This window comes from Azospirillum sp. OGB3 (assembly GCF_014192915.1).
Taxonomy (GTDB): Bacteria; Pseudomonadota; Alphaproteobacteria; order Azospirillales; family Azospirillaceae; genus Azospirillum.
This window is the reverse complement of the sequence record NZ_JACHYN010000012.1, coordinates 111,386-202,275: the sequence shown is the minus strand read 5'-3', so window position 1 is coordinate 202,275 and position 90,890 is coordinate 111,386. Positions and strand designations below refer to the sequence as shown.

The 90,890-nt window shown below is 69.5% G+C and carries 84 protein-coding genes and 1 tRNA gene (1 of these 85 cut by a window edge); 38 read left to right on the top strand and 47 right to left on the bottom strand.

Features of this window, described 5'->3' with window-relative positions; all coding sequences use genetic code 11:
* Positions 1-234 (top strand): helix-turn-helix domain-containing protein (locus FHW79_RS22395; protein ID WP_183180944.1); only part of this gene is annotated, 234 nt, incomplete at its 5' end.
* A gap of 169 nt (positions 235-403) precedes the next feature.
* Here FHW79_RS22395 and FHW79_RS22390 read toward each other — a convergent pair.
* The 7 genes from FHW79_RS22390 to fliF are packed head-to-tail and all read right to left on the bottom strand — an operon-like array spanning position 404 to position 6,011.
* Positions 404-1,045 carry a hypothetical protein gene (locus tag FHW79_RS22390; RefSeq protein WP_183180943.1) on the bottom strand — a complete coding sequence of 214 codons (642 nt, stop codon included), beginning with the start codon at positions 1,043-1,045 and terminating at the stop codon, positions 404-406.
* 25 nt (positions 1,046-1,070) lie between these two features.
* Positions 1,071-2,099 (bottom strand): flagellar motor switch protein FliG, encoded by a 1,029-nt coding sequence (locus FHW79_RS22385; protein WP_183180942.1) that lies wholly within the window; start codon positions 2,097-2,099, stop codon positions 1,071-1,073.
* 9 nt (positions 2,100-2,108) lie between these two features.
* Positions 2,109-2,432, bottom strand: a complete 324-nt coding sequence (locus FHW79_RS22380) for a hypothetical protein (protein WP_247884536.1) — start codon at positions 2,430-2,432, stop codon at positions 2,109-2,111.
* A gap of 4 nt (positions 2,433-2,436) precedes the next feature.
* Positions 2,437-3,219, bottom strand: coding sequence for a flagellar type III secretion system pore protein FliP (fliP, locus tag FHW79_RS22375; protein ID WP_145678079.1), 783 nt, complete (start codon positions 3,217-3,219; stop codon positions 2,437-2,439).
* Positions 3,220-3,253: 34 nt separating this feature from the next.
* Positions 3,254-3,595 (bottom strand): flagellar motor switch protein FliN, encoded by a 342-nt coding sequence (fliN, locus tag FHW79_RS22370; protein ID WP_014200132.1) that lies wholly within the window; start codon positions 3,593-3,595, stop codon positions 3,254-3,256.
* A complete protein-coding gene (locus FHW79_RS22365) occupies positions 3,583-4,314 on the bottom strand; it encodes a FliH/SctL family protein (protein ID WP_183180941.1) in 732 nt (243 codons plus the stop codon). The genes fliN and FHW79_RS22365 overlap by 13 nt, the downstream gene beginning before the upstream one ends.
* Entirely contained in the window at positions 4,314-6,011 is a 1,698-nt protein-coding gene (gene fliF / locus FHW79_RS22360; RefSeq protein ID WP_183180940.1) for a flagellar basal-body MS-ring/collar protein FliF, read from the bottom strand. Before fliF ends, FHW79_RS22365 begins: the two co-directional genes overlap by 1 nt.
* Positions 6,012-6,249: 238 nt before the next feature.
* Between fliF and FHW79_RS22355 the strand changes: the two genes are divergently transcribed.
* Genes FHW79_RS22355 through FHW79_RS22330 form a run of 6 tightly spaced genes read left to right on the top strand, consistent with a single transcriptional unit; the run spans position 6,250 to position 11,230 of the window.
* The gene (locus tag FHW79_RS22355; RefSeq protein WP_247874058.1) at positions 6,250-6,699 is read left to right on the top strand and encodes a flagellar basal body-associated FliL family protein; all 450 of its coding nucleotides are present in this window, start codon (positions 6,250-6,252) and stop codon (positions 6,697-6,699) included.
* Between the two features lie 17 nt (positions 6,700-6,716).
* Positions 6,717-7,835: a flagellar motor switch protein FliM gene (fliM, locus tag FHW79_RS22350; protein ID WP_183180939.1), complete on the top strand. Its 1,119-nt coding sequence runs from the start codon at positions 6,717-6,719 to the stop codon at positions 7,833-7,835.
* Positions 7,816-8,466 carry a DUF6468 domain-containing protein gene (locus tag FHW79_RS22345; protein ID WP_183180938.1) on the top strand — a complete coding sequence of 217 codons (651 nt, stop codon included), beginning with the start codon at positions 7,816-7,818 and terminating at the stop codon, positions 8,464-8,466. Before fliM ends, FHW79_RS22345 begins: the two co-directional genes overlap by 20 nt.
* A 3-nt stretch (positions 8,467-8,469) precedes the next feature.
* On the top strand, positions 8,470-9,204 hold the full coding sequence (locus tag FHW79_RS22340) for a flagellar motor switch protein (RefSeq protein ID WP_183180937.1): 735 nt from the start codon (positions 8,470-8,472) through the stop codon (positions 9,202-9,204).
* A gap of 46 nt (positions 9,205-9,250) precedes the next feature.
* Positions 9,251-10,564, top strand: coding sequence for a flagellar hook-length control protein FliK (locus tag FHW79_RS22335; protein ID WP_183180936.1), 1,314 nt, complete (start codon positions 9,251-9,253; stop codon positions 10,562-10,564).
* A gap of 15 nt (positions 10,565-10,579) precedes the next feature.
* The gene (locus FHW79_RS22330) at positions 10,580-11,230 is read left to right on the top strand and encodes a flagellar hook assembly protein FlgD (protein WP_183180935.1); all 651 of its coding nucleotides are present in this window, start codon (positions 10,580-10,582) and stop codon (positions 11,228-11,230) included.
* Positions 11,231-11,304: 74 nt separating this feature from the next.
* Here FHW79_RS22330 and FHW79_RS22325 read toward each other — a convergent pair whose 3' ends face one another.
* The 10 genes from FHW79_RS22325 to flgF form a co-directional block, all read right to left on the bottom strand.
* Complete coding sequence (locus FHW79_RS22325; RefSeq protein ID WP_183180934.1) at positions 11,305-11,925, bottom strand: NapC/NirT family cytochrome c; 621 nt, start codon at positions 11,923-11,925, stop codon at positions 11,305-11,307.
* Positions 11,922-12,404: a nitrate reductase cytochrome c-type subunit gene (locus FHW79_RS22320; protein ID WP_035682930.1), complete on the bottom strand. Its 483-nt coding sequence runs from the start codon at positions 12,402-12,404 to the stop codon at positions 11,922-11,924. Before FHW79_RS22320 ends, FHW79_RS22325 begins: the two co-directional genes overlap by 4 nt.
* An 11-nt stretch (positions 12,405-12,415) precedes the next feature.
* The gene (gene napA / locus FHW79_RS22315; protein WP_183180933.1) at positions 12,416-14,926 is read right to left on the bottom strand and encodes a nitrate reductase catalytic subunit NapA; all 2,511 of its coding nucleotides are present in this window, start codon (positions 14,924-14,926) and stop codon (positions 12,416-12,418) included.
* Between the two features lie 44 nt (positions 14,927-14,970).
* Positions 14,971-15,264 (bottom strand): chaperone NapD, encoded by a 294-nt coding sequence (locus FHW79_RS22310; RefSeq protein WP_183180932.1) that lies wholly within the window; start codon positions 15,262-15,264, stop codon positions 14,971-14,973.
* A 7-nt stretch (positions 15,265-15,271) separates the two neighbouring features.
* Entirely contained in the window at positions 15,272-15,448 is a 177-nt protein-coding gene (locus FHW79_RS22305; RefSeq protein ID WP_183180931.1) for a nitrate reductase, read from the bottom strand.
* A gap of 210 nt (positions 15,449-15,658) precedes the next feature.
* A complete protein-coding gene (locus FHW79_RS22300; protein ID WP_183180930.1) occupies positions 15,659-16,156 on the bottom strand; it encodes a hypothetical protein in 498 nt (165 codons plus the stop codon).
* Positions 16,157-16,175: 19 nt separating this feature from the next.
* The gene (gene flgH / locus FHW79_RS22295; protein ID WP_109070353.1) at positions 16,176-16,922 is read right to left on the bottom strand and encodes a flagellar basal body L-ring protein FlgH; all 747 of its coding nucleotides are present in this window, start codon (positions 16,920-16,922) and stop codon (positions 16,176-16,178) included.
* A gap of 20 nt (positions 16,923-16,942) precedes the next feature.
* On the bottom strand, positions 16,943-17,674 hold the full coding sequence (gene flgA, locus FHW79_RS22290; RefSeq protein WP_211108420.1) for a flagellar basal body P-ring formation chaperone FlgA: 732 nt from the start codon (positions 17,672-17,674) through the stop codon (positions 16,943-16,945).
* Between the two features lie 5 nt (positions 17,675-17,679).
* Positions 17,680-18,465 carry a flagellar basal-body rod protein FlgG gene (gene flgG / locus FHW79_RS22285; RefSeq protein ID WP_094305780.1) on the bottom strand — a complete coding sequence of 262 codons (786 nt, stop codon included), beginning with the start codon at positions 18,463-18,465 and terminating at the stop codon, positions 17,680-17,682.
* Between the two features lie 18 nt (positions 18,466-18,483).
* Entirely contained in the window at positions 18,484-19,212 is a 729-nt protein-coding gene (flgF, locus tag FHW79_RS22280; RefSeq protein ID WP_014200151.1) for a flagellar basal-body rod protein FlgF, read from the bottom strand.
* Positions 19,213-19,355: 143 nt separating this feature from the next.
* Here flgF and FHW79_RS22275 point away from each other — a divergent pair, with 143 nt between their 5' ends.
* The 3 genes from FHW79_RS22275 (at position 19,356) to FHW79_RS22265 (ending at position 23,691) form a co-directional block, all read left to right on the top strand.
* Positions 19,356-21,773, top strand: coding sequence for a hypothetical protein (locus FHW79_RS22275; RefSeq protein WP_247884535.1), 2,418 nt, complete (start codon positions 19,356-19,358; stop codon positions 21,771-21,773).
* A 70-nt stretch (positions 21,774-21,843) separates the two neighbouring features.
* Positions 21,844-22,731, top strand: coding sequence for a flagellar motor stator protein MotA (gene motA, locus FHW79_RS22270; protein ID WP_109070357.1), 888 nt, complete (start codon positions 21,844-21,846; stop codon positions 22,729-22,731).
* A gap of 9 nt (positions 22,732-22,740) precedes the next feature.
* Positions 22,741-23,691 (top strand): flagellar motor protein MotB, encoded by a 951-nt coding sequence (locus FHW79_RS22265; RefSeq protein WP_183180928.1) that lies wholly within the window; start codon positions 22,741-22,743, stop codon positions 23,689-23,691.
* Positions 23,692-23,698: 7 nt separating this feature from the next.
* Here the strand turns inward: FHW79_RS22265 and FHW79_RS22260 are convergent, their stop codons facing one another.
* Together FHW79_RS22260 and FHW79_RS22255 are read right to left on the bottom strand one after the other, a co-directional pair.
* Positions 23,699-24,919: an arabinose transporter gene (locus FHW79_RS22260; RefSeq protein ID WP_183180927.1), complete on the bottom strand. Its 1,221-nt coding sequence runs from the start codon at positions 24,917-24,919 to the stop codon at positions 23,699-23,701.
* Positions 24,920-25,103: 184 nt separating this feature from the next.
* A complete protein-coding gene (locus FHW79_RS22255; protein WP_035680652.1) occupies positions 25,104-25,643 on the bottom strand; it encodes a YitT family protein in 540 nt (179 codons plus the stop codon).
* Here FHW79_RS22255 and FHW79_RS32390 point away from each other — a divergent pair.
* The 12 genes from FHW79_RS32390 to FHW79_RS22200 all read left to right on the top strand — a co-directional run bounded on the left by FHW79_RS32390 (position 25,642) and on the right by FHW79_RS22200 (position 35,538).
* Positions 25,642-25,833 carry a hypothetical protein gene (locus tag FHW79_RS32390; protein WP_211108430.1) on the top strand — a complete coding sequence of 64 codons (192 nt, stop codon included), beginning with the start codon at positions 25,642-25,644 and terminating at the stop codon, positions 25,831-25,833. The two genes, FHW79_RS22255 and FHW79_RS32390, sit on opposite strands and share 2 nt — an antisense overlap.
* Positions 25,834-26,241: 408 nt before the next feature.
* Positions 26,242-26,532 carry a RebB family R body protein gene (locus FHW79_RS22250; protein WP_014200159.1) on the top strand — a complete coding sequence of 97 codons (291 nt, stop codon included), beginning with the start codon at positions 26,242-26,244 and terminating at the stop codon, positions 26,530-26,532.
* A gap of 99 nt (positions 26,533-26,631) precedes the next feature.
* Complete coding sequence (locus FHW79_RS22245; protein ID WP_014200160.1) at positions 26,632-26,901, top strand: RebB family R body protein; 270 nt, start codon at positions 26,632-26,634, stop codon at positions 26,899-26,901.
* Between the two features lie 91 nt (positions 26,902-26,992).
* Complete coding sequence (locus FHW79_RS22240; protein ID WP_014200161.1) at positions 26,993-27,259, top strand: RebB family R body protein; 267 nt, start codon at positions 26,993-26,995, stop codon at positions 27,257-27,259.
* A 95-nt stretch (positions 27,260-27,354) separates the two neighbouring features.
* Positions 27,355-27,627 carry a RebB family R body protein gene (locus tag FHW79_RS22235; RefSeq protein WP_014200162.1) on the top strand — a complete coding sequence of 91 codons (273 nt, stop codon included), beginning with the start codon at positions 27,355-27,357 and terminating at the stop codon, positions 27,625-27,627.
* A gap of 125 nt (positions 27,628-27,752) precedes the next feature.
* Positions 27,753-27,986: a RebB family R body protein gene (locus FHW79_RS22230; protein ID WP_040138293.1), complete on the top strand. Its 234-nt coding sequence runs from the start codon at positions 27,753-27,755 to the stop codon at positions 27,984-27,986.
* Entirely contained in the window at positions 27,983-28,477 is a 495-nt protein-coding gene (locus FHW79_RS22225; RefSeq protein ID WP_183180925.1) for a RebB family R body protein, read from the top strand. Before FHW79_RS22230 ends, FHW79_RS22225 begins: the two co-directional genes overlap by 4 nt.
* Positions 28,478-28,538: 61 nt before the next feature.
* Positions 28,539-28,889, top strand: coding sequence for a hypothetical protein (locus tag FHW79_RS22220; protein ID WP_014200165.1), 351 nt, complete (start codon positions 28,539-28,541; stop codon positions 28,887-28,889).
* Positions 28,890-28,911: 22 nt separating this feature from the next.
* Positions 28,912-29,988, top strand: coding sequence for a hypothetical protein (locus tag FHW79_RS22215; protein WP_183180924.1), 1,077 nt, complete (start codon positions 28,912-28,914; stop codon positions 29,986-29,988).
* A gap of 188 nt (positions 29,989-30,176) precedes the next feature.
* Positions 30,177-30,710, top strand: a complete 534-nt coding sequence (locus FHW79_RS22210; protein ID WP_183180923.1) for a hypothetical protein — start codon at positions 30,177-30,179, stop codon at positions 30,708-30,710.
* 121 nt (positions 30,711-30,831) lie between these two features.
* Complete coding sequence (locus FHW79_RS22205) at positions 30,832-34,437, top strand: hypothetical protein (RefSeq protein ID WP_183180922.1); 3,606 nt, start codon at positions 30,832-30,834, stop codon at positions 34,435-34,437.
* A 69-nt stretch (positions 34,438-34,506) separates the two neighbouring features.
* On the top strand, positions 34,507-35,538 hold the full coding sequence (locus FHW79_RS22200; protein ID WP_183180921.1) for a hypothetical protein: 1,032 nt from the start codon (positions 34,507-34,509) through the stop codon (positions 35,536-35,538).
* An 85-nt stretch (positions 35,539-35,623) separates the two neighbouring features.
* On the opposite strand, the gene FHW79_RS22195 is transcribed toward FHW79_RS22200, so the two are convergent.
* Together FHW79_RS22195 and adhE are read right to left on the bottom strand one after the other, a co-directional pair.
* A complete protein-coding gene (locus FHW79_RS22195; protein ID WP_211108419.1) occupies positions 35,624-37,261 on the bottom strand; it encodes an AraC family transcriptional regulator in 1,638 nt (545 codons plus the stop codon).
* Between the two features lie 292 nt (positions 37,262-37,553).
* Entirely contained in the window at positions 37,554-40,214 is a 2,661-nt protein-coding gene (gene adhE / locus FHW79_RS22190) for a bifunctional acetaldehyde-CoA/alcohol dehydrogenase (RefSeq protein ID WP_183180920.1), read from the bottom strand.
* Between the two features lie 341 nt (positions 40,215-40,555).
* Between adhE and FHW79_RS22185 the strand changes: the two genes are divergently transcribed.
* The 3 genes from FHW79_RS22185 (at position 40,556) to FHW79_RS22175 (ending at position 42,710) form a co-directional block, all read left to right on the top strand.
* A tRNA-Phe gene (locus FHW79_RS22185) sits at positions 40,556-40,631 on the top strand.
* Positions 40,632-40,918: 287 nt separating this feature from the next.
* The gene (locus FHW79_RS22180; RefSeq protein ID WP_183180919.1) at positions 40,919-42,427 is read left to right on the top strand and encodes an FAD-binding oxidoreductase; all 1,509 of its coding nucleotides are present in this window, start codon (positions 40,919-40,921) and stop codon (positions 42,425-42,427) included.
* Between the two features lie 118 nt (positions 42,428-42,545).
* Complete coding sequence (locus FHW79_RS22175; RefSeq protein WP_014199676.1) at positions 42,546-42,710, top strand: hypothetical protein; 165 nt, start codon at positions 42,546-42,548, stop codon at positions 42,708-42,710.
* Here FHW79_RS22175 and FHW79_RS22170 read toward each other — a convergent pair.
* The 5 genes from FHW79_RS22170 to FHW79_RS22150 form a co-directional block, all read right to left on the bottom strand.
* Positions 42,694-43,248 carry a histidine phosphatase family protein gene (locus tag FHW79_RS22170; RefSeq protein WP_183180918.1) on the bottom strand — a complete coding sequence of 185 codons (555 nt, stop codon included), beginning with the start codon at positions 43,246-43,248 and terminating at the stop codon, positions 42,694-42,696. The two genes, FHW79_RS22175 and FHW79_RS22170, sit on opposite strands and share 17 nt — an antisense overlap.
* Positions 43,242-43,937: a phosphoglycolate phosphatase gene (gene gph, locus FHW79_RS22165; RefSeq protein WP_183180917.1), complete on the bottom strand. Its 696-nt coding sequence runs from the start codon at positions 43,935-43,937 to the stop codon at positions 43,242-43,244. The genes FHW79_RS22170 and gph overlap by 7 nt, the downstream gene beginning before the upstream one ends.
* A 13-nt stretch (positions 43,938-43,950) precedes the next feature.
* A complete protein-coding gene (locus FHW79_RS22160) occupies positions 43,951-45,066 on the bottom strand; it encodes an ABC transporter ATP-binding protein (protein ID WP_247884534.1) in 1,116 nt (371 codons plus the stop codon).
* Positions 45,067-45,080: 14 nt separating this feature from the next.
* Positions 45,081-46,793, bottom strand: a complete 1,713-nt coding sequence (locus FHW79_RS22155) for an iron ABC transporter permease (RefSeq protein WP_094305764.1) — start codon at positions 46,791-46,793, stop codon at positions 45,081-45,083.
* A 75-nt stretch (positions 46,794-46,868) separates the two neighbouring features.
* Complete coding sequence (locus FHW79_RS22150; protein ID WP_183180915.1) at positions 46,869-48,215, bottom strand: extracellular solute-binding protein; 1,347 nt, start codon at positions 48,213-48,215, stop codon at positions 46,869-46,871.
* Between the two features lie 533 nt (positions 48,216-48,748).
* Between FHW79_RS22150 and aspT the strand changes: the two genes are divergently transcribed.
* Positions 48,749-50,437: an aspartate-alanine antiporter gene (gene aspT / locus FHW79_RS22145; protein WP_183180914.1), complete on the top strand. Its 1,689-nt coding sequence runs from the start codon at positions 48,749-48,751 to the stop codon at positions 50,435-50,437.
* Between the two features lie 21 nt (positions 50,438-50,458).
* Positions 50,459-52,090, top strand: a complete 1,632-nt coding sequence (locus FHW79_RS22140) for a bifunctional aspartate transaminase/aspartate 4-decarboxylase (protein WP_183180913.1) — start codon at positions 50,459-50,461, stop codon at positions 52,088-52,090.
* Between the two features lie 12 nt (positions 52,091-52,102).
* On the opposite strand, the gene FHW79_RS22135 is transcribed toward FHW79_RS22140, so the two are convergent.
* From FHW79_RS22135 to FHW79_RS22115, 5 genes are all read right to left on the bottom strand, one after another.
* A complete protein-coding gene (locus tag FHW79_RS22135) occupies positions 52,103-53,446 on the bottom strand; it encodes a sigma-54 dependent transcriptional regulator (protein WP_183180912.1) in 1,344 nt (447 codons plus the stop codon).
* Positions 53,447-53,456: 10 nt separating this feature from the next.
* Positions 53,457-55,877 carry an ATP-binding protein gene (locus tag FHW79_RS22130; RefSeq protein WP_183180911.1) on the bottom strand — a complete coding sequence of 807 codons (2,421 nt, stop codon included), beginning with the start codon at positions 55,875-55,877 and terminating at the stop codon, positions 53,457-53,459.
* The gene (locus FHW79_RS22125) at positions 55,874-57,265 is read right to left on the bottom strand and encodes an extracellular solute-binding protein (protein ID WP_183180910.1); all 1,392 of its coding nucleotides are present in this window, start codon (positions 57,263-57,265) and stop codon (positions 55,874-55,876) included. Before FHW79_RS22125 ends, FHW79_RS22130 begins: the two co-directional genes overlap by 4 nt.
* Positions 57,266-57,351: 86 nt before the next feature.
* Positions 57,352-59,736, bottom strand: coding sequence for an EAL domain-containing protein (locus tag FHW79_RS22120; RefSeq protein ID WP_183180909.1), 2,385 nt, complete (start codon positions 59,734-59,736; stop codon positions 57,352-57,354).
* 145 nt (positions 59,737-59,881) lie between these two features.
* Positions 59,882-60,775 carry a LysR family transcriptional regulator gene (locus FHW79_RS22115; protein ID WP_183180908.1) on the bottom strand — a complete coding sequence of 298 codons (894 nt, stop codon included), beginning with the start codon at positions 60,773-60,775 and terminating at the stop codon, positions 59,882-59,884.
* A 278-nt stretch (positions 60,776-61,053) separates the two neighbouring features.
* Between FHW79_RS22115 and FHW79_RS22110 the strand changes: the two genes are divergently transcribed.
* Together FHW79_RS22110 and FHW79_RS22105 are read left to right on the top strand one after the other, a co-directional pair.
* Complete coding sequence (locus FHW79_RS22110; protein WP_114858605.1) at positions 61,054-61,512, top strand: (2Fe-2S)-binding protein; 459 nt, start codon at positions 61,054-61,056, stop codon at positions 61,510-61,512.
* A 3-nt stretch (positions 61,513-61,515) separates the two neighbouring features.
* Positions 61,516-63,717, top strand: coding sequence for a xanthine dehydrogenase family protein molybdopterin-binding subunit (locus FHW79_RS22105; RefSeq protein WP_183180907.1), 2,202 nt, complete (start codon positions 61,516-61,518; stop codon positions 63,715-63,717).
* 60 nt (positions 63,718-63,777) lie between these two features.
* Here FHW79_RS22105 and FHW79_RS22100 read toward each other — a convergent pair whose 3' ends face one another.
* Positions 63,778-64,206, bottom strand: coding sequence for an Lrp/AsnC family transcriptional regulator (locus FHW79_RS22100; RefSeq protein ID WP_183180906.1), 429 nt, complete (start codon positions 64,204-64,206; stop codon positions 63,778-63,780).
* Between the two features lie 132 nt (positions 64,207-64,338).
* Here FHW79_RS22100 and FHW79_RS22095 point away from each other — a divergent pair, with 132 nt between their 5' ends.
* Positions 64,339-65,466, top strand: coding sequence for a saccharopine dehydrogenase family protein (locus tag FHW79_RS22095; protein ID WP_183180905.1), 1,128 nt, complete (start codon positions 64,339-64,341; stop codon positions 65,464-65,466).
* Positions 65,467-65,499: 33 nt separating this feature from the next.
* Here the strand turns inward: FHW79_RS22095 and FHW79_RS22090 are convergent, their stop codons facing one another.
* A complete protein-coding gene (locus FHW79_RS22090; protein ID WP_183180904.1) occupies positions 65,500-67,254 on the bottom strand; it encodes a thiamine pyrophosphate-dependent enzyme in 1,755 nt (584 codons plus the stop codon).
* A gap of 231 nt (positions 67,255-67,485) precedes the next feature.
* Between FHW79_RS22090 and FHW79_RS22085 the strand changes: the two genes are divergently transcribed.
* The 4 genes from FHW79_RS22085 to FHW79_RS22070 all read left to right on the top strand — a co-directional run bounded on the left by FHW79_RS22085 (position 67,486) and on the right by FHW79_RS22070 (position 69,657).
* Positions 67,486-68,469: a PDR/VanB family oxidoreductase gene (locus FHW79_RS22085; protein ID WP_247884533.1), complete on the top strand. Its 984-nt coding sequence runs from the start codon at positions 67,486-67,488 to the stop codon at positions 68,467-68,469.
* A 28-nt stretch (positions 68,470-68,497) separates the two neighbouring features.
* The gene (locus FHW79_RS22080; protein ID WP_183180903.1) at positions 68,498-68,923 is read left to right on the top strand and encodes a PAS domain S-box protein; all 426 of its coding nucleotides are present in this window, start codon (positions 68,498-68,500) and stop codon (positions 68,921-68,923) included.
* A 99-nt stretch (positions 68,924-69,022) separates the two neighbouring features.
* On the top strand, positions 69,023-69,337 hold the full coding sequence (locus FHW79_RS22075) for a hypothetical protein (RefSeq protein ID WP_183180902.1): 315 nt from the start codon (positions 69,023-69,025) through the stop codon (positions 69,335-69,337).
* A 146-nt stretch (positions 69,338-69,483) separates the two neighbouring features.
* Entirely contained in the window at positions 69,484-69,657 is a 174-nt protein-coding gene (locus tag FHW79_RS22070; RefSeq protein ID WP_014199667.1) for a DUF1328 domain-containing protein, read from the top strand.
* A 4-nt stretch (positions 69,658-69,661) separates the two neighbouring features.
* On the opposite strand, the gene FHW79_RS22065 is transcribed toward FHW79_RS22070, so the two are convergent.
* Positions 69,662-70,903 (bottom strand): S41 family peptidase, encoded by a 1,242-nt coding sequence (locus FHW79_RS22065; protein ID WP_183180901.1) that lies wholly within the window; start codon positions 70,901-70,903, stop codon positions 69,662-69,664.
* Between the two features lie 86 nt (positions 70,904-70,989).
* On the bottom strand, positions 70,990-71,922 hold the full coding sequence (locus FHW79_RS22060; RefSeq protein ID WP_183180900.1) for a LysR family transcriptional regulator: 933 nt from the start codon (positions 71,920-71,922) through the stop codon (positions 70,990-70,992).
* A 103-nt stretch (positions 71,923-72,025) separates the two neighbouring features.
* On the opposite strand from FHW79_RS22060, the gene FHW79_RS22055 reads away from it, so the two are divergent.
* Complete coding sequence (locus FHW79_RS22055; protein WP_183180899.1) at positions 72,026-72,790, top strand: SDR family oxidoreductase; 765 nt, start codon at positions 72,026-72,028, stop codon at positions 72,788-72,790.
* Between the two features lie 56 nt (positions 72,791-72,846).
* Here FHW79_RS22055 and FHW79_RS22050 read toward each other — a convergent pair whose 3' ends face one another.
* A complete protein-coding gene (locus tag FHW79_RS22050) occupies positions 72,847-73,494 on the bottom strand; it encodes a DUF47 family protein (protein ID WP_035682258.1) in 648 nt (215 codons plus the stop codon).
* 185 nt (positions 73,495-73,679) lie between these two features.
* Positions 73,680-74,612, bottom strand: a complete 933-nt coding sequence (gene gcvA, locus FHW79_RS22045) for a transcriptional regulator GcvA (RefSeq protein ID WP_183180898.1) — start codon at positions 74,610-74,612, stop codon at positions 73,680-73,682.
* Between the two features lie 109 nt (positions 74,613-74,721).
* Between gcvA and FHW79_RS22040 the strand changes: the two genes are divergently transcribed.
* Together FHW79_RS22040 and FHW79_RS22035 are read left to right on the top strand one after the other, a co-directional pair.
* On the top strand, positions 74,722-76,392 hold the full coding sequence (locus tag FHW79_RS22040; RefSeq protein WP_183180897.1) for a thiamine pyrophosphate-binding protein: 1,671 nt from the start codon (positions 74,722-74,724) through the stop codon (positions 76,390-76,392).
* A 36-nt stretch (positions 76,393-76,428) separates the two neighbouring features.
* Positions 76,429-77,931: an aldehyde dehydrogenase family protein gene (locus FHW79_RS22035; protein ID WP_183180896.1), complete on the top strand. Its 1,503-nt coding sequence runs from the start codon at positions 76,429-76,431 to the stop codon at positions 77,929-77,931.
* Positions 77,932-78,008: 77 nt separating this feature from the next.
* Here the strand turns inward: FHW79_RS22035 and FHW79_RS22030 are convergent, their stop codons facing one another.
* The 10 genes from FHW79_RS22030 to FHW79_RS21990 all read right to left on the bottom strand — a co-directional run bounded on the left by FHW79_RS22030 (position 78,009) and on the right by FHW79_RS21990 (position 89,287).
* On the bottom strand, positions 78,009-78,206 hold the full coding sequence (locus FHW79_RS22030) for a hypothetical protein (RefSeq protein ID WP_183180895.1): 198 nt from the start codon (positions 78,204-78,206) through the stop codon (positions 78,009-78,011).
* A 168-nt stretch (positions 78,207-78,374) separates the two neighbouring features.
* Positions 78,375-79,292 carry a DMT family transporter gene (locus FHW79_RS22025; protein ID WP_183180894.1) on the bottom strand — a complete coding sequence of 306 codons (918 nt, stop codon included), beginning with the start codon at positions 79,290-79,292 and terminating at the stop codon, positions 78,375-78,377.
* Positions 79,293-79,472: 180 nt separating this feature from the next.
* Positions 79,473-79,979 (bottom strand): copper chaperone PCu(A)C, encoded by a 507-nt coding sequence (locus FHW79_RS22020; RefSeq protein ID WP_183180893.1) that lies wholly within the window; start codon positions 79,977-79,979, stop codon positions 79,473-79,475.
* A gap of 36 nt (positions 79,980-80,015) precedes the next feature.
* Positions 80,016-80,534, bottom strand: coding sequence for a DUF2946 family protein (locus tag FHW79_RS22015; protein ID WP_247884532.1), 519 nt, complete (start codon positions 80,532-80,534; stop codon positions 80,016-80,018).
* 173 nt (positions 80,535-80,707) lie between these two features.
* On the bottom strand, positions 80,708-82,375 hold the full coding sequence (locus FHW79_RS22010) for an ATP-binding protein (protein ID WP_183180891.1): 1,668 nt from the start codon (positions 82,373-82,375) through the stop codon (positions 80,708-80,710).
* Positions 82,376-82,384: 9 nt separating this feature from the next.
* Positions 82,385-83,878 (bottom strand): ATPase domain-containing protein, encoded by a 1,494-nt coding sequence (locus FHW79_RS22005; RefSeq protein ID WP_183180890.1) that lies wholly within the window; start codon positions 83,876-83,878, stop codon positions 82,385-82,387.
* Positions 83,879-84,157: 279 nt separating this feature from the next.
* Positions 84,158-84,754, bottom strand: coding sequence for a hypothetical protein (locus FHW79_RS22000; RefSeq protein ID WP_183180889.1), 597 nt, complete (start codon positions 84,752-84,754; stop codon positions 84,158-84,160).
* Positions 84,755-84,885: 131 nt separating this feature from the next.
* The gene (locus FHW79_RS21995) at positions 84,886-87,528 is read right to left on the bottom strand and encodes a PAS domain S-box protein (RefSeq protein ID WP_183180888.1); all 2,643 of its coding nucleotides are present in this window, start codon (positions 87,526-87,528) and stop codon (positions 84,886-84,888) included.
* Positions 87,529-87,630: 102 nt separating this feature from the next.
* Positions 87,631-88,524 (bottom strand): hypothetical protein, encoded by an 894-nt coding sequence (locus FHW79_RS32815; protein ID WP_247884542.1) that lies wholly within the window; start codon positions 88,522-88,524, stop codon positions 87,631-87,633.
* Positions 88,457-89,287 carry a hypothetical protein gene (locus FHW79_RS21990; protein ID WP_183180887.1) on the bottom strand — a complete coding sequence of 277 codons (831 nt, stop codon included), beginning with the start codon at positions 89,285-89,287 and terminating at the stop codon, positions 88,457-88,459. Before FHW79_RS21990 ends, FHW79_RS32815 begins: the two co-directional genes overlap by 68 nt.
* A gap of 1,022 nt (positions 89,288-90,309) precedes the next feature.
* Between FHW79_RS21990 and FHW79_RS21985 the strand changes: the two genes are divergently transcribed.
* Positions 90,310-90,890: the 5' portion of a replication initiator protein A gene (locus FHW79_RS21985; protein ID WP_014200239.1), read on the top strand. The gene runs 382 nt beyond the window's last position; 581 of the gene's 963 nt are visible here — the first part of the coding sequence; the start codon lies at positions 90,310-90,312; its stop codon lies off the right edge, out of view.

Genomic DNA, 90,890 nt, shown 5'->3' with positions numbered 1-90,890 from the left:
TCCGGCGCCGACCCGCTCGACAAGGTCATCGACGTCTACATCTGCAAGCTCCGCAAGAAGATCGCCGAGGCCACCGGCGGCGCCCGCTACATCGAAACCGTCTACGGCCGCGGCTACAAGTTCGAGGCCCCGCCCGAGCATGAGGACCCTGCCCCGGCCCTGCCGGCACGCCGGGTGTTGCCGGGCTACGCGGCGTTCGGGCGCGGGGTTGGCGAAGCACGGCTGGCGGGGTGAGGGGGAAGTGGTTGCGTCGAGCCCCCACCCTGCCCCTCCCCCGCTGGGCGGGGGAGGGAATAAGATTTGCGGGGGAGAAACCTCCCTCTCCTGCGAAGCGGGGGAGGGAAGGGGCCCACGGCGTGAGCCGTGGGAAGGGTGGGGGCCCGGCGCGACCACCTCCCACGCCCTACCCAGACCAGTCCGCGCTGAGAGTCTCCTCCTCCAGATCCAGCCAGGCCCCGGCCAGCGGCCCCACCGTCAGGTCGCCGCCCAGGCCCGCGTCGCCCATCGCTCCGGCGAAGCCGTCCTGCATATCGGCCAGCGCGGCGGAGGACAGACCGCCGCCGGTCTGCAGCGTCACGTCGAACCGCCGCCCCTCCCCCGCCGCGACGAGTTGCACCGCGCCCAGCGCTGGCAGCCGCATCTGCAGGACCAGCGCGCTTCCCATCTGGAGGTCCGCCCCGTCGGAAATGGCGCAGAGCAGAGCGCGGCAGCCGCCCGCCGCCGTGCCGTCCATCACCGGGATGCTCATCACCCGCCACTCCCGGCCGTCGGCGGTGCGGCGGTGGCGCGGCGCCAGCGCCAGGTCGAGGTCGTCCAGCAGGGCGCCGCCGTCGAGCTGCTCCAGCAGGCGGCAGCGCTTCGGCCCCAGCCACGCCCGCGCGCCGTTGGCGGTCGCCGCCAGGAAGAAGGCCAGCCCGAGGCCGAAGGTGGAATCGCAGCGCGGCAGCCCGCCGCGCAGCTCTTGCGCCGCCCGTGGGTCCAGCGCCTCCACCACCGCCAGCAGATGGCCAACCTCGGCGACCGCGTCCGGCATCAGCATACCCATCGGTAGACGACTCAGTAGACGACCATCAGTACACAACGGCGTCCGCTTCGTCCGATTGCGGAAGGACGATCGCCCCGTCGTCGGCCATGGCCTTGGCGACCTGCACGATCTCCGCCTGCGCCTCGTTGACGTCGCGCATGCGCACCGGCCCCATGTTCTCGATCTCGTCCTGCAGGATCATGCGCGCGCGCTCGGACAGGACGGACAGGAAATGGTCGCGCTGCAGCGCCTCCGCCCCCTTCAGCGCGATGGCCAGCTGGCCGGTGTCGCAGCGCCGGATCACCGCCTGCAGCGACACGCGGTCGAGCCGCAGCAAATCCTCGAAGGTGAACATGAGCTGGCGGATGCGCTGGGTCGAATCCGGCATCACCGCGTCCAGGTCGGTGAAGATCTCCGCCATGGTGTCGCGGTCGATGCGGTTGAAGATGTCGGCCATCCGCTCGTGCGTGTCGGCGCCGTGGGTGCGGGCGTAATTGGCCATGAACTCGTTGTGCAGGATGGATTCGATGTCCAGCAGCACCTCGCGCTGCACGGATTCGATCTGGATCATCCGCTCGATCACCTCCAGCCGCAGCGCCGGGGCCAGCAGCGGCAGCACCTTGGCGGCGTGGTCGCTGCGCATGCGGGACAGGATGACCGCCGCCGTCTGGGGATATTCACCCGCCAGATAGGTGGCGAGCACGGCCTCGTTCACGTTGGACATCTTCTCCCACATGGTGCGGCCGGCCGGGCCGCGGATCTCGCCCATGATCTCCGACACGCGGTCGTCGGGCAGGAAGCGGGAGAGCATGCGCTCCGTGCTGTCGTAGGAACCGACGACGGAACCGGTGTTGGCGAAGCGCTCCGTGAAGCTGCGCAGCAGCGCCTCGACGAGGTTGGAGGTGACGTTGCCCAGGCTGGCCATGGCGCGGCTGACCATGCGGATCTCGTCGTCGTCCAGCTTCTCCATCAGGCGGGAGCCGCGCTCCTCGCCCAGGGCCAGGAAGATCACCGCGGTCCTCTCCGACCCGCTCAGGCTCTTGAAATTGTCTCGGATCTTGATCGGCATGCCCATGCTGGCACCTCAGAAGAAGCGGTCGGCGGTCAGGGTGGAATGGTCGGAGTCGTCATCCCGTTCCAGCGGGCGGTCGCCCTGCAGGCGGTCGTGACGGAAGGCGTTCGCCAGGACGCTGCCGGCCACCAGCACCATGCGGTGCGGCACCAGCGGGTTGGGGTCGAGCGCGTTCAGGAGGGTGACGACGGCCGTCTCGTCGTCCACCGTGACGCCCCGCCGCCGGGCGAAGGCGGTCACGCTGTCGGCCATCCCCGACGCCCCGGCGGGCGGTGCGGCGGGCGGCGCCGACAGGCCGGCGGAGGGAACGGCGGGCAGCAGCCTGGGCTCGGTCATCGCGTCAGGTTCCCCCATAGGAGCGGATCAGGCTGTTGGCGATCAGGAACCAGCCGTCGGTCAGCACGAAAAAGATGATCTTGAAGGGCAGCGCGATCATCACCGGCGGCAGCATCATCATGCCCATCGCCATCAGCACCGCCGCCACCACCATGTCGATCACCAGGAAGGGCAGGAAGATCAGGAACCCGATCTCGAAGGCGCGGCGCAGCTCCGACAGCAGGAAGGCCGGCACCAGCACGCGCAGGTCGGCGGTGGCCGCCGTCTTGGGCTGCTCCGCCTCCGGCTTGCCGGTGAAGCCGGCGAAGGCCGACAGGTCCTTGTCCCGCACCTGGGAGGCCATGAAGTTGCGGAAGGGCTCGACCATCCGCTCCAGCCCCTGCTCCTGGGTCACCTGCTCGTTCAGCATGGGGCGCAGCCCGTCCTGCCACGCCGCGTCGAAGACCGGCCCCATGATGTGGAAGGTCAGGAACATGGCGAGGCTGATCAGCACCATGTTCGGCGGCGACTGCTGAAGCCCGAGCGCGGAGCGCAGCAGCGACAGCACGACGATGATCCGGGTGAAGGAGGTCGCCATGACCAGCAGGCCAGGCGCCACGCTGAGCACCGTCAGCAGGACGATGCCCTGGATGACGCGCCCGGACAGCGACCCGCTCTCCCCGGTGGCGCTGCCGAGCGCGCTGCCGATGGAGGACAGGTCCAGCCCACTGCCCTGCGCCCAGGCCGCCGCGGGAAGCAGCGCGGCGAACGCCAGGGCAAGGGCGGGCGGAAGCAGGCGTCGGATCATGGCGGGACCCCCGTGGATGCGGTGCCGAGGGGGGTCAATCGATCGCCAGATCGGTGCGCACGATCTCGGTCAGCGTGACGCCCAGCCGCTGGTCCTCGACGATGACCACCTCGCCGCGGGCGACCAGACGGTGGTTGACCAGCACCTCCACCGGCTCGTCGACCTTGCGCTCCAGCTCCACCACGGCGCCGCGGCCGAGCTTCAGGAGCTGCGCCACCAGCATGCTGGTGCGGCCGAGCACCACCTGCACATCCACCGGGACGTTGTAGATGGCGTTCATCGAGCCGCCGGCGATCGCCGCGGCGGGGATGCCGGCGGCGTCCTTCTCGGCGGGCTTGGCGTCGTCTTCCAGGACGTCGAGGTTCAGTGGGGCCATGATGCGGTGCTTTCCGTGTCGGTGAAGAGGTCATGTTCGGTGGACAGGGCGGCCAGCGCGCGGTCGCACAGGCCGTCGACGGCGCGTTCCACCGCCGCCGGGTCGTAACGCAGGCCTCCGGCCTCCCAGGCGGCGTCGAGCCCGCCGGGCGGCAACGACGGGTCGGTGACGACCTCCAGCGCGCCCTTGAAGCCAAGGGAGTCCGGGTCGGCCAGCCGCGCGCGGACGGGCTCCGCCAGATCGGGATGAACGCGCAGCCGCAGCCGCGGGGACCCACCGGCCAGCCGCAGGGCGTCCGCGGCAAGCCGTTCGGTTTCCGCCGCGCCGATCCGCTCCAGCAGCGCCGGGGCGAGGCGGCGGACGAGCGCCAGCATCACCGCCGACCCTTGCGCCTCGACCCCGCGCAGGGCGTCGGCGAAGCGGTCGTCCAGGGCGGCGAGCTGTTCGTCGAGGTGGGAGAGCGCCTGCGCCAGAGCGGCGTCGGTGCGCGCGGCGGCCTCCGCCGCCCCCTCGCGCCGGCCCTGATCGATCCCTTCGGCGAAGGCGCGGACTTCGGCACCGTAGACGGCGGCCTGGAGATGGCGTTCGGAATGGACGATCTCGTCGAGCGGATCGACGGGGTCCGGCTCGGGAGGGGCGCCGAACTCCGCCGCCGCCTGCGCCGCGGCCTGGGCCGTGCTGTCGAAGCGCAGGTCGAAGCGGTAGCGCGGGTAGCCCATCAGACCGCCTCCTCGTAGAGCCAGGAGCGCAGGATATCGATCGCCTCATCGGGATACTGGTCGACGATGTCGCCCAGCCGGCGGATGGAGGAGGCGCGCACCCGGCCCTCCACCGTGCGCAGCTCGATGAGCTGGTCCATCGTCTCCTCGATGCCCGGCAGGGCCGCCGCGGACTCGCCCGCGTCGGTGAGTTGGGCCGCCTGCATGGCGGGGTCGCCGCCCATGGCCGGCCCGGTGAGCTGCGGCATCGCCGCTCCCGCGGCCAGCGCCGGAGTCGGGGCCTCGGCCGCCACCGGCTCCGGCGCCGGGAAGACGCGGCGGATCAGCGGGCGCAGACCCAGCACGATCAGCAACCCGCAGAGCACCAGCAGGATCACCCACTGGATCAGCGTCATCACGTTGCGGCTGAGCGTGTCGACGATCTCCGCCATCGGCTCGCGGGCGCCCAAATCAGGAGCGAGGGTGGCAAACTCCAGGTTGTCCACGGTGACCCGGTCGCCACGCACCTCGCTGAAGCCCATGGCGGAGCGCACCAGTTCGGTGATGCGCTGCAGCTCCTCGGGCGAACGCGCCTCGTAGCGGCGGGTGCCGTCCTGCGCCGTCGCCCAGGTGCCGTTGACCAGCACGGCGACGCTGACCCGGCGGATGTCGCCCGGCTCGATCACCGTTTCGCGGGCGACGTTGGAAATTTCGTAATTGACCGTCTCCTCCTGGCGCTTGGAGTCGGAGGAGGAGCGGTTGTTCTGGGCCTGGGCGCGGACCTCGCGCTGCGGCAGGTTCTGCTCGGCGGTGACCGGCGGCTCGCCCGTGCTGTCCAGGCTGCGGTCCTGCTCCTGCACCGTCTGGGTGGAGCGGACGACCTGGCTGTTCGGGTCGAAGCTCTGGCTGCGCACGACCTCGCGCTTGGTTTCGACGTCGACAGCAACCTGAACGCGAACATTTCCCTGCCCCAGCCGTGCCACCAGCATCTGCTCAATGGCGCGGGAGATGCGTGTCTCGTGCCCGGCGCGCAGCCCGTCGACCTTCGCCGAGGAGCGCACGTCGCCGTCCTCCTCGGTCAGCAGCACCTCGCCGGAGGCGTCGAGCACGGTGACGGCGCTCGGCTTCAGGTTGGGCACGGCGGCGGAGACGAGGTGGCGGATGGACAGCGCCTGCCGCCGCTCCAGCGGCGCCCGGCCCCGCATCCGCACCACGATGGAGGCGGTGGGCGTGGGGGCGGCGCGCGAGAACTCCTCGCGGTCGGGCAGCACGATGTGGACCCGCGCCGCCTCGATGCCGGACAGCGTCTCGATGGTGCGGGCCAGTTCGCCTTCCATGGCGCGCAGCCGGTTCATCCGCTGCATGAAGCTGGTGATGCCCAGCGGCTTGTCGGTGTCGAACAGCTCGTAGCCGATGCCGCCGCGCGACGGCAGGCCCTGTTCGGCCAGCAGCATGCGCAGCCGCGGCACCTCGGCCTCCGGCACCTGGACGGCGGTGCCGTCGAAGGCGGCGGACACCGGCACGCCCATGGCCTCCACCGCCTTGACGATGCGCCCGGCCTCCGCCGGTTCCAGCCCGGTGTAGAGCGGCGTCATGTGCGGCCGCGACAGCAGAACCGCCATGGTGGCGACCGCCAGGACGATGCCGACGCCCGTGCCGGCCAGCACCAGAAGGCGCGTGCGCCCAAGCGTCCGCAGATTGTCGATCAGTCCCGTCACGACACCCGCACCTTTAAAGTTTCCGAAAAGCGGGGACCGTAATGTTCACCCCGTGAGCCTTCACAACCTACCGGGATGACTTTTAAGCGGAGTAAAAGCCGCGAAGATCGACCGGAAGGAAGTCGCTAAAACTTGATCGTTTAAAACAGTCTCTCAAATTTTCGGTATTTTGGAGGCGCCGGCCGCGATGAATACAGATGCTGGAAAGGCAAGGACGGGAACGCCGGGCCGGCAGCGGATGTACGTCATCGTGCTGCCGCTGGCCCGGCTGGCGCTGGGCGCGGCCGCCCTGTGCGGCGTCGCCGCGGCCGGGTTCGGCGGCTACTGGATGGCCGTGGGGCCGGACGGGGTGGCTCGGCTCTTCGAGGGCACGCCCATCGCAGAGCCGGCCCAGGCGACGCTCGACATGCCGGAGCTGCTGGTGAACCTGCGCCCCGACACGCCGTCGCGTTTCATGAAGATCGGGGTGACGCTGGCCCTGGCGCCCAAGGACCGCGGGCGGGTGGAGCAGGCGATGCCCCACCTCGTCAACGCCCAGCAGGAGTTCCTGCGCAACATCGACCAGCACGACCTGCGCGGCTCCGCCGGTCTGCTGCGGCTGCGCGGGGAGCTGCGCCGCCGCTTCAACCTGATCCTCGGCCCGGACACGGTGTCCGACGTCCTGCTGCGCAGCCTTCTCACCCAATAGCCGACCCAGAGGAACGGATGAGCACTCCCATCGACACGGATGACGGCGGCGGCGAAGACGGCGGCCATGGCGGCGGCACCGGGGACGACCTCGACTGGGGCCTGGACAGCGGCTCCGGAGAGTCCGAAACCGCCACCCTGATGGCCGACACCAAGGAGTTGAGCCAGGAGGAGATCGACCGCCTGCTGAACTTCGCCGTCGGGCCGCAGACGGAATCCGCCGGGCAGACCCGCGCCATCGAACGGCTGATCAGCACGACGACGGTCAACAAGGACCGCCTGCCGATGCTGGACGTGGTCTTCGACCGCATGGTCCGGCTGCTCAACACGTCGCTGCGCCAGTTCTCCTCGACCAGCGTGGAGGCCAGCCTGCTGCGCATCGACTGGCTGCGCTACAACGAGTTCCTCGACACCATCGAGCTTCCGGCCCTGGTCGGCGTCGCGCGGGCGGAGCAGTGGGACAACCACATCGTCGTGTCGGTCGACAGCGCGCTGATCTACTGCATGATGGACGTGCTGCTGGGCGGACGGCGCAGCCGCGCCCGGCGCATCGACGGGCGCACCTACACCTCCATCGAGCGCAAGATCACCGAGCGGCTCATCCGGGTCATCCTCCAGGATCTCAGCCAGTCCTTCGACCCGATCACGCCGATCGACTTCACCTTCGACCGGCTGGAGACGAACCCGCAATTCGCCACCATCACCCGCGCCACCAACGCGGTGATCCGCGTGCGTATCGCCGTGGAGGTGGAGCGCCGCGTCGGCCATGCCGAGGTGGTCATCCCCTACGCCACGCTGGAGCCAGTGCGCGGCAAGCTGGTGCAGACCTTCATGGGCGAGAAGTTCGGCCACGACACGGTGTGGGAAAGCCACCTGAAGGCCGAGCTGATGCGCGCCAAGCTGGACCTCGTCGCGGTGCTGCAGCAGACGCAGGTCTCGCTGGGCGAGGTGCTGAACTGGGAAAAGGGCACCTCGCTGAAGCTGCGCATCGACCCCGACGCGCCGGTGGTGCTGCAAAGCAAGACCACCCCCCTCTTCGCCGGCCACATGGGCCAGCGCAACGGCAACATCTCCGTCAAGATCGACACCGACCTGGAGACCAAGCAGGAGCTGATCGATGGTCTCATTCCTCATTGACGCCGTCCTGGCGGTCATGCTCGTCACCGCCACGGTGTTCCTGGTGATCGTCAACAAGCGGCTGAAGGTGATGCGCTCCAGCCAAGCCGAGATCGGCGCGCTGATCGGCACCTTCTCCAAGACCATCGACGAGACGGAGGCCTCGGTGCAGCGGCTGGTCGCCGCCGCGACGGAGGCGTCCGCCAAGCTGTCCGACGGGCTCGACCGCGCCAAGGACGTAACCGAGGAGGCGGCCCTGGTGCTCGGCTCCTGCGAGCGGGCGTCCAAGCGCATCGAGGCGTCCGTGCAGGAGGCCCGCGCCCTGGTCCGCCGGCTGGAGGACGGCCCGGCGCCGCGCCCGCGGCCCCGCCCGGTCCCGCCGCCCGCAGCCGTCGGAGAGCCGGTACCCGTCCCGGCGAACGGCGCCCCCACGCCGGACAGCGACGCGGCGGAGGACGAGGACGGTTTCCGCCCGATGCGCGTCGCCGCGCTGGCCGGGGCCGCGCTGGCCGGGGCCGCCGCCCGCCCGGCGGAGGAACCGCCGCCCGTCGCGGAGGAGGCCGCCGAATCCATGGCGGAAACCAACGGCGCCCGGCAGCAGGCCGCCAACGCCTTCTACGCCCGGCTGCGGGCCATCGGACCGGAGCGCTGAGCCATGCTGCGCGTGCTTCCCATCACTCTGGTGGCGATCCTGATGGTGCTGCCGCTCAAGCTCGGCTCGCTGATGGAAGGGCTGCCGGTGGTTGCCCAGCAGTTCGATCGCGAGTTCGGCAAGCATGAGCGCCCCTGGGCCAAGGACCTGAAGGCCGGTGCCGAGGCATCGCCGGACGCCGTGCCGGAGCCGCTCCCCGCCCTGGCCGGCCCGGCGATGGCGGCGCTGCCGATGACGCCGGCGGCCCTTCCCGCCGACGCCGCGCTGCCCGCGGCGAGCTGCACCGACCCGGCCCTGCGCGCCGCCATCGCGGAGCAGAAGGCCGACGTGACCGCCCGCACCCGCCATCTCGGCGAGGCGGAAGCGGTGCTGGCCGCCGCCGAGACCCGCGCCACCGCCCAGATCCAGAAGCTGAGCGCCATCAAGCGCGACGTGGAGGCTCTGATGCAGCAGCGCTCCAACCTCCAGCAGGAGGATCTGAAGCGCATGGTGACGATCTACGAGACGATGAAGCCGCGCGACGCCGCGCGCATCTTCAACGACCTGGAAACCGACATCATCATCGACGTGCTGGACCGCATGGCCGAGCGCCGCTCCGCCCCGATCATCGCGGAGCTGGAGGATGGCAAGGCGCGCGAGGTCACCCGCCTCGTCCTGCAACGCCGCGCCCTGCCCGGCGACCGCCCGCCGCCGCCCGCCCCGCTTCCCGTCCGCCTGATGCAGACGCCGACGAACTGAACCCGGCCCGGCTGCCAGACACGCGGTTCTCTCACCAAGAGACATCATGCCCAGCCTTCCCGACGTCATCGCCGCCCCGCCGCCCCGCCCCGCCCGTTCCGCGGAAGGAACGGCGGCGCCGTCCCCCGGCGCGCCGGGGGAGCGCGAGGCGTCCGGCACCCCCTTCGCCGACCTGCTGGACGACGCGGCGGAACGCGGCGGCGCCGAAACGGACGGGGAGCAAGCGGACTCCTCCGCCCAAACCGGTGGCACCCAAACCGGTGGCGCGCCGGCCGGCGCCGACGCCGCTCTGGCGGCGCTTCTGCCGCTGCTGAGCGCACCGCCGCCAGCGACAGCGCCCGGCATCGCGACGGACGGGGCCTTGCTGGACTCCGTGCCCTCGACCAGCGGCCTGCCCGTGGTGCCCCCCGTCGCGGCACCCCCGGCAGAAAGCGCCGCAGCACCTCAGCCTCCGGTTCCGGCGCAACCCGGTTCGCCGCCGCCCGTCGCCTCGCTGCCGACAGTGCCCACCACCCCGGCACCCCCGGACGCCAGACCGGACGGGACGTCGCCGCAGGCCGCGACCGACGCCGCGGCACCCGCCACCCCGCCCGTTCCCCTGCCGGCTTCCGGCGCCAAACCGGACTCGGCCCCGCTGTTTCAAACCAAGGACTCCGCGACGCCCGCCAAAGGCGACACGGCGCAGGCTCCCTCCCCCCAGCTTCAGCAGGCGATGGCCCAGGCGGGCGGCAACGCCGCGTCCAATGGTGGCACCGGCCAGAATCCGGGCCAGGGGCAAGGACGCGGCAACCCGGCCGGACCGGAAGCCTTGTCGACGCTCTCCTCTCCGGCGGACCCCGTCGGCGCGCCGCCGCTGCCCACGGCCCTTGCCCCGCCGGCCGCCCACGCGGCGGCCCACTACGCGGCGCACCCCGGTGAGAGCGCCGCGGCGCGGCTGCCCGCCGCCCAGGTGGCCGGCCAGTTGGTGCGCGTCGTCGAGGCGGGCGGCGGCGAGTTCCACATCGACCTGAAGCCGGAGGAGCTTGGCCCCGTCCGCGTCGTCGCCGAGTTGAGCGGGGCCCGCGTCGCCCTGCATGTCCAGGCCGAAAGCCCGGAGACGCTGGCCCTGCTGCGCCGGGACATCCATCACCTGGAACGCGCCCTGTCCGACGCCGGGTTCGAGCTGGACGGCGGCACCCTGAACTTCTCGCTGCGCGGCGACAGCGAGCCGCGCGGCTTCGCCTTCTCCGGCCAGGGCGACGGGACGGGCGGACGGGAGGACGGCCCCGGACGGGCCTTCCGTCTCGCCGATTCCTCCGGCCCCCTGCCCTCTGAACGCGCCGCCCGCCCCATCGACGGCCTCGTCGACATCTCCGTCTAGCCGCAAGGACCCGCCATGACCACGACCGCGGCCACCAACACGGCCACCACCCCCCCCTCAACCGCCGCCAAGAAGCAGACGGTGGATTACGAGGCGTTCCTGAAGCTGCTGACCGCGCAGCTGCGCAACCAGGACCCGCTGTCACCGATGGACGCCACCCAGTTCATGACGCAGCTCGCCCAGCTCTCCACCGTGGAGCAGGGCGTGCGGACGAACGAGACGCTGGGGCAGGTTCTGGACACGCTGAAGAACAGCGGCATGCGGCTGGACATGGCCTATCTGGGCCGCAAGGTGGAAGCCGCGTCGGACCGCATCAGCCTGTCGGAGGGCAAGGCGGAGATGGCCTACGCCATCGACGGGGCCGCCGCGTCGGTGAAGATCGAGGTGGTGAACGACGCCGGGCAGGTCATCTACAGCGCCCCCGGCAGCCCGAAGACCGGCCGGCAGACCTTCACCTGGGACGGCAAGCGCAGCGACGGCGCCACCGCCGCAGACGGCACCTACCTTGTGCGCGTGACGGCGAAGGACAAGGCCGGCGCGTCGCTGACCACCGCCACCGTGACGACCGACACGGTGAAGGAGGTGCGCAGCGTCAACGGCGAGACGGAATTCGTCCTGAAGGGCGGCGCCGTCGTGAAGGGAACGGACATCCTGTCCGCGTCGTAAAATCCGTCTTCAACAAACGAAAAACCCCTTCTCCCGGGACCGGAAGAAGGGGTTTTTCGTTGTGAGGCGTCGCGTCACTTCGCCGACACGGTCCCGTTCCAGCCGGGCTCGACGCCCTTCATGTCGGGAAGCCGGTGGGCGATGCCCTTGTGGCAGTCGATGCAGGTCCGCTCACCCGTGAACAGGTAGGTCTCGTGCATCTTGGCCGCCCGCGGGTTCTGGCGGGTGATGTCCATGGATTCCGCGCTGTGGCAGTTGCGGCATTCCAGGGAATTGTTGGATTTCAGCCGGTCCCATTCGTGGGTGGCCAGCTCCAGCCGCTTGTCGAGAAACTTCTCGCGGGTGTCGATGGTGCCGAAGATCTTGCCCCAGACCTCCTTCGACGCCTGCATCTTGCGGCCGATCTTGTGCGTCCAGTCGTGCGGGACGTGGCAGTCCGGGCAGGTGGCGCGCACGCCGGAGCGGTTGGTGAAGTGGATGGTCTGCTTCAGCTCCTCGTAGGGGTTGTTCTTCATCTCGTGGCAGGAGATGCAGAAGGCCTCCTTGTTGGTGACCTCCAGGGCGGTGTTGAAGCCGCCCCAGAACATCACGCCGGCCAGGAAACCGCCCAGCGTCAGGAAGCCCAGGCTGAAATGCACGCTGGGCCGCGAGAAGACGCGCCAGAAGCGCCCGGCGAAGCTCAGAAGGCCCTTCATTTGGCGCCTTCCTTTCCACCGGCCAGAATGCTGTCGATGTCGCGGAAGCGGTTGCCGGTGATCGGCTGGGCGTCGGTCTGCGGCACGTGGCACTGGGTGCAGAAGTAGCGCCGCGGGCTGACCGCGCCCAGCGTCTGGCCGTCGCGGTCCTGGAAGTGGGTGACCGAGATCATCGGGGCCTGCGAGCCCTCGGTGTTCTTGCGGTCATGGCAGGTCATGCACTTGTTGATGTTCAGGTCGATCTGGTAGTCGCGGATCGCGTGCGGGATCAGCGGCGGCTGGTCGGCGTAGTTCCGCGCCCGCTTGTGATCGTCGGTGATCTCCTTCGCCATCGGGTCGGCGGGAATCTCCTGGGTGATCGGGTGCGGGCCGGAGGGAACCTTCGCGGGGGCGGCGCCGTCCGCGGCGAACACGCCGGACACCAGGAGCGGCATGGCCGCGGCCAGCGCGAGGGCGGCAAAGGTGATGCGGGTCTTCATGGACGGGCTCCTCACGCGACAGGAATGATCTTGACCGCGCATTTCTTGAAGTCGGTCTGCTTGCTCAGCGGGTCGGTGGCGTCCAGCGTCACCTTGTTGATGAGCACCGTGTGGTCGAAGAAGGGCACGAAGACGAGGCCCCGCGGCGGCTTGTTGCGGCCCCGCGTCTCGACCCGCACCCGCACCTCGCCACGGCGGGAGGCGATGCGCACCTCCTGCCCGCGCCGCAGGTTCAGGTCCTTGGCGTCGTCGGGATGGATGAAGACGACGGCGTTGGGGAAGGCCTTGCGCAGTTCCGGGACGCGCAGCGTCATGGAGCCGGAGTGCCAATGCTCGACCACGCGGCCGGTGCAGAGCCAGAACGGGTAATCCTTGTCCGGCGATTCCGCCGCCGGCTCATAGGGCAGCGCGAAGATGTTCGCCTTGCCGTCCTTGTTGCCGTAGAAGCGCACGCCCTCGCCCGCCGGAACATAGGGGTCGAAGCCCTCGCGGTAGCGCCACTTCGTCTCCTTGCCGTTCACCACCGGCCAGCGCAGGCCGCGCTCCTGATGGTACATGTCGTAAGGAGCCAGATCGTGGCCGTGGCCGCGCCCGAAGGTGGCGTATTCCTCGAACAGGCCCTTGTGTACGTAGAAGCCGAAGGCCTGCGATTCGCGGTTCTCATAGGCCGGGTCGCAGTCCGACAGCGGGAAGGCGTTGACCTGACCGTTGCAGTACAGCACGTCGTAGAGGGTCTTGCCGCGGACTTCCGGCTTCTTGGCGATCAGCTCCTCCGGCCACACCTCCTCGATCTTGAAGCGCTTGGAGAACTCGATGATCTGCCAGAGGTCGGAGCGCGCCTCGCCGGGCGCGCCGACGAGCTGGTGCCAGACCTGGGTGCGGCGCTCCGCGTTGCCGTAGCCGCCTTCCTTCTCCACCCACATGGCGGTCGGCAGGATCAGGTCGGCGGCCAGCGCCGTCACCGTCGGGTAGGCGTCCGACACGACGATGAAGTTCTCCGGGTTCCGATAGCCCAGATAGGTCTCGTTCGCCGTGTTCGGCGCCGTCTGCATGTTGTTGTTGCACTGGACCCAGTAGGCGTTGAGCTTGCCGTCCTTCAGCATGCGGTCCTGCTGGACGGCGTGGTAGCCGACCTTGTCCGGGATCGTGCCCTCGGGCAGCTTCCAGATCTCCTCGGCGTGCTTGCGGTGTTCCGGGTTGGTCACCACCATGTCGGCGGGCAGGCGATGCGAGAAGGTGCCGACCTCGCGCGCCGTGCCGCAGGCCGAAGGCTGGCCGGTCAGCGAGAAGGGGCCGCAGCCCGGCTGGCTGATTTTTCCGGTCAGCAGATGGATGTTGTAGACGAGGTTGTTGGCCCAGACGCCGCGGGTGTGCTGGTTGAAGCCCATGGTCCAGAAGGACATGACCTTCACCTTGGGGTCGGCGTACAGCTCGGCCAGCGCCTCCAGCCGGTTCTTCGGCACGCCCGACAGCTCGTGCGCCTTCTCCAGCGTGTAGGGTTCGACGAACTTGGCGAACTCCTCGAAGGAGATCGGGTCGGACTCGTTGGCCTTGGCGACGTTCTTCGCCTTCTGCTCCAGCGGGTGCTCGGGCCGCAGGCCGTAGCCGATGTCGTCGCGGCCGCGCTTGAAGTTGACGTGCTTGGCGATGAACTCCTGGTTCACCCGGCCCGTCTTGATGATGTGGTTGGCGATGTAGTTGAGGATCGCCAGATCGGACTGCGGCGTGAAGACCAGGCCGATGTCGGCGAGGTCGAAGCTGCGGTGTTCATAGGTGGACAGGACGGCGACCTTACAGCCCTCATGGGTCAGCCGGCGGTCGGTGACGCGGGTCCACAGGATGGGGTGCATCTCCGCCATGTTGGAGCCCCACAGCACGAAGGCGTCGGCCTGCTCCATGTCGTCGTAGCAGCCCATCGGCTCGTCCATGCCGAAGGTGCGCATGAAGCCGACCACCGCCGACGCCATGCAGTGGCGGGCGTTGGGGTCCAGGTTGTTGGAGCGCAGGCCCGCCTTCATGAACTTGGAGGCGGCGTAGCCTTCCATGATCGTCCACTGGCCGGAGCCGAACATGCCCACCGCGGTCGGACCCTTCTTCTTCAGGGTCTCCTTCCACTTGGTGGCCATGATGTCGAAGGCTTGGTCCCAGGTGATCGGGGTGAACTCGCCTTCCTTGTGGAACTGGCCGTCCTTCATGCGCAGCAGCGGCTGGGTCAGCCGGTCCTCGCCGTACATGATCTTGGACAGGAAATAGCCCTTCACGCAGTTCAGGCCGCGGTTGACCTCGGCCTTCACGTCGCCGTGGGTGGCGACGATGCGCCCCTCCTTCACCCCGACCATGACGCCGCAGCCGGTGCCGCAGAAGCGGCAGGGGGCCTTCGACCAGGTGAGCTTGGCATCGGCGCCGGCCGTCAGGGTGCCGGCCTCGGCGGTCTGGAGGGCGGCCGGCAGGCTCACACCGGCCGCCGCCGCCGCGGTCACGGCGGCTTGGACCTTCAGATAATCACGGCGGGTCAGGGACATAGGGGGGTGCCTCCTGGGGCGGGTCGTCTTTTCTTGGACGGACGTCAATGGGCGTGGGGGACGAGAGCGGTGTCGGCGGGCATCGGCTCCGCGCAGCGCTCGGCGTCCTCGTAGTGGTGGTAGACCAGCGTGGTGGTGTGGACGCCCGCCATGGCGTTGATGTCGGCGATGCGGTCCAGGACCTCGGCCTCCGTCGCGGTTTCCAGCGTGACGATGGCCTTGCCGTTCTCCGACGCATGCCAGTCGGCACCGGCGAGCGCGCAGACCACCTCCTTCAGGGCGGCGGTGCGGTCGGGCGCGTGCTGGATGACGAGGCTGGAAATGTGCAGTTCGGGCATGGCCGCCTCACATCCCGCCGGAATGGGACAGGATCTGGTACATCCAGACGGAGAAGCCGTAGGCCCCGACCATGCCGATTGCCAGGAACGGCCAGATCAGGATGGACAGGACGAAGAAGACCAGCCCCTCGAAGCGGCGGGTCGGGGCGGCGGCAGTGGCGGTGCGGGCGGGCGGCGCGTTCATGGCGATCCCATGGAGTGATCGAGCGGTATCGCCGCGGAGCTTCATCCTTTCGCATCAGGAGTGGCTTGACCGAGGTCAAGTGCCGGCACCGACTCAGCCCCTAAGTACCGGTACTTTCGTCGTTATGGACGTTTTGCCGCACACAACGCAAAACCCCTCCCCCGCTGGGCGCGAGGGAGGGGCTGACGACGCGAACCGGGATCGGACGGTTTACAGCCGGGTGTTTTCCTGGCGCATCAGGCGGTCGATCAGCACGCCGCGCACGAGGTCGGGGCCGAGCTGTTCGGCGGCGGCCTGCTTCAGGGATTTGGCGACGGCGGCGGGATCGACCGACGGGCCGTCGAAGGCGCCCGCCCCTGCCATGCCGAACAGGGCCTGGAGCAGGGCGTTGCGCGCGTGGGGAAGATGGCGGCGCAGCCGATTGGATTGCTCGACGCTGCCCGTCTGCAGGGTGATCTGGGTCAGGATGAAGGCGTTGGTGCGGCCCTCCACCAGCACCGGCACCATCAATTGCCCGACCTCCACATAGAAGGGGCCGGGACCGTCGCTGGGCAGGTCCGGCCCGGCGCCGGCCTGCTGCTCCGCCGCGGCCTTCTCGTCGGCGCCGAGCGTCAGCTGCAGGCGTCCGATGCCGTAGCCGACCGCCGCCGCCAGCGCGGCGCAAAGCACGAAGACCGAGTATCGGCTGGGTCCGGGGCGGTCCGCCATGGTCGCGTCTCCCCGCCGCTCAGAAGGGCATGATGATGTCGAAGACCTGCTGGCCGTAGCGCGGCTGCTGGACGTCGGTGATCTGGCCGCGCCCGCCGTAGGTGATCCGCGCCTCGGCGATCTTGTCGTAGTCGATGGTGTTCACGTTGGTGATGTCCTCGGGCCGGATGACCCCGGCGATGCGCATCTCGCGCAGCTCGTAGTTCACCCGCACCTCCTGCCGCCCGGCGATCACGAAGTTGCCGTTGGGCAGCACCTCGGTCACCACCGCCGCAGCGCGCATGGCGATGCGCTCGTTGCGCTGGATCGTCCCGGTGCCGGAGGAGGAGGAGGAGCTGTCCATGTCGACGAGGCTGGACGGGTTCACCGCGTCGGGCAGAACCGCGGGCAGCCGCGACTCCAGCCCGAAGAAGTTCGGCACGCCCGCCGACTCGGCGTTGGAGCGCTGGCGCTGCGTCTGGTTCTGCAACTGCGCCTGGTCGGCGATGTTGATGATGACGGTCAGCAGATCGCCCACCTGCTTGGCCCGCGGGTCGCGGAAGAAGTCGCGGGACCCGGTGCGCCACAGCGAACTCGGCACCTGCTCGTTGGTGTTGGGGCGCGGCATCGGCATGGAAATGACCCGCGCCTCGGGCGCCATGGCAGGGTTGGAGATCTCCGACAGGCGCGGCGCCTGCCCCACGTCGGCCAGACGCCCGCAGCCGGCGAGCGCCACCGTCAGGGCGAGGAAGGGAAGCAGAACGCGGCGGGGCGGGAGCGTGCGCATGGCGGTGTCCTTGAGTGGACTCAGAATTTCGCGGGAGCCGCATTGGCCGGCATGGCCTCGGGCGGCCCGGCGACGGTGACGGTCTGCGGCCCGGTGATGGTGCCGGTGACGACGATGTTGCTGGCGATGTTCATCACCCGCACCAGTTCCCCCACCCCACCGTCCTGCAGGGCGCGGCCGCGCGCCATCAGTTGCAGCGGCCCGTCCTCGTAGACGAGGCTGACCGGCTTGTTACGCTGGACCACCAGCGGGGCGCCGACCGCGGAGGTCTGGATCAGCCGCCCGGCCGAGAGCTGGCGGCGGCTGGCCAGCCCGGCCAGAGCGTCGCGGGAGGTGACGACGGCGCCGTTCAGCCGCTCCAGCGGCATCGGGATGGTGGTCAGGTCGCTGTCGGCGATCACCTCGCCGGGCAGGATGCGGCGCGTCGGCACCGGCACCTCGACCATGATGTCGGCCTTGGCCTTGATCTCCAGGACGCGCCCGTTGCTGCTGACCAGCGCGCGGACCAGCCCGCCGCGCGGGTCGTAGGACAGGTCGCGCACCGCCTCCACCGGACCGGAGAAGGGCACGGTCAGCACCACCGACACCCGCGCGTCCGACGGCACCGCCGGGCCGAGCGAGGCCGCCAGCTCCTGCGCCAGCAGCGCCTCCACGGCGCCCTCGCCGTCGGACAGGGAGGCCGCCTGGGCAGGCGCGCAGAGCAGGTGCAGAGCCAGCGCGAGGCCGGTGAGACGCCGAACGGAACGCCGCATGGCGGTCACCGCATGTTGGAGAGCGTGGAGGCCATCTGGTCGCCGGCCTCGACCACCTTCGCGTTCATCTCGTAGGCGCGCTGGGCGGAGATGAGTTCGGTGATCTCCTGGACGACGTTGACGTTGGAGGATTCCAGATACTTCTGCCGGATGGTGCCGAAGCCCGCCTGCCCGCCGGTGCCGTCCTGCGGCTCGCCCGAGGCCGGGGTGGCGCGGTAGAGGTTGTCGCCCATCGCCTCCAGCCCGGATTCGTTGACGAACACGGTCATCACGAGCTGGCCGAGCACGCGCGGGCGGGTCTGCCCGTCCACGAAGGCCTGCACCTCGCCCGACGCGTTCACGGCGATCTCCCGCGTGCCCTGCGGCACGGTGACCTCCGGCAGCACCGGATGGCCGTCGCTGGTCACGATGGTGCCCTCCGGCGACAGCTTGAAGCCGCCGGCGCGGGTGTAGGCCGTCTCGCCCGCCGGCATGCGGATGTTGAAGTAGCCGCGCCCCTCGATGGCGAGGTCCAGCTCGTTCCCGGTCGAGGTCAGGTTGCCGGTCGTGTTGATGCGGTTGACCGCCCCTGGACGCACGCCGAGACCGACCTCGATGCCGGTCGGGATGATGGTGCCGGCGTCGGTGGACTGGCTGCCCTGGCGCCGTTCCGACTGGTACATCAGATCCTGGAACTCGGCGCGCCCGCGCTTGAAGGCGGTGGTGTTGATGTTGGCGATGTTGTTGGAGATGACTTCGACGTTCAACTGCTGGGCCATCATGCCGGTCGAAGCGATGCTGAGCACGCGCATGGACGCAATCTCCTGGTTTTAAGCGGATTTGCCGAGGCGGTTGATGGCGGAGCGCAGCAGGTCCTGCCCGTCGTCCATCATGCGGGTGACCGACTGGTAGTCGCGCGTCAGCTCCATCATCCGCGACATCTCGGCGATGGACTGGACGTTGGATTGCTCCACCTTGCCCTGGATGATCCGGGTGTCGGGGGCCGGCAGGGGCTGGGCGTCCACGGCGTCAAACAGCACGTCCCCGGTCTGGGCCAGCGCCTGCGGACTCTCGAAGCGGACGACGCGCAGCCGGGCGATCATCTCGTTGTCGGCGGAGACCAGCCCGTCGGTGCCGATCTCCATCCGGCTGCGGTCGGCCGGGATGACGATGGGCTGCTGGTTGTCGTCCAGATAGGGGAAGCCGCCGGCGTTCACGAGCTGCCCGTCCACGTCGCGGCGCATCCGCCCGTCGCGGGTGTAGCGCGGGCCGTCGGGCGTCTGCACCTGGAGCCAGCCGTCGCCGTCCAGCGCCACGTCGTAGGGGTTGTCGGTCGGCTTCAGGCTGCCGGCGGTGAAGTCGGTGTAGGTGGCGCGGTCGATGGTGAAGGCGATCTTGTCGGACGGCTTCATGCCGCCGCGCTCCATCGCCGCTTCGAACAGCATGCGTTCACCGCGGAATCCCGCAGTGTTCATGTTGGCGATGTTGTTCGCCACGACATCGAGCTGCCGACGCAACGCCACTTGCCGCGACAATCCAATGTAAAGGGGATTCTCCATCGCCGGACACCTTCGGTTTGAACGCCGCCTTAACCTAGGTGATGCAGTTTAAAGCCGGGTTTCAACCTGGGGCGCCGCGACGGGAACTGACCGGTGTCTTGGGGGATTTGATTCCGATTTAGATAAAATTTGGGGCAGTCGCGATGCATCCCTGCCGGACCCTGTCCATCTCCCTGGCCCTGCTGTCGGTCACCACCGCCCTCACCGCGCCCGCGAGCGCAGCGGACTCCACCCCCGCCCCCATCACCGTGCAGACGGGCGACCACGCCGACTTCTCGCGCTTGGCGCTGGTCAACGCGCAGGGCGCCCCGGCGGTCGATGTGGGAAGCTGCGGCGGGCGGATCGCCTTTTCGCAGGCGGTCCCCTGGCCGCTGGAAGCGCTGAACGGCACCTATTCGCGGCGGCTCACCGGCTTCCAGACGGCCGAGGACGGACGCAGCCTGACCATGGACTGGCCCTGCGGCGCCCGCGTCACCGTGCGCCGGGAGCGCCGCATCACCTTCATCGACGTCACCGACCCGCCCCGCCCGGCGCGCAAACCCGGCGCCCCGGTCCCGGCGTCCGAAGGCGTCCTGCTGGCCGAGGCGCCCGGCGCGTCGGTCTTTCCGATGATCGCGCCGCCACCGGTTCCCGAACCGGCGCCTGCCCCAACAACGCCCATCAGCCTCGCCGACCGGCTGAACCCGGTCGCCAGCGCCAAGGCGCAACCCATCGTCCAGGCGCCGCCCGTGGTGCAGGTCCCGTCACCGGTCGCGTCTCAACCGATCGCCAAAGCCCCGCCTCCCGCCCCGCCGCCGAAGCCGGAACCCGCCCGGACGGTGGCCGCCGTGCCGCCGTCAGCCATGCCGCCGGTCGCGGCCCCCACTCCCACCGTCCAGACCGATCCGCCGATCCGCGCCTTCGACCTGGACGCCTGGGCCGGCGACGACTACCCCGCGCGCAAGCAGCATCTGGAGCAGCGCATCGCCGAGAGCCAGGGCCGCGCGCGGGTGGACGCGCTGCTCGCCATGGCCCGCTTCACGCTGGCCCGCGCCCTGCCGGAGGAGGGCCGCGCCGCGCTGGACGCCGCGGAGAGCCTGACGCCGGGGCCGGACCAGCGCTACGAGCTGCGCCTGCTGCGCGACGCCTTCCGCGCGCTCGACGGCACCGCCGATCCCGACGACAGCCAGTTCGTCCGCGCCCAGCCCAGCCCAGCCGCCGCCGACCACCATGTCTGGCGCAGCGCCACCCTGGCCCCCAGCCGCTGGACCGCGGCGAAATCGAGCCTGCCCATCGCGCTGAAGCGGCTGCTGTCCTACCCCGCCGACCTGCGCGGCCGCCTGCTCACCCTGCTCGCCGAATCGGCGGGCGATGCGGCGGACGGCGCGTCGCTGAACCTGATCGTGCTGGAGATGATCACGCTGGACGGCATCGGCTCCATCGACGGGCGGCTCGACTTCTTCCGCGGCCGTCTGGCGGAGCTGCACAACGAAACGGCGGAGGCGCTGACCCACTACAAGCGCGCCGCCGCCCTGCCCAACCTCTACGGCCACCGAGCGCAGGTGCGCTCCATCGAGCTGCGGCTGGCCAGCGGCGCGCTGGACGATCCCGGCGCCATCGCGGAGCTGGAAAGCCTGCGCTACGCCTGGCGCGGCGGCGACGTGGAGACGGACGCGCTGGCCGCGCTGGGCGCCGCCTACACCCGCGCCGGGCGGATCGACGCGGCGCTCGACATCTTCGGCCTGCTGGGCCGCCGCTTCGGCGCGACGGCGCGCGGGCGCGCGGCGCTGACCACCGGGCGCGGGCTCCTCGACGCGGTGATCGGTCATCTGGAAACGACCCCGGGCAGCGCGCTCGACGCGCTGTCCCTCCAGGTGCGCTACGGCCGCACGGTGGCGCTGACCGACGACGACGCCGGAACGCAGCAGCGCCGGCTGGCCCGGCTGCTGGCCCGCGGCGGCTTCATGCTGGAGGCCGCGCGCCTGCTCCACACCGTCGCCGAAGCCACGCGCGGCGCCGAGCGCGCGGCGGTCGGGCTGGAGCTGGCCCGCGTGCTGCTGGACGCCGGGCGCGGCGCGGAGGCGCTGGCCGTGCTGGACCACACCGCCGGCCCCGCGCCGGACGCCACCGCCGCTGACCCTCAAACCGCCAAGCGCCGCGCCCTGCTGCGCGCCGAGGCCTTCGCGGCGGAGGGTGAAGCCATGCGCGCCTTCGACGCGCTGCGCGGCTTGACCGGCCCCGAGGCGGCGCGCATCCGGGCGGACAGCCTGTTCCGCGCCGGCGAGTGGCCGGCGGCCCGCGCCGCCTACGCCGAGTTGCTTGGCGGACAGGATGCGCCGCTGCCAGACGACATCGCCTTCCACGCGCTGGCCGCCTTCCGGGCGGGCGACGACGCGGCGGTCACCGCCGCTGCGGAGCGCCACGGCAAGGCGCTGGCCGGGACCCGCTGGGCCGGGCTGCTCGACGCCCTGGCCGTCCCGCCCGACCCGGCGGGCAAGCCGCTGTCCAGCGCCACGGTCAGCGGCCAACTCGCCGCCGCCGACGCGCTGGCCGGCATGGTGCGCCGGTGGAAGACGCCCTGAAAGCGTCCGCCTTACACGACGGCTCCCTGAGCCCGATCCCCCTTTTCGGCCGAGCCGGAGGACTCACATCATGCGTTTGCTGTTCGGAATCGTCGCGGTCTTCCTGAGTGTGCTGGGCGGCTTCGCCGCCATGGGCGGGCGGATGGGCGTGCTGTGGCAACCCGTGGAGATCGTCATCATCGTCGGCGCCGGCATCGGCGGCTATGTCATCGCCAACTCCATGGCGGTGCTGCGCGCCACCGTGCGCACCATCGGCGCGGTGGCACGCGGGCGGCACACCAGCAAGGACGAGTATCTGGACCTCATCTCCCTGCTTTACGCCCTGCTGCGGCAGGCGAAGTCCAAGGGCGTGTCGAACATCGAGAGCGACATCGACAAGCCGGACGACAGCCCGATCTTCGCGCAGTACCCCTCGGTCTTCCGCCAGCCGCGCTGCGTCACCTTCCTGTGCGACTACATGCGCCTGATCGCGCTCGGCCAGGACAACCCGCACGACCTGGAAGCCCTGATGAACGAGGAGATCGAGACCATCGGGCGCGAGCTGAACCAGGTGCCGAAAGCGCTCCAGAATCTGGCCGACGCGCTGCCGGCGCTGGGCATCGTCGCCGCCGTGCTGGGCGTCATCAACGCCATGAGCGCGATCAGCGAACCGCCGGAGGTGCTGGGCCACATGATCGGTGGGGCGCTGACCGGCACCTTCCTCGGCGTGCTGCTGTCCTACGGTCTGGTCGGCCCGATCGCCGCCGCCGCCCGCCATCGCCGCGAGGCGGAGCTGACGCTGTTCATCTGCGTGCGCGCCGCGCTCGGCGCCTATCTGCGCGGCAGCCCCCCGCAGGTCTGCGCGGAGTTCGCCCGCAAGGTGCTGTTCGCCGACACGCAGCCGAGCCTTGCCGAGGTCGAGGTCGCCACCACCCTCTCCTCGCAGGCGAAGGCCCGCGAGGCGAGCCAGCCCGCCTGAGGCCCCGCCATGCCCCGCAAGCGCATCGAGCCGACGATCATCATCAAGCGCCGCTATGGCGAGGAGGAGGAGGAGCACAACAGCGCCTGGAAGCTGGCCTACGCCGACTTCGTGACGGCGATGATGACCTTCTTCCTGATCATGTGGCTGATGAACATCACCACGGTGGAACAGCGCAAGGGCATCGCCGACTACTTCAACCCGGTGGCCCTGTCGCAGTCCAACTCGGGCGCCGACGGCATGCTCGCCGGGCGGGCGGTGGACAAGACGGGGGCGTTGTCCACCCCCAACGCACCGGGGGAGCACAGCGTGCCGGTGGCCGCTCCGCCCGTCGTCGCCTCGCTGGGCGAGAGCGACCGCGAGCCCGCCGGGCGCAAGGACCCCATGCCCAACCCGCCCGGGGGCCGGAGCCAGACGGACCGCGACGCGCGGGCGGAGTTGGAAGCCCTGCTCGACCGCCAGACCGCGGCGCTGAGCGAACAGCAGGGGTTGGAAAAGGCCGAACGCGACCTGCGCACCGCGCTGGAGACGATGCCGGAGCTGGGGGCGCTCGCCGGCAGCGTGGTCATCGAACAGACGTCCGTCGGCCTGCGCGTGCAGCTCACCGATCAGGCGAAGGTGTCGATGTACAACGTCGGCTCCGCCCAGATGAACGAGCAGGGGCGCCGCCTGATGCGGCTGGTCGCCGGCGCCGTCGCGTCGTCGCCCAACCGCCTCAGCATCACCGGCCACACCGACGCGCTGGGCTATGCGGACGGGGCGAAGTACGGCAACTGGGAACTGTCCAGCGACCGCGCCAACGCCGCCCGCCGCGAGTTGATCGCCGCCGGTGTACCGGCCCGGCGGATCGTCCGGGTGGAGGGCCGCGCCGACCTCGACCACCTCGACGGAGCCAACCCGCTGGCCCCGCAGAACCGGCGGATCAGCATCACCCTCCTGAAGGGCGCGGCGGGGGAATAGGCCCCCCTCAGGTCGGGCTGGTCTTCACCACCGGCCGCGCGCGGAGCAGCTGGACGGTGGTCAGGAAGCCCAGCACGGCGGCGACGCTTCCCAGCAGGAAGACGCCGCCGTAGCCCACCCGGTCGGCGAGCAGCCCGGCCAGAGGTCCGGTCAGGCCGTAGGCGACGTCCTGGAACGCCGCGAAGGCGCCGAGCGCGGTGCCGCGGAGCTGCGGTTCCACGAGATGGACGACCTCCCGCCCCATGGCCGGAAAGACCAGCGAACAGCCGAGCCCCGTCAGGAAGGCGCCGGCCAGCGCGGTGACGGGATCGCCCGCGCTCCACAGCAGCGCCTGACCGACCGCCTCCACCGCCAGCGACCCCATCGCGACGCGCAGGCCGCCGACGCGGTCGGGCAGATGGCCCAGCGCGAAGCGGACGAGCACGAAGCCGAGGCCGAAGGCGGTCAGGCCGAGCCCGGCGTAGGGCCAGCCCTCGCGGACGAAGTGCAGCGAGAAGAAGGCGCCGATGGCGGCGAAGCCGATGCCTTGGAGGCTGACGACGGCGCCCTGCCGCCAAATCCGCCCCAGCACGCTGCGGAAGGGCGGGCGCTCGGCGTCGGGATGGGCCGGGGGTCCTTCCATGCACCGGATCGCCAGAAGCCCGAGGGCGGGCAGCAGCGCGCTGACCGCCATGACGCCGGAGAAACCGAAGCGGTCGAGCAGCGCCAGCCCCAGCGGTCCGCCTGCCGCGAAGGCGCCGTAGAGCGCCGCCCCGATCAGCGCCAGCACGCGGCCCGAGCGCTGCGGCCCGACGATGCCGATTCCCCAGGCGACCACCCCGACCCCGACGAGGCTTTCGCCGACGCCGATGAGCAGGCGGCCCGCCACCAGAACGGAAAAAGCCGCCCATGGCGAGAACGACAGGGGACCGGCGGCCATCGAGACCAGCCCGCCGACCACATAGAAGCCCAGCCCCCGCCCGACCGCGCGCTTGGCGCCTTGGCGGTCGGAAAAAGTTCCGGCGAAGCCGCGGCTGAGGATGGTGGCAAGGAAGGCGCTGCCCACGCCCAGCCCGGCCCAGACATTGCCCATCCCGAGATCCCCGGCGACGAACAGCGGCACCACGGGAAGGGACAGGGCGACACAGAGGTAGGAGACGAAGAGGACGGCGGTCAGGACGATCAGACGGCCTTGCGCCGCATCACGCGCCGAGACTGGCCTTTGATCCGGCCGTGTTTGGGGACCCATGGTGTGCTCCACACTGGTCCCCGCCGATGGCCGTCCGTCCGAACACGCGAACGCACTCCGATCGGCGAGGATCGTTGAGTGCGTTGGTTGACGTTGAACGCTTACGGCCAGCGTGGCTGGCGATGCGGCACAGGGTACCGATCCCGCGGAGAAATGCAACAGGCCGCGTCGATCGGGTCCCCCTTCAGCGGGCCACGTACCAGTCCGTCCGGTGGTTGAAGGCAACGAAGGCGTTCAGCACGGCCGCTCCCAGCATCGACGCCAGCACCGCCTTCCCATCGATCACGAAGACCGCCATGGAAAAGATCACCACGTCGAACATGGCCTGGAGCCAGCCGGCGCGGAAGCCCGTCTTCTCCTGGATGTAGAAGGCGAGGATGCCCACCCCGCCGCCGCTGGAGCCGTGTCGGAACAGGCCGATGACCCCGATGCCGATGCAGAAGCCCGCCAGGACCGCCGCGACATAAGGGTGCAGAGCGTCGTAGCGGATCGCGTGGGGCGCCAGCGTGGTCAGCACCGAGATGCTGGTGACCGCCAGAAGCGACTTCGCGGTAAAGCGCCAGCCGATGCGCGCCAGCGCCAGCGCGTAGAAGGGCAGGTTCACCACGAAGAACACCGGGCCGAAATCCAGCCCCGTGGCGTAGGCGATGACGAAGGACAGCCCCGCCGCCTGCCCGGTGATCAATCCGGCGGCATGCAGTATGGAAATCCCGAACGCGGTCATGATGATGCCGAACAGCTGCCCCTGCGCATTATCAAATGCGCTGTGCGACGCCTTTTTGACTTCGTTTGTTGCTACGGCAGTGTTGACGGTTGCGGATACTGCACTTTTCTTAAGCACGCTGGGCACCTTCCAGACTTCATTCCCTTTCAACAGTATCATCAAAGACCAAATCAAGAATAGAGCGGTGTGATTCCGTTCGCCACGCCCGCAATCCGTGGGGCAACGCCGCTTCGCGTCCGCATCGCCCCGCCCCTTGCCGTCGATTTCTCCGGATGGCGCCAAGCCTCTGTGACGCAGACGGAGGCGGCGGGACGCGGAATTGCACGGCCCTGCGTCCATCGTTGCCTCTGCAACGCAAGAATCGATCGCGCCAGCGCCACACGCTTTCTCCGCATCACCGGTCGCAGCGCAACCCAGGCGCACAAAATTCGCGCGGTCCGCCGGATTCTTTCGCCGGATAGACCAATCGCCCGGACGAGCGCGTCGCTACAGTCGCACCGTCCGCTGTTCACGCACTCCATGGTCGCATGGAAACGCGCGAATGATCGACGCCACCAGCGGCCGCCTTTGAAACCGGCCCCACTAGTGAGGAAAGACAATGGCATTTCCGACCGCCGTGAACGACCAGATCACCGATTCCGTCACCCAGGCCAACACCAAGGTCCTGGGCGACGCTCCGGCGATCGCCATGGGCAACCTGTTCCAGGCCACGGCTCAGGCGCTGGCCAACGCGGCCCACAACGCCACCAACGCCCAGCAGCAGTCCTACGTGACCGCTCAGGCCGCCACCACCCAGGGCGTGGCCACGCTCTACTCGATCGACACCGCCTCCACCGGCGTCGCCACGAAGAGCATCCTCAGCACCGGCGTCAAGGGCCTCGGCTCCTAAGCCGGACCCGCGCCGCCATCGACGTTTCAACCACCTGCGCCACCCCGCCCTCCATGAGGGACGGCGGGCGGGCGGCAGGCAACCGAAGAGGACGAACAAATGGCTTTCCCGACCGCCGTGAACGACCAGATCACCGATTCCGTCACCCAGGCCAACACCAAGGTCCTGGGCGACGCCCCGGCGATCGCCATGGGCAACCTGTTCCAGGCCACGGCCCAGGCGCTGGCCAACGCGGCGCACAACGCCACCAACAACCAGCAGCAGTCCTACGTGACCATGCAGGCCGCCACGACCATGGGCGTCGCCACGCTCTACTCGATCGACACCGCCTCCACCGGCGTCGCCACCAAGTCGATCCTGGGGAGCTGATGAGCCGACCGGCTAGGACCGGGCGCCCGCGGGCATCCGGAACGGGCCGCCGGCCATCCATCCCGAACCATTCGCCAAGGAATAACGTCAGATGGCTTTCCCGACGGCAGTCAACAGCCAGATCACCGATTCCGTAGCCCAGAGCAACGTCCAGGTCGTTGGCAGCTCGCCGGCGATCGCCATGGGCAACCTGTACCAGGCCACCGCCCAGGCGCTGGCCAACGCGGCGCACAACGCGACCCTGGCGCAGCAGCAGATGTACGTCACGGCGCAGGCCGCCACGACGACGGGCGTCGCGATGCTCTACTCCATCGACACCGCGACCACCGGCGCCGCCACGTCGAAGCTCCTCGGCTGAGCGGACGGCGGACGCGGCACCCGCCGCCGTCCGCCGCCCGCCGCCGGCGCTTTGGCCTCGAACCAACGCAACATCTGATGTAAGGAGCAAACACGATGGCTTTCCCGACCGCCCTGAACAACCAGATCACGGACTCGGTCTCCCAGGTCAACACCAAGGTCCTGGGCGACGCCCCGGCCGTCGCGATGGGCAACCTGTTCGTCGCCACCAGCCAGGCGCTGTCGAACGCGGCCCACAACGCCACGAACAACCAGCAGCAGTCCTACGTGGTGATGCAGGCGGCGACCACGCAGGGCCTGTCGACCCTGTACTCGGTGGACACGGCCTCGACCGGCGTCGTCACCACCCAGATCCTGGGCCTCTCCTAAGGAGAGCCGGCGGGCCGCCCTCGGGACACCGGGGGCGGCCTCCGCCGCAGGTTGAAGCGCCCGGTCGCGCTCAAGTCCGTGTCCGCAGGAGCCTGCGGCGGAAATCCGAAGGCTGGAGTGTGTGAATGCCCGACGGAAGCTCCGCCAGCCTTGCCGGATCGGTCGCGGCGAACACGGCGATACCGCTTGGCCTGACCCCATCCCTGGCGATGGACATGACCTACGTCGCCATGGCCGACAGCCTCGGCCTGGCCATGCAGAACGCCGTCGCCAACCAGCAGCGCGCCCAGGTCATCACCGAGGCCGCGCTCGCCCAGGTCCTCACGCTGATCATCACCAAGGGAACCGCAAAATCATGAGCGACGAAGGCACCGTGAACACCCAGGTGATCGACGCGACGTCGGACATCGTCACGCTTCTGACGGGACAGTCCCCCGCGCAGTCGTTCGCCATGCTCGACGCCGTGATGGTCGAGACGCTCGGCATGGCGATGCACAACGCCGTGCACCGCCAGCAGAACGCCGGCATGGTCAACTCCGCCGCGGTCACCGCCGCCTGCGCCAAGATGCTGTCCGTGCCCTTCCCCACCACGCCCCCGCCGCCGCCCTCCGGCTCGTCCACCTCCGGGGGCAACGCGTCGCCGCTGCAGCCGCTGACCCCGCTGCTGACGACCTCGCTCACCACCCTGCCCTCCACCGTCACCGGCGGCGCCGGAAACAGCACCGTCAGTGGCGGAGCCGGGAACAGCACCGTCGGTGGTGGAACCGGGAACAGCACCGTCAGCGGTGGCACCGGAAACAGCACTGTTGCCGGAGGCAACGGAAACAGCACCGTCAGCGGCGGGTCGTGATTGACCCCGCGTCCATCTCCCAGCGGCCGGCCGTCCAGGCCACAACGAGCAAGGAGCCTTCATGTCGGAGCCCACGAAGGTCAATGCCCAGATCATTGACGTCATAAACCAGACGCAGACGGCGACCATGAGCCAGCAGGTCGTCACCACCAGCGGTGCGGGAAAAGCCTATCAGGCGGTTGCCCAGTCCACGGCCATGGCCGTGCAGGACGCGACGGACACGCTGCGCAACGTCTCGACCATCGCCACCACGGCGATCGGCGTCGCGATGGCGCAGCTTCTGGCGACGGGCGATCCGAAATACGTCACCGCCCTGACCCAGGCCCAGGGAATGATGACGAGCGCCGCCAACGACTTCACCAGCATCGGTACCGCGGCCTCCACGGTCCTGAATAGCTTCCCGTCGAGCTGACCCTTACGCAGGTGTCCCCACCATGACCGTCTCTGTCGCCAACAAGATGATCCAGAACCGCGCCGGGCTCACCGACCTGGGGCGGCTTGCGCTCGCCTTCATCGATGGCGGGTCGGAGTGGCTCGACTGGGCCATCAGCAACGCCGGCCCGCGCTACGATTTCCCGGACGAGAGCACGCTCGTGGAGCAGGTCCAGCAGGGTCTTCACGCGACGCGGCTGGCCCTGCTGCCCAATCTGAAGCTGATGGTCAGCCCGGTGAAGCTGATGACGCTGGGGGTGGACAGCCTGCGCACGCTGGCCGACGCCGAATCCGGCGACACCAGCGCTACGGTGTCGGCCCAGGTCAAGCGCATCCTCGCCGACCACAACCTTCTGACCCAGGACGATTTCGCCGCCAGCGCCTCCTTCCTCTCGGGACTGGGGGTCTCCGGGGCTCCGGTCTTCCAGTTCATGGGGTTCGACGAGCAACTGGCGGTGCAGGAGCTGCTCTACCGCAAGGAAAGCCAGGGAACGGCGAACCCCGAGCTTCAGAAGGAGGCGGCGGCCTTTGCGGTGGATCAGGCGCGCACCGTGCAGGAGTTCGCGGACTACTATCAGTTCTATCTCATCTACGTGAACCGGCTGGGCTCGCTGACCGCCACACCGGACGACCGCAAGAAGCGGGCCGGCGGCGCGCTGGACACCATCCTGCCGCAGCTCTTCGGCTTTCTGGAATGCCCGCAGGTCGGACCGCTCGCCGCACCGGCGGAGGTGGCGCGCGCCGTCGCCGACTGGCAGAAGCGCGGCCGGCCGATCGGCTTCGCCCGCCTGTCGGACGGGGCGCTGCAGATCGTCCGCGACACCGCCTTCCGGGACGAGACCGGCGACGCGGTGCGGGTGCTGGTGGCCGGCTATCTGGCCGGGGCGCAGGCCCTGCTGTCGGCGACGCCGCCGCAGCGCGGCATCATGGGCCAGGACGGCGCGTCCTGCCTGTTCCCCGTCTTCGGCAAGGGCAACCAGGCAGAAATCCAGATGGGGTCCGCGGGGGTGATCTCGCTGCGCTGCTTTCGCCCCGATCCCCCTGCCACTGCTACCGCCACCGCCACCGCCGCCGCCTGACTCGCCCCGACCGGCGGCGGCCGGGGCGGTCCTCCCTGCTGCACCGCCCTGTGCACCGTCTTCTGCGCCGCCCTCTGCGCCATCCACGCCAGCCGCAGCGACCGCGCAACCGCCGGCTCCGGCGGAGACGCGGACGGCCCCGGCGGCCCGCGCGCCGCAAAACCGAACCGGACGAAGGAGATCGAAGGATGGGCGTTTCCCAGCCCCCCAACAGCCCCAACCCTGAACCGGCGGCCGCTCCGCCGGCGGCGGGCACGTCGGCTCCGGCCACGCCCGCGGCGAATGCGCCGCCGGCCGACGCCCCGGCCGCGCCGCCCGATACGGCGCCGTTCGAGGCGGGCAGCAAGACACCCGCCGAAATTGCCAGCGCGCTGCTCGACCACGCGGTGAAGAGCGTGAACGCCGCCGCCGAGCAGGCGCTGGCCGCTGTCGAGCAGGCCATCCAGCTCGCCGGCCAGGCGGTGGAGGCGATCCCCGGCCTGACCGCGCATCCCGGCGGCCATGCCGACGAACAGAGCGCGATGTCCCAGGCGAGCGAGGCGATGTCGCAGGCGCTCCAGGCCGCCAGCGGCGCCGGCGCCGGGGGTCAGGCGATGCAGCAGGCCAGCGAGCAGCAGCAGAAGGCCGTCACCGCGGCCAATGAGGCGGCGCAGCAGGCCATGGCCGCGGCCAGTGCCCAGATCGCCCGGGCCATGACCAGCAAGGGCGACCCGGCCCTGTGAGGCCGCCGACCTGACGCCGATGGGGCGACCGCGACGTTGCGCGGTCCCCTGGCGCGCGGGGCGGGAACCGTTCCGCCCATTTCCCAACCGGGTCCCGAAACTGAGCCGAAGGACATCCCGCATGCCGTCCCGCACGCGCCGGAGAGCGATCGTTGTCGCGCCCGGAACCCCGTACGCCACCCCGCCCACCACCCCGGTGGACGCGAGCATGGACGCGGTGGCCGCCGCGGCGTCGCAGGCGCTGGGCCTGCCGGTCGTGCCGGCGTCCCAGCGCGACTCCATGGTCGGCTGGACCGCGGCGGCGGTCCATCCGCTCCAACCGTTCCAGACCGCCTGGCTGCGGATGGTGCGCGGGGCGTCGGTCGGAATCGGGGCGCCGGACAAGCGTGCCGCCGTCGAGACCGCCGCCATGGACCGGCTGTTCGTCGCGGGCGAGGGCACCCCGGCCCTGCTGGGCGTGCCGCCCGGCTCGGTCTACGAGGGCGAGCGGTATCCTCTTCCCGACGACCGGCTGAACGGCGCCCGACGGACGCTCAAGCAGGCGCTGCGCACCATCGGCGAGGCGAAGGACGGCCTGCCCGTGGAGGGGGATGCCATTTCGCGCCGGCTGCGCGCCGTCCGCGACATTCTGCTGCCGCTGGCCGAAGCCCTGGCCGGACCGGAGACGGCGGCTGCCGCTCCCTTCGCCCAGGAACGGCGTCAGCTTCTCGGCCTCGACCAGGATATGGCGGTCGCGCGAAGCTGGGACGCGGTGGAGGCCATCGTGGCGGGGCTCGCCCGGATCGCGGACACGCTTGGCGACGCCACCCAGGCCGCCGCGGGGGTCCAGCTCTCCTTCACCGCCGAAGCCGCCTGCCGCCTCCGGCTCGCCGTCCGCTTCACGATCCTGTACGATGCCCGGCTTCCCGCGGACCGGCTGGCCGCCGCCGACCGCACGCTGACACGCCTTCTCAACGGCGGCTATCCCCCCTTGGCCGGCTGGCTGCGCGACCGGATGGGGGCGCTGGCGCGGCGGCTGGCGGAAATCGACCCATCCGGCAACAGCCGTTTCGTCGTGCTGGAGGATGGACGCGACGGCACCGGCGGCTGGACCGCCCGGCTTCTCATCAACCCCGCCCTGCCGGCGCCGGCTTGGTTCGCCCTGTTCCAGCGCCTGCACAACATCCTGGTCATGGCGCTGTTCGCGCTCAAGCTGGAGCTGTACGGGCTGCTGCACCGGCTGGCCGGCGCGGCGCCGGCGGGAACTTTGGCGGCGGATGGAGGCGATGACGGAGGGGGGAGGGCCGGGGGCCGGGACCCGGCGGAGCAAGGGCGCAACGGCTGCGCCGCCGTGCTGGTCGACGTGGACATCCCCCGCCACGGGACGCTGGCGATCCAGCAGCAATGGCGGCGCTTCACCGGCGACATCTGGGTCGAGGACGGCCTGCCACGCCCTGGAATGGCCTACCGCATCACCTCGGCCCTGGATGCGGTCAACGCGCTTTGCCAGTCCACGGTCCCGCCGCCGAGCGCCGCGCCGGCGCTGATCGCGCGGCTGCACGGCCTGCTGGCCAATCAGGACAAGGCCACGGCGGACGGCATCGCGGCGATCCGCGCCCGCATCCGCGAGGGCATGGCCCCCCTGTCCCTGAAGGCCATCGACGGGCTTGCCGACGGCGCGGTGCGGCGGCTGCTCACCGTGACGCTCGAACAGACGTGCCAGGGCTACGGGCTCGCCACGGACACGGCTCTCGCGGCCGCCTTCGACGGCTGGTTCGCCGCCAAGGTTCCGGGTTACGCGGATCTGACCGCCCTTCCCGCCAAGGTGTCCGGCGCCATCAGGGCGGCCAAGGACCGTGGCGCCTGGAGCGACGGCGCCGGGGCCATCGCCGATGCTGTGGGGTTCGGCCTGTGGGTGTCGATGACGATGGAAAGCCATCTGGCGAAGCGCGCGTCCTCCCTGCGCGCCTCCCTCTGCGACGAGGACGAGCTGCTGCGCCGGCTCATCGCCCTGCTCGCACCAACCGGGACGCTGGCCGATCCGGCGATCCAGCCGGTGATCGACGGACCCTGGGCGGCGGCGCTGCATCTGGACCATTGCTGGCCGCGCGGGGGCTACGGTGAATCGGCCGCCCCTGTCGATATCCTTCTCCAGGACGGCAAGGCCGGGCGCCCGCCTGGTGATATCATTGCCGCCGTCGCCCCCCTTGTCGAGGATTGGCTGGCCGCCCGGCACAGCGGCTTCGGGCTGAAGCGCGGCGGCGAGCGGCTGGCCATCGTCTGGAACGCCGAGACCGAATTGGCCCCCTTCCGCTACCGCCCGGTCGCGGCCACGCTGTCGGTGGCGCCCGCCGCGCAAGGGGCAACACCCCCGTCCCTGGTCAACGGGCTGCCCGTCACCGCCCTGTCCGAAGCGATCCGGTTGGTCCGCGAGGACATGGCGCAGACGGACAATTGCGCCGTCCACAGCCGGCTGACCGCGACGCTGAACGCCTTGACCGCCGCCGGCCTGCGCGACGGCGCGCCGGAGGACGCCGACCCGTCGGTGGACGCTCTGCGCCAGGGCCGGTGCCGCCATCTGATGCTGAGCAGCGCGGAGCTGGCGCAGGGCACCGCCGCCGACTACCCGCGGAGCTATTACCCCGACGGCACCGTCCGGATCGTTCTGGGCGCCAATCCGGCAGCGGTCGCCAACCAGCTTTCCCTCCCCTCCGGGACGACCGCGAACCGGACCCTGGACCTGCTGGTCGTCAACCAGGGGAGCGGCGGAATCGACCGCCTGTCGCCGGGGCCATGGACGACCGACGCGATGGTCCACAGCGTCGTGGAACCCCTGAAGCGGTCGGGGCTGTCGGTCCGCACGGTCCTGCTGGATTACCCCATGTCGGCGGCGATGATCCCGGCCTTCCTGCCGCTGTGCGCGCTGGACGGCCGGATCGTCGGGACGCTGTACGGGACCGGCGTTCCCATCATGGACCGCGCCCTGTGGGAGGCTGTCCGTCCGGCGCTTTCCACAGGCGACGCGACAATGCTCGATCGCCTGATCGACGAGCGGATCGGGCGGCTGAGCGCCGGCGTGACGGGGAGGATCCATCTGGCCGACTTCCTCACCGCGTCCGACGCGATGATCCACACACATCTGGCCGAGCATCCAGGCGGACAGGGCGCGGTGTCCCTGCTGCGCTGCCTGAAGCCGGTCGGCGACGCGCTGAGCGACCCCGACGCGCCACTCGACCGCGTCGAAGGCGTGGTGCGGGCGCTGCGCAGCGCCCCTCTTCCCTGCACTGATTTCGCCGATGCCGACAAGGCCGTGCTGGAGGAATTCCCAACGGAGGCCGCGGGCACGACCGCGGACTCGCTGGAACGGCTCCGCGACCGGCTGCGCCGTCGCGTGACGGCGGTCCTCACCGATCCCGCCTGGACGATCGGCATGGACCCCGCGGCGCTGGACGCCCTGCCCCTGTTCGGAGGGCCGGACAGCCTGTGGGGCCGGGTCAGCGGCCGCTGGACCGACCTCCTGGCCCTCGATCCCGGCCTGTCGCGCTGTCCGTCCAACGTTGCCCTGTTCGATGCCCGGACCGGTCAGCTCAGCCTCGACGCCGCGTTCAAGAGCATCGACGGCACGCTGGAGGAGATGCTCCGCCGGGCGGCACCGAACGCCGACCGGGAAGCCGCCGAATGCGTGGCCGACCTGCGGTATGGCGAGGACCCCGCGGACCTGCTGTGGGTCGACTCATACTGGCAATAGAGGCCCCCGCGTTCCCGGCCGGCGACCCCATGGGCAACGGGCCGGGCCAGCCCGAAATGGAGGTTCTCCATGAAGTCGCATTCCCAGTTTCAAGACGACGTTTACAGTTTCCTCGAGCAGTTCGTCCGCACCATCGAATCCGTCAGGGGGAAGGACCCGGAGGTGGCCGAACAGCTCTACGATGTCATGAAAGCCGCTGCGGGCATGGCCGAGTCCTATGACTTCATCGCCGATTTCATAGCGGCCGAAAGCGGGCAGATCGCCCAGATCGACCGGTTGGCGGCATTCCGGAATTCCTTCGAGAAGAAGGCCCGGGGCGTGGCGTCGAACGTGCGCGGCACCCAATTGGAGTGGTTCCAAGCGGCAAAGAACCTGTCGGAAGGCAAGACCATCGCCATCGACCTTGATAAGGTTCTGGACCCGGATATGCGCATCGAGTACGAGAGCAGCACCGGCAAGGCAAAGGTCATTGAATTCAAATCGACCGCAGGCACGGCCGGAACGATTGACGAAAACACAAAAAGCCAGCTCAACTCCGCAATTTTTCAGCTCTGCAAACGCACCGTCGATCACGACGGCATTGAATTCTCAAGCAAAAAATTAAAGGCCGTTGTCGAAGTAAACTACACGGACAACATGCTTTTTGACACCATCGCCGAAATGGGCGCACTTTCTCCAGATGAAATCTACAATCATTTTTCAGAAATCATCACGTCATCATGGAAGAAAAATAAAATAGGATTGGGCGAAATATCTCCAATGGTTGAGGTGAACAAGCTTGGGTGGAATCGCACAAATCCCCCGGCAATCAATCTGAACAACGATTACCCTTCGCAATTCACCGACACCGCCTGCCAATCGATGTTCCAAATTGTTTTCATTTTCCAGCCATTCATAAAATCAAAAATAGTCATTGATGATATCGCCTCCACAACATTCTGCCGAAAGGCAAAATTTCTCGTCTATTTCTATGAGGGCGACGGAAAAAAGAACATTGCGCTTTACAAAAAAATGATGCTGAAGAGCAGCCTCATGATGGACGGCCAACCGATGTACACTCTGTTTGACAGAGGAACCGACATCGTCATGCGGTCATTCTGATAGAAAACCCAGAAGCAAGCCGTGAGACCAAGGAAACGGACCCGCCGGGAGCACGCCAGACGGGTCCGTTTCGCCTGCCTTCGGCTCACCCGCGCGCGGCGGGTTCGGCCAGATTGCGACGATACTCGCGCGGGCTTTCCCCGACGAGGCGGCGGAAGCTCTTTTCGAAATGGCTGAGGTCGCCGTAGCCGACGCTCATCGCCACCTCGGTGATGGGCAGCCGGCGGTCGGCGGCCAGAAGTTCGCGCGCCTTGTGGATGCGGATGCGGCCGAGCAGACCCTTGAAGGAGGTCTGAAGCTCCGTCCGGAACAGGTAGCTGAGGTGGGAGGGGCTGACATGGGCCTGCCGCGACAGCTCGTCCAGCGTGATCGGGTCGGCAAAGCGCTCGCCCAGGAACATCAGCGCCTTGCGCAGGCCGCCGTGCAGCCGGGTCAGGGCGCCCTGGTCGCGGGTCAGCGCGCAGCGCACCCAATGGTCGGCGGGCGAGGAGGCCGGCGGGACGACCGGCGCGGCCTCCGCATGCCCCGCCGGATGAGCCGCGGCCCCCGGGTCCGCCGGCATGGCGCCGCCGACCATCCAGGGGGCGTGGCGGCGCACGTCGCCGTGACGGATCGGCCGGCCGCCGGTCATCACGGCCAGCCGGGCGATCACCCGCTCCAGCTCGAACAGGTTCTCCGGCCAGGAGTGTGCCTTGCACAGGGCGATCAACTCGTCGGTCCGCGTCTCGTCGGCGCGTCCGCCATGGCGCTCCAGGGCGGCGAGGACCAGCGGCTCGATGTCGGCCGGGCGGTCGCGCAGCGGCGGCACGGTGGCGCACAGGAAGTCCAGCTCGGCCAGCAGCGGGCGGGAGAAGCGTCCGTCCTCCGCCAGCCGCCGCAGGTCGGCGGTGGTCGAGGCGATGACCCGCGGCCCCTCCATCCCACCCGACATCCCGCTGCCCGCGCCGGCGGCGGACAGCGTCCAGCCGCCCGGCGCGTCGAGCCATTGGCCGAGTTGGGAGGGCATGTGCTGGACGATCTGCCCCTGAAGGGCCGGCGTCATCTCGTCCACGCCGCTGAGGAACAGGGTGCCGCCGGCGGCCCGCGCGAACCAGTCGGCGGGCGTCCCCGCCGGGTCCGCCCCGTTCACCTGGACGAAGGGGCCGTCGCGCCGCGGCCCGCAGCCGTGGATCGCCGCGGCGAGCGGCGCCTTCTCCGTTCCGAACTCTCCGGTCAGCAGGACGGGCAGCGCGCTGTGGGCGGCCTGTTCCAGGAAGGCGTCCAGTTCGCGCAGCGCCGGGCTCATGCCGACCATCATCAGGGGCCGCCCAAACCGCCGCTCCGCCCAGCGCCGCACCTCGTAGCGCTTGGCCAGGTAGCCGCACTGGCGGGCGACGTCGTGCAGGATGGGCGCCTCGGGCGCGGCGCCGTCCGGCGCGCGGTCGAGGACCAGCCGCATCTCGCCGACCGGCGCGTCGGCGTAGGTGATGGGCACCACCACCGCCTCCGGATCGGCCGCGGCCTCGTTGGGATCGCCGTCCGCGGTCCAGCAGACACGCCCGCCCGCCCGGTCCTGGGCGAGCACCAGCGTGCCCATGTCCTGGAGCCACAGCGCCCCGCCGCGCAGCGGCGTGCGATCGGCCAGCCGGTCCATCAGCCCGCCGATCAGGTCCGGCAGGCTGCGGAAATCGGCCGAGGCCGGGTGCAGGATCTCGTCCAGCGCGCCACCGACCGACACAGTCATCGCGTCGCCTCCGTGGAAAAACCGTGCCGCGCCTTCCGCGCGCGCCGGACCTTGAAGACGAATGCATGCATCGCGGAGCCGCGATGACGGTAATCGGATTGATAGGAGCGAATCATGACCGGAATCTCCTGCCGCCGTTTCAGACAATAGGCTCACAGCCAATCGACGCTTCATGGCGTCAGGGCGTGAAGTCTTCGGCGGACCGGCTTTTTTTCCGGACAAAAGAAAGGGCCACCCGCCTTCGGTTTCCCGGCGCCGGGCGGCCCGTCAGGCCTAAATCAACGTAAAGGCATCACCGCGAACGGACCAGCGCCACCGGCTTGCGCTCGGCCTTGACGTCCGGCTCACGCTCCGCCCCTTCGGCGTAGGCGCGGCCGTAGTAGCTGTCGAGCAGGAGCTGCCGGATCTCCGCGACCAGCGGGAAGCGCGGGTTGGCGCCGGTGCACTGGTCGTCGAAGGCGGCCTCGGCGATGGCGTCGAGCCGGGCCAGGAACTCCGCCTCCGGCACCCCGGCGGCCTGGATCGAGGCCGGGATGTCCAGCGTGCGCTTCAGCTCCTCCACCCAGGCCACCAGCGTTTCCACCCGCTCGTGGTCGCGGCTGCCGCCGAGGCCGAGGTGCCGGGCGATCTCGGCGTAGCGGGCGACGCCCTTGGGCCGGTCGTACTGGCTGAAGGCGGTCTGCTTGGTCGGGATGTCGGCGGCGTTGTAGCGGATGACGTTGGCGATCAGCAGCGCGTTGGCGACGCCGTGCGGCAGGTGGAACTCCGCCCCCAGCTTGTGCGCCATCGAATGGCAGACGCCGAGGAAGGCGTTGGCGAAGGCGATGCCGGCCAGCGTGGCGGCGCTGTGCACCTGCTCCCGTGCCTTGGGGTCCTTGGCGCCGTTGGCGTAGGCGGAGGGCAGATGCTCCTTCAGCAGCTTCAACGCCTGGAGCGCCTGCCCGTCGGTGTACTCGTTCGCCAGGACCGAGACATAGGCCTCCAGCGCGTGGGTCACCGCGTCGATGCCCCCGGCGGCGGTCAGGCCCTTGGGCATGTCCATCACCAGATTGGCGTCGATGATCGCCATGTTCGGCGTCAGTTCGTAATCCGCGATCGGGTACTTGATGCCGGTGCGCTCGTCGGTCACCACGGCGAAGGGCGTGACCTCCGACCCGGTGCCCGACGTGGTCGGGACGGCGACGAACTGTGCCTTCACGCCCAGCTTCGGGAAGGTGTAGATGCGCTTGCGGATGTCCATGAAGCGCAGGGCCAGATCCTCGAAGGCGACGTCCGGCGCCTCGTACATCACCCACATGATCTTCGCCGCGTCCATCGGCGAACCGCCGCCCAGCGCCAGGATGACGTCCGGCTGGAAGGCGTTGGCGAGCGCCAGCCCGCGCCGCACCACCGCCAGGGTGGGGTCGGCGGCGACCTCGAAGAAGGTCTCCACCGCGAGGCCCAGCCCCTTGAGGATGCGCACCGTCTCGTCGACGTGGCCGTTTTCGAACAAGAAGCGGTCGGTGACGATCAGGCAGCGCTTCTTGCCGCGCAGCTCCTCCAGGGCGAAGGGCAGGCAGCCGCGGCGGAAGTAGATGGATTTCGGCAGCTTGTGCCACAGCATGTTCTCGGCCCGCTTCGCCACGGTCTTGCGGTTGATGAGGTGCTGCGGCCCGACATTCTCGGAGATCGAGTTGCCGCCCCAGGAACCGCAGCCGAGCGTCAGCGACGGCGCCAGCCGGAAATTGTAGAGGTCGCCGATGCCGCCCTGCGACGACGGCGTGTTGATCAGGATGCGCGCCGTCTTCATCGCCTGCCCGAAATGGCGGATGCGCTCCGGCTGCTGGTCCTGGTCGGTGTAGAGGGCGGAGGTATGGCCGATGCCGCCCAGCGCGACCAGCGCCGCCGCCTTGTCGCAGGCGTCCATGAAGTCGCGGGCGCGGTAGAGCGCCAGGGTCGGCGACAGCTTCTCGTGGGCGAAGGGCTCGTCCTCGGTCACCGCTTCGACCTCGGCGATCAGCACCTTGGTGTGGGCGGGAACGCTCACCCCGGCCATGGCGGCGATGGCGCCGGCCGACTGGCCGACGATGTCGGCGTTCAGCGCACCGTTCTTCAGCAGAACCTTGCGCACCGCGTCGGCGTCCGCCGCCGAGAGGATGTGGCCGCCATGATGGGCGAAGCGGTCGCGCACCGCGTCATAGACGGCGTCCACGACGATGGCCGACTGCTCCGACGCGCAGACGACGCCGTTGTCGAAGGTCTTGGACATCAGGATGGAGGCGACGGCCCGCTTGATGTCGGCAAACTCGTCGATCACCGCCGGGGTGTTGCCGGCGCCGACGCCGATGGCCGGCTTGCCCGAGGAGTAGGCCGCCTTGACCATGCCCGGCCCGCCGGTCGCCAGGATCAGGTTGATGTCGGGGTGGTGCATCACCGCGTTCGACAGCTCCACCGAGGGCTCGTCGATCCAGCCGATGATGTCCGGGGGCGCGCCGGCCTCCACCGCGGCCTGAAGCACGATCCGCGCGGCCTCGCAGGTCGCCTTGCGGGCGCGGGGGTGCGGCGAGAAGACGATGCCGTTGCGCGTCTTCAGGCTGATCAGCGCCTTGAAGATGGCGGTCGAGGTCGGGTTGGTCGTCGGCACAATGGCGCAGATCAGCCCCACCGGCTCGGCGATCGTCATGATGCCGTATTCCGGGTCCTCCTCCAGGATGCCGCAGGTCTTCTCGTCCTTGTACTTGTTGTAGATGTACTCGGAGGCGAAGTGGTTCTTGACGACCTTGTCCTCCATCACGCCCATGCGCGTCTCGGCGACCGCCAGCTTCGCCAGCGGGATGCGCGCGTTGGCGGCGGCCAGGGCGGCGCTGCGGAAGATGCGGTCCACGGTTTCCTGCGGGAAGCCGGCGTAGACTTTCTGCGCCTCCCGGACGCGAAGGACGAGGTCGTTGAGGTCTGCAAGCGTGGTGACGGGCATATCGTGTCGCCTCTGCGGTTGGCGCGCCGCCGGCCCCTTCGGGCCGGTCCTGGACAGCGGATGCGGGCGGGTTGAAGCCCTTCAGACAACAGCATCCAAGGCACGCACGGAAAATCGGTCATGGCCGGGCGGCGCTTCGGTCCTGTCCGCGCGGCAAAAGGACTATCCCCCCATTGCGGGTAGAGCGACATGACTCAGGTCAAAACTGGTATGACCACTTTCGGGGTAGCGCCACCCCCAACCGACCTGACCGGCCTGGAAAAATCTCTTCCGAACGGGTGTCGAATTGCGCTGGACAAGCGCCCCGGTTCTTCTTATAAGACGCCCCCGCACGCAGCGGCGCCCAGGTAGCTCAGTTGGTAGAGCAGGGGACTGAAAATCCCCGTGTCGGCGGTTCGACTCCGTCCCTGGGCACCATTTTCCTCAAGGTCCGGTTCGAGAAAATGGTGTTCCGGTCACATCGGCCGAACCCGGATGTTGCGCTTCATTCTTCCATTTCTTTGGTTTGATCCGGCGTCACGATGGCGCACTGCGAGCGTCTTTTGCACCAGCAAAACGCCGCCGGTTCGAACGGGCACGCCTGACGGAACACATCCGAAGCGACGACCTTGCCCTGCTTCGATCGCCGAAATAACGCATATACCTTCCTGAAAGTTCCAATAAGTTGTATATACTCCCATAATAATCCGTGGGAGGGGAATTCTATGTTTAATGCTGGTCAGCCGAGTCGCCGCACTTTCCTGGTCGGGGCGGGCCGTTTCGCCGCTGCCTCGGCGCTCACCAGCGTCGCCCCCTTCCCCGCGCTCGCGGATTCCGGCGACCGCCGGATCGCGGCCTCGGCGCTCAGGGACTTGGCCGGGGCGGTTCAGGGCGGTGTCGTGCTGCCCGACGATCCGTTCTTCGACGATTACGCCCGCCCGAACAATCTGCGTTTCCGGACGCTTCCGACCGCCATCGCGCGTTGCGCGAGCGAGACGGACGTGCAGGCCTGCGTCGCCTGGGTGAGGAAGCACGGCGCCCGCTTCGCCGTGCGCAGCGGCGGGCACAATTACGCGGGCTTCTCCACCACTCCCGGCCTGCTCATCGACATGACGCCGCTCAGCACGATCACCCCCCTGCCCGGCGGGGACGGGCTGGTCAAGGTGGGCGGCGGCGCCCTGAACGGCATGGTCTATCAGGCGCTCGAACGGCTGAACCGCACCGTGACCCACGGGCGCTGCACGACCGTGGGGGCGGCGGGCTTCCTGCTGGGCGGCGGCATCGGCTTCAACATGCGCATGTTCGGCATGGGCTCGGACCTGCTTCAAGCCACGAGCATCGTCACGGCGGACGGCGCACTGCACGCCGACATCCAGGACAGCGGCGACGGCAGCGACCTGTTCTGGGCCTGCCGCGGCGGTGCCGGCGGGAATTTCGGGATCAACACGTCCTTCACCCTGCGCACCTTCCCGGTGGAGACGGTCACCTTCTTCGACATCACCTGGACCACGGAGGTGGGCGAGGTGCTCCACACCCTGCTGACCCGTCTGGCGGACGCGCCGCCGGAGTTCGGCAGCAAGATCAACGTCACCAAGCCGGCGCGCGGCAGCGCCGATCCGCGGCTCACCGTCTCCATCCTCGGCCAATTGCATAAATGCGGCACGACCGTCGAGGCGATCATCGGCCCGGTCCTTGAAAAGGCGTCGAAGACGCGGATCGACCGCGACATCGCCTATTGGCCGGCGCAGGACCTGCTGAGCGAATTCACCTACCCCTACTTCTATCAGGAGAAATCCTCCTACATGAGGGCGGCGGACATCACGCCCGAGTCCGTCGCCACCATGATCCGGCTCGCCGAGCGCATGCCGGGCACCAGCATGGCCAACGCCTTCAAGTTCTTCCAGGTGGGCGGCAAGGTCAACGCCACGGCGGCGGACGCGACCGCCTACGTCCACCGCGGCTACGACTGGCTGTTCTCCTCCGAAGTGAACTGGTGGAACCGGAAGGACCCGAAGTCCCTGGTGGACGAGAATCTGGCGTGGCAGGAGCGGTTCTACGCCACCGTCAACACGGCCACCAAGGCGGCGGGCGCCTTCCAGAACTTCCCCGATCCGTCCCTGAAGGACTGGTTGTCGGCCTATTACGGTGGCAATTACGCCCGGCTGCGCCGGGTGAAGACCGACTACGACAAGGCCGATCTGTTCACCTACCGGCAGGGCATCAAGCCCTTGTGACGGCACCGCCGATCGATCTTTGGCACCGGCCTCCGCCCTTCGGTGGAGAATCCGGGCGCCAAAGCCCCCGCTCGCCTGTTATCCTAGTGGGAAGCCTCTCGCGCCACGGGGTCCGGGCATGGAAGAAAAGCTGATCGCCTACATCGGCCGGTTGAAGGAGCAGATCGCCACCCTGCGCTCCGCCGACTTCACCACCCCGGAGGAACGGGTGTCCTGCGAGGCGGTGGCCGACAGCCTGGAACTGGTCGTGCGCGAGTTGACGGACCTCATCGAGATCCGCTGACAGGCACTCCGACGCTTTCAAAAATCCCGGCGCGCTCCAGCGTGACTGGCATCGCGTTGGGCGGCCACAGCGTGTCCGGGGCGAGGCCCAGCCAGCGGCACAGCGCGTGCCACGTGCCGGCGTGCGCCACCACCAGCGGCGGGCGGCCGTCCGCCGGAACCGGCAAGCCGTCCAGCGCGGCGGCGACGCGGGCCTGGAAGGCCGTGAGGCTTTCGCCGCCCGGCACCTCTTCGCGCAGGAGGTCCGCCGGGACGGCGCCCCCTTCCAGATCGCCCCAGCGCCGCTCCTCCAGACCAGGGACGACGGTCACTGGAAGACCCAGCGCCGCGCCGATGACGCCGGCGGTTTCCAGCGCGCGCCGCTGTGGGCTGGAATGAATGGCGGCGACCGGGCTCCCCTGGGCGGCCAGCGCCGCGGCGGCGGCGTGGGCCTGCGCCCGCCCGCGCTCGGTCAGCGACACATCGCGCGATCCGGCGAGCCAGCCGCCGACGTTGCTCTCCGTCTCGCCATGCCGGCAGAAGACGAGACGGTTCAGCATGCCGAGGTCGCGGACAGCGCCCCCGTCAGGTCGCCGAAACGCTCCAGGATGCCGTCGTGGGGAAGGCTGTCGAGCGGCACCCGCGCGTAGCCGTAGCGCAGAACCAGCACCCGCGCCACCCCGGCGGCGCGGGCGGCGGCCACGTCATGCTCGTTGTCGCCGACGAAGACGGTCTCCTCGGGGCGGACATCCATCAGGGCGAGCAGGCCGAGCACCGGCTCCGGCGAGGGCTTGCGGGTGGGGAAGCTGTCCCCGCCGACCACCGCCGTGAAGCGGTCGGCGATGCCGAGGTCGGCGAGCAGCCGCCGGGTCGCCGCCATCGGCTTGTTGGTGCACACGCCCAGTTTCAGCCCGGCTGCGGACAGCGCCGTCAGTGTCTCCGCCACGCCGGGATAGAGCGCGCTGTGGGCGCTGGGGTCGGCCTCGTAGATGGCCAGGAAGCGGCGGGTGTGGGCCGCCGTCTCCTCCGCTCCGGGCAGGCCGCCGGTGGCGGCGAGGACCCGCTCCACCAGCTTGGCCACCCCGTCGCCGATGAAGGAGCGCACCGCCGGCAGATCGACCGGCGGGCGGCCCAGCTCGGCCAGCAGGGCGTTGGAGGCGTGCATCAGGTCGGCGGCGCTGTCCACCAGCGTGCCGTCGAGGTCGAACGCGACGGCACGGAACGGAATGCGGTTGGGAAGGCTGGTCACCGGAGTGCGGCTCCTATCGGCGCAGGAAGCGGGCCTTGTCGGCCGCGAGGTCGAGGGTGATCGGGGTGTCGGTCGGCAGCAGCGCGTCGCCGGCCTGGTGCGGGGCGTCAACCTGCACCTGCTGCCCCCCGATGTCCACCGCGTAGCGGATCGAGGCGCCCAGGAACTCGCGATGCCGCACCACGCCCACCAGCCGGACATGGCCGTCGCGCGGCTCCCCGCCATCCTGGCGGATGAAGAGGTTCTGCGGCCGGAACATCAGCTTGCCCTCGGCCCCCGGCTCCACGCCGCGCGGGAGCGGGATCGCCACGCCGCCGCCCATGACGAAGACCGTCCCGCCGTCCACGGCGCGCACCTGCCCCTCCAGCACGTTGGCGGTGCCGAGGAAGCCGGCGACGAACAGGTTGGCCGGGTGGTCGTACAGCTCCTGCGGGGTGCCCACCTGCTGGACGATGCCGTCCTCCATCACCGCGATGCGGTCGCAGATGGTGTTGGCCTCCTCCTGGTCGTGGGTGACGAAGATGGTGGTCAGCCCCAGCTTGCGTTGGAGGCTCAGCAGCTCCTGGCGCATCTGCACGCGCAGCTTGGCGTCCAGGTTCGACAGCGGCTCGTCCAGCAGCAGCACCTTCGGCTCGATCACGATGGTGCGGGCCAGCGCGACGCGCTGCTGCTGGCCGCCAGAGAGCTGCGACGGCCGGCGATCGGCCAGATGCTTCAGCCCGACGAGGTCGAGCGCCGCGTCCACCCGCCGCTCGATCTCCGCGCGCGGCACGCGCCGCTCCTCCAGCCCGAAGGCGACGTTGCGGCGCACCGTCATGTGCGGCCACAGCGCGTAGCTCTGGAACACCATGCCGACGTCGCGCTTGTGCGCCGGCAGGCCCGAGATGTCGCGCCCGCCGATCGTCACCGCCCCGCGCTGCGCCGTGTTGAAGCCGGCGATCAGCCGCAGCAGCGTGGTCTTGCCGCAGCCCGACGGGCCGAGGAAGGCGAAGAACTCGCCCGGCTTGATGTCGAGATGGATGTCCTTCAGCACGCGGTGGCTGCCGTAGGACAGGTCCACGCCGTCGATGCGGACGCCGACGCTCTCCATCCCGGCGGCCAAGGAGGTGGGGGAGAATTGATGGTTCATGGTGGCGGTTCCCCTCAATGGTCCTGGCCGCGCTCGCGCCGGCCCCGCTCGATGATGACGTGCGACAGGTAGGTGCCCAGCCCGACGATGACGACGGCGAAGACGCCCAGCGCCGCCCCCGGACCGCGCCCGGCCGCCGACTGCATGTAGACGTAGAGGCCGTAGGCCAGCGGCGCGTCGCTCTGCGAATGGACCAGCATGATGGTCGCCGACAGCTCGACCGCCGCGGTGGCGAAGCTGGTGACGAAGCCGGCCAGGATGCCGCCGGACATCAGCGGCACGACCACGCGGCTGATGGTACGCAGCTTGGTGGCACCCAGATTCTCGGCCGCTTCCTCCAGCGAGTTGCTGACCTGCTGCAAGGCCGCCGTGCAGGCGCGCAGCGCGTAGGGCAGGCGGCGGATCGCCAGCGCGAAGACCAGGATCAGCCAGAAGCCGGACAGCGGCTGCCCGGTGAAGGGCATGGGCACGTCGTAGAAGCTGCGCAGATAGCCGATGCCCAGCACCACGCCCGGAACCGCCAGCGCCGCCATGGCGATGTAGTCCAGCCATTGCCGGCCCGGCAGCTTGCTGCGCAGCACCAGATAGGCGATGGCCGTGCCGATCACCACGTCGAGCAGTGCGGCCAGCGAGGCGTAGAGCAGCGTGTTGGTGATGTACTGGCCGCTCTCCAGGAAGACCGTCCCGTAATGCTTCATCGTGAAAGCGTCGGGGAACGGGCTGAAGGACCAGATCGTCGCGAAGGACAGCAGCGTCAGGCCGATGTGCGGCGCCAGCACCAGCACCAGGATCAGCAGAACGACGGCGTAGGCCGCCACCAGCTCCAGCGGCTTCATGCGCCGACGGGCCAGACCGCCGCCGCCGCGCTGGACGGTCGCGTAGTCCTTGCCCTTCATCGCCAGCGCCGACACCCAGAGGGCGAGCAGCGAGCAGACGATCAGCACCACCGAGATCACGTAGCCCATCGGGTCGGCGATGCCGATGGAGGAGATGCGCAGGTAGGCCTGCGGCGCCAGCATGTCGTTGACGTTGAGCAGCAGCGGCGTGCCGAGATCGTCGAACACCTTGATGAAGACCAGCGACGCCCCGGCGACGTAGCCCGGCATGGCCAGCGGGAAGACGATGCGGCGGAACAGCCGGAAGCCGTGGCAGCCGAGGTTCTGCGCCGATTCCTCCATCGCCCGGTCGATGTTCTTCAGGCTGGCCGACAGGTTGATGAGGATGAACGGGAAATAGTGGATGCTCTGCACGAAGATGACGCCGTTCAGCCCCTCCATGAACGGAATGGAGATGCCGAAATGGTCGCGCAGCAGCAGGTTGACCGTGCCGTTGCGCCCGAACAGGAGCTGCATCGCGACGGCGCCGATGAAGGGCGGCATGATCAGCGGGATGATGCCCAGGCTCTGGATCAGCACGGCGCCGCGGAACTCGAAGCGCGTCGTCAGGTAGGCCAGCGGCAGGGCCAGCGCGCTTGCCACCACCACCGACATGGCGGAGACGTAGAAGGAATTCCAGAACGACCGCATGAACAGGTCGTTCCGGAAGAAGTCGGCGAAGTTGATCAGGGTGAAGGCCCCGGTCGTCTTGTCCTGGAAGGCGACGAAGATGACCTGGACGACCGGCACGACGAGGAACAGCAGCAGGAACAGCGCGATCAGCACAGCCGCCACCGCCGGCCCCGGCCGCACGCGCGCGATGCTTTCGCGCGTGAGCGCAAGAGACGTCATGGTTCAGCCCAATGGTATCGGGGGAGAAGGCGAGGCGGGGCGCCCGCGCGGGGCGCCCCTCCCGTCACGCTCGGGTCAGCGGGCCAGCGCCAGGGCCTCTTCGGCCTTCTTGCGGGCGGCGGCGTAGTTGTCCTTGGCGAAGGCGGCCCACTTCTGCTCGACCTGGGCCTGGCGCTCCGGAACGGCGTCGGTGGCGCTCTTGCGCTCCACCGTGAAGGCGCCGGCCAGCTGCGGGTCGGCGGCCTCCTGGGCGGTCACCGGCATGACGGCGACGAGGTCGCGCGCCTCGGCCAGCAGCGCCTTGCCCTTGTCGTTGGGCTTCTTGGCGAGCGCGGCGTCCGCCTGATGGATGGCGCGGGTCGCCGCCTTCAGCCCGTCGAGCTGGAAGGTGATGAGCTGGTCGAACAGCGCGTCCACCACGTTGTAGCGGGCCTGCGACACCTCGACGTCGAAGTTCACCTGCGAGCCGAGCGAGGTGTCCTTGAACGGGTTCGGGTAGTCGGCCGGGGCCTTGGCGTAGGTGGCCGGATTGACCGGCAGGCGGCGGATGGCCGGCTGCAGCAGCACCTCCTGGCCCTGCGGCGACAGGATGAAGTCGACGAAGGTCTCGGCGGCGGCCTTGTTGGGGGCGTTCTTCACGATGCCGATGTTGGCCGGCACGATGGTGGTGACCGTCGGATAGACGAACTCCACCGGGAAGCCCGAGGCCTGGGACGACAGCGCGAAGAAGTCGATCACGATGCCGATGCCGAAGCTGCCGGAGTTCACGCCGTCCGGAACGCCGAAGCTGCGCTCGGTGATGGTGCGGTAGTTGCCGGCGATCTCCTTGTTGGTCCGCCAGCCCTTCTCCCAGCCCTCGCCCTGGAGGATGGTCTCAATGGTCAGGTGCGTGGTGCCGGAGCGCGACGGGGCGGAGATGGCGACGTGGTCGTAATAGACCGGCTTGGCGAGGTCCGACCACTCCTTGGGGGCCGGCAACTCGTTGGCCTTCATGTAACGGCTGTTCCACATGATGCCGTAGCCCGAGGCGGCGAAGCCGGCGTACATGCCCTCCGGATCGTTGATCGGGTAGGCGCCGACCTTCTCCGGAATGCCCTCGACCTTCGGCTTGTAGGCCTGCAGCAGGTTGGCGCCCTTCAGCACCTCGAAGGCGTCGGGGGCGGAGGCCCAGAACAGGTCGGTGCCGTTGTTCGACGCCGTCTCCTGGAGATACTTCACGCCCGCGTTGGTGTTGCGGTTCAGAACCTCCAGCGTGACCTTCGGGTAAGCCTTCTGAAAGGCCTGCTGGAAGGCGCTGGTCAGGTCCTTCGGGAAGGAGGTGACGACGACCAGCTTGCCCGACGGGTCCTGGGCGAAGGCGGCGGTGCTGGAAGCGAGCAGGACGGCCAGGGCGGCCGCGACGCCGTGCAGCGTGCGAGACATAGGTATGGTTCCTCCCAGTGTTTTTCTGCAGGCCGTTTCAGCAATCCGCGTGCCAGACCGTTCGCAGGCGAATTCACTGGGGTCTGGTTGGGAGGATGGGTAATCCCGGTAACATCGGGCCTGCGCGATGGGTAACGGCGGGAACAGGGCGGCCCGGTCCCAGAGCGCCGCTGTCTTGGAGCGGAGACCACTTCCCCCGCGTGGCGGCAAAGCCGGGCAACGAAGAAGGCGACGCCGCGGCCAAAAGCATTACCGCCTCTCAAAGTATCCAACCTCTCCTTGAATGGGTTCGCGCGGCGCATCGGTGATCGATTCAAATATTTAAAATAAAAATGAATCGCAGAATTCCCGCAAACCTCTGATAACAAACAAAAGAACTCACTCACCAACCTAAAACACAATCGCATTCCCAAAAATATTGTCGCTTATGAGGCAGAACGGCGCACCTTGACCGGTGATGATGATTGCTATTTCACTTGGCGGCCCCTCCGATCAGCGACGTGCGTACAAAATGAACTTTTGAAGGAATTGCCATGTCATGGCTCCATTCGATCGTCAATCAATCTCCGGAAATCGCGTTATTTCTTTCCCTGGCCGGCGGCTATTGGATCGGTAAATTTCAGTTCGGCAAATTTCAGCTTGGCGGCGTCGCCGGATCACTGCTGGTCGCCGTGGTGATCAGCCAGATCGGCGTGTCGGTCGACAACGGGGTCAAAGCCGTTCTGTTCGCTTTGTTCATTTACGCGGTCGGCTTTGAAAGCGGGCCGAAGTTCTTTCAATCGCTCGGCCGGCAGTCGATCCGCGAAATCATCCTGGCGGCGGTTCTGGCGATCAGCGGTCTCGTCACCGTCGTGATCATGGCCCGCCTGACCGGCCTCGACAAAGGTCTGGCGGCGGGCATCGCGTCCGGCGGGCTGACCCAGTCGGCCATCATCGGAACGGCCAGCTCGGCCATCGGCAAGCTCGGGCTGCCGGCGGAGGAGGTGCAGCGCCTCCAGGGCAACGTCGCGGTCGGCTACGCGGTCACCTACATCTTCGGGTCGTTCGGCGCCATCCTGGTCTGCGTCAACCTGCTGCCCTGGATCATGAAGCGCGGCATCCGCGACGACGCCATCAAGGCGGAAACCGCGATGCTGGCCGGCGCCCATTTCCTGGCGCGCGGCGAGGAATACGCCATGCCGCCCCTGGTCGGGCGTCTGTACCGGATCGAGCGGGCGGCCGGGCGGACGGTGGCGCAGATCGAGGCGGACTCCGCCGACGGCCCGGTCAGCGTGGAGCGGGTGAAGCGCAACAACGCGCTGATCGGGTTGCAACCGGACCTGCGGCTGGAGGCCGGGGACGTCGTGCTGCTGGTCGGAAGACGGGCCGGGGTGGTCGGGCTTGCCGACCGGCTCGGCCCGGAGCTTCAGTCCTCGCAGGGCATGGACCTCATCATGCTGGTGCGCGACGTCGCCATCACCAACCCCGCCTTCATCCACCGCACCGTCGCCGAGATCCGCAAGCTGTCCTCCGCCAACCTGTACCACGGCATCTACGTGACCGGCCTCAAGCGGAGCGACCGGCCGCTGCCGCTCGCCCCCGACACGGTGATCGAGGCCGGCGACGTCGCCACGCTCTACGGCACCGCCGAGGACGTGCAGCGCGTCGCGAGGTCGGTGGGGACGGAGGTCATCCCGAGCGACAAGACGGATTTCATCTACCACGGGCTGGGGCTGGCGCTCGGCCTGCTCGTCGGTCTGGCCGTCGTCCGCATCGGCGACATCCCGCTGACGCTGGGCAGCGGCGGGGGCGCGCTGCTGGCCGGGCTGCTGTTCGGCTGGTACCGCACCCGCAACCTCGCCATCGGCAACATGCCGACGCCGGCCTCCACACTTCTGCGCGATCTCGGTCTGGCCGGCTTCGTCGCCGTGGTCGGCCTGCAATCGGGTCGGCAGGCGGTCAGCACCGTGGTCGAGAGCGGGTTGAGCATCTTCCTGGTCGGCGTGGTCGTGACGCTGGTGCCGATGATCCTGACCCTGCTCGTCGGGCGCTACCTGCTGCGCTACGACAACACGGCCATCTTCGCCGGCGCGCTCGCCGGATCGCGAAGCGCCAACCCCGCCTTCGGCGAGGTGCTCGATAAGGCGGGCAACTCCATCCCGACCGTTCCCTTCGCCATCACCTACGCGCTGGCGAACGTCTTTCTGACCCTGCTGGGGCCGCTAGTGGTGGCCTTCGTGTGATCCAGACGAGGAGATCCCCTGATGGACTCGATCGATTACAGCCGATACGCGAAGCTCAGCCCCTTCGAGCTGAAGGACGAACTGATCAAGCTCGCCTCCGGCCGCGAGAACCGGCTGATGCTCAACGCGGGGCGCGGCAACCCGAACTTCCTGGCGACCCTGCCACGCCGCGCCTTCTTCCGGCTGGGCCTGTTCGCCGTCGCCGAGGCCGAGCTGTCCTTCTCCTACATGCCGAACGGCGTCGGCGGCCTGCCGAGGATCGAGGGCATCGAGGGCCGGTTCGAACGCTACGTCTCGGAACACCGCGACCAGGAGGGCGTGGTGTTTCTCGGCCGCGCGCTGAGCTATGCGCGCGACCAGCTCGGCCTGTCGGGCTCCGGCTTCCTGCACGAGATGGTGGAGGGGGTTCTGGGGGCGAACTACCCGGTGCCGCCGCGCATGCTGTCGCTCAGCGAGGACATCGTCCGCCACTATCTGGTGAAGGAGATGGTCGGCGGCTTCCTGCCGACCGGCAACATCGACCTGTTCGCGGTCGAGGGCGGCACCGCGGCGATGACCTACATCTTCAACACGATGAAGCAGAACGGGCTTCTCGAACGCGGCGACAAGGTGGCCATCGGCCTGCCGGTCTTCACCCCCTACATCGAGATCCCGGAACTCGACGAGTACGGGCTGACGGAGGTCGCCATCAACGCCGACCCGGCCAGCCATTGGCAGTATCCGGACGCCGAGCTGGACAAGCTGAAGGACCCGGCGGTCAAGGTGTTCTTCTGCGTCAACCCCAGCAACCCGCCCTCGGTCAAGATGGACGACCGCAGCCTCGACCGCATCGCCGGCATCGTGAAGACCGAGCGGAAGGATCTGGTCATCCTGACCGACGATGTCTACGGCACCTTCGCCGACGATTTCCGGTCGCTGTTCGCCGTCTGCCCCGACAACACCATGCTGGTCTATTCCTTCTCGAAGTATTTCGGGGCGACGGGGTGGCGGCTGGGGGTGATCGCCACCCACAAGACGAACGTGTGCGACCGGCGGATCGCCGGCCTGCCGGAGGAGCGCAAGGCGGCGCTCGACCGCCGCTACGGCTCGCTGGTGCCGGACGTGCGCGGCCTACGCTTCATCGACCGGCTGGTCGCCGACAGCCGCACCGTGGCGCTGAACCACACCGCCGGGCTGTCCACGCCGCAGCAGGTGCAGATGGTGCTCTTCTCCCTGTTCGCCCTGATGGACGAGCAGGACGGCTACAAGGCCGAGCTGAAGAAGGTCATCCGCCGGCGCGAGGCCGCTCTGTACCGCGAGTTGGGCCTGCCGACGCAGTCCGACCCGAACGCGGTGGACTACTACACGCTCCTTGATCTGGAGGACATCGCGCTGAAGCTCTACGGCCCGGACTACGCGGCCTGGGTGAAGGCAAACTTCGTTCCGAACGACATGCTGTTCCGCATCGCCGGGGAAACCGGCATCGTCCTGCTGCCCGGCAAGGGCTTCGGCACCCTGCAACCGGCCGCCCGCGTCTCGCTGGCCAATCTGAACGAGTACGAATACGCGGCGATCGGGCGATCGCTGCGCGGGATGGCCGACCAGTCCTTTGAGGAGTTCAAAAGGCAACGGCAGGGCGGAGGCGCGCAGAACGGCCAGAGCAAGCCCAACTGACCGCGCCCGCCCTTACTCCTCGGTGAAGTCGCCGCGCTGGAGGCCGTGGTGGCGCATCTTCAGGTACAGGGTCTTGCGGGTGATGCCGAGCTTGTCCGCCGTCTCGCCGACCCGCCCGCCGCAGCGGGCGAGCGCGTCTTCGACGAGCTGCTTCTCGATGCGGTCCATCTGCTCGGCCAGGGGTTCGATCCCGCCCCCCCCTGCCCCGGTCACCGGTCCGCCCGCCAGACCGTCACCCAGCCCCAAGGCCATCCGCTCGGCGACGTTGCGCAGCTCGCGGACGTTGCCCGGCCAGCCATGGGCGGCCAGACGGGCCAGCGCCGCCGCGTCCACGGGCGGCGCCGGGCGGCGGGAGCGGGCCGCGGCGGCGTCGAGGAAATGGCGCAGCAGCAGCGGCACGTCCTCCCGGCGCTCGCGCAGGGGCGGCAGCGGAACGGTAACCACGTTGAGGCGGTAGTAGAGATCCTCACGGAACCTGCCCTCCCCGGCCAGCCGCAGCAGATCGACCTTGGTGGCGGCGACCACGCGCAGGTCGAGCGGGATCGGCCGATTGCCGCCGACGCGCTCGATCACCCGCTCCTGCAGCACGCGCAGCAGCTTGACCTGGAGGTGCATCGGCATGCTCTCGATCTCGTCGAGGAACAGCGTTCCCCCGTCGGCGTGCTCCAGCTTGCCGATGCGCCGGCCCTGCGCGCCGGTGAAGGCGCCGGGCTCGTGGCCGAACAGCTCGCTCTCGATGATGGTGTCGGGCAGCGCGCCGCAGTTCAGCGCGACGAAGTTGCCGGCCCGCCGCCGCCCGGCGTCGTGCAGGCTGCGGGCGACCAGCTCCTTGCCGGTTCCGGTCTCGCCGAACAGCAGGACGTCCACCTCCGCATCGGCCAGCCCGGCCACCGCGGCACGCAGCCGCTCGATGGCGGCGGACCGGCCGATGATGCGCGCCTCCAGCGAGCCGCCGGCGGCCAGCTGCGCCCGCAGGCTGCGGTTCTCCAGCACCAGCCGCCGGTGCTCCAGCGCGCGGCGCACCACCTCGACCAGATGGCCGGGCTCGGCCGGCTTCTCGATGAAGTCGTAGGCGCCGCCGCGCACCGCGCGCATCGCCATGGCGATGTCGCCGTGCCCGGTGACCAGCACCACCGGCACCTCCGGGTCGGCGGCGCGCACCCGCTCCAGCAGAGCGAAGCCGTCCATGACGGGCATCCGCACGTCGGTCACCACCACGCCTGGCCAGGACGGGCCGAGCCGGTCCAAAGCGTCTTCCGGGCTGGTCGTCGCCTCCACCGCGAAGCCTTCCAGCTCCAACGTCTGGCGGCTGGCGTCCAGCACCTCGTGGTCGTCGTCGATCAGCAGAACGGTCATGCGGTGTTGCTCAGGCACGGGTCAGGGTCAGCAGGAAGGCGGTTCCGCCGGGGCCGCTCTCGGCCACCGACAGGGCACCGCCGAAGTCCCGCACGATGTTGTAGGAGATCGAGAGGCCGAGGCCCAGCCCGGCGCCCACCGGCTTGGTCGTGAAGAAGGGGTCGAACACCTGCCCGGCCACCGCGTCGGGGATGCCGGGGCCGCTGTCGCGCACCGTGATGCGGACGGTGTCGCCCGCCGCCTCCGCGGCGATGGCGACGCGGCGCTGCGGGGCGCCGGCGACGGCGTCCAGCGCGTTGCTCAGCAGATTGACCAGCACCTGCTCCAGCCGCACCTCCTCGGCGCGGACGCGCAGCGGCGCGCCGGGCGGCTCCTCCGGCAGTTCCACCGCCAGTTCCACGGACTCCTCGCGCAGCCGGTCGCCGAACAGCGAGAGCGCGCCCTGCACCACCGGCGCCAGTTCCACCGCGCCCAGCCGGGTGTCGGGGCGGCGGGCGAAGCGCTTCAGATGGTTGGTGATGTTGGCCATGCGGGCGGTCAGGTCGGCGATCTTGCCAAGGTTGCCCTCCGCCTCCGCGACCCGGCCGAGCGCGATCAGCTTGCGCCCGTTGTGGGCATAGGAGCGGATGGCCGACAATGGCTGGTTCAGCTCGTGCCCCACCCCGGCGGCGAGCTGGCCGAGCGCCGCCAGCTTCCCGGCCTGCACCAGCTCCGCCTGGGCGTCGCGCAGGTCGCGCTCGGCGCGCTGATGCTCGGCGATGGACCGCTCCAGCCGCGCGTTGGTGGTGCGAAGGTCGGCGGTGCGCTCCGCCACCGTGCGTTCCAGGAGCTGCTGCGCCTCCACCCGCTCCGTCATGTCGGTCAGGGTGACGATGAAGCGCTGCTGCTGGCGCCGCCGGAAGGGGCGGATGCCCACCTGCACCGGCACCGGGCGCCCGTCCGGCCGCCGCCCGGCGGTCAGGATGGAAAGGGACGGTGCCGCGTCGTCGGGCGCCTCGCGGGCCTCGCGGAAGAAGTCCTCCACACGCCGCGCGCCGGCGGGCTCCAGCCGGTCCGCCAGACGCCCGTCCGCGCCGCCGTCCGGCGCGGCGATCAGGGCGGCGGCCAGCGGGTTGACGAATTCGATCGCCCCGTCGGCGTCGGTGGTCGCCAGCCCGGCCTGGGCGTTGTCGATGATGGCCTGGGCGTTGGCCTCCTCGACCGCGATGGCGGTGTCGCGGAAGACCAGCAGGGCCGCGGCCATCTGCGACAGCTCGTCGTTGCCCCCCAGCGGAATGTCGGCCTGGAGGTTGCCGGCGGCGATCTCGTGCGCCGCGCTGCCCAGCCGCGTCAGGCGCGAGATGATGCTGCGGTTGACGTACAGCCAAGCCACCAGCACCGCCACCAGCAGGCTGACCAGCGCGCTCGCCAGCAGGGCCGACCGTCCCTCGGCGATGGCCTGGGCCGACCGCGCGGCGGCGGCGCGCGAGGTGGTTTCCACCGACTGCACCTGCTGGGCGATCAGTCCGTTCAGCCGGGCCACCAGCGTCCGGTTCTCAGCCAGCAGGCCCTGCCCCTGGTCGGCCGCGGCCAGCTCCGCGCGGCGCAGCTCCGGGACGCTGCCCTCGCCGCGGGCCAGCTCCAGCAGGCGGGAGACCAGCTGCGCCAGCGACACGCCGTCCGCCCAGTCGTCCAGGGTCGCCAGATCGCGTTGCAGCCGGTCGGCCGTCTCCTCCAGGAATCCCGCGTTGTCGTTCAGCGCCTCGGTGGTGGCGAGAGTCGCGGCCCGCGCGATGAGCCCGACCGCGAGGTTGCCGTTCGCCCCGATCTGGAGCACCGCCTCGCTGCGCCGGCTCTCCGCACGCAGGGTGCGGACAGCCTCGGCGGAGCGGGTGCCGGTCTCGACGAGGCCCAGCGCGCTCTGGATGTTGAAGCGGGCGTCGGTGACCAGCGGCTCGATCTCGTCGAGGAAATCGGCGTGCAGCCAGCGCAGCCGCTCGATGCCCTCCTGGTTGCGGCGGGCCAGCGCCAGCCGGTGCCGCACGGTGGCGTCGAGGTCGGTCAGGTTGTGGCCGAGCGCGTCCACCAGCGGGCGCAGCCCGGGAACGCCGCGCTCCCCCTCCGCCGCCAGCCCGCGCAGCGCGGCGAGCCGGCGGCCCAGAGCGTCGCGGATGCCCCCCAGCTCCGGCTCCGTCTGGGCGTTGGCGAGGATCGGCGCGGTGGCGATGATGCTGCCGCCCTCCTCCGCCAAGCGCGCGGCGAGGCCCAAGGCGGGCAGATGGCTCTCGGCGAACTCGTCCAGCGTGCCGCCCAGCCGGTCGTAGGACAGCCAGCCGAGCCCGCAGGCGACCACCGACAGCGCCGCCACCGCGACGAAGGCCAGCAGCAGCCGCGCCCGGATGCCGAACCGCACGGGGCCGGCGGGCTGCCCGGACATCGTCTCCGCGCTCATGGCCACACCCCTTCGCCGCTGGCCACGCGCAGGATGATCAGGGCGCGCTCCGCCAGGGCCAGCGCCTCGTCCAGACTCTCTTGGGAGAAGGCCCGCCACGCGGCTTCCAGCTCGGCCTGCCGGCTGGACACGGGAAGCCCGCGCGCCGGCCGGCGCAGCGCCATGGAGAAGGCGGGGTCGGCGGCCTCAGCGGCGGAGACCGGGACCGCGGTGGCCGCCGCCCGCGCGGCGCGCAGCAGGTCCGCCGCGACCGGCTCGTGGGCGGCGGCGCCGTAGAGGGCGGAAAGGCGCGCCTCCCCCTCGTGGATCAGCTGCCAGACCCGGTTCAGCGTCTTGACCCGGAAGGTCACCAGCTCGTCGAACAGCAGGTTCACCAGCTCGTAGCGGGCACCGGACAGGGCGCGGTCGAACAGGAACAGGTCGTCCCCGGTCTCCGTCCGGTAGGGGTCGGGATAGCCGGGCGGAGCCGCCGCGTAGGCGTCGGGCCGCACCGGCAGCCGCTGGATGTCCGGGCGGACCAGCAGCGCCTGACCGGCCGGGGACAGCAGGAAATCGATGAAGGCCCCGGCCCCCTCCGGGTTCGGCGCGCCGCGCAGCAGCGCCACGCTGGCGGGAAAGAACAGGCTGTCAGCGGGATAGGCGAAGCGCAGGTCCTCCTCCTCCGACCCGGCGGACTGCCCGAGGAAGTCGATGCTCAGCCCGGCGCCGAAACGCCCCTTGGCGACGCCGTCCACCACGCCGTAGCTGCGCGCCGTGACGGTGGCGAGGTTGCCGGCGATCTCCAGCCACGTCGCCCAGCCGCGCTCCCACCCCTGCATCTGCAGAACGGTCTCGACCATCAGATGCATGGTGCCGGAGCGCGACGGGGCGGTGATGCCGAGATGCCGGGCGTAGACGGGGCGGCGCAGGTCCTCCCACCGCTTGGGCGCCGGCAGGCCGTGGCGGTCCAGATAGCGCTGGTTCCACAGCAGCCCGTAGCCCGACAGCGCGAAGCCGAGATAGGAGCCGTCCGGATCGTTGATCGGCTGGTTCCCGACCGTCGGCGGCGCCCCCGTCGGTCGGGCGGCGAGCGGCTGCAGGCGCTTGGCCGCCTTCAGCACCTCAAAGGCGTCGGGGGCGGACGCCCAGAAGACGTCGACGCCGTCGTCGGCCCGCTCCTGGAGCTGGCTGATCGCAGCGGTGGTCTTGGTGTTGACGATGCGCAGGCGCCAGTCGGGGTGCGTCGCCTCAAAGGCCTCGCGCACCGGCTCGTAGAAGCCCGATGGGAAGGAGGTCAGCACCGTGACGGCGGTGCGGGTCTCCCGCCCGGCCGCGCTCTCCGGCGACAGGAAGGGAAGCAGCAGAAGAGCGGCGACGAGACGCCCGGCGAAGGCACGCAATCCGATCATGACGGGGGCCACTGTGCGGCGGCCTCCGTCCGTTTGTCCAACGGTTCCGTCACATCACCCCGTGCCGCGGGGCGGCCGGCCCGCCCTCACGCCGGCTCGTAGAAGCGCGCCAGCTCCGACGCCGGGACCGGGCGCCCGATCAGATAGCCCTGGAGTTGGTTGCAGGATTCGTTCTTCAGCAGGGTCCGCTGCTCCTCCGTCTCCACGCCCTCCGCCGTGACGGCGATGTCCAGGCTCTTGGCGAGCGCCAGGATGGTGCGGATGATCGACAGGGACTCGCGGTTCTCCGCCATCAGCTGGACGAAGGAGCGGTCGATCTTCAGCTTGTCGAAGGTGAATTTCTGGAGATAGCTGAGACTGGAATAGCCCGTGCCGAAATCGTCGAGCGCGATGCGCACCCCGGCGGTCTTCAGCGCGGTCAGCGCGGCCAGGGCGCGCTCGGTGTCGTCGATCATCACCCCTTCGGTCACCTCGATCTCCAGCCGGTGCGGCGCCATCTCCTCCTCCTCCAGGATGCCGAGGATGGTGGCCGGCAGGTCGGAATGGCGGAACTGGACCGGCGACAGGTTCACCGCCACCTTGACCGGATCGGGCCAGGCCCGGGCATCCCGGCAGGCGGTGCGCAGCACGAACTCGCCGAGCTGCATGACCATCCCGCTCTCCTCGGCCAGCGGCACGAACTCCGACGGCGGGATCATGCCGCGCTCCGGGTGCTTCCAGCGCACCAGCGCCTCGAACCCCAGGACGCGGTGGGTCCGGCAATCCTCCAGCGGTTGGTAATGGACGCTGAGCGCGCCGTCGCTGAGCGCCTGCCGCAGGTCGCGCTCCAGGCCGCGGCGGGCCTGCAGCCGCTCGTCCATTTCCGCCTCGAAGAAGCGGAAGGTGTTCCGCCCCTCCGATTTGGCGCGGTAGAGGGCGGTGTCGGCGTGCTGGAGCAGCGCTTCCGCCCCGCTGCCATCCTGCGGGAACAGCGCGATGCCGATGCTCGCCCCGACCACCATGCGCTGGCCGTCCAGCTCGGCCGGAACGCCCAGCGCCTTGACCAGCCGGTCGGCCAGGGCCAGCGCCTCGCCCGGCTGGGCGATGCGGTGCAGGACGGCGAACTCGTCGCCGCTCAGCCGCGCCACCGTGTCGTGGCTGGGCACCGCCTCCAGCATGCGGCGCGCCATCTCCTGCAGCAGCCGGTCACCCGCCGGGTGGCCCAGCAGGTCGTTCACCGCCTTGAAGCGGTCGAGGTCCAGATAGAGCACCGCCACCCCGGTGCGCGCACGCCCGGCACTGGTCAACGCGCCGTTCAGCCGGTCGAGGAACAGGGAGCGGTTGGGCAGGCCGGTCAGCAGGTCGTGGTGGGCCATGTGGCGGATGCGCTCCTCCGCCCGCTTGCGCTCGCGTATGTCGCGGACGGCGACGACGCGGGCGGGCCGCCCCTCGTGCGTGATGTCCTGCCCGTGCGCCTCGACCATCACCAGCGTGCCGTCGTCGTGCAGCAGGTCCAGTTCGACCCGTTCGGAGGTCGGCTGGGCCAGCTTGCGCTCGATGTCGGAGCGGCGGTTCTGCACCACGAAGCGCAGCATGGACTGGCCGATGAAATCCACCTGCGGCCTGCCCAGCAGCTCCGCCATGGCGCGGTTGACGTCGAGGACCACGCCGTCGCGGTGGATCACGATGCCTTCCGTGGTCGCGTCGGCGAGCTGGCGGAACCGCTCCTCGCTGGCGCGCAGCCGTGCCGCCTCGTGCGCCGTCCGCGCGGCCAGCCGCTGGTCCACGATGGCCCCGGCGAGGCCCAGAGCCATCACCACCGTGGCCGTCACCGCGATGGCGACCGCCAGAAGGCCCGGCTCCATGATCGCGTCGGACATGTCGTGCAGCGGGTCGAGGATCAGCGTGACGCCGGCCATGCCGGTGAAATGCAGCCCGCAGATGCCCAGCGCCAGCAGGGCCGACCCCGCCGCCAGCCCCTTCAGCGATCCGATCCGCAGGGCGGCGGTGAAGCCCGCCCCGCCCAGCAGGACGCCCAGGCCCAACGCCACCGCGACATAAGCCGGATCATAATGCAGGTTGGCCGGCACCTGGAGCGCCGCCATGCCGGTGAAATGCATGGCGGTCGCCGCCGCCCCCGCAATGGCGCCGCCCAGCGGGGCAGCCAGCCGCCCGACGCCGATGGCGCGGCGGATGCCCACCGCGGCGCCGCCGATGGCGATCAGGCTCGACAGAACCGTCAGGCCGACGTCGTAGCCCGTGGGCAAGCTCGTCTGGAAGGCCAGCATGGCGATGAAGTGGGTCGCCCACACGCCGCCGCCGGTCGCGGTCGCCGCACCGGCGAGCCAGCCCCAGCGCGCCCGTCCCACCGCCGCCGCGGCGCGGCGGGCGAGATTCAGGGACACCCAGGCACCGAATCCACAGACCGCCCCCGCCAACAGCACGAGCCACAGATCGTGCTGCTGGGTTATGCAGGCATACACACGCATCATCCGGCGTTCATCCCGTTCCGGCGGCTCTGCACCGCTTGCTCCGATTACCTTAATCTTTTGGTACGTTAATAATCCTTTTTCGGATCTGTCCGGAGCGCGGAATCGGCATGCGTACGTTGCACAGTCGCTACAGTCGCTACAGTCGCTACAGTCGGTAGCGCAGCGCGTCGACCAGCGCGGCCAGGGCCGGCGGGATCTGCCGACGGCTGGGATAGTAGAGGTAATAGCCGGGAAACGGTGTGCACCAGTCGTCCAGCACGCGGACCAGCCGCCCGGCGGCGATGTGCTCCGCCACCTCGTCCTCGAAAATGTAGGCCAGTCCCCGCCCGTCCAAGACGGCGGCCATGATGACGTCCATGTCGTTCGACACCAGCGATCCCGACACGCGAACGTTCACCGGGTGCCCGTCCTCCTCGAACTCCCAGACATAGACGGCGCCGGACGAGGTGAAGCGGTAGTTGATGCAGTCGTGCCCGGCCAGATCCTGCGGGGCGCAGGGCACCGGACGCTGTGCGAAGTAGGAGGGCGCCCCGACGATGGCCGCCCGGATGTCCGGGCCGATGCGCACCGCGATCATGTCCTTCTCGACCTGCTCGCCCAGCCGGACCCCGGCGTCGAAGCGGCTGGCCACGATGTCGGTCAGGCTGCTGTCGATGGACAGTTCCACCTGCACCTCCGGATAGTCGGCAAGGAAACGCGACAGCACCGGCCACAACAACCGGACGGCGGCGTGCTTGCCGGTGGTGATGCGCAACGTGCCGGCGGGCTTCTCGCGCAGTTCCCCCACCGCGGCGAGCCCGGCGGCGATATCGTCCAGCGCCGGCCGCAGGGTGCGGAGCAGCCGCTGCCCGGCCTCCGTCGTGGACACGCTGCGGGTGGTGCGGGCCAGCAACCGCAGGCCCAGCCGGTCCTCCAGCGCCTTCATGGCGTGGCTGAGCGCGGATTGGGACATGCCCAGCCGGGCCGCCGCCCGCGTGAAGCTCCCCTCCTCCGCCACGATGGCGAAGGCCGCCAGATCGCTGAGGTCGTTCCGGTTCATTCATGCACCAAATTCATAAGCTCAAGCGGATTGTACCGGCTATTCGGCTCGCAACGAAGCGGTTAGGATGATCGTGGTCACGTTTGCGGGCCGAACGAACAGATCGGTCGGGCGCTTCCGCAAAAGCCCGACTCCCACGCTGGGCTGTTCGCCGCACCCGCCGGATGCGACCATACTGCACACGGTCTTTTCGACGCTGGGATTCGCGCAAAGGAATGCCCGCCGAAGGCCCGCACCATAATACCCGACAGGCAGAGTCGAGAGACAGGGATCATCCGATGATTCGTTTGAACATCAACGGGCAGGACCGGGACGTCGACGTGCCCGGCGACATGCCGCTTCTGTGGGTCCTGCGGGACGAGCTGAACCTGACCGGCACCAAGTTCGGCTGCGGCATCGCCCAGTGCGGCGCCTGCACCGTCCATATGGACGGCACGCCGGTCCGCGCCTGCCAGACCCCGGCGGAATCCGCCGCCGGCACGAAGATCACCACGATCGAGGGTGTGTCCGGCAAAGCCGCCGAGGCCGTCCAGGCCGCCTGGCAGAAGCTGGACGTGGTGCAGTGCGGCTACTGCCAGTCCGGCCAGATCATGAGCGCCGTGGCGCTGCTGACCGACAACCGCAACCCCACCGACGACGACATCGACGCGGCGATGGACGGCAACGTCTGCCGCTGCGCCACCTACCCGCGCATCCGCGCGGCCATCAAGGACGCCGCCAAGGCGATGGGGGCCTGAGCCATGCTGAACCAGCTCATCAAGCAGGCGGCGGCGGACGTCGCAGCACCCTCGCGCCGCGGCTTCCTGAAGGGGGCCGGCGGCGCCCTGGTTCTCGGCGCCATGCTCCCCCGGACCGGGTTTGCCAGCGAGGCCGCCGCCCCCAAGGTCGTCGGCCCGGCGGACCCGCGCCCGCAGGCCTTCATCCGCATCGCCGCCGACGACACGGTCACCGTGCTGGTCAAGCATCTGGACAAGGGCCAGGGCATCATGACCGGCCTGACCACCATCGTCGCGGAGGAGCTTGACGCCGACTGGGCGCAGATGCGCGGCGCCTTCGCCCCGGCCGACGGCGCGCTCTACGCCAACCACTTCTTCGGCATCCAGGGCACCGGCGGCTCCACCGCCGTCGCCAACAGCTGGGACGAGCTGCGCATGGCCGGCGCCGCCGCCCGCGCCATGCTGGTCGCCACCGCCGCGGCGCGCTGGTCGGTTCCGGCCTCGTCCGTCACGGTGGACAAGGGCGTCGTCCGCCACGCCGCCTCCAACCGCAGCGCCCGCTTCGGCGCGCTGGCGGAGGACGCGGCGAAGCTGCCCGTCCCGCAGAACGTCGCGCTGAAGGACGCCAAGGACTACACGCTCATCGGCAACCCGTCGCTGCACCGGCTGGACCATGTGTCCAAGACCGACGGCACGGCGATCTTCGCCATGGACATCCGCCGCCCCGGCCAGGTGACGGCGGTGATGGCCCGCTCCCCCCGCTTCGGCGGCACGGTGAAGTCGGTGGACGCCGCCGCGGCCAAGCGGGTGCCGGGCGTGCTGGAGGTGCTGACCGTGCCGAGGGGCGTCGCGGTTGTCGCCAAAAACACCTGGGCCGCCATGAAGGGCCGCGAGGCGCTGACGGTGGAGTGGGACGACGCCAAGGCGGAGATGCGCGGCACCGAGGAGATGCTCGCCGACTACCGCAAGCTGGCCGACCAGCCGGGCAACGTGGCCACCGACACCGGCGACGCGGCGAAGGCGCTGGCCGGCGCCGCCAAGGTGGTGGAGGCGGAATTCGTCTTCCCCTACCTCGCCCACGCCCCGATGGAGCCGCTGAACGCGACCGTGGAGCTGAACCCGGACGGCGGCTGCACCATTTGGGCCGGCTCGCAGTTCCAGGGGGTCGAGCAGAAGGTCGTCGCCGCCATGCTGGGCTGCAAGCCGGAGCAGGTGGTCATCAACACCGTCTGGGCGGGCGGCAGCTTCGGCCGCCGCGCCACGACCGACGCCGACTACATCGCCGAGGCGGTGTCCATCGCCAAGGCCTATGGCAAGGCGCCGGTCCATCTGGTGTGGACGCGCGAGGACGACATCCGCGGCGGCCGCTACCGCCCGCTGTTCCTGCACAAGGTGAAGGCCGGCCTGGATGCCGGGGGCAAGCTCGTGGCGTGGCGGCAGAAGATCGTCGGGCAGAGCTTCATGGCCGGCACCCCGTTCGAAGCGGTCATGGTCAAGAACGGCGTCGACGCGACCTCGGTCGAAGGGTCCTCGGACATGGCCTACGCCGTGCCGAACCTGTACGTCGACCTGCATTCGCCGGCGTCCCCGGTCACCACCCTGTGGTGGCGCTCGGTCGGCCACACCCACACCGCCTACGCCAAGGAGGTGATGATCGACGAGCTGGCGGCGGCGGCGGGCAAGGACCCGGTGACCTTCCGGCTGGAGATGCTGAAGGACCACCCGCGCCTGCAGGGCGTGCTGAAGCTGGCGGCCGAAAAGGCCGGCTGGGGCCAGCCGCTGCCCAAGGGCAAGGGCCGCGGCATCGCCGTGCATGAGAGCTTCAGCAGCTTCGTCGCCCACGTCGCGGAGGTCTCGGTGGACGAGCAGGGCCGCGTGACCATCGACCGCGTGGTCTGCGCGGTGGATTGCGGGCAGGTCGTGAACCCCAACATCGTCGAGGCGCAGATCTCCGGCGGCACCGGCTGGGCCATCGGCCACGCGCTGCGCGACGAGATCACGCTGACCGGCGGGCTGGTGGACCAGAGCAACTTCGACACCTACCAGCCGCTCCGCAATTCGGAGATGCCGCCGGTCGAGGTGCACATCCTCCCCTCCACCGCCCGTCCGACCGGCGTCGGCGAGCCCGGCGTGCCGACCGCCGCCCCGGCGGTCGCCAACGCGGTCTTCGCCGCCACCGGCAAGCGCCTGCACCACCTGCCCTTCACCCGCTCGGGCATGGTGTAACGCTCCGTCACGCTGGAAAAAGGCCCCTCTTCCCGTCCAGGGAAGAGGGGCTTTTCTTTTTCACCGCTCGAACTTCGTCGCCATGATGATCGACGAGGTCGTCCGCTCGATCCCGTCGATGGCGCCGATGCGGTCGATCAGCGCGTCCATCTCCTTCATCGTCCCGGTCCGCACCACGGCGATCAGGTCGTGCGCGCCGCTGATGGCGTGGAGCGCCCGCACCTCCGGAATCCGCTTCAGCGCCTGGACCACGGCGGCGGTCAGCTTAGGCGACAGGTTGATGGAGACGTGGGCGCGGATCATCCGGCGCGCCGTCTCGTCCGACAGCCGCACCGTGTAGCCGGCGATCACCCCGCGCTCCTCCAGCCGCTGGATGCGGCTCTGCACCGTGCTGCGCGACACGCGCAGGCGGCGGGCCAGCGCGGCGGTGGGCTCCCGCGCGTTGTCCTGAAGCGCGTCGAGAAGCTGCTGATCCAGCTCGTCCATCATATCGCCGGCCTTTCCGTCAATCCGCCGACCAATTTCGGGCGTTTCGTCACCCTGCACCCTGCACATCGACAGGCCGTCCGGTCAAGATTGCGTCATAACGACGCAAACCAACGAAGCTGGGGGTACGGGACGATGCGCGACATTCTTCTGATGGGCGGCGGCAAGATCGGCGAGACCATCGGCGACTTCCTGAAGGCCACGGGCGATTACCGGGTGACCGTTGCCGACCGTTCGGCGGACGCGCTGGAGCGGCTGCCCGCCCACCCGCGGATGGAGACGCGCGTGGTCGACGCCGCCAACCCCGCCGACCTCGCCGAGGCGATGCGCGGCAAATTCGCGGTGCTGAGCGCGCTGCCCTACCACCTGACCGTCGGCGTGGCGGAGGCGGCGCGGGACGCCGGCACCCACTACCTCGACCTGACCGAGGACGTGGCGAGCACGCGGCGCGTCAAGGAACTGGCCGACGGCGCTCCCTGCGCCTTCATTCCGCAGTGCGGGCTGGCGCCGGGCTTCATCTCCATCGTCGCCAACGACGTGGCCTCGCGCTTCGACGCGCTGGACACGGTGCGGATGCGCGTCGGCGCCCTGCCGAAATACCCGTCCAACGCCCTGAACTACAACCTGACCTGGAGCACCGAGGGCGTCATCAACGAGTATCTGGAGCCCTGCGAGGCCATCGTCGAAGGCCGCCTCGTCTCCGTCCCGCCCCTGGAGGAGCGCGAGGAATTCTCCCTCGACGGCGTGCTGTACGAGGCGTTCAACACCTCGGGCGGGCTGGGCACGCTGTGCGAGACGCTGGCGGGCAAGGTGCGGACGCTCAACTACCGCTCCGTCCGCTATCCGGGACACCGGGACCTGATGAAGGCGCTGCTGCACGACCTGCGGCTGGGCAGCCGGCGGGAGCTGCTGAAGGACATTCTGGAGCACTCGATCCCGGCGACCCTCCAGGACGTCGTGCTGATCTTCGTGACGGTGACCGGGACGAAGCGGGGACGGCTGCTCCAGGAAACCTACGCCAACAAGATCTATGGGCGGGAGATCGGCGGCACCTTCTACAACGGCATCCAGATCACCACGGCGTCGGGCATGTGCGCCGTGCTCGACCTGCTGGCCGACGGCACGCTGCCGCAGCGGGGCTTCGTGAAGCAGGAGGAGGTGCGCTACGCCGACTTCATCGCCAACCGCTTCGGGCGCAACTATGCGATGACCGACGCGGCCCCCCAGCAGGGATCGCAGCAGGGGGTGGGGCGCGCCGCCTGATCGGGTGCCCCTCCTTCCCCGCCGGTCCGCGCCTCAGATCACCTCGCGGGCACGGCCCTTGAAGACGGTGGCGGCGATCTTCAGGGCGTCGGGGGTGCCGCGGGCCAGCGCCTCGGTGAAGTGCAGGGCCTGCTTGGCCTGGACCTTCGGCGGCATCGGCGGCTCGTTGGTGTCGACGAGGCAGTCCACCACCACCGGTCCGGGATGGGCGAGGGCGGCGTCCAGCGTGGCGCCGCAGTCCTTCGGGTCGGTGATGGTGAAGCCCCGGCCGCCGCAGGCCTCCGCCACCTTGGCGAAGTCGATGGGCTGGAGATCACAGACATACTCGGGGTTGCCGAGCATGGCGATCTGCTCCCACTTGATCTGGCCGAGCGAGTTGTTGTTGTTGATGATGACCTTGATCGGCAGCTTGTACTTCACCGCCGTGGCGAAGTCGGCCATCAGCATGGAAAAGCCGCCGTCCCCGACATAGGCGATCACCTGCCGTCCGGGATGGGCGAGCTGCGCCGCGATGGCGTAGGGGACGCCCGGCGCCATGGTGGCGAGGTTGCCGGACAGGGAGTGCATCTGGCCGCGCCGCGCCGGAATCTGCCGCGCCCACCAGGTGGCGATTGTGCCGCTGTCGCAGGCGACGATGGCCGTGTCGGACAGGCGCTTGCCCAGCTCCCACGCGACGACCTGCGGCTTCATCGGCAGGTCGGGGCGGGTGCCGCGCTCCTCCATCAGCTTCATCCACTCCGCCTTGCCCGCCTGCGCCGTCTTCAGGAAGGAGCGGTCCTCGTGCCGCCGCACCCGCTCGGTCAGGATGTCCAGCGCCAGCCCGCAGTCGCCGACCAGCCCGGCCTCCACCGGGTAGCGCAGGCCGATGCGCGCCGCGTCGATATCGATCTGGATGGCGCGGGCCTGCCCCGGCTTCGGGTAATACTCGATGTAGGGGAAGGTCGATCCGGCGATCAGCAGCGTGTCGCAGGTCTCCAGCGCCTCCTGAGAGGGGGCGGTGCCGAGCAGACCGACCTGTCCGGTGGTGAAGGGGCTGTCGTCCGGCACCGCGGCCTTGCCCAGCAGCGCCTTGACGATCACCGCCCCCAGCTTGTCGGCCAGCCGTTCGAGCTGGTCGGTCGCCCTCAGCGCGCCCTGGCCGGCCAGGATGACGACGCGCTTGCCGGCGTCGAGGATCTCCACGGCGCGGCGGGTCTGCGCCTCCGACGGGACGGGAAGCTGTGGGGCGAACAGGGCGGTGTTGTGGCCCTTCACGTTGCGCGGCGCCCGCATGTCGGCGCCGATGCCCTGCTCCTGCAGATCGACGGGGATGGTGATGTGCGACACGCCGCGGTGGGCGAGCGCGGTGCGGCAGGCCAGGTTGGCGATGTTGCGGACATGCGCCGCCCCCATGATGCGCTGGTTGTAGAGCGCGACGTCCTGGAACACCTTGTCCAGCTCCACATCCTGCTGGGTGTAGGTGCCGACGAGGTCGTGGTATTGCAGCCCGGTGATCGCCAGCACCGGCTGGTGGTCGAGCTTGGCGTCGTAGAGACCGTTCAGCAGATGCAGCCCCCCGGGGCCGGAGGTGGCGATGCACACGCCCAGCCTCCCGGTGAACTTGGCGTAGCCGCAGGCGGCGAAGGCCGCCGCCTCCTCGTGACGGACCTGGATGAAGCGGATCTCGTCCTGGCGGCGGCGCAACGCCTCGACGATGCCGTTGATGCCGTCGCCGGGCATGCCGAAGATCGTGTCCACACCCCAATCCACCAGGACATCCACCAGGATGTCGGAAGCCGTGCTCGCCATGAGGGAGTCTCCGTCGCAAACGGTCGTGATGAAGTCGCTTTACCCCTCGGCAACCGAGCGGAGCCGGGACGGTTCCCCGAACGGCAGGACGTTCTTAGCCCTTGACCTCAAGTTAACTTGAGGTTCTAGAGTGGCATGAATGTATCTGGCATGCCAGAGACGCGCCGCACGACGGACGTCCGGACGCAGGTCGAGGTGCAGGATGGAGCAACCACCCGGGCGGGCGAAGGAATGACGACAACCGGTCTCAGGGAGAATGCGCAGCGGTCGCCGGCAACGACGCGGTCGCTGCGCGTCCATCATATGGAGCGGGTCGCACCGCAGGTGCTGCTGGTGGAACTGCGCGACCTGGAGGGCGAGGACTTGCCGCCCTACGAGCCGGGCGCGCACATCGACGTGCATCTGCCCGACGGGGCGGTGCGCTCCTACTCCTTGTGCGGCGACCCGGCGGACCGCTCCGCCTATCGGATCGCCGTGCTGAATCTGCCGGGCGGGCGGGGATCGCGCTTCATCCACGGGGAATTGCGGCTCGGCACCGCCGTCACCGTCGCTCCGCCCCGCAACAACTTCCGCTTCGACGCCGCCCCGCGCTATGTGTTCATCGCCGGGGGCATCGGCATCACGCCCCTGCTGCCGATGATCCGCGAGGCGGCGCGCCGGGGAGCCGACTGGGTCCTGCATTATTGCGTGCGCAGCGCGGCCGAGGCGCCGTTCCTTGCCGAGCTTCGCGCGCTGGGCAACGGCGCGGTGGTGGTTCATGCCGCGGACGAAGGCCGGCGGCTGGCGGTGGCCGACCTGCTCGCGGCGACGCCCGACGATGCCCTGATCTATTGCTGCGGCCCGCAGCGCTTGATGGACGCGGTCGCGGATGCGGCGCGGCCGTCGCAGGACGTGCGGTTCGAGTGGTTCGCGCCGCGCGCGGATGCCGGGCGTGACGCGGCGCCGGACGATCGCTTCGAGGTCGTCTGCGCCCGCTCCAACGTGACCGTCGTGGTGAAGGAGGGGGTGAGCGTGCTGGACGCGCTCGACGCCGCGGGCGTTCGCGTCGACTCCTCGTGCGAGCAGGGAATCTGCGGCACCTGCGAGACGGCGGTGCTGGAGGGGGAGCCCGACCATCGCGACAGCGTCCTGTCCGACGCCGAGCGCGCCGCCGGCAAGACGATGATGATCTGCGTGTCGCGCGCCCGCAGCGCACGCCTGGTTCTGGACATTTGACTGAAACACAGGGACGAAGGGGAAACTCATGACCGAGAACGATCTGCAACGGCTTGGGCTGGCTCTGCTGAACAGCCCGGCCGAGGCCATCGCCTACTCCGACCGCGAGGGCATCATCCGCTTCTGGAACGCGGGGGCGGAGCGCGTGTTCGGCTTCACCGCCGACGAGGCGCTCGGCCAGTCGCTGGACATCATCATTCCGGACCGCCAGCGCCAACGCCATTGGGACGGCTACGATCAGGTGATGAAGACGGGGGAGAGCCGTTACGGCAGCGGCGACCTGCTGTCGGTGCCGGCCACGCGCAAGGACGGAACGCGCATCTCGGTGGAGTTCACCATCGTGCCGCTGAAGGACGCGGACGGCGCGATGCTGGGGATGGCGGCGGTCATGCGCGACGTCAGCGCCCGCTTCGACGAATTGAAGACCCTGCGCCGCCAAGCCGCCGGACGCTGAAACACCCTTGGGTGCCCGCGCTCCTAAAATCGGAACCCTCCCGGACGGGGTCCGTTGAGAAGGGCTGTACCTTCAAGACATCAACGTAGGGAGTGCGACATGCGCAATCTGATGATCGCGGCGTCGGCCGCGATGCTTCTGGCCGCCTGTTCGGGCATGGACGGCAGCGGAACGGGCAGCAGCGGGATGAACAGCGGTGGCTCCGGCAGCGGCCTCACGGGCGGCGGCATGTCCGGCAGCCAGGGCGTGGACGAGCCGAACGTCAACCCGAACGCCACCAGCTCCAGCCCCGGCCCCTACAGCGGGTCCGGCGTGAGCGAGCCGCAAAGCCGCACGCGGTCGCCCAACGAGTCCGGGATGGACCAGGGTATGACCCGCCAATCCCTGCCGAACCGCTCCGGCACCGGGTGGTAACCCGCAACGGAGCGGCCATCCTGCGGAATTCCGGACCCTGACGAATAGGGAGGGGCGGACCGGCCGCCGCGGGAACCCGCAGCGGTCCGCGAGGTTCCTACCCTGCCGGACGAGCCGGCCGGTTTCGGGAAACGCAGGAGCGGTCCATGCTGAAATGGGCGTTGATCTTTTTCGTGGTGTCTCTGGTCGCCGGCGCGCTCGGCTTCACCAACGTGTCGTCGGCCACCGCGGGAGTCGCGAAAATCCTCTTCGGGATCGCGCTGATCATCTTCCTGGTCTTCCTGGTCCTCGCCCTGCTGGCCGGCGAGGTGATCTTCTGATCCGTCAGCGGAGCCCCGCTGACTGGGGACGAAGAGTTGACGGGGGACGAAGAATGGACAGCGCGCGGGCAAAGACCTGATCGTTGGCCGCGTTGGGAATTCCCCCGGCTACCGGGGCGGACGACCCGTCCTCCGCAGCGGCCGGCTCGGCGATGGTTTCGTCGGGCTGGATGCCGATCTGGTGGATCGACTGGCCCGACGGCGTGTAGTAGCGCGCCGTCGTCAGCTTCAGCGCCCCGCTGTCGAAGGGGATGACGCTCTGGATGATCCCCTTGCCGAAGGTCGTCGTGCCGATCACCGTCGCGCGCCGGTGGTCCTTCAGCGCCCCGGTCAGGATCTCCGCCGCCGAGGCAGATTTCGCGTTGACCAGCACCACCAGCGGCAGTCCGTCCGTCTCGTCGCCCGGCGTGGCGGTGTAGGTCTTGTCCGCTCCGCGCCCGGGGCTGCGGGCGGTCAGGATCGTTCCCTTGTCCAAAAAGGAGTCGGCGACGCGGACGCTCGCCTGCACCAGCCCGCCCGGGTTGTCGCGCAGGTCGATGATGAAGCCGCCGATGTCCGGCCCGATCCGGTCGCGCAGCGAGCGGATGGCCGTGCTGACCCCGGTGGCGGTCTGGCGGTCGAAACGGGCGATGCGGATGTAGCCCACCGTCCCGACGGCGCCCAGCCGGACCGAGGGGACGCGCAGCTTGCCGCGGACCACGCTGACCTCGAAGGGGTCCGGCGTCCCGGCGCGCAGGACGGTCAGCGACACCGCCGCCCCTTCCGGCCCGCTCAGCATCTGCTTGACGGTCGCCAGTTCCGCTCCGCCCACCGGCTGCTGGTCCACCGCCAGGATCACGTCGCCGGAACGCAGACCGGCGGCCTCGGCGGGGGATTCGGGAACGGTTTCGGCGATGCGGACGCGGGTGCCGTGGGCCTCGTAGCGGATGCCCAGCCCGGCGAAGGCGCCGTCGTTCGACGCCTGCAACTGCCGGTATTCGCCGTCGTCCAGATAAGCGGAGTAGCGGTCCCGCCCGGCCATCGCCTTGATGGCGATGTCCACCAGCTCGCGGTCGGTCAGCGGCTCGACATACTGGCCACGGATGGTGCGCAAGGCCCGCAGGAAGCGGTCGACCTCCTCCGCCTCCGTGCTGTGGCCATAGGGGGTGGAGTCGCCTGCGGCCAGTGCGCTCCGTCCGGTGGTCATGCCCCCGGGGATCGCGAGGAAGGCGCAAAGGGCGGCGGCGGTGACGAGGCGCAGCTTCACGGCGGCAATCTCTCGGGATCGGAGCGGCGATGCTTCGAAATTAGCCGTGAATTGGTTTATGTACCGTTAACCATAACCGGAACGTGTTAGACCTTGTCCGTGTCGATGGACCGCCGCCATACCGGCTCCGACAGGCGCTCGACCAGGAAGTCGGCCAGCGCCCCGACCTTCGCCGGGCGCGTGCGGGCCGACGGGGTGACGAAGTAGAGCCCGCCTTTCGGCAGCGACCAGTCGGTCAGGATGGCGGTCAGCCGCCCGTCCGCCAGATGCTCCGCGGCCATGAACTCTGGCAGTTCGGCGATCGCCAAGCCCTCCAGCAGCATCGGCACCAGGGCGTCGGCGTTGGTGACGCGCAGCGGGCCGGACGGCGTCACGCTCTCCTCCTCACCGGCGCCGTTGGTGAAATGCCAGATGTCCTGGCGCCGCCGGTAGGCGTAGCCCAGGCAATGGTGGTCCTTCAGGTCACCGGGATGCCGGGGCAGGCCATGGCGGGCGATGTAGCTGGGGGCGGCAAGGACGACGGGAGCGATGGGGCACAGTCGCCGGGCCACCAGCGAGCTGTCCGGCAGCACGGCGATCCGCAGCGCGGCGTCGAAGCCCTCCCCCACCAGATCGACGGTCGCGTCGCTCAGATGCAGGTCGATGGAAATCTCCGGATAGAGACGGAAGAAGTCCGGCAGAAGGGGCGCCACCCAGCGCAGCCCGAACGACATCGGCACCGCCAGACGGATCAGGCCGCGCGGGCGGCTGGACAGTTCGCGGGCCGCGCTCTCAGCCGCCTCCGCCTCGTCATAAAGGCGCATCGCGCGCTCGGCCAGGGAATGGCCGAAATCGGTCAAGGCCAGCCGGCGCGAGGTGCGGTTGAACAGCCGTCCGCCCAACCGCTCCTCCAGCCGGCCGACCGCGCGCGACACCGTGGCGACCGACACCCCCATGGCGCGGGCCGCCCCGGCGAAGGAGCGCTCCTCCACCACCTTGGCGAACATCGCCAAGCCTTCGAAATCCGGCAGCTTTGACATCGCCAATCCTGCAACGATGGTTTTCAGTCGTTTCTATTTCGATGTGTGTCCGCCGTCGATAGCTTTGTCTCCAGCGAACAACCCAATCCCAAGGAGACTTCCGATGTCACGCAAGCTCGACGGCAAGATCGCCCTCGTCACCGGCGCCACCAGCGGCATCGGCCTCGCCGCGGCCAAGCGCTTCGCCGCCGAAGGTGCGACCGTCTATCTCACCGGCCGCCGCCCATCCGAACTGGAGGCCGCGGTCGCGGCGATCCAGGACGCCGGCGGTACGGCGACGGGGGTCCAGGCCGACTCCGCCAATCTGGCCGACCTCGACCGGCTCTATGCCCAGATCCGGAGCGAGGCGGGCCGCCTCGACGTGCTGTATGCCAACGCCGGCGGTGGCGGCATGCTGCCGCTGGGCGCCATCACCGAAGAGCAGTATGAGGACACGTTCAACCGCAATGTGAAGGGCGTGCTGTTCACCGTGCAGAAGGCGCTGCCGCTGCTCGGCCGGGGCGCGTCGGTGATCCTCGCCGGGTCCACCGCCGGCAGCATGGGCACGGCGGCCTTCAGCGTCTACAGCGCCAGCAAGGCGGCGGTGCGCAACTTCGCCCGCAGCTGGATCCTCGACCTGAAGGACCGCGGCATCCGAGTCAACACGCTCAGCCCCGGCCCGGTCCACACGCCGGGTCTGGTCGAGCTGGCCGGTCCGGACGCGGCGCAGCAGCAGGGGCTGGTTGATTATCTGGCGGCGCAGGTGCCGCTGGGCCGCGTCGGCGATCCCGACGAAATCGCCAAAGCCGCCGTCTTCCTGGCGTCCGACGACAGCAGCTTCGTCAACGGCGTGGAGTTGTTCGCCGACGGCGGCATGGCCCAGGTCTGAGCCGGATGCAAGCGAGGAGCGGCTTTCGCTCCCCCGCCCGTGGGTGAGAACCGCCCTTACGCCTGATCCAGGGTGATGCCTTCGATGAGGTCGCCCACGTCGTCGCAACGGTCGGTGACGGCTTCCAGCAGCTCGTAGACCTCGCGGCGGCCCAGGAAGTCGATCATCTCCGGACGCTCGGCGATCAGGGACTTCATGGCGTCGCGCAGGATCTCGTCGGCCTCGTCCTCCAGGTCGGAGATCTGGCCGCAGATGTGCAGGATGCGGTCGGCGTGGACGGAGATTTTGGTCAGCAGCGGCATGACCTCGGACAGCAGGGCGGCCTGACGGCGGCCGATCGCCGCCATGCGCATCATCCGGTCGTCGAAGGTCTCGATGCCGTAGAGCGCGGCGAGGCGCGGAACCTCGTCCATCAGGTCGATGCAGTCGTCGAGCGCGTTGATGAGCGCCTGGATCTCCGACCGGTCGAAGGGGGTGATGAAGGCGCGGTGCAGCCCTCGCCCGGCGTCCTTGGCGACGCGGTCGGCGTCCTTCTCGATCCGCTTCAGCGTGGCGGTGCGGTCGGCGCGCTCCTCCGGACCGGCTTGCATGACGGCTTCCAGGGCGGCCGCGGCGTCGACGATGTGGCGGGCCTGCTCGATGAATTGCTCAATGACCCGCTCTTCCTTGGGCATCATGGAGCGGATGGCGCGCAGCAGCAGCATGGAAACGGTTCTCTCGGTCGGTTCTGCCGTTTCCTCTTAACGCCGGGCGTCATGAATTTGCAGCAAAAACGTCATACGAAGAGGGCCTGTCTGCCCTGACGAAGACGCCCCGGCCCGGCCCGCTCCCCTCCCCCGATCGGTCGGGGAGGGATTTTCTCCGTCTTCTCAAAGGCTTCGGCGTCACCTCACGGGCCGTTGCCGGGGCGCGCGACGGCGACCCCGTCCGCCGCCTCGCAGGCCCCCAGCAGCCATTCCCGGAACGCCACCAGCGGCGGGTGATGGGCCCGTGACGGCGGGTGGACGAGGTGATAGGCGCGGTCCGGGTTGCGGTAGGGCCGGTCGAGCGCCGGGACCAGCGACCCGTCCCGCATCTCCGCCTGGACCAGCAGGGTCGGCAGCAGCGCCACCCCCAGCCCGGTGATCGCCGCCTGGGCGGTGGTGGAAAACTGCTCGAAAAACATGCCGGCGCCCTCGTGCCGCTCGATGCCCTGGGCGGCGAACCAGTCCCGCCACGCCTCCGGGCGGCTGGTGGTGTGCAGCAGGGGCAGCGCCACGAGGTCTCCCGACTCCCGGATAGGATGGGCGGCCAGGAAGGACGGGGCGCAGAGCGGCAGAACCTCCTCCTCCATCAGCCGCTCGCAGACGGCGCCAGGCCAGTCGGCGGCGCCGAAATGGATGGCGGCGTCCAGATCCTCCGAGCGGAAGTCGAAAGGCTCCATCTTCGTCATGAAATGGATGATGACCTGCGGGTGCGCCGCCTGGAAGGCGGGGAGGCGCGGCACCAGCCAGCGCGTGCCGAAGGTCGGCAGGACGGCCAGCTTCAGCACGCCCCCCTGCGGCGCGGTCATGACCCGGAGCGTGGCCGCGCCCACGCGGTGCAGCGCCTCCCGCACCTCCGCCGCGTAGGATTCGCCGGCCGGGGTCAGGCTGACGCGCTGGTCGCGGCGCACGAACAGCGGAACACCGAGCTGGTCCTCCAGCGCCTTGATCTGCCGGCTGACGGCGCCCTGGGTCAGCGCCAGCTCCTGCGCCGCGGCGGTGAAGCTGCCGGTGCGCGCCGCCGCCTCGAAGGCGGAGAGCGCGCTCATGGAGGGGAGGAGACGGCGTTGCAGACCCATGGGTCATGACTATAGCTCATGACCCGGGGAAAGAAAGTCGGTTGCGCGGGGCGGAGCCTGCCGCCAGATTGAGGAGGATTTGAACGCCCAGCCGAGGAACGAGCGCGCCATGCAGACCAATGGCAAGACCGGAGGCCAGTTGATCGTCGATGCGCTGGAGGCGCAGGGCGTCGAGCGCGTGTTCTGCGTGCCGGGCGAAAGCTACCTCGCCGTGCTGGACGCGCTGCACGACTCCCCGATCCGCACGATCAACGCCCGCCACGAGAGCGGTGCGGCCATGATGGCGGAGGCCGAGGGCAAGCTGACCGGCCGGCCGGGCATCTGCTTCGTCACCCGCGGCCCCGGCGCCACCAACGCCGCGCCGGGCGTCCATGTGGCGCAGCAGGACTCCACCCCGATGATCCTGTTCATCGGCCAGATCGAGCGCGGCATGCGCGGGCGCGACGCCTTCCAGGAGGTCGACTACACCCTCATGTTCGGCGGCATGGCCAAGTGGGTCGCCGAGATCGACAGCGCCGACCGCGTGCCGGAGATGGTCAGCCGCGCCTTCCACACCGCGCTCGCCGGCCGCCCCGGCCCGGTCGTCCTGGTGCTGCCGGAGGACATGCTGGTGGAGACGGCGGACGTCGCCGCCGCCCGCCCGGCCCAGCCGGTGGACAGCGCCCCCACCCCCGCCCAGGTCGCCGAGGTCGGGCGCCTGCTCGCCGGGGCGAAGCGCCCGCTGGTGATCGCCGGCGGGTCGCGCTGGACCGAGGACGCGGTGGCCTCGCTGCACGTCTTCGCCGAGACCTTCGCGCTCCCGGTGGCCGTCACCTTCCGCCGCCAGATGCTGTTCGACCACACGCACCCGAACTACGCGGGCGACATCGGGCTGGGCATCAACCCGAAGCTGGTCGCCCTGGTGAAGGACGCCGACGTCATTCTGCTGCTCGGCGGCCGCTTCTCGGAGGTGCCGTCGCAGAGCTACGGGCTGCTCGGCATCCCGGAGACCGGCAAGACGCTGATCCACGTCCATCCGGGGGCGGAGGAGCTGGGCCGAGTCTACAACCCCGACCTCGCCATCAACGCCACGCCGGGGGGCTTCCTCGACGCCGTCGCCGGGCTGGAGGCGCCGGCCTCCCCCGCCTGGGCCGGTCAGGCCGAGGCCGCGCACGCCGCCTACACCGCCTGGAGCGAGCCGCCGGCCACCATTCCCGGCGAAGTCCAGATGGGCGCCGTCATGTCCTGGCTGCGCGACACCCTGCCCGACGACGCCATCCTGACCAACGGCGCCGGCAACTACGCCACCTGGATCCACCGCTTCTGGCGCTTCCGCCGGTTCGGCACGCAGGCGGCGCCGGTCTGCGGCTCGATGGGCTACGGCCTGCCCGCCGCCGTCGCGGCCAAGCTGCTCCACCCGGAGCGGGACGTGGTCTGCTTCGCCGGCGACGGCTGCTTCCAGATGACCGGTCTGGAGTTCGGCACCGCCGTGCAGGAGGGCGCCAACCTCATCGTGCTGGTCATCGACAACGGCATGTACGGCACCATCCGCATGCACCAGGAGCGGGATTATCCGGGCCGCGTGTCCGGCACCGCCCTGACCAACCCGGACTTCGCCGCGCTCGCCCGCGCCTATGGCGGCCATGGCGAGACGGTGGAGCGGACGGAGGAGTTCGCCCCGGCCTTCGAGCGCGCCCGCGCCGCCGGTCGGCCGGCCATCCTGCACGTCAAGCTCGACCCCGAGGCCCTGACGCCGAACCGCAGCCTGTCCGACATCCGCGCCGCCGGGCGCCAGCGCTAACTCTCCACCGGTTGCCTTACACCGAGGACCTTTTCCATGCAGCACCGCGACCTTCTCTCCCGCCTCGGCCTTGAGCTTCCCGCCGACGGGGCCGGCCTGTCCGTCCGCTCGCCCATCGACGGCGCCGCGCTGGGCGTGGCGCCGGTCACCCCGGCGTCGGAGATTCCGGAGGTGGCCGCCCGCGCCCAGCGCGCCTTCGAGGCGTGGCGCTCCGTCCCGGCGCCGCGCCGCGGCGAGCTGGTCCGCCTGCTGGGCGAGGAGCTGCGCGACGCCAAGGAGGACCTCGGCCGTCTCGTCACGCTGGAGATGGGCAAGATCGTCCAGGAGGGCTTGGGCGAGGTCCAGGAGATGATCGACATCTGCGACTTCGCGGTCGGCCTGTCCCGCCAGCTCTACGGCCTGACCATCGCGTCGGAGCGTCCGGGCCACGCGATGCGCGAGACCTGGCACCCGATGGGCCCCTGCGCGGTGATCTCGGCCTTCAACTTCCCGGTCGCGGTTTGGGCCTGGAACGCCGCCCTGGCTCTGGTCTGCGGCGACCCGGTGATCTGGAAGCCGTCGGAGAAGACCCCGCTGACCGCGCTGGCCTGCCAGCGCATCTTCGAGCGCGCGGTGGCCCGCTTCGGCGACGCCCCGGCGGACCTGCTGCAGGTCGTCAACGGCGGCCGCGACGTCGGCGAGGCGCTGGTCGCCAGCCCGCTGGTCCCCATCGTGTCGGCCACCGGCTCGACCCGCATGGGCCGCGAGGTCGCGCTGAAGGTGGCGGAGCGCTTCGCCCGCCCGATCCTGGAGCTGGGCGGCAACAACGCGATGATCGTGGCGCCGTCGGCCGACCTCGACATGGCGGTGCGCGCCATCGTCTTCTCGGCGGTGGGCACCTGCGGCCAGCGCTGCACCACGCTGCGCCGCCTGATCGTCCACAAGGACGTGCGCGACACGCTGCTGCCGCGCCTCAAGGCCGCCTACGCCTCGGTTCCCATCGGCAACCCGCTGGAGTCCGGCGTGCTGGTCGGCCCGCTCAACGACAAGGGCGCCTATGAGGGCATGCAGCGCGCGCTGGAGCAGGCCAAGGCCGACGGCGGCGTGGTGACCGGCGGCGACCGCGCCCTGGCGGATCAGTATCAGGACGCCTGGTACGTGCAGCCGGCCATCGTCGAGATGCCGGGCCAGACCGACATCGTCCGCCACGAGACCTTCGCCCCGATCCTCTACGTCCTGACCTACGAGACGCTGGAGGAGGCCATCGCGCTGCAGAACGCGGTGCCGCAGGGCCTGTCCTCTTGCATCTTCACCACCGACATCCGAGAGGCCGAAAGCTTCCTGTCGGCGTCGGGCAGCGACTGCGGCATCGCCAACGTCAACATCGGCCCGTCGGGCGCGGAAATCGGCGGCGCCTTCGGCGGCGAGAAGGAGACGGGCGGCGGGCGCGAGTCCGGGTCCGACGCCTGGAAGGGCTACATGCGCCGCCAGACGGCCACGGTGAACTACTCCCGCTCCCTGCCGCTGGCCCAGGGGATCAAGTTCGAGATCGCCGGCTGATCCTGTCGGGACTCAAGAAGAAGGCCGCCCGTTCCACCGGGCGGCCTTTTCTCTGGGAAGGGTCAGTCTGGGAAGGGTCAGAAGGCTTCGCGCGGAAGCCGCCTTGCGGTTCGCTCGGGGGGAGTGTTGCGGCGCAGGTGCTCGGCAATGGGGGTGAGCTGTGCCAGAACCTGCTCGTGGGTCAGGCGGTCGCGGCGCAACACGGCCTGGACCACGGGATCGCTCAACAGTTCGGCAACGCGGCAGCGCCACGTCTGCTTGGGCAGTCCGTTCATTGCTGTTCTCGTTGCTGGTGGATGGAAAAAACGCCGGCCCTCACCGACCGGCGTACGGTACGCGGAGCATGTTACAGTTCGACGCGTACGGCCCGTGATATTTCGGGTACCTGAACGTCCTGTGTACGTGCCTCCGGCATAGGGAAGTCATGGGAGAAAGGGGACCGCTCAGGGTCCCTCGGCCGCGCTTTTCGCCGCGGCCTCGCGCGCCCGCACCTGCTCGCGGTGGAAGATGTAGATGCCGCTGGCGACGATCACCAGACCGCCGGCGAGGGTCGAGGCGCTGGGGGACTCCCCGAAAACCAGCAGGCCGTAGAGCACCGCCCAGATCAGCGTCGTGTAGCCGAAAGGCGCCACCGTCGCCGCGTCCGCCACCGTGTAGGCGCGGATCAGGCAGTAATGGCTGCACGCTCCCAGCACGCCGAGCATGATCATCAGCGCCGCCCCCGTCAGGTCCGGCGTCACCCAGCCGAAGGGCAGCAGAAGGCCGCAGAGCACCGTCCCGGCCATGCTGGTGTAGAAGAAGGTCGTCAACGTTGAATCGCCGCCGCGCAGCAGCCGCGTGACGATCTGGTAGAGCGCGTTGCACAGCGCGGCGGCCAGCGGCAGCAGGATCGCCCACTGGAAGACGAGGCTGGCCGGGCCGATGATGATCATCGCCCCGATGAAGCCGCCGAGCACCCCCAGGGAGCGCCGCCAGCCGACCTTCTCCTTGAGGAGCGGAACCGACAGGACGGTGACGAGGACCGGCGCCACGTTGGCGATGGCCGCCACGTCCACGAAGGGCAGCGTCTTGTAGGACACCGCCACCAGCAGCGTCAGCACCGCCAGCAAGGTGGAGCGGAGAATTTGAATGCCCGGGCGCTGGGCGATCAGATGGCTGGGGGAGTTCACCGCCACCACGACGAAGGCGATGGCCAGATGCACGGCGAAGCGCGCCCAGGCGACCTCCGCGAAGGGGTAGGTCTGCACCAGAAAGCGGAGCGTCGCGTCCTGCGTCACGAACAGAAGCGTGGTGAGCAGCATCCAGGCGATGCCCGCCCGCCCGGAGGAACTGGCGGACAGGGCCTTTTCGGTGGCGGTCATCGGGCGGCGCTCATGGGCGGGGCGGTTCCTTCCTGTGGCGCGCCGGCCTTCTGCCGGACCGGCGTGCCACACCCTGCGCCCATGGGGCCGGACGGTCAAATGCGATGCTGGTATATCAGTACCGACCTGCGGTTGCGGCCACGCCGGTCCCTTTCCAACGGCCGGCGTGGCGCATATCCGTCAGTGCTTGTGCTGCGTGCCACCGGCCTGCGGCCCGCCGGCGCCACCATGGGACGGGGCGGCGGACCCGGCGCTCTGCACGTCCACCTGAACGGTCACCGGCCCGGCCTTCTCGAAGGTCAGGGTCAGCGGGAACGCCTTCCCCGGAGCAAGCGGCTGCTTCAGGCCGAACAGCATGACGTGCAGGCCGCCGGGCTGCAGCGCGGTCGGCGAGCCGGGCGACACCTCGATGGCGTCGACCTGGCGCATTTTCATCACGCCGTTGTCCATCAGGTGGGTGTGCAGCTCCGCCTTGTCGGCGACCGGCGTGCTGGCCGACAGCAGGCGGTCGCTGTCCGGGCCGTGGGTGCTCAGCACCATGTAGGCCGAGCCGTTCGGGGCCGACGGCGCCGTGGCGCGCGCCCAGGGATGCTCGATGTCGACCGGCCCGGCCTTGAAACCATGGGCCAGGACGGGGCCGGCGGTCAGGGCGACCAGCGCGGCGAGAAGGAGGGCGTGCTTCTTCATGATGACGAAGTCCTGCAAAAACGAATGCCTTGGAGATCAGGTGGACAGGGCAGGACGCGTCATCGGCGGGGCACGGGCGTTCGGGCAGAACACGCTGCGGCGGCGGAGCTTGCGGGCGCGGAGCGGAAGCGCGCCCAGCGCCCCTGACAGGCGCGGCGGCGGAACGGCGACGTCCGCCGGGGTCAGCATGGCCGGCGGCGCGCAGCCGAGCTGGCAGCCCAGGCAATGCTCCAGGTCGTGCTTCGGCTGGTCGGGCGCGGCGGGCATCCGATCCGATGCCCCGTCCGGGCCGCACATCGACGCCGCCCAGAAGGACTGCGCCAGACCGGCGGAGAGCATGGCGACCGCCTGCCCCGGCACCTGGACCAGGATCAGCAGAAGGACGGTGGCCAGCGTCGCGGCGATCCGGGATCTCCAGCGGGAGAGAGGCCGGCGGGACAGGCGCAGACGCGCCGCAAGCGCGGCACCGCCTTCCTCGCGATGCCCGCTCGCCCCGTCCTGCTCCGCGAAACGGAGAGGGGGGGCCGATGGCCGTGCTGACGTTGCCCCGTTCAATCCGGTTTCCATTCCACCCACAGGACGGATGACCGGTTGTAGGCGATGTGGATGGAGCTTGTCGAGTTGCCGCCGTTCACGCGCCAGCGCAATCGCGCTTTGCCTTCCTAGCCCTCTCCCCGAAGGGAAGAGGGAATGTCAGATGCAATTGCCCCGGTTTGCCCGCCGCAACGTCAGGCCGAATCTCCGTCCAGCAGACAACGGACGGTGCTCTGCAGGGTGTCCACGCCGACCGGCTTGCTGAGCATCCGCGTGCCCGTTCCCAGGCTGTCCGGTTCGAGAGCCGCGTAATGGGCGTAGCCGGTCACGAACAGCACCCTCAGCCCGGGGCGAAGGCGCCGCGCCAGGGCCGCCAGATCGCGGCCGGTCATGCCGGGCAGGCCGACGTCGGTGACCAGGAGGTCGATCGCCGCGTCGGACTCCAGGATCGCGATCGCCGCCTCGGGTTCGGGGGCCTGCAGGACGTGGTATCCCTGCCCCTCCAGCGCCTCGACCCACAGCATGAGGACGAGGGCCTCGTCCTCGACCACCAGGATGGTTTCATCGTTGCGGGACGGGTCCTGCGGCTCCGCCTCCGCAGCATCGGACGGCGCGTCGGCGCCGTCCACACCATCGTGCTGCGGCAGGTACAGGCTGACGGTGGTGCCCTGGCCGGGCTGCGACCGGATGGCCGCGTGCCCGCCCGATTGACGGGCGAAGCCGTAGAGCTGGCTCAGCCCGAGGCCGGTGCCCTGGCCGATCGGCTTCGTCGTGAAGAAGGGTTCGAAGGCCCGCTCCAGCACGTCCGGCGGCATCCCGCTTCCGGTATCGGTGATGCGGAGCAGGACGTAGCGGCCGGGAAGGATGTCGCCCTGCGCGTCGGAGACAGTCTCCTCCAGAACGGTGTTGCTCGTCTCGACACGAAGGAGCCCGCCGTCCGGCATGGCGTCGCGGGCGTTGATGGCGAGGTTGAGCAGGGCGCTTTCGACTTGGTTTGCGTCCGCCCAGGTCCGCCAGAGCCCGTCGGCCAGCACTGTCTCCACCCGGATCGACTCGCCGACGGATTGCTGGATCAGGCCGCTCATCGCGGTGGCCAGGGTGTTCAGGTCCAGGCTGCGCGGCGTCAGCGGCTGGCGCCGGGCGAAGGCCAGAAGATGCCGGGTGAGCGCCGCGGCGCGGTCGCCCGCCGTGATGGCCATGGCGACGTGCCGCAGCAGCGGCTCCTCGGCGGACAGCGCGCCTTGCAGCAGATGCAGGTTGCCGAGCATGACCTGCAGCAGGTTGTTGAAGTCGTGGGCGATGCCGCCGGTGAGCTGGCCGACCGCCTCCATCTTCTGCGCCTGCTGCAACGCCTCCTCGGCCTTCCGGCGCTCCCGCATCTCGGCCTTCAGGGACTGCGTGCGCTCGGCCACCCGGCCTTCCAGCTCGTCGTTGGCCTGCTCGATGTCGGTCAGCAGCGCGCGGGTGCGGTACTGGCGCTGGCGGGCGCGCAGCGCAGACTGCACCGCGCTCTGCAAGGCCTCGGCGTGCAAGGGCGGGTCAAGCAGCGTGACGTTGCCGAGCCGCTGGAACTGCGCCCACCGCGCCTTGCTGGCCGACCGGTTGCCGCGCGCCGTGATCACCAGGACGGGAAGGTCCGACCAGGGCGGCTGGGCGTCCAGGCACGCGACCAGAGGCTCCATCCCTGACCGCAAAAGCGCGCCTTCGGACAGAATCAGGGCCGTGATGTTCTTCGTCAGGCCGCTGCAAAGGGCGGGCAGATCGGCGCAGGCCTCGGTGATCACGCCAACCTCGTCCAGCACGAGGCGGATGACCTCCGCGTCCCGGCCGTGCGGGGCGAACACGAGGATCGGGGCGTCCATGCGCTGCGGTCAGCCCGTCTCGCGCTGCCCGCGCAACAGCGGGTCCGCCGACCCGCCATAGCTGGGCACGCCGGTGAGCACGCCCTGGAATTCCAGAAGCTGCGGGCCGACCTGCATGCCGTCGGGGAACAGCCGGAATTCGCGGATCGCCAGCTCATGGACCCCGGTGCGCTTCTTGACCACCGAGATCGCCTTGCGCACCTCCCCCGCCGCCTCGAAGAAGCGCAGCAGGACCACCGTGTCGCTCATGAAGGACAGGTCCACCGGATTCTGGATGTCGCCGACGATCCCCTGCTGGGCCAGGATGAGGATGGTCACGACGCCCTGGTTGTTCAGGTAGGTCAGCAGCTCGTGCATCTGCAGGATGAGCGCCTGCTCCTCCGGCATGGTGCTGAGGTAGGAGTTCAGGCTGTCGATCACCACGACGCGCGCCTTCTGGTCCTCAACCTGGCGACGGACCTGCCAGACGAACTGGCCCGGCGAGAGGCGCGACGGGTTCGCACGCTCCCAGCCCAGCTCGCCCTTGCGCACCGCCTCCTCGATGTCGATGCCGAGCGCGGTGCTGCGCAGCGACAGGGTTTCGAAGGACTCGTCGAAGGAGAAATAGGCGGTGTGCTCGCCCCGGCGCACCGCCGCCGCGACATATTGCAGGGCGATGGACGATTTTCCGACGCCCGACGGGCCGACGAGCATCGTCGTGGTGCCGCGCGTCAGCCCGCCGCCCATCAGCTCGTCCAGCCCGCCCAGGCTGCTGGACACCGAGGTCGGCTCGAACTCCGCCTTGTGCTCGTCGGCGATCAGGCTGGGGAAGATCAGCACGTTGCCCGGCGTGATGGCGAAATCGTGCCAGCCGCTCTGATATTCGGAGCCGCGCATCTTGGCGATGCGCAGGCGCCGCCGCGCCGCGCCGTAGGAGCGCTCGATCTGCTCCAGGCTGACCACGCCGTGCATCAGGCTGTGCAGTTCCATGGACCCGGTCTGGCTGGTCAGGTCGTCCAGCGCCAGGGTGGTGCACTGCCGCCCCTGCAGGAACTGCTTCAGCGCCAGGATCTGCCGCCGGTAGCGGAGCTGGTCCTGGGCGAGCAGCCGCAACTCGGACAGCGAATCGATCACCACGAGGTCCGGCTTCTCGGCCTCGATCCGCTCGGTGATCAGGCGCATGGTTTCGCCCAGTTCGACCTCGGATGGGTAGAGCACGCTCTGCTGGCGGTCGAGCTGGGCCTCCAGCGGGACGAGTTCGAAGATGCCGATGCCGTCCAGCGACCAGCCGTGGCTCTTGGCCGAGGCGCGCAGCTCCGTCTCGGTTTCCGACAGGGTCACGTAGAGGCCGCGCTTGCCATCGCCCAGACCCTTCAGCAGGAATTGAAGCGCGATGGTCGTCTTGCCGGTCCCCGGCGCGCCTTCCAGAAGATGAAGCCGCGCGCGCGGCAGCCCACCCCGCAGGATCAGGTCGAATTCTGGAATTCCGGTCAGGATCTTGTCCGTCTTGGTCGGCTTCGACACCCAGGTCTCCTCTTGGTCTGGCCCGCTGGCAGCGCCTTGCGCCGCACGTCGCCGTGATGATGAACGGCCCGAACGCCCGGACGGACGGACAAACGCGCAGCCTGGAGAACATTCGCGCGTCGTGGACGCGGCTCCGCCACCATCAACCCAATGCCGGGGTTCCTGTTCCTTTGTGCCTTCGGGATGCCGACCGTCAGGGATGCTTGCCCGTCGCCGCGGGTTACCGCGACGTTGGGCGCCCGTCGCCCGAACGACGCGGGATCATGTCTTGCGTCGCCTTCACCGTCCCGCCCCCAGCACGCGGCGGCGCTTGGGGTCCGGCCCCAGCGAGCGGATGAAGGGCGGCAGTCCGCCGGCCGACCGCGTGTTGAAGGCCGCCTTCGGCGTCTCCTCGCCGGCCGCCGTCTCCGGCACCGCCTTCTCTTGCCGCTCCGTCTCCGCAGGCTCGGCCGGCTTGCGGAAGCCGCGGGCGATCCACAAGGCAAGCCCGCCGGACAGCAGAAGAAGAAGCGGCGGCACGGCGGCGCGCAGGCCCCAGGGCCACAGAACCTCGGCCCGGCGCGTCCAGCGCTCCGCCCAGAAACGCTCGGCGATCCGCCGCACGCGCTCCTCGCCGAGACCTGGCGGGGCGGCAAGGCTGGTGCCGTCGGGGAAGTCCGTCCGCGCCACGACGCCCCGCCTCACCCCATCCTCCACCACCGCCTCGTCGGCGGCGTAGTGCTGCGGCAGGAAGGCGTCCCGCGTCTCCGAATAGGCGTAGAGACCGGCGAAAGGATGGCGCCCCTGCAGATCGGCGGCGGCGAAGGCGGTCACCGCCGCCCCCCACAGCAGGGCGGCGGCCAGCCAGCCCCGCCACAGGCCCTTGCTCCAGTTCATGTCCCGTCTCCCTCTTGCCCAAGGAGGCACTTCCCCAAGGAGGCGGAAAAACTAAAGACCCGGCCGCGGGGCGGCCAGGGTCAAAAACCGGCCTTTCGCCGTCGGGCCACCCAGAATCAGGCCGTCCAGGATCAGGCCGCGGGCTTCAGCAATTCGCGCAGGATGTTCGGGGTGATCGGCTTGTGGACGAGGCGGAAGCCGGCGCCGCGGATTTCGGTGATGCGTTCGGGCGCGGTGTCGCCGGTCAGCACCACGGCGGGGATGCGCACGCCGCAGACGCCGTGGATGTCGCGGATCGCCTCCACCCCCGTCCGCCCCTCGCGCAGGCGGTAGTCGGCGATGATGAGGTCCGGCAGGCGGCCCAGCCCGTGCAGCAGGTCCACCGCCTCCTCCGCCGACACGGCGGCCACCACCTCGTAGCCCCACTGCTCCAGCAGGGTGCGGAGGCTGAGCAGCACGATGGCCTCGTCGTCGATGACCACCACCAGGCCCTGCCCATCGTCGTTGGCGCGGTCCGGCCCGTTGCGGCGCAGGATGGCGCGGGCGCGCACGGAGGGAAGCTCCACCGAGAAGACGCTGCCCCGTCCGGGCCGCGAGTTCAGGGTGACCGTGTGGCCGAGCAGCCCGGCCAGCCGCTTCACGATGGCGAGGCCGAGGCCCAGCCCCTTGGCCCGGTCGCGCTCCTGGTTGCCGATCTGGAAGAACTCCTCGAAGACGGCCTGCTGCAATTCTTCCGGGACGCCGATGCCGCTGTCGGCCACCTCGATGCGCAGGGCGCCGCTGCGGCGTCGGCAGCCGACCACGACACCGCCCCGCTCGGTGTAGCGCAACGCGTTTTCGATCAGGTTGCGCAGGATGCGCTCCAGCAGCATCGGATCGGTGCGCGCCCACAGCGAGGTCGGCACGACCCGCAGGCGCAGCCCCTGCCCCTCCGCTTGCGGCCCGTATTCCGCCGCCAGCCGGTCGAGCAGCGGCCCGACCGCGCATTCGGTGACGCTGGGTTCCACCGCACCGGCGTCGAGCCGCGACACATCGAGCAGACCGTCGAGCAGGAGCTTCAGAGCGTCCAGCGAGTGGCCCATGCTCGCCACCAGCTCGTGGCCGGGGTGGCCGTGCAGCTTATCGCCCAGCACCTGCGCGAAGAAGTAGAGCGACTGCACGGGCTGACGCAGGTCGTGGCTGGCCGCCGCCAGGAACTGGGTCTTCGCCCGCTCCGCCTTCTCGGCGCGGGTCTTTTCCCGCCGGGCCTCGTCCGCCGCGGTCAGGGCGCGCTCCATCGCCTGCTCCGCCGCCTCCTTGGCGGCGAGCAAGGCCTCCGCCGCCGTTCGGCGGGCGGTGATGTCGCGCACGATGCCGGTGAAGCGCACCTCGCCGTCGGCCTTCCATTCGGCGACCGACAGCTCCAGCGGGAACACCGACCCGTCTTTGCGCTGGCCCGTCACCTCGCGCCCGATGCCGATGATGCGCCGCTCCCCCGTACGGTGGTAGCGCTCCAGATAACCGTCATGGGCGCTGCGGTCGGGATCGGGCATCAGCATGCTGACGTTGCGGCCCATCACCTCCTCCGCGGCGTAGCCGAAGATCCGCTCGGCGGCGCGGTTGAAGCCGTGCAGGATGCCGGCCCGGTCGATGACCACGATGGCGTCGACCGCCGTGTCGACGATGGAACGGTAGCGGGCCTCAGCATGGGCGGCGGATTCGCTGGCGCCGACCAGCGCGGCGCTGGCCTCGGCCAGGATGCGGTGCAGCTCGTCGATCTCGCGCACCGGCACACCGCCGTCATAGCGGATGGCCTGCCCCGCCATCAGGTTGCCGCCATGGGCGGCCAGCTCGCGGACGGGGTGGGCGAGCCGCCGCGCGAAGACCGCCGCCGAGGCCAGCGACACGCCCAGCAGGATCAGCCCCAGTCCCAGGGCCAGCATCACCGTGCGGTTCAGGGGGTTGAGCACGGCCTCCGTCGGCGTCGCGGCGACCAGGGTCCAGTCGGCCTGCTGCGTGCGGTGGAAGGCACCGATGATCTCCACCCCGTCCAGCGTGGCGCCGCGGTAATTGCCGGACTCCGCCGTCCCGCGCGCCGCCAGGAACCAGTCCGGCACCGTCCGCCCCAGATATTCCGCATGCTTGCGCGAGTGGGCGGCGATGCGGTTGCGGCCGTCGATGATCGCGGCGATCAGGCCGGACCGCGTCTCGAACCCCTCCAACAATGTGCTCCAGGTCCGCGGGTCGACCACCGCGGACAGGACGTAGCGCAGGCGGCCGTCGCGCAGCACCGGCACCATCACGGCGATCGTCGGCCGCTCCGCCGCCGTCGCGACGACCAGATCGGACACGACGGGCTCATGGCTTACGATCAGCCGCTGCAGTGCGTCGCGCTGGGGCACGTCCGGCAGGGTCTCGCCGAGCCGGACCACCGTGTTGACGATCTGCCGCCCGGACGGCTCGATCAGCGCGATGTTGGTCCAGGACGGATGCTGGGTCAGAGCCAGCGTCGCCCGTTCATAGAAGCCGGCGGGATCGTCGTCGGCCAGAGCGTCCGTGCGGGACAGCCCCCGCAGCGCCTCGATGGTCGCCCCCAGTTCCCGGTCGACGATCAGGGTCAGCGTCTCCGCCGTGTCGGCCATGTTGTCTTCGACGGCCTCCCGCTGCTGCTGCACCAGCCAGCCGATGAGCATGCCGCCGAGCAGGAGCATCGGCACCAACGTCACGAGCACAAGCCTCAGCAGGTACCCGCGCAGAGTCATCGGTTGCTGACGGGACACCGTGTTCAGCGGCATGGAAGGACAATCCGAAAGATTCGCGACACGAACAGATTATCGCATCTTGCTCCGCCCTTTCGTGCTTCGCTACCGGAATCTGAAACGATGGGATGAGACTGATTATAGAGGCGTTACCCTGTTGGAACAATGAAGGGTCTGCCAAGCCTTCGCTCCTCCCCGTCCGTTCGCTCCACAGTCATGAGAATGCCTATGTTCTCGGATTGAACTTTTCGTACGCAAGCCCTTACTGAGAAACTCAGAACCCTGTCCTTCACATACCCTAGTATGAGAGATGCTGGTCAACTGATCCTTTTTGAGTCTCTTGGGAATGTCTCGTGTCGTCTGGGACAAAGGGCGCGCGCGGACCAAGTCCACTTGTGCATCATCCGGCGTGACGGAGATCAGAGAGGAAACGGGGGCTGGACATGCCGGAACCGCCGGCTTCGTCCCGGCGAGCGGAGGTGCGACCGGAAGGGCGGTCAAGGCGGCGGCCTGCTGGCGGCGGGCGGTGTCCGCCTCCTTCTCCTTCTGGCGGCGGCGCTGGGCGATCTCGCGGATGCGGAGCTGTTCCTCCTGGCGCAGGGCCATGGCCAGCCGGCGAAGGGCCGCCGTTCCGCTGTTCGCCGATGCCTGACCGGCTGCGGCGCGGAAATCGCCGATGGTGGGGAAGCGCCGGTAGCCGGAGCGGAAGGAGGACCAGACTCCGCGGAAGCCGGCGATCCACTCCTCGGCCGGCCAGCCGGCCATCTCAAGAATGTCGGCCTCCAGCACGTCGGCGTCGGGAAGCTCCAGCCCGAAACGGACCGCCAGCTTCTCGATGCCGGTCAGAACATTCTCCACGCCGATGGCCGGGCAGCCGGCCTCAAGGGCGGCTTCCACCCGCTCGGCCAGCGCCCCGATCTCCTCCGGCGCACGATCCGCGATTTCGAAGCGCAGGTCGGCGCGCTCAAGCCGGGCGAGCGAGGCGATCGCGCAGGGCAGAGAGGACGCCGGCGTTGCGGGCAGCCACGCCATGTCCGGCGTCTGCGGGGCGGCGCTGACGGAAAGGCTCGGAAGGTTGGCGGTCATTCTGGTCGCTCCGGTTGGAGGGGCGGCGGGAGGCGGTTGCAAAGGGGACGACGGTGCCTTCGGGCGTTTCATCGGCCGCAGGGACGGCGGGGGCGACCAGCTCGCGGGCGACCCATTTGCGCCAGGCGCTGGACGGGTCGGCGGGGCTGTAGCCGTTGCGGGCGTTGGCCTTGCGGCACCAGGACACGAACTTGCGGGTCACCGTCGCCGGATCGACCTCCGGGCGGGCTTCCGCGGCCCAGGCCAGATCGGCGGCGCTCGGCTGCCAGTCTTCGGCGAGAGCGTCCCGGTTCCTGATGCCCGAAGGCTCAACCGAACCCCCCGCCCGGAAGGAGGAGGGGTTTTGAGAATCAGGATTCAGGGGATTCCCTGTCCTTAGGAGTCCGTCAGCCGGCTGACCGGTGGTGTCGACGGGCCGACCGGAAGAGTCGGTGTCCTGCGCGCCCGCCAGGGCATAGACCATCCCGCGGAAGCCGCGTTCGCGACGGGCTTCCACCAGGCACAGGTCCGGCGCCTGCAGCTTCGTCAGCACGGCGGACAGCCAGGGACGGCTCTTGCCGAGTTCGGCGGCCAGCTCGTCCTGGACAAGACCGGTGCAGACGCCGGCGGCGTCCGCACGCGCGTAGAGGCCGGAGAGCACCGCGATCTCCGCGGCTCCCACACCGGGCGCAGCGATCCATCGCCGGTACAAGGTCGTGTACGGGGTCATTGTCTTCCCATGATCCAGCGCTTCGATCCCGGCGGAAGACAAAGCGGGAGCGTCAGTGGAATCCGCGATTCCACTTGGTTTTCCGGACCTACCCTGGCATCATGAAGTCGCCAAACCGCTGATGCGGGGTCCGGTTCTCCCGGTCTTCCATCGGTTTTCGACACTTCGGTGTGCACGAGGGCACAGGTCGCCAAACCTGTGCCCTTTGTGTTTCCGGAGGTCGTGTCCTCCCTTACGTCATCGTCGCCTCCTTCGGCGTCTCGCGGCTGTTCGGAGCCGCCAGCTGAAAATCCTGGCCCAAGACCCTGCTCCAAAAGCTATCGGTTCGGGCTTTGGTGAGCCCGTTACGCAAGATGTTGTCGTGGCCCCGACAGGCTGTCCACGATTCAAATGCGTGCGTCGGAATCGCTCCGGTTGCGTCGATGCAGGGGCATGGAGTCAGCGGAATCAAGGCGTTGAGCCCCCTGGAGCGATGGCGGACCATGGCCGGGTGTCGCCGTTCTGCCGAGAAACCGGACGGAAAACGTCGCCGTTCTGCCGAAAGATTCCGGCGCACGGGGGAGCGCGCCTGAGCGTCGGAGTCCGCCGGATGTCGCCGTTCTGCCGAATAATCTGGGCTGTGACCCATCGGTGACTCCGGGAATCGGCCGAGAATCGGACTCCGACTCGCGCAACCGAGTGTCGCCGTTCTGCCAATGTGCTCCCCCCGCGGCGGCCTCCGGACCCCGGGGAGTCCGGAAAGAGTCAGGGAATCCAAGCCTTTCAGCGCTGTTCCGCGGCTTGTCGGAAGCCCGGACCGTCAGAACGCGGACGCTTTCGGCAGGGAAAGCCTCCAGCGGGGCACAGCGTCCGGGGGAACTGGCAGAACGGCGACATTCGTCCGCACGGTCACAGCGTCGTTTCCGGCCGGTGAGGAATCTTTCGGCAGAATGGCGACGTTTGCGCCTGCGCTGTGGAACATGCGGGGCGTATCGGGAATCAATACCGTAACCGCCAGCGGCGGGGCCGGGGAGACGGGGTGCATGGACGACCACAACACCGACAAGGAAAACGCCGAACTGCTGGACCGCCCGGTCCAGTTGGCGCTGCGGCTGGATTCGCCGCTGCGCGGCGACGTGAACAACGACCGGGCCCTGATGGCCTATTCGCTGTTCGGCCTGTCGAAGGACAAGGTGGAAAGCCTTCCCACCTACGACGACGGCAAGGTGAAGATCGAGGTGCGCGCCCCGCGCGACGTCGGCGTTGCGACGATCTGGGACAAGTCGGTGCTGATCTACGCCGTCTCGCTGCTGCGCGAGAAGATGGCCGAGGGCAAGATGGGGCCGGAGGTGGGGAAGCTGCATTTCACCACCAGCGATCTCCAGCGCATCGTCGGCAAGACCGCCGGGGGCAGCGCCTACGACAAGATCGAAGGGGCGCTGGAGCGGCTGCAGGGCACCCAGATCAAGACCAACCTGGAGGCCGGGGGCGAGGGCGAAAGCGGCGCCTTCTCCTGGATCTCCGACTACAAGCTGCTCTATCGCCGCGGCAAGAAGGACGGCGAGCGGCAGGTGCGCGGTCTGACCCTGGTCCTGTCGAACTGGGTGGTGCGGGCGGCGCTGGG

What these genes read in the sequence shown, in the direction of transcription:
- flgH (WP_109070353.1), bottom strand. Translation starts at nt 16,922, where the DNA reads ATGCGCACGCTCCCGCCCCGCCGCGTTCTGCTTCCCTTCCTCGCCCTG.
- FHW79_RS22105 (WP_183180907.1), top strand. Translation starts at nt 61,516, where the DNA reads ATGCTGAACCAGCTCATCAAGCAGGCGGCGGCGGACGTCGCAGCACCC.
- FHW79_RS22170 (WP_183180918.1), bottom strand. Translation starts at nt 43,248, where the DNA reads ATGCTGAACCGTCTCGTCTTCTGCCGGCATGGCGAGACGGAGAGCAAC.
- FHW79_RS22340 (WP_183180937.1), top strand. Translation starts at nt 8,470, where the DNA reads ATGCTGCGCGTGCTTCCCATCACTCTGGTGGCGATCCTGATGGTGCTG.
- adhE (WP_183180920.1), bottom strand. Translation starts at nt 40,214, where the DNA reads ATGCCCGTCACCACGCTTGCAGACCTCAACGACCTCGTCCTTCGCGTC.
- flgF (WP_014200151.1), bottom strand. Translation starts at nt 19,212, where the DNA reads ATGGAGAATCCCCTTTACATTGGATTGTCGCGGCAAGTGGCGTTGCGT.
- FHW79_RS22155 (WP_094305764.1), bottom strand. Translation starts at nt 46,793, where the DNA reads ATGACGTCTCTTGCGCTCACGCGCGAAAGCATCGCGCGCGTGCGGCCG.
- FHW79_RS22265 (WP_183180928.1), top strand. Translation starts at nt 22,741, where the DNA reads ATGCCCCGCAAGCGCATCGAGCCGACGATCATCATCAAGCGCCGCTAT.
- FHW79_RS22275 (WP_247884535.1), top strand. Translation starts at nt 19,356, where the DNA reads ATGCATCCCTGCCGGACCCTGTCCATCTCCCTGGCCCTGCTGTCGGTC.
- FHW79_RS22040 (WP_183180897.1), top strand. Translation starts at nt 74,722, where the DNA reads ATGCAGACCAATGGCAAGACCGGAGGCCAGTTGATCGTCGATGCGCTG.
- fliP (WP_145678079.1), bottom strand. Translation starts at nt 3,219, where the DNA reads ATGATCCGACGCCTGCTTCCGCCCGCCCTTGCCCTGGCGTTCGCCGCG.
- FHW79_RS22235 (WP_014200162.1), top strand. Translation starts at nt 27,355, where the DNA reads ATGGCTTTCCCGACCGCCCTGAACAACCAGATCACGGACTCGGTCTCC.
- FHW79_RS22355 (WP_247874058.1), top strand. Translation starts at nt 6,250, where the DNA reads ATGTACGTCATCGTGCTGCCGCTGGCCCGGCTGGCGCTGGGCGCGGCC.
- FHW79_RS22130 (WP_183180911.1), bottom strand. Translation starts at nt 55,877, where the DNA reads ATGAGCGCGGAGACGATGTCCGGGCAGCCCGCCGGCCCCGTGCGGTTC.
- FHW79_RS22060 (WP_183180900.1), bottom strand. Translation starts at nt 71,922, where the DNA reads ATGTCAAAGCTGCCGGATTTCGAAGGCTTGGCGATGTTCGCCAAGGTG.
- FHW79_RS22225 (WP_183180925.1), top strand. Translation starts at nt 27,983, where the DNA reads ATGAGCGACGAAGGCACCGTGAACACCCAGGTGATCGACGCGACGTCG.
- motA (WP_109070357.1), top strand. Translation starts at nt 21,844, where the DNA reads ATGCGTTTGCTGTTCGGAATCGTCGCGGTCTTCCTGAGTGTGCTGGGC.
- FHW79_RS22195 (WP_211108419.1), bottom strand. Translation starts at nt 37,261, where the DNA reads ATGACTGTGTCGGTCGGTGGCGCGCTGGACGAGATCCTGCACCCGGCC.
- FHW79_RS22110 (WP_114858605.1), top strand. Translation starts at nt 61,054, where the DNA reads ATGATTCGTTTGAACATCAACGGGCAGGACCGGGACGTCGACGTGCCC.
- FHW79_RS22080 (WP_183180903.1), top strand. Translation starts at nt 68,498, where the DNA reads ATGACCGAGAACGATCTGCAACGGCTTGGGCTGGCTCTGCTGAACAGC.
- FHW79_RS22035 (WP_183180896.1), top strand. Translation starts at nt 76,429, where the DNA reads ATGCAGCACCGCGACCTTCTCTCCCGCCTCGGCCTTGAGCTTCCCGCC.
- fliN (WP_014200132.1), bottom strand. Translation starts at nt 3,595, where the DNA reads ATGGCCCCACTGAACCTCGACGTCCTGGAAGACGACGCCAAGCCCGCC.
- FHW79_RS22085 (WP_247884533.1), top strand. Translation starts at nt 67,486, where the DNA reads ATGACGACAACCGGTCTCAGGGAGAATGCGCAGCGGTCGCCGGCAACG.
- FHW79_RS22180 (WP_183180919.1), top strand. Translation starts at nt 40,919, where the DNA reads ATGTTTAATGCTGGTCAGCCGAGTCGCCGCACTTTCCTGGTCGGGGCG.
- FHW79_RS22100 (WP_183180906.1), bottom strand. Translation starts at nt 64,206, where the DNA reads ATGATGGACGAGCTGGATCAGCAGCTTCTCGACGCGCTTCAGGACAAC.
- FHW79_RS22220 (WP_014200165.1), top strand. Translation starts at nt 28,539, where the DNA reads ATGTCGGAGCCCACGAAGGTCAATGCCCAGATCATTGACGTCATAAAC.
- FHW79_RS22310 (WP_183180932.1), bottom strand. Translation starts at nt 15,264, where the DNA reads ATGCCCGAACTGCACATTTCCAGCCTCGTCATCCAGCACGCGCCCGAC.
- FHW79_RS22020 (WP_183180893.1), bottom strand. Translation starts at nt 79,979, where the DNA reads ATGAAGAAGCACGCCCTCCTTCTCGCCGCGCTGGTCGCCCTGACCGCC.
- FHW79_RS22140 (WP_183180913.1), top strand. Translation starts at nt 50,459, where the DNA reads ATGGACTCGATCGATTACAGCCGATACGCGAAGCTCAGCCCCTTCGAG.
- FHW79_RS22245 (WP_014200160.1), top strand. Translation starts at nt 26,632, where the DNA reads ATGGCTTTCCCGACCGCCGTGAACGACCAGATCACCGATTCCGTCACC.
- FHW79_RS22335 (WP_183180936.1), top strand. Translation starts at nt 9,251, where the DNA reads ATGCCCAGCCTTCCCGACGTCATCGCCGCCCCGCCGCCCCGCCCCGCC.
- FHW79_RS22010 (WP_183180891.1), bottom strand. Translation starts at nt 82,375, where the DNA reads ATGGACGCCCCGATCCTCGTGTTCGCCCCGCACGGCCGGGACGCGGAG.
- FHW79_RS32815 (WP_247884542.1), bottom strand. Translation starts at nt 88,524, where the DNA reads ATGGCGTGGCTGCCCGCAACGCCGGCGTCCTCTCTGCCCTGCGCGATC.
- FHW79_RS22160 (WP_247884534.1), bottom strand. Translation starts at nt 45,066, where the DNA reads ATGAACCATCAATTCTCCCCCACCTCCTTGGCCGCCGGGATGGAGAGC.
- flgG (WP_094305780.1), bottom strand. Translation starts at nt 18,465, where the DNA reads ATGCGCGTGCTCAGCATCGCTTCGACCGGCATGATGGCCCAGCAGTTG.
- FHW79_RS22210 (WP_183180923.1), top strand. Translation starts at nt 30,177, where the DNA reads ATGGGCGTTTCCCAGCCCCCCAACAGCCCCAACCCTGAACCGGCGGCC.
- FHW79_RS22390 (WP_183180943.1), bottom strand. Translation starts at nt 1,045, where the DNA reads ATGGGTATGCTGATGCCGGACGCGGTCGCCGAGGTTGGCCATCTGCTG.
- FHW79_RS22030 (WP_183180895.1), bottom strand. Translation starts at nt 78,206, where the DNA reads ATGAACGGACTGCCCAAGCAGACGTGGCGCTGCCGCGTTGCCGAACTG.
- fliM (WP_183180939.1), top strand. Translation starts at nt 6,717, where the DNA reads ATGAGCACTCCCATCGACACGGATGACGGCGGCGGCGAAGACGGCGGC.
- FHW79_RS22115 (WP_183180908.1), bottom strand. Translation starts at nt 60,775, where the DNA reads ATGAACCGGAACGACCTCAGCGATCTGGCGGCCTTCGCCATCGTGGCG.
- FHW79_RS22120 (WP_183180909.1), bottom strand. Translation starts at nt 59,736, where the DNA reads ATGATGCGTGTGTATGCCTGCATAACCCAGCAGCACGATCTGTGGCTC.
- flgA (WP_211108420.1), bottom strand. Translation starts at nt 17,674, where the DNA reads ATGCGGCGTTCCGTTCGGCGTCTCACCGGCCTCGCGCTGGCTCTGCAC.
- FHW79_RS22205 (WP_183180922.1), top strand. Translation starts at nt 30,832, where the DNA reads ATGCCGTCCCGCACGCGCCGGAGAGCGATCGTTGTCGCGCCCGGAACC.
- FHW79_RS21990 (WP_183180887.1), bottom strand. Translation starts at nt 89,287, where the DNA reads ATGACCCCGTACACGACCTTGTACCGGCGATGGATCGCTGCGCCCGGT.
- FHW79_RS22175 (WP_014199676.1), top strand. Translation starts at nt 42,546, where the DNA reads ATGGAAGAAAAGCTGATCGCCTACATCGGCCGGTTGAAGGAGCAGATC.
- FHW79_RS22230 (WP_040138293.1), top strand. Translation starts at nt 27,753, where the DNA reads ATGCCCGACGGAAGCTCCGCCAGCCTTGCCGGATCGGTCGCGGCGAAC.
- FHW79_RS22000 (WP_183180889.1), bottom strand. Translation starts at nt 84,754, where the DNA reads ATGAACTGGAGCAAGGGCCTGTGGCGGGGCTGGCTGGCCGCCGCCCTG.
- FHW79_RS22125 (WP_183180910.1), bottom strand. Translation starts at nt 57,265, where the DNA reads ATGATCGGATTGCGTGCCTTCGCCGGGCGTCTCGTCGCCGCTCTTCTG.
- FHW79_RS22320 (WP_035682930.1), bottom strand. Translation starts at nt 12,404, where the DNA reads ATGAAGACCCGCATCACCTTTGCCGCCCTCGCGCTGGCCGCGGCCATG.
- FHW79_RS22345 (WP_183180938.1), top strand. Translation starts at nt 7,816, where the DNA reads ATGGTCTCATTCCTCATTGACGCCGTCCTGGCGGTCATGCTCGTCACC.
- FHW79_RS22050 (WP_035682258.1), bottom strand. Translation starts at nt 73,494, where the DNA reads ATGCTGCTGCTGCGCGCCATCCGCTCCATGATGCCCAAGGAAGAGCGG.
- gcvA (WP_183180898.1), bottom strand. Translation starts at nt 74,612, where the DNA reads ATGGGTCTGCAACGCCGTCTCCTCCCCTCCATGAGCGCGCTCTCCGCC.
- FHW79_RS22075 (WP_183180902.1), top strand. Translation starts at nt 69,023, where the DNA reads ATGCGCAATCTGATGATCGCGGCGTCGGCCGCGATGCTTCTGGCCGCC.
- FHW79_RS22215 (WP_183180924.1), top strand. Translation starts at nt 28,912, where the DNA reads ATGACCGTCTCTGTCGCCAACAAGATGATCCAGAACCGCGCCGGGCTC.
- FHW79_RS22365 (WP_183180941.1), bottom strand. Translation starts at nt 4,314, where the DNA reads ATGGGCTACCCGCGCTACCGCTTCGACCTGCGCTTCGACAGCACGGCC.
- FHW79_RS22255 (WP_035680652.1), bottom strand. Translation starts at nt 25,643, where the DNA reads ATGACCGCGTTCGGGATTTCCATACTGCATGCCGCCGGATTGATCACC.
- aspT (WP_183180914.1), top strand. Translation starts at nt 48,749, where the DNA reads ATGTCATGGCTCCATTCGATCGTCAATCAATCTCCGGAAATCGCGTTA.
- FHW79_RS22250 (WP_014200159.1), top strand. Translation starts at nt 26,242, where the DNA reads ATGGCATTTCCGACCGCCGTGAACGACCAGATCACCGATTCCGTCACC.
- FHW79_RS32390 (WP_211108430.1), top strand. Translation starts at nt 25,642, where the DNA reads ATGATGATGCCGAACAGCTGCCCCTGCGCATTATCAAATGCGCTGTGC.
- FHW79_RS22150 (WP_183180915.1), bottom strand. Translation starts at nt 48,215, where the DNA reads ATGTCTCGCACGCTGCACGGCGTCGCGGCCGCCCTGGCCGTCCTGCTC.
- FHW79_RS22025 (WP_183180894.1), bottom strand. Translation starts at nt 79,292, where the DNA reads ATGACCGCCACCGAAAAGGCCCTGTCCGCCAGTTCCTCCGGGCGGGCG.
- FHW79_RS22325 (WP_183180934.1), bottom strand. Translation starts at nt 11,925, where the DNA reads ATGAAGGGCCTTCTGAGCTTCGCCGGGCGCTTCTGGCGCGTCTTCTCG.
- FHW79_RS22300 (WP_183180930.1), bottom strand. Translation starts at nt 16,156, where the DNA reads ATGGCGGACCGCCCCGGACCCAGCCGATACTCGGTCTTCGTGCTTTGC.
- FHW79_RS22240 (WP_014200161.1), top strand. Translation starts at nt 26,993, where the DNA reads ATGGCTTTCCCGACGGCAGTCAACAGCCAGATCACCGATTCCGTAGCC.
- FHW79_RS22055 (WP_183180899.1), top strand. Translation starts at nt 72,026, where the DNA reads ATGTCACGCAAGCTCGACGGCAAGATCGCCCTCGTCACCGGCGCCACC.
- FHW79_RS22095 (WP_183180905.1), top strand. Translation starts at nt 64,339, where the DNA reads ATGCGCGACATTCTTCTGATGGGCGGCGGCAAGATCGGCGAGACCATC.
- FHW79_RS22135 (WP_183180912.1), bottom strand. Translation starts at nt 53,446, where the DNA reads ATGACCGTTCTGCTGATCGACGACGACCACGAGGTGCTGGACGCCAGC.
- FHW79_RS21995 (WP_183180888.1), bottom strand. Translation starts at nt 87,528, where the DNA reads ATGCCGCTGAACACGGTGTCCCGTCAGCAACCGATGACTCTGCGCGGG.
- FHW79_RS22380 (WP_247884536.1), bottom strand. Translation starts at nt 2,432, where the DNA reads ATGACCGAGCCCAGGCTGCTGCCCGCCGTTCCCTCCGCCGGCCTGTCG.
- FHW79_RS22305 (WP_183180931.1), bottom strand. Translation starts at nt 15,448, where the DNA reads ATGAACGCGCCGCCCGCCCGCACCGCCACTGCCGCCGCCCCGACCCGC.
- FHW79_RS22070 (WP_014199667.1), top strand. Translation starts at nt 69,484, where the DNA reads ATGCTGAAATGGGCGTTGATCTTTTTCGTGGTGTCTCTGGTCGCCGGC.
- FHW79_RS22330 (WP_183180935.1), top strand. Translation starts at nt 10,580, where the DNA reads ATGACCACGACCGCGGCCACCAACACGGCCACCACCCCCCCCTCAACC.
- napA (WP_183180933.1), bottom strand. Translation starts at nt 14,926, where the DNA reads ATGTCCCTGACCCGCCGTGATTATCTGAAGGTCCAAGCCGCCGTGACC.
- FHW79_RS22385 (WP_183180942.1), bottom strand. Translation starts at nt 2,099, where the DNA reads ATGGGCATGCCGATCAAGATCCGAGACAATTTCAAGAGCCTGAGCGGG.
- FHW79_RS22260 (WP_183180927.1), bottom strand. Translation starts at nt 24,919, where the DNA reads ATGGGTCCCCAAACACGGCCGGATCAAAGGCCAGTCTCGGCGCGTGAT.
- FHW79_RS22200 (WP_183180921.1), top strand. Translation starts at nt 34,507, where the DNA reads ATGAAGTCGCATTCCCAGTTTCAAGACGACGTTTACAGTTTCCTCGAG.
- FHW79_RS22090 (WP_183180904.1), bottom strand. Translation starts at nt 67,254, where the DNA reads ATGGCGAGCACGGCTTCCGACATCCTGGTGGATGTCCTGGTGGATTGG.